The 112228-nt window shown below is 63.7% G+C and carries 110 protein-coding genes, 2 tRNA genes and 1 riboswitch (2 of these 113 only partly in view); of the genes, 55 read left to right on the forward strand and 57 right to left on the reverse strand.

Going from position 1 to position 112228, the window contains the following annotated elements; translation table 11 throughout:
* Positions 1 to 503: the 5' portion of a hypothetical protein gene (locus tag RPF88_RS27580; RefSeq protein ID WP_127369600.1), read on the reverse strand. It extends 139 nt beyond the left edge of the window; 503 of the gene's 642 nt are visible here — the first part of the coding sequence; its start codon is at positions 501 to 503; its stop codon lies beyond the left edge, outside the window.
* Positions 504 to 699: 196 nt separating this feature from the next.
* On the opposite strand from RPF88_RS27580, the gene RPF88_RS27585 reads away from it, so the two are divergent.
* The 5 genes from RPF88_RS27585 (at position 700) to ptsP (ending at position 5530) form a co-directional block, all read left to right on the forward strand.
* Positions 700 to 1137 (forward strand): transcriptional regulator GutM, encoded by a 438-nt coding sequence (locus RPF88_RS27585; protein WP_013529327.1) that lies wholly within the window; start codon positions 700 to 702, stop codon positions 1135 to 1137.
* Positions 1138 to 1225: 88 nt separating this feature from the next.
* Positions 1226 to 1987 (forward strand): PTS glucitol/sorbitol transporter subunit IIC, encoded by a 762-nt coding sequence (srlA, locus tag RPF88_RS27590; RefSeq protein WP_013529328.1) that lies wholly within the window; start codon positions 1226 to 1228, stop codon positions 1985 to 1987.
* A 16-nt stretch (positions 1988 to 2003) separates the two neighbouring features.
* Positions 2004 to 3005: a PTS glucitol/sorbitol transporter subunit IIB gene (gene srlE, locus RPF88_RS27595; RefSeq protein ID WP_024503717.1), complete on the forward strand. Its 1002-nt coding sequence runs from the start codon at positions 2004 to 2006 to the stop codon at positions 3003 to 3005.
* A gap of 108 nt (positions 3006 to 3113) precedes the next feature.
* Entirely contained in the window at positions 3114 to 3494 is a 381-nt protein-coding gene (locus RPF88_RS27600) for a PTS glucitol/sorbitol transporter subunit IIA (RefSeq protein ID WP_337123532.1), read from the forward strand.
* Positions 3495 to 3550: 56 nt separating this feature from the next.
* Positions 3551 to 5530 carry a phosphoenolpyruvate--protein phosphotransferase gene (ptsP, locus tag RPF88_RS27605; RefSeq protein ID WP_337123533.1) on the forward strand — a complete coding sequence of 660 codons (1980 nt, stop codon included), beginning with the start codon at positions 3551 to 3553 and terminating at the stop codon, positions 5528 to 5530.
* A 14-nt stretch (positions 5531 to 5544) separates the two neighbouring features.
* On the opposite strand, the gene RPF88_RS27610 is transcribed toward ptsP, so the two are convergent.
* A complete protein-coding gene (locus tag RPF88_RS27610) occupies positions 5545 to 6342 on the reverse strand; it encodes a hypothetical protein (protein WP_337123534.1) in 798 nt (265 codons plus the stop codon).
* Positions 6343 to 6497: 155 nt separating this feature from the next.
* Between RPF88_RS27610 and RPF88_RS27615 the strand changes: the two genes are divergently transcribed.
* On the forward strand, positions 6498 to 7508 hold the full coding sequence (locus RPF88_RS27615) for a sugar-binding transcriptional regulator (RefSeq protein WP_013529333.1): 1011 nt from the start codon (positions 6498 to 6500) through the stop codon (positions 7506 to 7508).
* On the opposite strand, the gene RPF88_RS27620 is transcribed toward RPF88_RS27615, so the two are convergent.
* The 3 genes from RPF88_RS27620 to RPF88_RS27630 are packed head-to-tail and all read right to left on the reverse strand — an operon-like array spanning position 7495 to position 10668.
* Entirely contained in the window at positions 7495 to 8346 is an 852-nt protein-coding gene (locus RPF88_RS27620; protein ID WP_064993092.1) for a TIGR01459 family HAD-type hydrolase, read from the reverse strand. The two genes, RPF88_RS27615 and RPF88_RS27620, sit on opposite strands and share 14 nt — an antisense overlap.
* A complete protein-coding gene (locus RPF88_RS27625) occupies positions 8343 to 9617 on the reverse strand; it encodes an FGGY-family carbohydrate kinase (RefSeq protein ID WP_027162935.1) in 1275 nt (424 codons plus the stop codon). The genes RPF88_RS27620 and RPF88_RS27625 overlap by 4 nt, the downstream gene beginning before the upstream one ends.
* Positions 9618 to 9624: 7 nt before the next feature.
* Positions 9625 to 10668 carry a class II aldolase/adducin family protein gene (locus RPF88_RS27630; protein ID WP_027162934.1) on the reverse strand — a complete coding sequence of 348 codons (1044 nt, stop codon included), beginning with the start codon at positions 10666 to 10668 and terminating at the stop codon, positions 9625 to 9627.
* 192 nt (positions 10669 to 10860) lie between these two features.
* Between RPF88_RS27630 and RPF88_RS27635 the strand changes: the two genes are divergently transcribed.
* From RPF88_RS27635 to RPF88_RS27670, 8 genes are all read left to right on the forward strand, one after another.
* A complete protein-coding gene (locus tag RPF88_RS27635) occupies positions 10861 to 11637 on the forward strand; it encodes a DeoR/GlpR family DNA-binding transcription regulator (RefSeq protein WP_013529337.1) in 777 nt (258 codons plus the stop codon).
* Positions 11634 to 13013 (forward strand): carbohydrate kinase, encoded by a 1380-nt coding sequence (locus tag RPF88_RS27640; RefSeq protein WP_337123535.1) that lies wholly within the window; start codon positions 11634 to 11636, stop codon positions 13011 to 13013. Before RPF88_RS27635 ends, RPF88_RS27640 begins: the two co-directional genes overlap by 4 nt.
* Positions 13010 to 14554 (forward strand): sugar ABC transporter ATP-binding protein, encoded by a 1545-nt coding sequence (locus RPF88_RS27645; protein WP_337123536.1) that lies wholly within the window; start codon positions 13010 to 13012, stop codon positions 14552 to 14554. Before RPF88_RS27640 ends, RPF88_RS27645 begins: the two co-directional genes overlap by 4 nt.
* Complete coding sequence (locus RPF88_RS27650; protein ID WP_027162931.1) at positions 14551 to 15549, forward strand: ABC transporter permease subunit; 999 nt, start codon at positions 14551 to 14553, stop codon at positions 15547 to 15549. Before RPF88_RS27645 ends, RPF88_RS27650 begins: the two co-directional genes overlap by 4 nt.
* 76 nt (positions 15550 to 15625) lie before the next feature.
* Positions 15626 to 16564, forward strand: coding sequence for an ABC transporter substrate-binding protein (locus RPF88_RS27655; protein WP_013529341.1), 939 nt, complete (start codon positions 15626 to 15628; stop codon positions 16562 to 16564).
* 64 nt (positions 16565 to 16628) lie between these two features.
* Positions 16629 to 17522, forward strand: coding sequence for a sugar phosphate isomerase/epimerase family protein (locus RPF88_RS27660; RefSeq protein ID WP_063169118.1), 894 nt, complete (start codon positions 16629 to 16631; stop codon positions 17520 to 17522).
* A 339-nt stretch (positions 17523 to 17861) separates the two neighbouring features.
* Complete coding sequence (locus RPF88_RS27665) at positions 17862 to 18215, forward strand: cupin domain-containing protein (RefSeq protein WP_337123537.1); 354 nt, start codon at positions 17862 to 17864, stop codon at positions 18213 to 18215.
* 938 nt (positions 18216 to 19153) lie between these two features.
* Positions 19154 to 19318 carry a hypothetical protein gene (locus tag RPF88_RS27670; protein ID WP_164745797.1) on the forward strand — a complete coding sequence of 55 codons (165 nt, stop codon included), beginning with the start codon at positions 19154 to 19156 and terminating at the stop codon, positions 19316 to 19318.
* 149 nt (positions 19319 to 19467) lie between these two features.
* Here the strand turns inward: RPF88_RS27670 and RPF88_RS27675 are convergent, their stop codons facing one another.
* The 3 genes from RPF88_RS27675 to RPF88_RS27685 form a co-directional block, all read right to left on the reverse strand.
* A complete protein-coding gene (locus RPF88_RS27675; RefSeq protein WP_337123538.1) occupies positions 19468 to 21396 on the reverse strand; it encodes a hypothetical protein in 1929 nt (642 codons plus the stop codon).
* 529 nt (positions 21397 to 21925) lie between these two features.
* Positions 21926 to 22002: transfer RNA gene (locus RPF88_RS27680), tRNA-Arg, on the reverse strand.
* A gap of 83 nt (positions 22003 to 22085) precedes the next feature.
* On the reverse strand, positions 22086 to 23249 hold the full coding sequence (locus RPF88_RS27685) for a M20 aminoacylase family protein (RefSeq protein WP_337123539.1): 1164 nt from the start codon (positions 23247 to 23249) through the stop codon (positions 22086 to 22088).
* Between the two features lie 213 nt (positions 23250 to 23462).
* Between RPF88_RS27685 and RPF88_RS27690 the strand changes: the two genes are divergently transcribed.
* Both RPF88_RS27690 and RPF88_RS27695 read left to right on the forward strand, forming a co-directional pair.
* Positions 23463 to 24626 carry a D-alanyl-D-alanine carboxypeptidase family protein gene (locus RPF88_RS27690; protein ID WP_013529350.1) on the forward strand — a complete coding sequence of 388 codons (1164 nt, stop codon included), beginning with the start codon at positions 23463 to 23465 and terminating at the stop codon, positions 24624 to 24626.
* 3 nt (positions 24627 to 24629) lie between these two features.
* Complete coding sequence (locus RPF88_RS27695; RefSeq protein ID WP_337123540.1) at positions 24630 to 25733, forward strand: CobW family GTP-binding protein; 1104 nt, start codon at positions 24630 to 24632, stop codon at positions 25731 to 25733.
* A 10-nt stretch (positions 25734 to 25743) separates the two neighbouring features.
* On the opposite strand, the gene RPF88_RS27700 is transcribed toward RPF88_RS27695, so the two are convergent.
* From RPF88_RS27700 to RPF88_RS27720, 5 genes are all read right to left on the reverse strand, one after another.
* Positions 25744 to 25980, reverse strand: a complete 237-nt coding sequence (locus RPF88_RS27700) for a sulfurtransferase TusA family protein (RefSeq protein ID WP_024503732.1) — start codon at positions 25978 to 25980, stop codon at positions 25744 to 25746.
* Between the two features lie 8 nt (positions 25981 to 25988).
* A complete protein-coding gene (locus RPF88_RS27705; RefSeq protein ID WP_337123541.1) occupies positions 25989 to 27287 on the reverse strand; it encodes a murein L,D-transpeptidase family protein in 1299 nt (432 codons plus the stop codon).
* A gap of 217 nt (positions 27288 to 27504) precedes the next feature.
* Positions 27505 to 28455, reverse strand: a complete 951-nt coding sequence (locus tag RPF88_RS27710; protein WP_063173172.1) for an acetyl-CoA carboxylase carboxyltransferase subunit alpha — start codon at positions 28453 to 28455, stop codon at positions 27505 to 27507.
* Between the two features lie 99 nt (positions 28456 to 28554).
* Complete coding sequence (locus RPF88_RS27715; protein ID WP_337123542.1) at positions 28555 to 29472, reverse strand: site-specific tyrosine recombinase XerD; 918 nt, start codon at positions 29470 to 29472, stop codon at positions 28555 to 28557.
* A gap of 17 nt (positions 29473 to 29489) precedes the next feature.
* Positions 29490 to 29642, reverse strand: a complete 153-nt coding sequence (locus tag RPF88_RS27720; RefSeq protein ID WP_013529356.1) for a hypothetical protein — start codon at positions 29640 to 29642, stop codon at positions 29490 to 29492.
* A 212-nt stretch (positions 29643 to 29854) separates the two neighbouring features.
* Here RPF88_RS27720 and RPF88_RS27725 point away from each other — a divergent pair, with 212 nt between their 5' ends.
* From RPF88_RS27725 to RPF88_RS27735, 3 genes are read left to right on the forward strand one after another with little or no spacing between them, the layout of a single operon-like run.
* The gene (locus tag RPF88_RS27725) at positions 29855 to 30466 is read left to right on the forward strand and encodes a shikimate kinase (RefSeq protein WP_224620152.1); all 612 of its coding nucleotides are present in this window, start codon (positions 29855 to 29857) and stop codon (positions 30464 to 30466) included.
* On the forward strand, positions 30463 to 31599 hold the full coding sequence (aroB, locus tag RPF88_RS27730) for a 3-dehydroquinate synthase (RefSeq protein WP_337123543.1): 1137 nt from the start codon (positions 30463 to 30465) through the stop codon (positions 31597 to 31599). The genes RPF88_RS27725 and aroB overlap by 4 nt, the downstream gene beginning before the upstream one ends.
* Positions 31596 to 32489, forward strand: coding sequence for an HlyC/CorC family transporter (locus tag RPF88_RS27735; protein ID WP_064993085.1), 894 nt, complete (start codon positions 31596 to 31598; stop codon positions 32487 to 32489). The genes aroB and RPF88_RS27735 overlap by 4 nt, the downstream gene beginning before the upstream one ends.
* A gap of 24 nt (positions 32490 to 32513) precedes the next feature.
* Here the strand turns inward: RPF88_RS27735 and RPF88_RS27740 are convergent, their stop codons facing one another.
* From RPF88_RS27740 to RPF88_RS27750, 3 genes are read right to left on the reverse strand one after another with little or no spacing between them, the layout of a single operon-like run.
* A complete protein-coding gene (locus RPF88_RS27740) occupies positions 32514 to 34055 on the reverse strand; it encodes a SpoVR family protein (protein WP_013529360.1) in 1542 nt (513 codons plus the stop codon).
* Between the two features lie 9 nt (positions 34056 to 34064).
* Complete coding sequence (locus RPF88_RS27745) at positions 34065 to 35375, reverse strand: YeaH/YhbH family protein (protein ID WP_024503738.1); 1311 nt, start codon at positions 35373 to 35375, stop codon at positions 34065 to 34067.
* A 17-nt stretch (positions 35376 to 35392) separates the two neighbouring features.
* Complete coding sequence (locus RPF88_RS27750; protein WP_063173809.1) at positions 35393 to 37342, reverse strand: PrkA family serine protein kinase; 1950 nt, start codon at positions 37340 to 37342, stop codon at positions 35393 to 35395.
* A gap of 242 nt (positions 37343 to 37584) precedes the next feature.
* On the opposite strand from RPF88_RS27750, the gene RPF88_RS27755 reads away from it, so the two are divergent.
* Both RPF88_RS27755 and RPF88_RS27760 read left to right on the forward strand, forming a co-directional pair.
* Positions 37585 to 38391, forward strand: a complete 807-nt coding sequence (locus RPF88_RS27755) for an alpha/beta hydrolase (RefSeq protein ID WP_337123544.1) — start codon at positions 37585 to 37587, stop codon at positions 38389 to 38391.
* A 98-nt stretch (positions 38392 to 38489) separates the two neighbouring features.
* Positions 38490 to 40043, forward strand: a complete 1554-nt coding sequence (locus RPF88_RS27760) for an acetolactate synthase large subunit (RefSeq protein ID WP_337123545.1) — start codon at positions 38490 to 38492, stop codon at positions 40041 to 40043.
* A gap of 15 nt (positions 40044 to 40058) precedes the next feature.
* Here RPF88_RS27760 and RPF88_RS27765 read toward each other — a convergent pair whose 3' ends face one another.
* On the reverse strand, positions 40059 to 40361 hold the full coding sequence (locus RPF88_RS27765) for a BolA family protein (RefSeq protein ID WP_013529365.1): 303 nt from the start codon (positions 40359 to 40361) through the stop codon (positions 40059 to 40061).
* 181 nt (positions 40362 to 40542) lie between these two features.
* Here RPF88_RS27765 and RPF88_RS27770 point away from each other — a divergent pair, with 181 nt between their 5' ends.
* From RPF88_RS27770 to RPF88_RS27785, 4 genes are all read left to right on the forward strand, one after another.
* Positions 40543 to 41172 carry a J domain-containing protein gene (locus RPF88_RS27770; RefSeq protein ID WP_013529366.1) on the forward strand — a complete coding sequence of 210 codons (630 nt, stop codon included), beginning with the start codon at positions 40543 to 40545 and terminating at the stop codon, positions 41170 to 41172.
* A 123-nt stretch (positions 41173 to 41295) separates the two neighbouring features.
* Entirely contained in the window at positions 41296 to 42282 is a 987-nt protein-coding gene (gene cobS, locus RPF88_RS27775) for a cobaltochelatase subunit CobS (protein ID WP_013529367.1), read from the forward strand.
* Between the two features lie 11 nt (positions 42283 to 42293).
* Complete coding sequence (cobT, locus tag RPF88_RS27780) at positions 42294 to 44195, forward strand: cobaltochelatase subunit CobT (RefSeq protein ID WP_013529369.1); 1902 nt, start codon at positions 42294 to 42296, stop codon at positions 44193 to 44195.
* Positions 44192 to 45220 carry an esterase-like activity of phytase family protein gene (locus RPF88_RS27785; RefSeq protein ID WP_337123546.1) on the forward strand — a complete coding sequence of 343 codons (1029 nt, stop codon included), beginning with the start codon at positions 44192 to 44194 and terminating at the stop codon, positions 45218 to 45220. Before cobT ends, RPF88_RS27785 begins: the two co-directional genes overlap by 4 nt.
* Before the next feature lie 11 nt (positions 45221 to 45231).
* Here RPF88_RS27785 and RPF88_RS27790 read toward each other — a convergent pair whose 3' ends face one another.
* From RPF88_RS27790 to rpmB, 3 genes are all read right to left on the reverse strand, one after another.
* The gene (locus RPF88_RS27790; RefSeq protein ID WP_024503742.1) at positions 45232 to 45903 is read right to left on the reverse strand and encodes a spermidine synthase; all 672 of its coding nucleotides are present in this window, start codon (positions 45901 to 45903) and stop codon (positions 45232 to 45234) included.
* A 59-nt stretch (positions 45904 to 45962) separates the two neighbouring features.
* Positions 45963 to 46643: a queuosine precursor transporter gene (locus tag RPF88_RS27795; protein ID WP_337123547.1), complete on the reverse strand. Its 681-nt coding sequence runs from the start codon at positions 46641 to 46643 to the stop codon at positions 45963 to 45965.
* 184 nt (positions 46644 to 46827) lie between these two features.
* Positions 46828 to 47124, reverse strand: coding sequence for a 50S ribosomal protein L28 (gene rpmB / locus RPF88_RS27800; protein ID WP_013529373.1), 297 nt, complete (start codon positions 47122 to 47124; stop codon positions 46828 to 46830).
* 257 nt (positions 47125 to 47381) lie between these two features.
* On the opposite strand from rpmB, the gene RPF88_RS27805 reads away from it, so the two are divergent.
* Genes RPF88_RS27805 through RPF88_RS27815 form a run of 3 tightly spaced genes read left to right on the forward strand, consistent with a single transcriptional unit; the run spans position 47382 to position 49787 of the window.
* Positions 47382 to 48170 carry a DUF3108 domain-containing protein gene (locus RPF88_RS27805; protein ID WP_337123548.1) on the forward strand — a complete coding sequence of 263 codons (789 nt, stop codon included), beginning with the start codon at positions 47382 to 47384 and terminating at the stop codon, positions 48168 to 48170.
* Between the two features lie 34 nt (positions 48171 to 48204).
* Positions 48205 to 49116 (forward strand): aromatic amino acid exporter YddG, encoded by a 912-nt coding sequence (yddG, locus tag RPF88_RS27810; RefSeq protein ID WP_337123549.1) that lies wholly within the window; start codon positions 48205 to 48207, stop codon positions 49114 to 49116.
* The gene (locus RPF88_RS27815) at positions 49113 to 49787 is read left to right on the forward strand and encodes a lysoplasmalogenase (protein ID WP_337123550.1); all 675 of its coding nucleotides are present in this window, start codon (positions 49113 to 49115) and stop codon (positions 49785 to 49787) included. The genes yddG and RPF88_RS27815 overlap by 4 nt, the downstream gene beginning before the upstream one ends.
* Positions 49788 to 49800: 13 nt before the next feature.
* On the opposite strand, the gene RPF88_RS27820 is transcribed toward RPF88_RS27815, so the two are convergent.
* Together RPF88_RS27820 and gloB are read right to left on the reverse strand one after the other, a co-directional pair.
* Positions 49801 to 50229 carry a cupin domain-containing protein gene (locus RPF88_RS27820; RefSeq protein WP_337123551.1) on the reverse strand — a complete coding sequence of 143 codons (429 nt, stop codon included), beginning with the start codon at positions 50227 to 50229 and terminating at the stop codon, positions 49801 to 49803.
* Positions 50230 to 50247: 18 nt separating this feature from the next.
* Entirely contained in the window at positions 50248 to 51015 is a 768-nt protein-coding gene (gene gloB, locus RPF88_RS27825) for a hydroxyacylglutathione hydrolase (RefSeq protein ID WP_337123552.1), read from the reverse strand.
* A 139-nt stretch (positions 51016 to 51154) separates the two neighbouring features.
* Here gloB and RPF88_RS27830 point away from each other — a divergent pair, with 139 nt between their 5' ends.
* The 3 genes from RPF88_RS27830 (at position 51155) to RPF88_RS27840 (ending at position 54793) form a co-directional block, all read left to right on the forward strand.
* The gene (locus tag RPF88_RS27830) at positions 51155 to 51943 is read left to right on the forward strand and encodes a class I SAM-dependent methyltransferase (protein ID WP_337123553.1); all 789 of its coding nucleotides are present in this window, start codon (positions 51155 to 51157) and stop codon (positions 51941 to 51943) included.
* Positions 51944 to 52082: 139 nt separating this feature from the next.
* A complete protein-coding gene (locus tag RPF88_RS27835) occupies positions 52083 to 53909 on the forward strand; it encodes an ABC transporter ATP-binding protein/permease (RefSeq protein WP_337123554.1) in 1827 nt (608 codons plus the stop codon).
* An 86-nt stretch (positions 53910 to 53995) separates the two neighbouring features.
* Positions 53996 to 54793, forward strand: a complete 798-nt coding sequence (locus tag RPF88_RS27840) for a DUF1194 domain-containing protein (RefSeq protein ID WP_337123555.1) — start codon at positions 53996 to 53998, stop codon at positions 54791 to 54793.
* A 13-nt stretch (positions 54794 to 54806) separates the two neighbouring features.
* Here the strand turns inward: RPF88_RS27840 and RPF88_RS27845 are convergent, their stop codons facing one another.
* Complete coding sequence (locus RPF88_RS27845; RefSeq protein ID WP_337123556.1) at positions 54807 to 55742, reverse strand: glycosyltransferase family 2 protein; 936 nt, start codon at positions 55740 to 55742, stop codon at positions 54807 to 54809.
* Between the two features lie 366 nt (positions 55743 to 56108).
* Between RPF88_RS27845 and RPF88_RS27850 the strand changes: the two genes are divergently transcribed.
* Entirely contained in the window at positions 56109 to 56429 is a 321-nt protein-coding gene (locus RPF88_RS27850; RefSeq protein WP_337123557.1) for a DUF1330 domain-containing protein, read from the forward strand.
* Positions 56430 to 56439: 10 nt separating this feature from the next.
* Here RPF88_RS27850 and metW read toward each other — a convergent pair whose 3' ends face one another.
* Together metW and metX are read right to left on the reverse strand one after the other, a co-directional pair.
* Entirely contained in the window at positions 56440 to 57054 is a 615-nt protein-coding gene (metW, locus tag RPF88_RS27855) for a methionine biosynthesis protein MetW (protein WP_337123558.1), read from the reverse strand.
* Between the two features lie 58 nt (positions 57055 to 57112).
* Complete coding sequence (gene metX, locus RPF88_RS27860) at positions 57113 to 58282, reverse strand: homoserine O-acetyltransferase MetX (protein WP_013529386.1); 1170 nt, start codon at positions 58280 to 58282, stop codon at positions 57113 to 57115.
* A gap of 114 nt (positions 58283 to 58396) precedes the next feature.
* Positions 58397 to 58474, reverse strand: a riboswitch (SAM riboswitch).
* A 137-nt stretch (positions 58475 to 58611) separates the two neighbouring features.
* On the opposite strand from metX, the gene hisC reads away from it, so the two are divergent.
* Both hisC and RPF88_RS27870 read left to right on the forward strand, forming a co-directional pair.
* On the forward strand, positions 58612 to 59721 hold the full coding sequence (gene hisC, locus RPF88_RS27865) for a histidinol-phosphate transaminase (protein ID WP_337123559.1): 1110 nt from the start codon (positions 58612 to 58614) through the stop codon (positions 59719 to 59721).
* A 5-nt stretch (positions 59722 to 59726) separates the two neighbouring features.
* Complete coding sequence (locus RPF88_RS27870) at positions 59727 to 60662, forward strand: prephenate/arogenate dehydrogenase family protein (protein WP_224674431.1); 936 nt, start codon at positions 59727 to 59729, stop codon at positions 60660 to 60662.
* A gap of 7 nt (positions 60663 to 60669) precedes the next feature.
* On the opposite strand, the gene RPF88_RS27875 is transcribed toward RPF88_RS27870, so the two are convergent.
* Entirely contained in the window at positions 60670 to 61593 is a 924-nt protein-coding gene (locus tag RPF88_RS27875; RefSeq protein ID WP_337123560.1) for a sugar kinase, read from the reverse strand.
* 7 nt (positions 61594 to 61600) lie between these two features.
* Entirely contained in the window at positions 61601 to 62599 is a 999-nt protein-coding gene (locus RPF88_RS27880) for a DUF2125 domain-containing protein (protein ID WP_013529390.1), read from the reverse strand.
* 142 nt (positions 62600 to 62741) lie between these two features.
* On the opposite strand from RPF88_RS27880, the gene RPF88_RS27885 reads away from it, so the two are divergent.
* The 3 genes from RPF88_RS27885 to RPF88_RS27895 all read left to right on the forward strand — a co-directional run bounded on the left by RPF88_RS27885 (position 62742) and on the right by RPF88_RS27895 (position 65048).
* On the forward strand, positions 62742 to 63263 hold the full coding sequence (locus RPF88_RS27885; protein WP_337123561.1) for a gamma-glutamylcyclotransferase: 522 nt from the start codon (positions 62742 to 62744) through the stop codon (positions 63261 to 63263).
* A 120-nt stretch (positions 63264 to 63383) separates the two neighbouring features.
* The gene (locus RPF88_RS27890; RefSeq protein ID WP_127385273.1) at positions 63384 to 64331 is read left to right on the forward strand and encodes an aldo/keto reductase; all 948 of its coding nucleotides are present in this window, start codon (positions 63384 to 63386) and stop codon (positions 64329 to 64331) included.
* 90 nt (positions 64332 to 64421) lie between these two features.
* Positions 64422 to 65048, forward strand: a complete 627-nt coding sequence (locus RPF88_RS27895; RefSeq protein ID WP_337123562.1) for a LysE family translocator — start codon at positions 64422 to 64424, stop codon at positions 65046 to 65048.
* Positions 65049 to 65073: 25 nt separating this feature from the next.
* On the opposite strand, the gene RPF88_RS27900 is transcribed toward RPF88_RS27895, so the two are convergent.
* The gene (locus RPF88_RS27900) at positions 65074 to 65874 is read right to left on the reverse strand and encodes a lysophospholipid acyltransferase family protein (protein WP_013529394.1); all 801 of its coding nucleotides are present in this window, start codon (positions 65872 to 65874) and stop codon (positions 65074 to 65076) included.
* A gap of 118 nt (positions 65875 to 65992) precedes the next feature.
* On the reverse strand, positions 65993 to 66895 hold the full coding sequence (locus RPF88_RS27905) for a LysR family transcriptional regulator (RefSeq protein WP_063169094.1): 903 nt from the start codon (positions 66893 to 66895) through the stop codon (positions 65993 to 65995).
* A 119-nt stretch (positions 66896 to 67014) separates the two neighbouring features.
* On the opposite strand from RPF88_RS27905, the gene RPF88_RS27910 reads away from it, so the two are divergent.
* Together RPF88_RS27910 and RPF88_RS27915 are read left to right on the forward strand one after the other, a co-directional pair.
* Complete coding sequence (locus RPF88_RS27910) at positions 67015 to 67485, forward strand: nuclear transport factor 2 family protein (RefSeq protein ID WP_224620164.1); 471 nt, start codon at positions 67015 to 67017, stop codon at positions 67483 to 67485.
* Positions 67486 to 67509: 24 nt separating this feature from the next.
* Positions 67510 to 68142, forward strand: coding sequence for a pyridoxamine 5'-phosphate oxidase family protein (locus tag RPF88_RS27915; RefSeq protein ID WP_337123563.1), 633 nt, complete (start codon positions 67510 to 67512; stop codon positions 68140 to 68142).
* On the opposite strand, the gene RPF88_RS27920 is transcribed toward RPF88_RS27915, so the two are convergent.
* The 3 genes from RPF88_RS27920 to ftsE all read right to left on the reverse strand — a co-directional run bounded on the left by RPF88_RS27920 (position 68143) and on the right by ftsE (position 70649).
* Positions 68143 to 68868: a YdcF family protein gene (locus RPF88_RS27920; RefSeq protein ID WP_024503762.1), complete on the reverse strand. Its 726-nt coding sequence runs from the start codon at positions 68866 to 68868 to the stop codon at positions 68143 to 68145.
* Positions 68869 to 69001: 133 nt separating this feature from the next.
* Positions 69002 to 69997 (reverse strand): cell division protein FtsX, encoded by a 996-nt coding sequence (locus RPF88_RS27925; RefSeq protein WP_013529399.1) that lies wholly within the window; start codon positions 69995 to 69997, stop codon positions 69002 to 69004.
* Positions 69990 to 70649, reverse strand: coding sequence for a cell division ATP-binding protein FtsE (ftsE, locus tag RPF88_RS27930; RefSeq protein WP_010911739.1), 660 nt, complete (start codon positions 70647 to 70649; stop codon positions 69990 to 69992). Before ftsE ends, RPF88_RS27925 begins: the two co-directional genes overlap by 8 nt.
* A 192-nt stretch (positions 70650 to 70841) precedes the next feature.
* On the opposite strand from ftsE, the gene RPF88_RS27935 reads away from it, so the two are divergent.
* From RPF88_RS27935 to RPF88_RS27945, 3 genes are all read left to right on the forward strand, one after another.
* Positions 70842 to 71486 carry a hypothetical protein gene (locus RPF88_RS27935; RefSeq protein ID WP_127369225.1) on the forward strand — a complete coding sequence of 215 codons (645 nt, stop codon included), beginning with the start codon at positions 70842 to 70844 and terminating at the stop codon, positions 71484 to 71486.
* A 182-nt stretch (positions 71487 to 71668) separates the two neighbouring features.
* A complete protein-coding gene (gene hpt, locus RPF88_RS27940; RefSeq protein WP_027162903.1) occupies positions 71669 to 72211 on the forward strand; it encodes a hypoxanthine phosphoribosyltransferase in 543 nt (180 codons plus the stop codon).
* A gap of 74 nt (positions 72212 to 72285) precedes the next feature.
* Positions 72286 to 72657: a response regulator gene (locus tag RPF88_RS27945; RefSeq protein ID WP_024503765.1), complete on the forward strand. Its 372-nt coding sequence runs from the start codon at positions 72286 to 72288 to the stop codon at positions 72655 to 72657.
* Here the strand turns inward: RPF88_RS27945 and RPF88_RS27950 are convergent, their stop codons facing one another.
* Entirely contained in the window at positions 72658 to 73605 is a 948-nt protein-coding gene (locus RPF88_RS27950) for a DMT family transporter (protein ID WP_337123920.1), read from the reverse strand.
* Between the two features lie 222 nt (positions 73606 to 73827).
* On the opposite strand from RPF88_RS27950, the gene RPF88_RS27955 reads away from it, so the two are divergent.
* On the forward strand, positions 73828 to 74709 hold the full coding sequence (locus RPF88_RS27955) for a LysR family transcriptional regulator (RefSeq protein ID WP_024503767.1): 882 nt from the start codon (positions 73828 to 73830) through the stop codon (positions 74707 to 74709).
* On the opposite strand, the gene RPF88_RS27960 is transcribed toward RPF88_RS27955, so the two are convergent.
* The 6 genes from RPF88_RS27960 to argH all read right to left on the reverse strand — a co-directional run bounded on the left by RPF88_RS27960 (position 74688) and on the right by argH (position 82066).
* The gene (locus tag RPF88_RS27960; RefSeq protein WP_337123564.1) at positions 74688 to 75059 is read right to left on the reverse strand and encodes a glyoxalase superfamily protein; all 372 of its coding nucleotides are present in this window, start codon (positions 75057 to 75059) and stop codon (positions 74688 to 74690) included. The two genes, RPF88_RS27955 and RPF88_RS27960, sit on opposite strands and share 22 nt — an antisense overlap.
* Positions 75060 to 75171: 112 nt before the next feature.
* Entirely contained in the window at positions 75172 to 77757 is a 2586-nt protein-coding gene (locus tag RPF88_RS27965; protein WP_027162901.1) for a TIGR02302 family protein, read from the reverse strand.
* A gap of 238 nt (positions 77758 to 77995) precedes the next feature.
* Positions 77996 to 78937, reverse strand: a complete 942-nt coding sequence (locus tag RPF88_RS27970; RefSeq protein WP_337123565.1) for a threonine/serine dehydratase — start codon at positions 78935 to 78937, stop codon at positions 77996 to 77998.
* 39 nt (positions 78938 to 78976) lie between these two features.
* On the reverse strand, positions 78977 to 80245 hold the full coding sequence (gene lysA / locus RPF88_RS27975; RefSeq protein WP_337123566.1) for a diaminopimelate decarboxylase: 1269 nt from the start codon (positions 80243 to 80245) through the stop codon (positions 78977 to 78979).
* Positions 80246 to 80307: 62 nt separating this feature from the next.
* A complete protein-coding gene (locus tag RPF88_RS27980) occupies positions 80308 to 80514 on the reverse strand; it encodes a lipoprotein (RefSeq protein WP_013529409.1) in 207 nt (68 codons plus the stop codon).
* A gap of 151 nt (positions 80515 to 80665) precedes the next feature.
* Positions 80666 to 82066: an argininosuccinate lyase gene (argH, locus tag RPF88_RS27985; RefSeq protein ID WP_337123567.1), complete on the reverse strand. Its 1401-nt coding sequence runs from the start codon at positions 82064 to 82066 to the stop codon at positions 80666 to 80668.
* 35 nt (positions 82067 to 82101) lie between these two features.
* On the opposite strand from argH, the gene tlpA reads away from it, so the two are divergent.
* Positions 82102 to 82791 carry a thiol:disulfide interchange protein TlpA gene (gene tlpA / locus RPF88_RS27990; protein WP_063169085.1) on the forward strand — a complete coding sequence of 230 codons (690 nt, stop codon included), beginning with the start codon at positions 82102 to 82104 and terminating at the stop codon, positions 82789 to 82791.
* A gap of 1 nt (position 82792) precedes the next feature.
* Here the strand turns inward: tlpA and RPF88_RS27995 are convergent, their stop codons facing one another.
* Positions 82793 to 85225: an EAL domain-containing protein gene (locus tag RPF88_RS27995; RefSeq protein WP_337123568.1), complete on the reverse strand. Its 2433-nt coding sequence runs from the start codon at positions 85223 to 85225 to the stop codon at positions 82793 to 82795.
* 361 nt (positions 85226 to 85586) lie between these two features.
* Between RPF88_RS27995 and ugpB the strand changes: the two genes are divergently transcribed.
* The 4 genes from ugpB to RPF88_RS28015 all read left to right on the forward strand — a co-directional run bounded on the left by ugpB (position 85587) and on the right by RPF88_RS28015 (position 89903).
* Positions 85587 to 86897, forward strand: coding sequence for a sn-glycerol-3-phosphate ABC transporter substrate-binding protein UgpB (ugpB, locus tag RPF88_RS28000; protein WP_013529413.1), 1311 nt, complete (start codon positions 85587 to 85589; stop codon positions 86895 to 86897).
* 158 nt (positions 86898 to 87055) lie between these two features.
* Positions 87056 to 87976, forward strand: a complete 921-nt coding sequence (gene ugpA / locus RPF88_RS28005) for a sn-glycerol-3-phosphate ABC transporter permease UgpA (RefSeq protein ID WP_050580468.1) — start codon at positions 87056 to 87058, stop codon at positions 87974 to 87976.
* 9 nt (positions 87977 to 87985) lie between these two features.
* The gene (ugpE, locus tag RPF88_RS28010) at positions 87986 to 88834 is read left to right on the forward strand and encodes a sn-glycerol-3-phosphate ABC transporter permease UgpE (RefSeq protein ID WP_013529415.1); all 849 of its coding nucleotides are present in this window, start codon (positions 87986 to 87988) and stop codon (positions 88832 to 88834) included.
* Between the two features lie 7 nt (positions 88835 to 88841).
* Positions 88842 to 89903 (forward strand): sn-glycerol-3-phosphate import ATP-binding protein UgpC, encoded by a 1062-nt coding sequence (locus tag RPF88_RS28015; protein WP_024503776.1) that lies wholly within the window; start codon positions 88842 to 88844, stop codon positions 89901 to 89903.
* 36 nt (positions 89904 to 89939) lie between these two features.
* On the opposite strand, the gene RPF88_RS28020 is transcribed toward RPF88_RS28015, so the two are convergent.
* The 3 genes from RPF88_RS28020 to RPF88_RS28030 all read right to left on the reverse strand — a co-directional run bounded on the left by RPF88_RS28020 (position 89940) and on the right by RPF88_RS28030 (position 93781).
* The gene (locus RPF88_RS28020) at positions 89940 to 91022 is read right to left on the reverse strand and encodes an ABC transporter ATP-binding protein (protein WP_337123569.1); all 1083 of its coding nucleotides are present in this window, start codon (positions 91020 to 91022) and stop codon (positions 89940 to 89942) included.
* Entirely contained in the window at positions 91019 to 92599 is a 1581-nt protein-coding gene (locus tag RPF88_RS28025; protein ID WP_024503777.1) for an ABC transporter permease, read from the reverse strand. The genes RPF88_RS28020 and RPF88_RS28025 overlap by 4 nt, the downstream gene beginning before the upstream one ends.
* Positions 92600 to 92773: 174 nt before the next feature.
* On the reverse strand, positions 92774 to 93781 hold the full coding sequence (locus RPF88_RS28030) for an iron ABC transporter substrate-binding protein (protein ID WP_013529419.1): 1008 nt from the start codon (positions 93779 to 93781) through the stop codon (positions 92774 to 92776).
* A 261-nt stretch (positions 93782 to 94042) separates the two neighbouring features.
* Here RPF88_RS28030 and RPF88_RS28035 point away from each other — a divergent pair, with 261 nt between their 5' ends.
* The 3 genes from RPF88_RS28035 (at position 94043) to RPF88_RS28045 (ending at position 97408) form a co-directional block, all read left to right on the forward strand.
* Positions 94043 to 94594: a sigma-70 family RNA polymerase sigma factor gene (locus tag RPF88_RS28035; RefSeq protein ID WP_013529420.1), complete on the forward strand. Its 552-nt coding sequence runs from the start codon at positions 94043 to 94045 to the stop codon at positions 94592 to 94594.
* A gap of 1 nt (position 94595) precedes the next feature.
* On the forward strand, positions 94596 to 95234 hold the full coding sequence (locus RPF88_RS28040) for an NrsF family protein (protein WP_337123570.1): 639 nt from the start codon (positions 94596 to 94598) through the stop codon (positions 95232 to 95234).
* Positions 95235 to 95368: 134 nt separating this feature from the next.
* Entirely contained in the window at positions 95369 to 97408 is a 2040-nt protein-coding gene (locus tag RPF88_RS28045) for a PAS domain S-box protein (RefSeq protein ID WP_337123571.1), read from the forward strand.
* Between the two features lie 56 nt (positions 97409 to 97464).
* On the opposite strand, the gene RPF88_RS28050 is transcribed toward RPF88_RS28045, so the two are convergent.
* From RPF88_RS28050 to RPF88_RS28080, 7 genes are all read right to left on the reverse strand, one after another.
* The gene (locus RPF88_RS28050) at positions 97465 to 98343 is read right to left on the reverse strand and encodes a 3-hydroxybutyryl-CoA dehydrogenase (RefSeq protein WP_013529423.1); all 879 of its coding nucleotides are present in this window, start codon (positions 98341 to 98343) and stop codon (positions 97465 to 97467) included.
* A gap of 207 nt (positions 98344 to 98550) precedes the next feature.
* Positions 98551 to 99480: an electron transfer flavoprotein subunit alpha/FixB family protein gene (locus tag RPF88_RS28055; protein WP_027162891.1), complete on the reverse strand. Its 930-nt coding sequence runs from the start codon at positions 99478 to 99480 to the stop codon at positions 98551 to 98553.
* 158 nt (positions 99481 to 99638) lie between these two features.
* The gene (locus tag RPF88_RS28060) at positions 99639 to 100388 is read right to left on the reverse strand and encodes an electron transfer flavoprotein subunit beta/FixA family protein (protein ID WP_013529425.1); all 750 of its coding nucleotides are present in this window, start codon (positions 100386 to 100388) and stop codon (positions 99639 to 99641) included.
* A gap of 198 nt (positions 100389 to 100586) precedes the next feature.
* On the reverse strand, positions 100587 to 101387 hold the full coding sequence (locus RPF88_RS28065) for a rhomboid family intramembrane serine protease (protein ID WP_337123572.1): 801 nt from the start codon (positions 101385 to 101387) through the stop codon (positions 100587 to 100589).
* Between the two features lie 28 nt (positions 101388 to 101415).
* Positions 101416 to 101997: a cob(I)yrinic acid a,c-diamide adenosyltransferase gene (locus RPF88_RS28070; RefSeq protein ID WP_013529427.1), complete on the reverse strand. Its 582-nt coding sequence runs from the start codon at positions 101995 to 101997 to the stop codon at positions 101416 to 101418.
* Between the two features lie 25 nt (positions 101998 to 102022).
* The gene (locus RPF88_RS28075) at positions 102023 to 102214 is read right to left on the reverse strand and encodes a twin transmembrane helix small protein (protein ID WP_013529428.1); all 192 of its coding nucleotides are present in this window, start codon (positions 102212 to 102214) and stop codon (positions 102023 to 102025) included.
* A 24-nt stretch (positions 102215 to 102238) separates the two neighbouring features.
* Positions 102239 to 103105 carry an SDR family oxidoreductase gene (locus RPF88_RS28080; RefSeq protein WP_082827492.1) on the reverse strand — a complete coding sequence of 289 codons (867 nt, stop codon included), beginning with the start codon at positions 103103 to 103105 and terminating at the stop codon, positions 102239 to 102241.
* A 55-nt stretch (positions 103106 to 103160) separates the two neighbouring features.
* Between RPF88_RS28080 and RPF88_RS28085 the strand changes: the two genes are divergently transcribed.
* Positions 103161 to 104012 (forward strand): YihY/virulence factor BrkB family protein, encoded by an 852-nt coding sequence (locus tag RPF88_RS28085; protein WP_013529430.1) that lies wholly within the window; start codon positions 103161 to 103163, stop codon positions 104010 to 104012.
* 118 nt (positions 104013 to 104130) lie between these two features.
* Here the strand turns inward: RPF88_RS28085 and RPF88_RS28090 are convergent, their stop codons facing one another.
* On the reverse strand, positions 104131 to 105027 hold the full coding sequence (locus tag RPF88_RS28090; protein ID WP_063169083.1) for a DMT family transporter: 897 nt from the start codon (positions 105025 to 105027) through the stop codon (positions 104131 to 104133).
* A gap of 146 nt (positions 105028 to 105173) precedes the next feature.
* Positions 105174 to 106049: a tRNA glutamyl-Q(34) synthetase GluQRS gene (gluQRS, locus tag RPF88_RS28095; RefSeq protein ID WP_337123573.1), complete on the reverse strand. Its 876-nt coding sequence runs from the start codon at positions 106047 to 106049 to the stop codon at positions 105174 to 105176.
* Between the two features lie 74 nt (positions 106050 to 106123).
* Between gluQRS and RPF88_RS28100 the strand changes: the two genes are divergently transcribed.
* Positions 106124 to 106765, forward strand: coding sequence for a DNA-3-methyladenine glycosylase family protein (locus tag RPF88_RS28100; RefSeq protein WP_013529433.1), 642 nt, complete (start codon positions 106124 to 106126; stop codon positions 106763 to 106765).
* A 128-nt stretch (positions 106766 to 106893) separates the two neighbouring features.
* Positions 106894 to 107451 (forward strand): HNH endonuclease, encoded by a 558-nt coding sequence (locus RPF88_RS28105; RefSeq protein ID WP_006328497.1) that lies wholly within the window; start codon positions 106894 to 106896, stop codon positions 107449 to 107451.
* Positions 107452 to 107617: 166 nt separating this feature from the next.
* Here RPF88_RS28105 and RPF88_RS28110 read toward each other — a convergent pair whose 3' ends face one another.
* Positions 107618 to 108136 (reverse strand): disulfide bond formation protein B, encoded by a 519-nt coding sequence (locus RPF88_RS28110; protein WP_013529434.1) that lies wholly within the window; start codon positions 108134 to 108136, stop codon positions 107618 to 107620.
* A gap of 34 nt (positions 108137 to 108170) precedes the next feature.
* Positions 108171 to 108758, reverse strand: a complete 588-nt coding sequence (locus RPF88_RS28115) for a YqaA family protein (protein ID WP_013529435.1) — start codon at positions 108756 to 108758, stop codon at positions 108171 to 108173.
* Between the two features lie 272 nt (positions 108759 to 109030).
* Between RPF88_RS28115 and RPF88_RS28120 the strand changes: the two genes are divergently transcribed.
* Positions 109031 to 109115: transfer RNA gene (locus tag RPF88_RS28120), tRNA-Leu, on the forward strand.
* A gap of 97 nt (positions 109116 to 109212) precedes the next feature.
* Here RPF88_RS28120 and RPF88_RS28125 read toward each other — a convergent pair.
* From RPF88_RS28125 to RPF88_RS28135, 3 genes are all read right to left on the reverse strand, one after another.
* Positions 109213 to 110496 carry a hypothetical protein gene (locus RPF88_RS28125; protein WP_337123574.1) on the reverse strand — a complete coding sequence of 428 codons (1284 nt, stop codon included), beginning with the start codon at positions 110494 to 110496 and terminating at the stop codon, positions 109213 to 109215.
* A 232-nt stretch (positions 110497 to 110728) separates the two neighbouring features.
* Positions 110729 to 112009: a GNAT family N-acetyltransferase gene (locus RPF88_RS28130; protein ID WP_013529437.1), complete on the reverse strand. Its 1281-nt coding sequence runs from the start codon at positions 112007 to 112009 to the stop codon at positions 110729 to 110731.
* A protein-coding gene (locus RPF88_RS28135) for a lipopolysaccharide biosynthesis protein (RefSeq protein ID WP_063169078.1) crosses the window boundary here: on the reverse strand, positions 112009 to 112228 show its 3' end. 1181 nt of this gene lie beyond the right edge of the window; 220 of the gene's 1401 nt are visible here — the last part of the coding sequence; its start codon lies beyond the right edge, outside the window; its stop codon occupies positions 112009 to 112011. Before RPF88_RS28135 ends, RPF88_RS28130 begins: the two co-directional genes overlap by 1 nt.

Genomic DNA, 112228 nt, shown 5'->3' on the forward strand with positions numbered 1-112228 from the left:
GGCATCTCGGTCACATTCTCGCGATAGGACCACCAGGTGCGCAAATCGTCGGCGCATTTGTCGATGCCGGGTGCCGTGCCGAATTCCTGCTCGTGGATCGCCGAAATCACCGAGACGCAGTAGTTGGTGTAGAGGAAACCCTCCGGCCAGAAGCGGACGATTTCCAGCGTGCCGGCGTTCGTTTCCGTCTCGATCAGCTGCGTGAGGCCGGAGATTTCCCTGGCCGGCGCCTGTTTTATCAGCTCACGCAGCACGAGGCCGGCGGCAAAGACGATGAAGTCGGCGCGGTCGATCGCGGCGAAGCGCTTCTGCGCCTCCATGATCTCGACCCAGTCGAGAAAGGCCCTGGTGAGCTTGGCCTCGTCGATCTCGAAGCGCACGCCGAACGTGTCCGCGACCACCTTGGCGCTGCCGCGAAAGGTGGCGCGGAACCAGCGCAACTGCCGCAGCCGATGGCGAAGATCGGGCATCAAGGCCAGTTCGTCCCGGAAGGGCAGGTCCATGTTTCCTCGTATCCTGTTTCCCGGTCAGCCTAGCACAAGGGCGCCGCCGCCGAAATCTGTCAGCGGCCCTGTGGATGACCGCTTCAGAGGCCAATATCATACATATTGACATTCTCGGAAACAAATGTTCTCACTTTGCTGTTGTCACGCGCCGGTCCAAGGTGCGATTCAACTGAGGCTTCGGGAGGAGAACCGAATGGCGATTTGGCAGTGGGGACTGCTTCTGCTGGTTATCGTGTGGGCGCTGCAGTCGCTCGGCGTCTGGCTGCAGATGCGGCATTATTCGGATGTCTTCAGGGGCGTCACCGACCAGTACAAGGACGGCTTCGTCGGAGCCGGCAATTTTCGCGGCCGGTTGGCCAAGGGCACCATCGCGCTCGTCGTGGTGACGCCCGATCTGGTCGTGCGCCGCCTGATGGTGATGAGCGGCCGTTCCGTCTTCACCAAGTTCAAGAGACATGAAGAATTCGAGGGTGTTCCCCTCGATCGACTCCGGTCCAACCCTGCAATCATGGGGGAGGGGGAACCCGGTGTGGCCGAGGCCGTGAAACGGGCGATCGAGCAGATCGACAAAACACGGTCGGAGCCGGGGAAGAAGCCGGGCCTGTCCGGTTTGAACGTAGCAAGGGCTTAGAGCCGGATGATTTCGGGCTCTAAATCAAAGGGATAGAGGACGCCGCGCACCGACTGGGATCAACCGGCGGGTGGCATAAGGAGGAGAAATGTCTGTATTTTCGTTGTTGGCGCAGCATGCCGACATGGCCGTGCACAATCTGCATGTCGCAGGTGCCATGGTTTCGGATGCCGCATTGCATGGCAAGCTCGCTGTCGAGCATGCCTCCGACCATCTCGTTGTCCTCGCACAAGCGGACAGCGGACCGATCACCGTCGATCAGTTCAAGGAAAAGCTGAAGGACGTCCAGCAGGAAGAGCAGCTCGGCTGGCTGACCGCCATCGGCAAGTACTTCATCGGCATCTTCCAGAAGGGCGGCGAGGTCTTCGCCGGCTTCGTCACCGGCATCATTCCGACGCTGGTCGTGCTGATGACGGCCTTCTATGCCGTCACCGAACTGGTCGGTGAAGAGCGCGTGCATGGCCTGGCGCGCGGCGCCGGCCGGATCGCGCTGACGCGCTACACGCTTTTACCGCTGCTGGCGGTGTTCTTCCTCACCAATCCGATGGCCTATACGTTCGGATCGTTCCTGGAAGAAAAGCACAAGCCAGCCTTCTATGACGCGGCCGTGTCCTATGTGCACCCGCCGCTCGGCCTGTTCCCGCACATCAATCCCGGCGAGTATTTCGTCTGGGGCGGCATTCTCGTCGCGCTGCTGGAGCTGGAAAAGAAGGGCGTCGTCGTCGCCGGCTACCACGTCAAGGTGGCGATCTGGTACGCCATTGTCGGCCTCGTCGTCATCCTGCTCAAGGGCATGCTGACCGAACGCATCACCGCGATCATGGCACGCCGCCAGGGCGTCGAGCTGTAAGGGCGGGGAGGACATCATGGCCAAGACATATAAAGCCGTAAAGATCTCCCAGGGCAAAACCGGCTGGGGTGGCCCGCTCATCATCGAGCCGACCGAACAGCGCAGCAAGGTGGTTTCCGTCACCGGTGGTGGCATTCACCCGGTGGCGCAGCTCATCGCCGACATGACCGGCGCCGAGGCCGTCGACGGCTTCAGGGCACCGCCGATCGAAAGCGAGATGGCGGTTGTCGTCGTCGATTGCGGCGGCACCGCACGATGCGGCGTCTATCCGCGCAAACGTATCCCGACCGTCAATCTGACGCCGGTCGGTCAATCCGGGCCGCTGGCCCAGTTCATCACCGAGGACATCTACGTTTCGGGCGTGAAGCCGGCCAACATCACAATGGCGGACGGATCCGAAACGATCACGACTGCAGGGGGAGCAGCAGCGATGAGTTCAAGCAACAATGCGACCGCGGCACCACAGCCGCTGCCGAGCGAAGGTGGGCTGATCGGCCTCATCAGCACGATCGGCCGCGTCATGGGACGTATCGTCGGCATCTTCTTCAATGCCGGCCGCCGCACCATCGACCAGGTCATCCGCAACGTGCTGCCGTTCATGGCCTTCGTGACCATGCTCATCGGTCTGATCCTGTATACCGGCATCGGCGATGTGCTGGCGCAGCCGATGGGTCCGCTGGCCAACAACATCGTCGGCCTGCTGATCATCTCGGCGATCTGCGGCCTGCCGTTCCTGTCGCCCATCCTCGGGCCAGGCGCTGTCATCGCGCAGGTCATCGGCGTCGCCATCATCGGCCCGCAGATCGCCAACGGCACGATTTCGCCGGCAATGGCACTGCCGGCGCTGTTTGCCTACAATACCCAGGTGGGCTGCGACTTCGTCCCCGTCGGCCTGGCGCTCGGCGAGGCCAAGCCTAAGACGATCGAAATCGGCGTTCCGGCGGTGCTCATCAGCCGCCAGATCATGGGGCCGGTCTCGGTGCTGATCGCCTGGGTCGTCAGCCTGATCGTGTTCTAAGGCAATTCCGGGAAAAGCGCACAATGCTTTCCCTTGGAAACTGCGTCAAAACAAAGCGATAGAGCGGTTCACCGCTCTAGGGAAAGTTGAGAAAATGAGGTTCGCCATATGACGGTTCTTTTGAGAACACGGGTCACTGCCATCGGCCCCGAAGTGGCGGACCTTGCCGAAGGGGGCGTGGTCATCCTGTTTGCGGATGGCTCGCCGCCGGAGCTTGCCGAGGTTTCGGTGCTCCACAAGGCGGAGCAGGGACCAAGTGACGGAGCGCCCGCCAAGGGCTCTTCGATCACCCTCGGCCCGGTTGCCGCTGTTATCACAGCGGTCGGCTCCAGCGCGTGGAGCAAGGTGCTGGAAATGGGTCATGTCGTCATTTCGTTCAACGGCGCTACCGAGGCCGAGAGACCGGGCGAGATCTGTGCGTCGCAAGTCGATCCGCAAGCGCTCGTGGCCGCCCTGAAGACCGGCGCGATCATCACCATCGCCGCCTGACAGCATTCGCGCCGCGGCCCATGTTGGGAGCGGCGCCCAAAACCAGAGTATTTGCCATGGAACGCTCGACCATCGTCAGAGTGCATGAAGGTTTGCACGCCCGTCCCGCGACGCGGTTCGTGAAGCTCGCCAAGGGCTTCGAATCCGACGTCGAACTGATCAAGGACGGCAAGGCGGTCAGCGCCAAGAGTTCGGTCAAGCTGATGCTGCTGGCGGTCAAGGAGAACCAGGAAGTCACGGTGCGGGCGAATGGCGCCGATGCCATCGAGGCGCTCGAGGCGCTGATCGGCTATCTCGAGAATCCGCGGGCCGGCCTCGATGATGAAGCGGAAGCGCAGAGCCCAGCCAACGATGCCGGGCAGGAAGCGGCACCCGCGCCGGGATCCGTGCCGGCGGCACCTGGCGGGGCAAACCGCTTGCGTGGCGTGGCCGCCAGCGAAGGTTTCGCCGTCGGCCCGGTCTTTGCGCATTTCCCACCCGATATCGCCGGACAGGGCCGCATGTTGCGGGCCGAGGAGATAAAAGGCGAGATCGACCGGTTCCGCACGGCTGTCGGCGCCGTCCAGGCCCGCATGGATCATGCGTTGGCGCAGGACAGCCTGTCGGCTGGAGACCGCGGCATCGTCGCCGCGCTGCGCGATATCGCCGCCGACGACAGCCTGACTGGTGAGGCCGAGGGCCTGATCAAGGGCGGCAACGACGCGGTTTCCGCCGTCATCACCGCCGCCTCCACCATTGCCGCCGAGTTCAGCGCCGTCGACGATCACTATCTCAACGCGCGGGCGGATGACGTTCATGCGGTCGGGCGGCAGATTTGCCTGGTGTTGCTGGGCCAAGACGATGTCAGCCTCGAAAACATCCCTGAAGGCGCTATCCTGATCGCCGACGACATCGGCGCCTGGGATCTGGCACGCGCGCCGCTGAAGCGTATCGGCGGCGTGGTGTGCGGCCATGGCGGCGCCACCTCGCACATCGCCATCATCGCGCGCTCGCACGGCATTCCGGCAGTGCTCGGCCTCGGTGACCAGGTCAATGCCTTGCGTACCGCGCGAGACGTCGCGCTCGACGGCAATGCCGGCCATGTGATCATCGACCCCGACGAGGCGACCCGTGCCGATTTCGCCGGCCGCGTCGAAGCGGCGGCAAAGGAGCGCGCCGGGCTGACCATCTTCAAGACGGTGACGCCGAAGCTCGCGGACGGCAGGATCATCGAGGTGGCGGCCAATATCGGCTCACTCGAGGAAATCGAAGCGGCGCAAGAGGCTGGTGCCATGGGCATCGGCCTGTTCCGCACCGAGCTTTTGTTCATGCGCCATATGCATCTGCCCTCGGAAGACATGCAGGCCGAGACCTATGCGGCGCTGGCCAAGGCTTTTGCGCCTTATCCGGTCATTGTGCGCACGCTCGACATCGGCGGTGACAAGCCGATTGCCGGCATCGAATTTCCCGACGAGGAAAACCCCTTCCTCGGCTGGCGCGGCATCCGCATGTGTCTCGACCGGCCCGACATCTTCAAGCGCCAGTTGCGGGCGCTGTTGCGCGCAGCCGTGCACGGCAACATCAAGGTGATGCTGCCGATGGTGTCCGACATCTCGGAGGTCAGGCAGACGCGCGTGCTGGTTGACGAATGCACGGCCGAGCTGAAAGCCGAAGGCGTGCCGCACGCATCATTCGATCTCGGCGTCATGATCGAAACCCCGGCCGCCGTGCTGATCGCCCCGGCGCTGGCCAAGGAGGTCGCTTTCTTCTCGATCGGCACCAACGATCTGACCCAGTACATCATGGCCGCCGACCGGCTCAATCCGACCGTCGCCAAGCTCAACGATGTCACCAATCCGGCCGTCATATCGGCGATCGAAATGACGGCAAAAGCCGGCGTCGCCGCCGGTATCATGGTCGGCATGTGCGGTGAGGCGGCCGGCCGTCCGGATCTGATTGCGACCTTCGTGAAGATGGGGCTGACCGAACTCTCGATGAGCCCGGCTTCCATCCAGCGCGCCAAGAAAGCGATCATGGCCATGGCCGCCGAAGGCTAGCCCAGGCCGGCTGACTACGGCAGATGGGCAAGCAAGGTGGCGAAGACCGGTGTCAGCTCAGCGATCGGGTTTGCCTTGGCGCAAGCCTGAACGATGCGATCGTGGCGAATATCCGCCGCCAGGATGGCGATCTCCAGCATATCCGGCTCCGGCGCGCCGTCCCTGCCGGTGGTCGCCAGGCCGCAGGCCAAAGCGAGCGGCGCCAGACAGCTTATGTCGAGCGCCCGGCCGCCCGTCGGCGTTCCCGGCTCGGTCTCGGCAAAGCGAACGGGACGCTGATTGAGGCACTCGACCAGCAGCGCCGAGCAGGTGGCCGCGATTGCCTGCAGTCCGGCACCCGGCGCGGCCAATGCGGCCAGGAGATCGCCATGCCGCTTGCGCATCGTGGCATGGACGGCCGCGAAATCGGCTTCGTGGATGCGGGCATTGTCGATGTTCAGGCCGGCAAGCACCGCTTTGGTCAGATAATACATATCGCGGCGGAACAGGCGCTCGGCGTCCAGTTGGCGATCCTCGTTGCCGACCGGGAAATAGGTGCCGAGGCCCTTCACCGTGGTGCCGTCCACCTTGATCGGGCGCTCATGCGGGACGAAAGCTTCGGCGATCGACAGTGCTTCGTCGACGGCACTCGCGGCATGGCTGAGCAGGCCTTCGATGCCCTTGCCTGGAAACGGTGGCAGATGGCTGGTTGCTTCGCGCAGGATACTGGCATGGCCGCTGCCGTCATGGCGGCTCTGGCGGATGATTTCGCGGACTTCCCGCAGCCGGTCCTTCAGATTGACGCGGACATCTTCGGAGATTTGTCGGAGCATCGCGGATCGCCTTGAAATTTGCTGCGGATAGCCGACCGGGCAGCCGCCACTCTCTACATTGTTCCTATCGATAGGTAGATCAATAGGCGATACTAGACCAGCATGCAGAATCGGCGGCGGCGCCCTCGTCCGTCGCCGCAGGGGGAGAGACAGACTTGGGCAGACGACGACAGGGCGAAAGCGAAGACGGTCGAGGCGAGGCAACCGAGCAGGTCGCCAGCGAAAGCCGGACGGATCGCCTCAGGATTCGCGCCGCCTGGATGTATTTCGTCGAACAGATGACGCAGAACGAGATCGCCGACGTGCTCGGCGTCGGTCGCGTCACCATCGTGCGCATGCTGGCGGATGCCCGGGCGCGCAACGAAGTGAAGATCACCATCGAGAGCGAATTGTCGGAAATCGTGCGGCTTGAGCGCGCATTGGAGAAGACGTTCGGGCTGCAGCAGGCGCTGGTGGCGCCGCTTTCGGCAGCCGATGCCGATCCCATACCAGCGATCAGCGCCAAGACCGGCAGCTTCCTGTCGGACACGATGAAGTCCGGCATGCGGGTCGGCGTCGGCTGGGGGCAGACGCTGTTCTCGAGCCTGCCTTTCATCAGCGCCAAGTCGCTCACCGACTTCAAGGTGATTTCGCTGCTTGGCGGTGTCGGCGTCGTGCGCCGGGTCAACCCAGCCGAGTTCGCCTGGCGCTTCGCTCAGATATTCCAGGGCGACGGCTATCTGATGCCGACACCAGCCGTGGTCGACAGCGTCGAGACCAAGATCGCCCTGATCGAGCGCTGCGGCCTGCAGGAGATTTTCGAAATGGCCGACGTGCTCGATGCCGTTCTGCTGAGCGTCGGCGGGATCGCCTCGGCCACCACCTTCTCTCGTGGTGGCTTCCTCAAGGAGGCGGATCGGGAGGCCCTGCTTGCGCGTGGCGCCGTGGGTGACCTCCTGTTCCATTTCTTCGACCGCAACGGCGATCTGGTCGACCATCCCGTCAACAGCCACGTGATGTCGGTGGATGTCGACCGTCTGCGCAAGGCGCCGATCCGCATCCTCACCTCCGGTGGCGAGGAGAAGACCGAAGCGCTGCTCGGCGCCATGACCCTCATCGCCCCAACCATCCTGATCACCGACGAGGAGAGCGCGCGGCGCATGCTGGAAGCGGTCAGCGGAAGCTGAAGCTGTCCATGATGTAGTCCGGCCAGGCCTGCTGTTCGTCGAAAACAGCGGCGAGATCCGGTGTGTCCGCCAGTATTCCGCTCAGCACCAGCGCGGTGGCGATGCCGGTGCTGTTTCCCCCCGATATGTCGTGTTCGACGCTGTCGCCGACGCAGACCACGGTGCCACGGTCCGGCTCGCCGGCCAGCGCCAGCGCGGCGTCGAAAATCGCGGTGTCGGGCTTGCCGATGCGGGTAACGCTGCCGCCCAGGCTTTCGTAGAGATCGGCCAACTGGCCGGCGCCGAAGCGAGGGCCAACGGCCGTCAGCATGATGATGTCGGGATTGGTGCAGAAACACGGCACCCGCCGCTCCGCCGCCGGCGCGAACAGCCTGCGATAATGGTCAAAGTCAAAGCGGTCACCCTCGCTGGCCGCGATCAGCACCAGCTCGGCCTCATCGCCGGACCCGGTCAGCGCAAATGGCAGGCCTTCGATCGCGGAGCGGTCATTGTCGCGGCTGATCAGCAGGCATTTTGTCCCCGGGCGCAGCTTTCCCGACGTCGCCATCTCCCCAAAGGATCGCCACGCCACCTCGCCGGAAGAAACGAAATGATCCCAGCTTCCCGGTTCGAAGCCGAGTTTCATGAGCCGGCTTTCATTGGGTTGAGCCCGCCTGCCGGAGTTCGAAACCAGCACCACGGTCTTGCCGGCGCGTTTCAGCGCCGATAGCGCTGCCACCGCGCCTGGATAGGGCCGCGTGCCGTCATGCAGCACGCCGAACTGGTCGAGCAGAAACACATTATAGCGCTCCGCCAGCGGCCCGAGGCCGTCGAGACGTTCGATCGTTTTCGCGCTCATAGGAGTCCTGCCCGGCTTGCACCCATCAGCGCCAGCCGCGCCGTGCCGGCGGCGGCCTCGTCGGAAAGCGCGGGCAGGAAATCGACGCCGAGCCTGCGACGCCGGATTGCCGTCCAGGCCGGGTTCGCTGCCCCGCCTCCGACGCTCCTGACCGATATCAGCGTGGGCGCGCCGAGTTCGGCAAGCCTGTCATAGCCGAGCGCTTCGATCGCGGCGATGCCTTCGAACATCGCTTTCAGATAATCGGCGTCGTCCGCCGGCCGCGGCGCAAGGCGAGGCGGCAGCGCCGGATCGGCGATCGGAAACCGTTCGCCAGTGGCGGGAAGCGGATAGTAATCGAGGCCGGTGCCCGTCTCCGGGTCGATTGTCGCGCTGAGTTCGATGATACGGGCGAGCGGAAAGTGCTGGGCCAGCACCTTGCCGCCCGAGTTCGAGGCACCGCCCGCCAGCCAGGCGTTGCCGAGCCGATGGCTGTATATGCCGAAGCGCGGCGCCGAAATCGGCCGGTCGGACAGGATCTTGATGGTCAGCGACGATCCCAGCGCAGTGACGCCGTCGCCGATCGCGGCAGCACCGGTCGCCAGGAACGAGGCGCAGCCATCCGTGGTGCCGGCGACGACGGCCACATCGCGCGGCAAGCCGAACAGTTCCCCGGCTTCCGCGGTGAGGGCGCCCGTGACCTCGCCCGGCACGACCACGCGCGGCAGCAACTCCATGCGCATTCCGGTCGCCGCGATCCATTCCGGCCAGCGGCGGGCCTCGACATCATAACCTGTCTTCAGGGCATTGTTCTCGTCGCTGACATCGAAGCGGCCGGAGAAGTTTCCGGCAATCCAGTCGGCCTGATGCAGCACCATTGCAATACCCGGCAGATGCTGGAAGCGCAGGGCCTTGGCGAGGCCGGATGTCGCTCCGTGCGCTGCACTTGCAGCCGGCGCGGTGCGGGCGATCGCGGCCAGGATGTCGTCGTCATCGACCTTGTCGTTGTACATCAGCGGTTCGGCCAGCGGCCGCCCGGCGGCGTCGACCGGCAGCAGCGTGCCGGAGGTGCCGTCGACGGCGATGGCGCGGACCGCCGTGCGGTCGATGCCGGAAAGCAGCTCCGTCAGCGCCGCCTTGACCGCTTGCCACCACGCCGTGGGGGCTCGGCCATCGCGGCCAAACCTGTCGAGTGGAACGGCCGAATGCCCGGCTATGGAAAAATCAGGGCGCATGGCGACGGCGCGCGCACCTGATGTGCCAATGTCGATGCCGATGACAAGTGGCATCATGTCCATGCTAGCCGCCAGCCGCGTTAAGTTTCTGGCGATACTGCTCGGCGTCCCAGTTGACCAGCTCGTCATTCTCGGAAGCGGTGAGATAGTTCAGCCGCGCGGCGATGTCGACACGCGCCGTCACGTCGGCGAGGCAGCGTTGCATGGCATCGGCGCCGGCACTGGCGTCGCCGCGCATCAGCACGCCTGCGCCGGGAAACAGGATCGCCGCAGGCGGCGTGCCCAGTCTCGCAACGACATCGGCCACGGCCTCGCCTGGCTTCGCCACGACGGAGCCCTGGCCGAGGAAGATGACGTGGTCCGGATAGAGGCTGCCGGCCTGCGCCATGCGGCGGCTCTCAGGGTCGAGCGCAACCGCATGCGCTTCGACATCGGCCGGCAATCTGTAGCCGCTGTCGCCGGCAAGCGCGGCCAAGGCGTCGAGGTCGGGTGCGGCGGTCGCGCGCGCCGGCCGGGCCAGCAATGACCTGATACGGCGCAGCAGAAGCTCCGCCCCGGCGACGGTTTCGGCAGCGACGACCAGCCCGTGATTGCCAAGGATCAGCACGTCGACACCAGGCCGCAGTTTTTCGGCAATGCCGCGTGCAAGCGGCAGGCCGGGCCGGAAATAGGGCACATAGGCCCATTCGATGCCATCGAGCCGCTTGGCGACCTCGGCCTCGCCATCGGCCTGCACGGCAAGCGAGATGGTGTCGACGCAATGGACATGCAGAACGACGCGCTGCGGCATCAAAGCGTGCACCGTGGTCTCGATCGATGGCCGCAGGCCGCGCGGGTTGAGCGCTGCAATGGTGAAACCCTGCGGCTGGTCGGCGGCGCGATCGCGCTGTTCGACGGCTTTCAGCAGCGGCGCCATCGCCACCGGCACCATGATGTCATCGACGAGCGCGTCTTTCAGCCAGGTGCCGGAGGCCTTGATCCACAGCGTGTCGCCGGCTTTCAGCGAGGTGTTGCCGCCTGCCGCCTGGGTGAGATGCGGGCTCCGCCCGATGCTGGCCGAAAGCGCCCGCAAGGCCGCCAGTTCCTGCGCGTCAGCTTGGGTCGCCATGGCGCTTTTCCTCCAACGGCTCGGCCGTGTCCTGCGCGAAATCCCGTTGCCGGGATCGAATTGGCGCTGATATCGCAGATACGAGTGATCTACGTCAATAGTGATCTACTGTCATCAAACACGCTTGCAATCCGACTAATGTTGAGTAAGTTACGCCAATTGCCATGGAAAATGGCATCCGGGAGGAAAGAATTGAGCGACTCCGGCCGCCAGCGTCAGATCGTCGAACTGTTGCGGGATCGTCCGTTCGCTTCGGTGCGCGAGTTGCAGGAGCGGCTTGGCGTTTCAGCCGCGACGGTCAGGCGCGATATCGACAGGATCGACGAGGCCGGCGAAGCGCGGAAGGTCTATGGCGGCATCTCGGCGCTCGACGGCGCTTCCCAGGCCGGTGTTGCCTACGCCAGGCCTTACGACGAGAACCGCGACCTTGCGGTCGAGGCCAAGCGGCAGATCGCCGCTCTCGCGGCGACCATGGTGCGCGACGGCGACGCCGTGATCGTGCATGGCGGCTCGACCTGCTTCCATCTGGGCGTCAAGCTCGCCGAGCGCAACATCCGCCTCTACACCAACTCGATGCCGCTGGCGGCCTATCTCAGCGACCACGGCCATTGCAGCCTGACGGTTGCGGGCGGTGATCTGCATCGCGAACCCGGCATCATCCATTCGCTCAGCCAGGCCGTGCCCTTCTATGCCTCCAAATTCTTTCTCGGCGCGCAAGGCCTTGGCCAGGAAGGCGTGATGGAATCGCACCCGCTGCTGGTACGCTCGATCGTCGATCTCAGCCTTTGCGCCGACCAGATCGTGGTGCTGGCCGACAGCCGCAAACTGTCGATCCACGCGCGCAACGTCGCGCTGCCGCTTTCCCGCATCGGCACGCTGGTCACCGACGACGGTCTCTCCGACGCCGATGCGCGCATGCTGGAAGACGCCGGCGTCATGGTGCGGATAGCCTCGGGAGCCATCCAGTGAAGGTGGCTGTCCTCGATTTCGGCAAGACCAATTCGAAGCTGTTCGTCTTCGGCCAGGACGGGCGGATCATCGACGAGCGCCGGACACAGCCGAAATGGGTGCGCCAAGGCGTCTTCAGCGTGCTCGACGAGGCGGCGCTCCACCATTGGGCGCTCAGCGCCGTTGCCGATGCGGTCGACCGTCATGGTGTGGAAGGGGTCATGGTGTCGGGCCATGGCTGCACCTTTGCCTTGGTCGACGAAGCGGCGCTGACGCATCCGATCCTCGATTACGAGCAAGAGCCGCCGGCCGAGATTGCCGCGCGGATCGATCGCCGCATTCCGGACTTTTCCGAGACCTTTTCGCCGCGGCTGCCGCTCGGCTTCAACTACGGCCGCCACATGCTGTGGCTGCAGGAGGTCGATCCCGACGCGTTCGCTACGTCGAAATCGATCCTCGGCTATCCGCAATACTGGAGCTGGCGCCTTGGCGGGCGGGCGGTCTCGGAAGTGTCCTATCTCGGCTGCCATTCGCATCTGTGGGCGCCGCGGAGCCAGGACTTTTCCTCGCTGGTCGACGCGCAGGGCTGGCGTGGCCGGATGCGTGGCTTCGAGCGCGCCGGCACCGTTATCGGCGAGCACCGCCTCGGCGCTGCGGCGCGACCGATCGCCATCCACAACGGCGTCCATGATTCGAATGCGGCGCTCTATGCCTATCGCCGGCAGGAGCTTGGCCCGGTCACCGTCGTTTCGACCGGCACCTGGGTCGTCGTGCTCAATCCGGATTGCCCGCTCGACGCACTCGACCGGGATCGCGACATGCTGGTCAATGTCGATGTCGGCGGCGGCCCGGTGCCGACCATTCGCTTCATGGGCGGGCGCGAATTCGCAACCATCAGCGGCGGCTGGCAAGGCGAGATCGCCCGTCCGGTGGTGCAGCGGGTGATCGATGCCGGCATCATGGCGCTGCCGAGCTTCGCGCCAGGCGGGCCGATGCCCAGTCAGTCCGGCCGGCTGGTGGGGCGCACGCCCGATGCCGAGGAACGCGCGGCGGCGGCGCTGCTCTACGTCGCGCTGATGGTCGATCTGTCGCTCGACCTCATCCATTCGAACAACACGGTGATCGTCGATGGCGGGCTGAACACAGGCGGTGTGTTGGCCGGACTGCTGGCGCAGTTGCGTCCCGGCCAGGCTTTCCTGCAGGGCGCCACGCTGGAGGGCAGCGCCACGGGTGCAGCGGCGCTCGCCTTCGAGGGCGTCGGGCGCGAATTCGCCGCCGAAGTTCCAGAGCCGGTGCACGCGTCGCGTTTCACCGGGTTGGCAGGCTATCGCAGCAACTGGCGTGACGCCACGATGGACCAAGGCGTCGCCGGTGCGGCAGTGGGAGGTGCGCGATGAGTGCGATTGCCCAGGCCGAGACGGCGCGCCAGCCGGTGCTGGAGATGCGGCACATCTCCAAGACGTTCGGCGCGATCCGTGCCTTGCACGATGTCTCGCTCAGCGTCCATGCCGGGGAGCTGCACGCCTTGATGGGCGAGAACGGCGCCGGCAAGTCGACATTGATGAAAGTGCTTTCAGGCGCCTATCGGCCGGATGCCGGCGGCGAGATCCTGATCGACGGCATGCCGGCTGCGACCGGCGATCCGATCAAGGCGCGCGCCAGCGGCGTCGCGGTGATCTATCAGGAGCTGTCGCTGGCGCCCAATCTGATGGTGGCGCAGAACATCTTCCTCGGCAACGAGCCGCGACGCTTCGGCATCGTCGATCGCGACCAGTGCACCCGGCGCGCCAGCGAGATCATCAAGCGGCTCGGCGTTTCCTTTTCGGCCCGCGACATGGTCTCCAGCCTGTCGCTCGGCGAGCGCCAGCTGGTCGAGATCGCCCGCGCGCTATCGACCAATGCGCGCATCATCGTCATGGACGAGCCGACCACGTCGCTGACCTCGCGCGAGACCGACCGGCTGTTCGAGGTCATCGCGACGCTGAAATCGCAAGGCATCGCCATCATCTACATCAGCCACCGCATGGAAGAGGTCTACCAGCTTGCCGACCGCGTCAGCGTGCTGCGCGACAGCGGTTATGTCGGCACGCTCGAGCGTGCCGACCTCAGTGCCTCGCGCCTCGTCTCGATGATGGTCGGCCGCGATTTGTCGGCTTTCTACAAGAAGGATCATCGGCCGCCGGATGAAAAGCGCGCGGTGGCGCTCTCGGTGCGCGCCATGTCCGACGGCCGTCTCCTGAAAAACTGTTCGTTCGACCTGCACAAGGGCGAGGTGCTGGCGCTGGCGGGTCTGGTCGGTTCCGGCCGCACAGAGCTTGCGCGGCTGATCTTCGGCGCCGACAGGCACATTTCAGGCACGCTGGAACTCGACGGCAAACCTGTAACCATCGGCTCGCCGCGCGAGGCGCTCGATGCCGGCATCGCCTATCTGACCGAGGACCGCAAGGAACTCGGCCTGTTCCTCGACATGTCGATCTCCGACAATATCAGCATGGGCGTGCTGGCGCGGGATTCGCGCGCCGGCGGCTTGCGCGACTTCGCGGCCGCCGAAAGGCGTGCTTCCAAGGCCGTTGCCGATCTCTCCATCCGCACCAGTTCGGTGCAGGCCAATGCCGGCTCGCTGTCGGGCGGCAACCAGCAGAAGGTGCTGCTCGCCCGCCTGCTCGAGACCGAGCCGAAGGTCGTCATCCTCGACGAGCCGACCCGCGGCGTCGATGTCGGAGCGAAATCGGAAATCTACCGGCTGATCGACAATCTCGCCAAGCAGGGCATCGCCATCCTGATGATCTCCAGCGAACTGCCCGAGGTGATCGGCGTCGCCGATCGCGTGCTGGTGATGCGCGACGGAAAGATATCGGGCGAGGTGACGGCATCGCAAGGCGAACCGCTGAGCCAGGAGGAAATCATGGAACTTGCAACGGGAGCGGCTCAGCAATGACCGACAAGGCGACCGAGATCAGCGCGGGCGGCCAGGCGACCGGCACGAGCCGACGGTTGCGCACGGCTTTCGCTGCCCTTGGCATGCTGCCGGTGCTGATCCTGCTGGCGGCCGGCTTCCAGTTCCTGAACCCGCGCTTCCTGACCGAGACCAACCTGTTGATCGTCACCCAGCAGTCGTCGATCAACATCGTGCTGGCGGCCGGCATGACCTTCGTCATCCTCACCGGCGGTATCGACCTGTCCGTCGGCGCCATCCTCGCCGCATCGGCGATGGTGGCGGTGATCGTATCGCTGGTGCCGGACTGGGGTTTGCTCGGCGTGCCGGCGGCCATTCTGGTCGGCCTCGGCTTCGGCCTCATCAACGGGCTGCTCATCGCCTACATCAAGCTGCCGCCCTTCATCGTCACGCTGGGTTCGCTGACCGCGGTGCGCGGTGTCGCCCGCCTGCTCGGCCAGGACACCACGGTGTTCAATTCGGACCTGCCGTTCGATTTCATCGGCAACGGTTCGCTGTTCGGCATCCCGTGGCTGGTCATCATCGCACTGTCGGTGGTGGTGCTGTCCTGGCTGGTGCTCAAGCGCACCGTGCTCGGCACCTGGATCTACGCCGTCGGCGGCAATGCCGAAGCGGCGCGGCTGACCGGTATCAAGGTGCCGCTGGTGCTGCTCTTCGTCTATGGCGTTTCCGGCCTGCTGGCCGGCCTCGGCGGCGCCATGTCGGCGGCCCGGCTCTACGCCGCCAACGGCTTGCAGCTGGGCCAGTCCTACGAACTCGACGCCATTGCCGCGGTCATTCTCGGCGGCACCAGCTTCGTCGGCGGCGTCGGCTCGATCTGGGGAACGCTGATCGGCGGCCTGATCATCGCGGTGCTCTCCAACGGGCTCATCTTGGCCGGTGTCTCGGACATCTGGCAGTACATCATCAAGGGATTGGTCATCATCGTGGCGGTCGCCCTCGACCGCTACAGGCTCCAGGCAGGAGCAAGAACGTGATTGACCTTAGTCGCCGGCGTCAACGACCGGTTTGTGTAACGCACCGTGAGAGGCGCGGGGCAATCGGAGGAAAGCAATGAAGACCATCGCCAAACTGCTCTGCGGCGTCGCACTCGCGTCGCTCGCCATCGCGCCTGCTTCGGCCAAGGACCTCAACAAGGTCGGTATCTCGGTCGGCCTACTCGGCAATCCCTTCTTCGTCGCCACCATCAAGGGCATCGAGGACGCGGCCAAGAAGATCAACCCGAAAGTCGAGGTGACCTCGGTATCGGCCGACTATGACCTCAACAAGCAGGTCTCGCAGGTCGATTCGTTCATCGCCGCCGGTGTCGACGTGATCATGCTCAATGCCGTCGACGCCAAGGCGATCGCGCCGGCGGTGAAGAAGGCACAGGCCGCGGGTATCGTCGTTGCCGCCTTCGACGTTTCGGCGCCGGGCGCCGACGTCACCGTGATGACCAACAACGTCAAGGCCGGCGAAGAGGCCTGCCAGTACCTGGTCGACCACACCGGCGGCAAGGGCGACTACGTCATCCTCAACGGACCGGCATCGTCGTCGATCCTGGAGCGGGTGAAGGGCTGCAAGAACGTGCTTTCGCAGCATCCCGACATCAAGATCCTCTCCGACGACCAGAATGCCGAAGGCTCGCGCGACGGCGGCCTGAAGGTGTTCCAGTCGCTGCTCACCCGCTTCGACAAGATCGATGCGGTGTTTGCCATCAATGACCCGACGGCGATCGGCGCCCAGCTCGCGGCCAAGCAGCTCAACCGTTCGGAGTTCATCTTCACCGCCGTCGACGGCGCGCCCGATATCGAGAAGGAACTCTCTTCCGGCACCTCGATGATCAAGGCCTCGGCCTCGCAGGATCCCTATGTGATGGCCGGCCAGTCACTGACGATGGCGGCCGAACTGCTGGCCGGCAAGAAGCCGGCGGAGCCGACCGTTCTGCTCGACCCGAAGCTGATCACGGCCGAGAACCTGAAGGACTACAAGGGCTGGACCGCAGCCCGCTAAATTCTTCCCAAGGCCGGTGCGGCCGGGATGACCCGGCCGCACCTTGTCAGCACCGGAGACGATGATGTCGCGTATTGGAATCCATTCTTTCGTCTGGTCGGCGAGCTCGGCTCAGGCCGATCTGGAGCGCACGCTGGCCAACACCAGGGAGGCCGGCTTCGATCTCATCGAATTCTCCTATCTCGACCCCGCCGATGTCGACATCGGCGGGCTCGCCAGGCGCATCGCCGATCTTGGCCTCGGCGTCGCGATCAGCATCGGATTGCCTGTTGATGGCGATATTTCGAGCGCCGACAGGGCGATTGCCGCGCGCGGCGTCGAAATCCTCAACGATACCATCGCGCTGACGCGTGACCTCGGAGGTCGGAAGGTCGCCGGCATTCTCTCGACCAGCCACGGATTGCAGGTCGAGGCGCCGACGCGCGATCAATGGCAGCGCAGTGCCGGCACGCTGGCCAAGGTTGCCGAAACAGCCAAGGCGGCCGGCGTCACGCTCAACCTCGAGATCGTCAACCGCTTCGAAAGCAATCTGCTCAACACCGCCGCGCAAGGACTGGCTTTCATCGAGGACACTGGCTCGGACAACATCTTCCTGCATCTCGACACGTTCCACATGAACATCGAGGAGGCCGATGTCGGGCTGGCCATCCATCAAGCCGCGGACAAGATCGGCTATGTCCATATCGGCGAAAGCCATCGCGGCTTCCTCGGCACCGGCAATATCGATTTCGCCGCGATCTTCGATGCGCTGACGGCGATCGGCTACAGCGACGATCTCAGCTTCGAATCCTTCTCTTCGGAAATCGTCGATGAGCACCTGTCGAAGAAGACCGCCATCTGGCGCAATCTGTGGACGGACAACATGGCGCTGGCCAAGCACGCGCGCGCCTTCATCGGGCTCGGGCTGGAGACGGCAAGGCGCAAGGCGGAACTCGTTTCGGCGCGCCACAAACCCTGACCCGCCCTTCGAGAGCCGAAGGGCGCGGCGTGCGCCGCATGGCAGGGCTCTGACTTCAAATCAACAAACGGCCTCGTGGCAGCCAGTGCTGGCAGCTTTTGCGCCGCCAGCTTTTTTCGCGATAGGAATTTTTTCTTGACTCGGTGACCTCAGCTACGGTACATTTTTGCCTATGGTGCTGATTTGCGCCAGTGACCCGCCGCACAGGCGGGTTTTTGTTTGATGCACCGTCAGCCAAGGTGCCGGCCGTATGGCGGCGGCATTGCTCGCGGCAGGTGCATCGGTTATCTGACCGGCCAGGCAAACAGCGCCACGCAATCCCCAAACGGAGTTCAGCACATGACACGCGAGACAATCCTCAAATTCGGCACCGTCGAACACGCGGACGCAGGCGATCTGGCTGGCTGGATCGTCGTCGAGGGCAGGCCGACCATGCAAACCGCCGTCCAGCACACGACCGAGGACGGCAAGGTGCTGTCGGGCACCTGGCGGGCGACGCCCGGCACCTATCACGCCACCTTTACCGACTACGAGTTCGTGCACATGATCGCCGGCCGCATCATCATCACGCCGGACGGCGGCACGCCGGTCGAGGTCGGCCCCGGCGATGCCTTCGTCGTGGAAGCGGATTTCAAGGGAACCTGGAAGATCATCGAGCCGGTGACGAAGCATTTTGTCGTGCGGGTCGGCTGAAGCGGGGTGATCCGTCTGGCCGCGCCATCGCGGCGAGTGCTCAAGCGAAGCTTTTTCGTGCCTCCGGGGGCCTTTTGGAGGCCGTCCCACCCGACATCGCCTGGGTGTCGCCGATGGCTCGGAGGAGGTGCGCTGACCTGGGCGCGGTAAGCGTATTCGCTGATCTCTGCATTCGCCGGGGCCTCGGCCAGGCCACTCCTCGGACTCCGGTCATTGGGTCATGAAGGCGTCTGTGGCGTCATCCAGACGGTCGGCCTCGGCATGAATGATACGGCACTCGCCAGCCAAGCGATCTCTCATCGGTGCTTACCGGCCAAGTATCCTTGATACACCGGATTGATCCCCTAGTTCTTTCGGGGGCGCGGCAATCGCGAGGTTGCCTCGGGGGCAGCGGCGGTTCGCGCCGTTCTGACTGCACGCCGCGGAAAGACGGTTGGACCGACGCATCCATGGAGGTCGTCGTGCGTCAATCGCGTGGATTCACCTGTGCGTATTTCGTCTTAGCTTGCTCGATCGCGGCAGTTTGCGCAGGAGCTGCAACCGGTGGTCAGCAAGGCGGAGGGCATGGCAACGGCGGCCATGGTTCTGGTGGCCATGGTGGCGGCGGAGGTCATGACGCCGGCGGCAACCAGGGCGGCTCGCAAAAAGGGACTGGCGATGACCCCGGCGGCTCCAGTTCGTCGGCGGACGACGGGGAGACCAGCACAAGCGGCACTACGACAGCCCCGGGGACTGTAGGTTCGGCCACCGCTACTGCTGTTGCGTCCGCAAGGGGCGGACAGTCGCTCGACCTCCCGGCCGCTCTCCAGCCTCCCGGCGACAGCAAGACTCAATCAACAGTCAGCCGAACCGAGGCGCTGCCGGGCGTCCCGGATAAAGTCGTTCGGGCCTGCCATGATGCCATCGAGTCGGCCGCCGCTCCGTTGGGGGCGACCAGCGTGCGCGTCACCAGCGCGGGCTTCGTACATCAGTTGAGTCGGGCGACGATCTCGGCCCCCATCGAGGTCAGCATCGACTATGCGCGGCAAGGCAGCGTGGAAACGCGGCAGGCGGCGATCCAATGCGAATTGGACGCGACAGGCAGCGTGATCGGCCTGACATAGCGCACCGCGCAGAACACCTCGCTGATGAAGCAGGGTGAATTCGAGAGGGCATTCATCTTTGGCCGAAATGGCAGCAGGCCTCGGGTGCGTTACGAAGGGGTGCGGGGCATCAAAAATGGCCTTCCACGGAAGGGACCGGCAGTCGGAAATCACTGCGGTGTCACGTGTCTTGGCAAGAGCGAATAAGGAAGTGTGATCGAACGCACCCGGGTCATCCGCGAAGGGTTGCGAACCTTGCCAATCTTCTTGCTGACGGCCTTCACCTGGCTGGCTGCCGCGCGGCCAGAACGCGGCTTCAGGGGCGGTTCGATCTGCGCGCTGCGGCGCTCGGTCCTGAGCCTGTCGTTGTCCCCGCGCGCCGCAGCCAAGTCGCGGGCAAGAGAAACAGTGGCCTCGCGTTGCTCGTCCAGAGCCTCCTGAAGCTTAGCGACACGCACCAAAATAGCTTGGGCGGCGGCTTCGCGCTCGATGCGTGCTCTGTCGAGATCCTCACGATTCATGACGGCTGTAGTACGTTCCCGTGCCAGGGCCTGTGCCGTCTCGGTTGCGGCCTGCTCGGCACGCTCTTTCGCTGAGACTGCCTTGGCTCGCTCCAGTTCAGCCGCCTGGCGCTCGATGCGAGCTTCTTTCAGCTCCTCAACGGCCGCTGCTGCTGCAGCGCGTTCTCGTGCGAGCGTTCGCTCCGTGTCAGCTGCGGTCCGCTCCACTTGTCGCCTCGCTGTGACCGCGTCGGTCTGTTCCTGCTCAGCCGCAGCCGTACGCTTCATGAGTGCGGCATTGGCCAGTTTCGCTTCGGCGAGATCGCCACGAAGCAGATCCGCTTTCCGGCGCTCGTCGTCGAGTATGCCGCTCGCCTGCGCCAGTGAAGCCTTGGCCGTGGCGCGATCCTTGGCGGCCTCGGTCTCAAGCTGTTCAATTTGGACGCGCGCTTGCGATAAATCGCGCGCCTGCCTTTGGGCTTGCTCCTGCTCGAGATGAGCAGCGGGCATCTCCTTAAGGACATAGCTGGCGCCCTCGCTCAGCATCGTGCCGGCCTCTCCCGCAATGCGCCGCAACGCGTCAAGGGTGCGGGCTGCCGCGAGTTCATTGCGCAACCGCTCCTCGCGCGCGTCATCGGCAGCTGCCATGCTTGCCCTCAGCGTGTGGATCTGCTTGCTCGCCTCGAAGAGCGCTCCCTGCAGAGCGGCGCTCCTGGCACGCTCGCCTTCCGCCGCCCGGTGCTCCTGGTCGGCCAATTGTCTTGCAGCGGCAGCCTGAGCACGATCCGTCCCGGCTTGCGCCTGGTTAGCCGTGAGATCCGGGCCAAGCAATTCGGCACTCGCCTGAAGTCCCAGCGGGCGCGAAAGGTCTCGATGGGCCTGATCTTGGGTTTGCGAGATGGCGGAAGCGCTTTCGACCCAGATTTGTCTCGTCATCGCATAGCCAATCGGCGCGGCCAGACAAATGGCGGCGAGACCCAAGCGCGATACAAGAACGATCGGCCTGCGAACGACAGGGTTTGAGGCAGGCGCCATGGCCGGGTCGGGATCTCTCAACTGAGCTGTGAAATTCAAACCGCGATCCGCAGCATAGGCCAACGGAGCAATTTTTGGCGGTGAAGCCTTATGGCGCAACTGGTTCCATGCCGACCCGCAAATCCGCTTCCCACGTTCCGCGATCGCGCTGATGGATGCTGCAAGCCGGCCAGACTGCACTCTGTTCGGTGCAGGAGCACCGGTCTCGACCACTGACGAGCACCCGCTGGGTTCGGATGTCGCGGCGAAATGTTCGATTCGCACTCCGAACCGAGAGTAGTTGGTATTTTGAGCCCGAACATCCAGGCCGACCGCATGCAAAGGGTTGGCAGCCTTGGAAGAAGCAGGCCCGGCGACAAGTCCGGCCGGGCTTTCCCATTCCCAAGAAGCCTCGTCGGCGAAACCGGATCTGCCTTCGTCAAACGCTGCAAGGCGGCGCCGTCGCACCGCGGCAAGGATACGCCGGAGCACAAGATAGACGCCCACCGATGCAAGCGTCACCACTGCGCTCAGAATGGCCAGATTTACGTCGTTTGCATACATTTCGGCAAGATAATTTGGCATTGCCGTGCCCGTGCGTTCTGGGTGTATTGCCAAGTTCATAAAGCGATGTCTGGTCATTCGCCTTGGTATTCGCCAAGCCTTACCGCTCTCGGAGCGTCGCTTTCTTCGGGATCCTTCTGGTCCTTGCGAATTGTTGCGGATGGCGGGGCGCCGGTCGCGTGCCGATAGATCGCCGCAGTTGATATTCCGTAGCGGGCAATGGCCGACCAAGGACGCATGCAGGGCTCTGAAACGCCGGTTTGCGCCTCTGCATAGCAACCTCGCGAGAGTTCGCCGGTGCGGACAATTCGCCATTTCCGGGCTTAGGACTGTCCATCATGAACTTTAAGCTAGGTCACAGCGCACCACGGTCAACCATCAGCTCCTAATGATCCTGCAGGCAGCCTTCGGCCAGACGAAAGGGCCATTGTAGTGCCCGCTCTTCGTAGCGAAGCTGATCGTTCCTTGTTCGGTGATGCATTCCCGCCGAGATTAGAATTCGTCGTACTGTTTCAAGTACGACGTCAATTTGCTAAGCTGATGAAAAGCATGGTGATCCCGACAGGAATCGAACCTGTGACCTACAGATTAGGAATCTGCCGCTCTATCCTACTGAGCTACGGGACCACGCGGCCAGACACATAGCCGCTTCGGATCGTTTCGCCAAGAGGCCGGCCGAAGGCAATTCGGCCGGCTTTGCGCTGCCGCTGTCAGGCGGCCAGCGCGGTTTCAGCCAGTTTCACCCAGTAGCTCATGCCGTGCGGGATGACCTCGTCATTGAAATCGTAGGCCGGGTGGTGCAGACCGGCGGTGTCGCCATTGCCGATGAAGATGAAGGCGCCGGGGCGGGCTTCGAGCATGTAGGAGAAATCCTCGCCGCCCATCACCGGCTGGATGCCGCGGTGGACATGGGCGTCGCCGGCGACACTCATCGCGACGTCACCGGCAAACACCGTCTCTTCCGCGTGGTTGAAGGTCACGGGGTAATTCGCCTGGTAGTCGACCTCGATCCTGGCCCCGAACGCGGTCGCCAGCCCGTCGCAAATGCTGCGGATGCGCTCTTCGGACTTCTTGGCGATTTCTTTTCGCAAGGTGCGCACGGTGCCGGCGATTTCGGCGGTTTCGGGAATGATGTTGTAGGCATCGCCGGCGTGGAACTTGGTCACCGACACCACCACGGCCTCGACCGGATCGGTGCTGCGCGAGGCGATCGTCTGCAAGGCGCCGACCAGTTGGCTGGTGATGACGATCGGGTCGATCGTGCCGTGCGGCATCGCCGCGTGGCCGCCCTTGCCGTGCACGGTGATGGTGAATTCGGCGGTCGCCGCCATGATCGGGCCCGGGCGAATGGCGAACTGTCCGACAGGCAGGCCCGGCATGTTGTGCATGCCGAACACCCTGGAGATGTCGAAACGCTCCATCATGCCGTCCTTGACCATCTCGTTGCCGCCGCCGCCGCCCTCTTCGGCCGGCTGGAAGATCACCGCCACCGAACCGGTGAAGTTGCGCGTCTCGGCGAGGTATTTGGCCGCACCCAGCAGCATCGCCGTGTGGCCGTCATGGCCGCAGGCATGCATCTTGCCGGGGATGGTCGAGGCGTAGGGCTTTCCTGATATCTCGTTGAGCGGCAGCGCGTCCATGTCGGCGCGCAGGCCGATGGTGGGACCTTCGCCCTGGCGGCCGCGGATGATGCCGACCACGCCGGTCTTGCCGAGCCCGGTGACCACATCGTCGCAGCCGAAGGCCTTCAGCTTTTCGGTGACGAAGGCGGCGGTCTTGAAGACGTCGAAGTTCAGTTCTGGCGTCTGGTGCAGATTCTGGCGCCAGCCGGCAACTTCGTCCTGCATTTCGGCGGCACGGTTCAGGATTGGCATGATGGTTCCATCTCGCTGTTGGGACGGCGGGTGTTGGCCGCTGCCTTGCAATTGTGATCGCCAGGCACTTTGCCATCTTGGCGTCACATAGAGTAAATAGCACCGCAACAATGGGGTCCGGTTTTTGAGGGTCGGACCATATGCTGGCGATCGCGTAATGAAATCTTACGGAGCCAGGGGCGACTACGGCAAGAGGCGATTTCGGATTTGATCATGCGGTACAGGCATTTCCTCAAACTATTCTCGGCTGGCACAATCGCGCTGTCGGTTGTGGCCGGGCCGGCGCTGGCCAATCCAGTGGTCGTGTTCGACCTCGGTAGCGGCAAGATCCTGCAGCATCAGGATGCGTTCAAGCGCTGGTATCCGGCGTCGCTGAGCAAGCTGATGACCGCTTACGTCACCTTTCGGGCGATCGCGGCCGGCGAGGTGCAGCTCGATTCGCCGATCAAGGTGACCAAACACTCCGCCGCCGAGCCGCCAAGCAAGATGGGCTTCAAGCCGGGCTCGGTGATGCGGCTCGACAATGCGCTGAAGATGATGCTGGTCAAATCGGCCAACGACATTGCCATGGCTGTCGGCGAAAATGTCGGCGGTTCGCAGGCGGCCTTTGCCGACCGGATGAACGCCGAGGCGACCCGGCTCGGCATGAACGGCACGCATTTCGTCAATCCGAACGGGCTCTATTCGCCGGATCAGTACACGACGGCGCGCGACCTCGCCGTGCTGGTGATGGCGATCCGCCGCGAATTTCCGCAATATGTGCCGTGGTTCTCGATCGAGGGCCTTGCCGTCGGCAAGAAGGCGATCCCCAACTACAATCTCTTGATCGGCCGCTATCCCGGCGCCGATGGCATGAAGACCGGCTTTGTCTGCCCCTCCGGCTTCAACATGATCGGTTCGGCGACGCGCAACGGGCGCACGCTGGTCGCGGTTGTGCTTGGCGAGAAGTCGGCGGTCACCCGCGCCGAGACGGCGGCAAAACTGCTCGATCAGGGGTTCGACACGCCTGTCGCCGGCTCGGCCACCGTCACCACGCTGGCGCCCTATGGCGACACGGTCTCACCCAACGACATGCAGGACGAGGTCTGCAAGAAGAAGACGCCGCAGGAGCAGTCCGAGGCGCCGCCGGCCGCCGCCAAGAACGTGCCGAAATCACCCTATCAGGAAAAGCTCGACCATGTGCCGACGCTGGTTGCCGTCGGCCTTGGCGGCGCCACCGGTCCGGCGCCGAAGGCCATCCTCGACCAGGGCGCGCAGGAATTTGCCGATGTGCCGATCCCGAGCTGGCGGCCCGACAGGCCGGCACCGGCCGGCACCGGCCCGAAGATTGCCGGCTCCGCCGCGCAGGGCGACCAGCCGGTCAAGGTTGCGAACTAGCCAATGGGCAGCGGCTTCCCGATCCCAGTCTCGGTGCTGACCGGCTTCCTCGGCGCCGGCAAGACGACGCTGCTCAACCGGCTGCTCAAGGATCCGGCGCTGGCCGACACGGCGGTGATCATCAACGAGTTCGGCGAGGTGGCGATCGACCATTTGCTGGTCGAGCAGTCTTCCGACGGCATCATCCAGCTGTCGGACGGCTGCCTGTGCTGCACGGTGCGCGGCGAACTGGTCGATACGCTGGCCGACCTGGTCGACCGGCTGCAGACCGGCCGCATTGCCCGGCTCGCCCGCGTCATCGTCGAAACCACCGGCCTTGCCGACCCGGCGCCGGTGCTGCAGTCGATCATGGCGCATCCGGCGCTGATCCAGGCCTTCCGGCTCGACGGCGTCATCACTTTGGTCGATGCCGTCAATGGCAACGCCACGCTCGATGCCCATGTCGAGGCGGTCAAGCAGGTTGCCGTCGCCGACCGCATCGTGCTCAGCAAAGCCGATCTGGCCACCGACCCCAATGAGCTGGAAATGCTGCGGGCGCGCCTGCGGCAGATCAATCCGGGCGCCGAACTGCTCGATGCCGACGACACGGAGACAGGCGTGGCGGCGCTGTTTGATTGCGGCCTCTACAACCCGGCAACCAAATCCGCCGACGTGCGGCGCTGGCTTGGCGAGGAAGCGGCGCACGATCATCACCATCATGCTGGTCATGATCACGAGCATGACCACGGCCATCGTCACGATCAGCGCGTGCGCTCCTATTCGCTGGTGCATGACGGCCCGGTGCCGTTTTCGGCGATCGAGATGTTCCTCGACCTGCTGCGTTCGACCCATGGCGAGCGCCTGCTGCGCATGAAGGGCGTCATCGAGCTCAGGGAAGACCCGTCGCGGCCGCTGGTGATCCATGGCGTGCAGAAGATCCTGCATCCGCCGGTGCAATTGCCGTCCTGGCCGGATGGCCAGCGTGGCACGCGGCTGGTGCTGATCACGCTCGACATGCCGGAAGATTATATCCGCAGGCTGTTCGCCGCCTTCACCGACCGGCCGTCGGTTGACACGCCCGACCGCGCGGCGCTGGAAAACAATCCGCTGGCGATCGCCGGGCGGTAGCCCCCAACGATTACGGCGCGCCGCGCTCGACCAGGAAGCGATGGCCGCCGGAGACCGCGGCCGTTTCAATCAACTGGTGGCCGCTCTCGGAGCAGAATGCCGGAATGTCGATGACGGCGAGCGGGTCGGTGGTCTCCAACCAGAGCCGACTGCCCGGTTGCATCCCCGCCAGGCGCTTCTTGGCCTTGAGCACGGGCAAGGGGCAGTTCAGCCCCTTGAGGTCATAAATAGCGGCGCGATCAGCCACGGGCGATATCAACCGCCGAACATGCCGAGCAGCTTGTTCTTCAGCTTCGTCACGCGACTCTCGTCGGCACTCGCCGCTTGCGTTTCAGCCATTGGCGCCGTTTCCGAAGGAGCCGCGATGGTCGCGGTGGCGACTGGGGCCTCCTTGGCGGCCTTCTCGGCCTCCTCTTCGGCCAGAGCCTGGGCCTTGGCGGCTTCCTTGGCTTGCTTGGCCGCCTCAATGGCAGCCAGCCTCTGCTCCTCGGCCTTCTGCTTGGCAGCTTTTTCGGCATCAAGAGCCGCCATCTTGCGGCCGGCGGGCGAATCGATGCGGCCCATGCGTGCCGTCTCGGTGACCGAGCCGTCATTGTTGAGCGACGGCGGATCGATCGGTACGCGTTCGCCGCGTGCGCGGCGCTTGGACCAGTCGGAGACGATGCTGGCTTCCTTGATACCGGCGATGGTCGGCTTGGGCGCCGGCACGCTGGCCTTGACCGCGCCGCTGAACGCCGCGTCATAGGTGCTCATGTAGGAATTGTAGGCGCTCTTCAGCGAATCAGGCTGCGTCGTCGCCGGGCAGGCGCCAGTCGGATCGAATGTCTGACCGTCGGCGGCTACCTGATTGAAGACATAACGCTTCTCGCAGACATCGACCTTCGGCGGCACCTTGGTGATCTCGAAATTGTCGTAGCCGACCTTGAGCATCTTCCAGAAGTCGTAATTCGGGTCGTTGCGGTAGCGCGCCATGTTGGCGGCGGTCATGCGGAACGGAAACGCCTGGATCTGGAACTCGGTCTGGCCGCCCTGGAAGGCGTCGCGGCCGAAGGCATAGATCTGCTCGATCTGCGCATCGGTCATCGAATAGCAGCCCGACGACGAACAGGCGCCGTGCACCATCAAATTGGAGCCGGTGCGGCCGTTGGCGCGGTCATAGGCGTTGGGATAGCCGATGTTGAAGGACAGATGGTAGTTCGAGCGCGGATTCATCTGCGCCGGGCGCACCGTGTAGAAGCCTTCCGGCGCCTGGCGGTCGCCTTCGGTGTATTTCGGCCCGAGCTTGCCCGACCATTTGCAGATGTCGTAGCTGGCAACCATGTCATAGCGGCCGTTGGTCTTGGCCTTCCAGATCTCGAGCTTGCCTTCTTCCTTGAAGATGCGGGCCATCACCGACGAGGTGCGGACCATGCCCTTGGCCCTCATGTCGGCGAGGATCTTGTCGGGCAGCGGCTTGTTGGCCTCCGGGGCAAAATCCTTCATCGACGAATTGTTGCAGCCGGCAACGCCGAGGGCAGCGATCAGGATTCCGGTGCGGGCAAGCTTGACAAACATGGCTACGGATATCGTCTTTTCTCTGGCGCCAGGACGTTTCCTGCCCCGGCTGCTACACTGCGCATCGACGGACCCTAAGCCCGTTAACCCTAATAAATTCCTTACCGCAAGTGCCGACGCATCCCCCTGCGGCAGTCTCATTGAGCCGAATGCAGCGGCATTTTTGTGGCAAAAATGCTCCGCTTCGCCACATTGTTGCGGCCAAGGGTGCCTGTGGTCAGAGACTGCGGCCCATGGCCAGGTATTTTTCGCGGCGCTGTTCGCGGAAATCGGTGTTGGCGCCGGCGAAGTCCTTCATCGTCCTGGCGATGAGGTCTCCGGTCGCGGCGATCACGGTTTCGGCGCCGCGATGCGCACCGCCGAGCGGCTCGGGGATGATGGCGTCGATGATCTTCAGTTCCAGAAGATCCTGCGCGGTGATCTTCATGTTGGTCGCCGCGTCCTTCGATCGTGTCGTGTCGCGCCACAGGATCGAGGCGGCACCTTCCGGCGAAATCACCGAATAGATGGCGTGTTCGAGCATGTAGACGCGGTTGGCGGTGGCGATGGCAATGGCGCCGCCCGAACCGCCTTCGCCGATGACCACCGAGATCGACGGTACTTTCAGGCCAAGACAGGTCGAGGTTGAACGGGCGATAGCCTCCGCCTGGCCGCGCTCCTCGGCGTTGACTCCGGGATAGGCGCCGGCCGTGTCGACCAGCGTCAGGAGCGGGATCTTGAAGCGGTCGGCCAGTTCCATCAGCCGTACCGCCTTGCGGTAGCCCTCCGGCCGAACCGAGCCGAAATTGTGCTTCAGGCGGCTGGCTGTGTCGGAACCTTTTTCCTGGCCGATGATGGCAATGGGTTCGCCGCGGAAACGGGCGAAACCGCCGACGATCGCCTGGTCCTCACCGAAATTGCGGTCGCCGGCCAGCGGCGTGAAATCGGTGAACAGGCCCTTGATGTAGTCGACGCAATGCGGCCTGTCGGGATGGCGCGCCACCTGCACCTTCTGCCAAGGCGTCAGCGCCTTGTAGGCATCGCGCAATGCGTCGCGGGAGCGCTTCTCGAGACGGCTGATCTCGTCGCCGACATCGACCGCCTCGCCATTCTCGGCAAGCTTCTTCAGCTCGAGGATCTTGCCCTCGAGGTCCTGCACCGGCTTTTCGAAATCGAGGTAATTATACATGCGTGAGCGGACCGATACGTCGGAAGGCAGTGGCTGACGGAACCCTTGAATCCAAGGCTCCGGGCGGTGAAATGTCGTCCTCACATAGCGATATGAGGCCTAGTCGGCAAGCGGATGATGATCGTTGACCAGCCGCACCAGCCGCTCTTCCAGCACATGGGTGTAAATCTGTGTCGTCGATATGTCGGCATGGCCAAGCAATTGCTGCACGGCCCGCAGATCGGCGCCGTTCTGCAGGAGATGGCTGGCGAAAGCATGGCGCAGCACGTGCGGCGAGATCTTCGCCGAGGCAATGCCGGCCCTTGCCGCCAGCCCTTTCAGGTCACGCGCGAAGACCTGGCGCGAGAGATAGCCGCTGTCGGAGGCGGCCGGAAACAGGAACGGACTGTCGGCCAAGGCTGGCACCTTGGCGCGGGCGGCAAGCCAGGTCTTCATCGCCGCGCGTGCCTTGGCGGAGAGCGGCACCATGCGCTCCTTGTCGCCCTTGCCGCGCACCATGAAGAAGCGGTCGTCGCGTTGCGCCACCGTCACCGGCAAGCCGACCAGCTCGGAAACGCGCAGGCCGGTGGCGTAAAGCACCTCGACCAGCGCATGCAGGCGCAGTGATGCCAGGCTGTCCCCATCGCCCGACGAGACATCGCCGGCCTCAAGCGCTGCACGGTCGATCAGCCGGCCGGTGTCGGCCTCGCTCATCGTCTTGGGCAGCGGGCGGCCCTTTTTCGGACTGTCCAGCGTGCCGGTCGGGTCATCGCCGCGCAGGCCTTCGGCGTAGAGGAATTTGAAGAACTGGCGGATCGCCGACAGTTTGCGCGCCTGCGACGTGGCGGCAAAGCCGCGGGCGGCAATGTCGTCGAGATAGGCGCGGATATCGGCGGCGGCGGCACCGGCCAGCCCGCCATCGATCGCGCCGGAAGCGTCCTCGAGGTCGCGGCGGTAGGAGGAAAGCGTGTTTTCGGCCGCGCCCCGCTCGGCGCTCATCATTTCCAGAAAGGCTTCGATGCGGGCGGCGCTGTTCATTCAGCCTGTCTTGTCATTCAGCTTTTCTTGGGATTGAGCTTTTCCGGAGGGATGCGCACGCTCATTTCCCCCTTCTTCGGCTCGACGAACATCACCAGTGCAAACATCGTACCATAGGCAATGCCAGCCAGAATCGCCGTTACCACGACAAAGCGAAACAGTGTCGGCATCAATTTTCGCCTGTCTTCTTGTTCTGCGCGTTTCCAAACCCTGTCCCCTTATGGGACGCCAATCCGGCCAATTCAAGGAAGAAGCTGGGGCCTGTTAGCAACTTCTGATGCAGACCCTGCCGGTCCATATCGGGTTCAAGGCACTTGCCACGCTTGACGCAAACGGGCTTTTCATGTCGATACGCCGGCAAAGAGGGCCTTCGAAACATCCGATGAACGCGCTGCCAGCAAATCCTCCAGACGAGAACCACGCCGCGTTGCTCGGCAGGCTGGGCAGCCGTTCCGTCGTCTTCGTCGGACTGATGGGCGCCGGCAAGACGGCGATCGGCCGCAAGGTGGCGACGATGCTGGCGCTGCCCTTCATAGACAGCGACCAGGAGATCGAAAGCGTCTCGCGCATGACCGTTCCGGAACTGTTCGAGCGCTACGGCGAGACCGAATTCAGGGCGCTGGAGCAGCGCGTCATCCTGCGCGTGCTGGAAAACGGGCCGCAGGTGCTGTCGACCGGCGGCGGCGCCTTCATGAATGCGCAGACGCGCGAGGCGATTGCAGCGCAGGGCGTCTCGGTGTGGCTGAAGGCCGAACTCGACCTTCTGATGGATCGCGTCGCCAAGAAACAGAACCGGCCGCTCCTGAAAAGCGCCGACCCGCGCGCCGTGCTGGAGCGGCTGATGGGCGAGCGCTATCCGGTCTACGCGACATCGGACGTCACAGTGCCGACCCGCGACGACCGCAAGGAAGTCATCGCGACCGAGGTGGTGGACGCGCTGTGCCGGCATTTCGGCATCGATGAGGCGGCTGCGACGGGCGAGGTGGAACAGTGAGCATCGAAGCCCCCGTTGTCGTCGAAGTCGGCCTTGGCGACCGGACCTACGACATTCTGATCGGCTCGGGATTGTTGTCCCGCGCGGGTGCGGAGATTGCGCGCCGCCTGCCGGGCACACGCGCCGCGGTCGTCACCGACGCCAATGTCGCGGCAGCGCATCTCGATGCGCTGAAGGCCAGCCTCGAAACGGGTGGCATCCAGACCGCGGTGATCACCCTGCCGCCTGGCGAGAAGACCAAGAGTTTTGCCCATCTCGAAGAGGTGGCCGACGGTGTGCTGGCTGCGAAACTGGAGCGCGGCGACATCGTCATCGCCTTCGGCGGCGGCGTTATTGGCGACCTTGCCGGCTTTGCCGCCGGCATCGTGCGGCGCGGCATGAATTTCGTGCAGATTCCGACCTCGCTGCTGGCGCAGGTCGATTCCTCGGTCGGCGGCAAGACCGGCATCAACAGCCCACGCGGCAAGAACCTTGTCGGCGTCTTCCATCAGCCGAAACTGGTGTTGGCCGACACAGGGGTGCTCGACACGCTGCCGATCCGGGAATTCCGCGCCGGCTATGCCGAGCTCGCCAAATACGGGCTCATCGACCGGCCGGAATTTTTCGCCTGGCTGGAAAAGAATTGGGTCCAGGTTTTTGCCGGCGGGCCGGAGAGGGCGCAGGCGATTGCCGAAGCCTGCCGCGCCAAGGCCGACGTGGTTGCGCGTGACGAGTTCGAGACCGGCGACCGCGCGCTGCTCAATCTCGGCCACACATTCGGCCACGCGCTGGAAGCCGCCACCCAATATGACGGAAGCCGCCTCGTCCATGGCGAAGGGGTCGCCATCGGCATGGCGCTGGCCTACCGGTTCTCGTCGCGGCTCAATCTGGCCAGCCCCGACGATGCCGCGCGCGTCGAGGCGCATCTGCGCGCCGTCGGCCTGCCCTGGCGGATAGCCGACATCCCGGGCGAATTGCCTGATGCCGAGGCGCTGCTTGCCTTCATCACCCAGGACAAGAAGGTGTCGCGCGGCGCGCTGACCTTCATCCTGACGCGCGGCATCGGCCAGGCTTTCATTGCCAAGGATGTTCCGGCATCGGAAGTGCTGTCGTTTCTGAGGGAGAACCACCCAAAGGAAAGCGACCGGAGATGAACGAGCCCGGCTGGATCGTCGTCGCCGTCCTTGCCATCCTCATCGTGCTGCTCGTTACCGTGCGCACGCGCTTGCTTGCCATGTTCGGGTACGAGCTTTCACGCATCGAGCCGCAGCGCTCCAGCCAGGACGAATTGCGCGGCGCGGTCGACGATTTCCGCCGCGACGGCCAGGTGGTGCGCGAGGATCGCGACCGCGTCGGCGGCCTGTTCGATCTCGCCGAGCTCGAAGTCTCCGACATCATGGTCCACCGCACCAACATGCGCTCGGTCAATGCCGACAATGCGCCGGAAGCGGTGGTGCGCGAGATTTTGCAAAGCCCGCACACCCGCATGCCGCTGTGGAAAGGTTCGCTCGACAACATCGTCGGCGTGCTGCATGCAAAGGATCTGCTGCGCGCCTTGAACGAAGTCGGCAACGATTTCTCCAGGATCGACGTGATGAAGATCGCTTCGAAACCCTGGTTCGTGCCCGACACCACGACCTTGCAGGAACAGCTCAACGCCTTCCTTCGCCGCAAGGCGCATTTCGCCGTCGTCGTCGACGAATATGGCGAGGTCGAAGGGCTGGTGACGCTGGAGGACATTATCGAGGAGATCGTCGGCGAGATCGCCGACGAGCACGATGTCGACATACAGGGCGTCAAGCAGGAGGCCGACGGCTCCGTGGTCGTCGACGGTACGGTGCCGATCCGTGACCTCAACCGGGCTCTCGACTGGAACCTGCCGGATGAGGAGGCAACCACCATTGCCGGCCTCGTCATCCACGAGACGCAATCGATCCCCGAGGAGAAGCAGGCTTTTACGTTCCACGGCAAGCGCTTCATCGTCATGAAACGCGACAAGAACCGGATCGCAAGGCTGAGGATCAGGCCAGCCGGCGACGCCTGATGTGCGCCGGGAGACCGGGTGCCGTCATCCCGCGATCTGGCTCGTCGAGCGTTCGTGGATCGTCGCGCCGGTCTCGGCATCCATGGCCGCCAGGCTGACTTCATAACCCCAAAGCCTGCGGATGTGACGAAGCGTGGCGTCGCGGCTGGCATCCTCGAGAAGGATGCCGTCATTGACCTTGTGCTGCAGCCGCAAATGGCGGTCGCCGAGCAGATCGACATCCACCACCTGAATGTCCGGCCGGTTCGCGCCGAGATCATAACTGTTGGCGAGCGCGGCGCGTATCTTGGCGTAGCCGCGCTCATCGTGGATGGACGCGACCAGGCAATGCGGCTGGTCGGCAGCGTCGCCGAGCACAAAAAACCGCCATTTCCGGATCAAGGCCGGGCTGAGGTACTGGCGGATGAAGGATTCGTCGCGATGCTCGGCCCAGGCGTCCAGCAGGACCTCGCGCCAGTTGCCCTGGCCGGCCATGTCGGGGAACCAATCGCGGTCCTCGGCCGTGGGTTTGGTCGAGATGCGCTGAATGTCCTGCATCATGTCGAGGCCGAGAGCATAGGGGTTGATGCCTGAAAAACGCGGATCGTCGAAGGCCGGCTGGAAGACCACGTTGGAATGATTGCGCAGGATTTCGAGCATGGCGCCTTCGCTGATCTGGCCGCGGTCGAACAGCATGTTCATCAGCGTATAGTGCACGAAAGTGGCACAACCTTCGTTCATCACCTGTGTCTGCCGTTGCGGGTAAAAATATTGCGCGATGACACGAACGATCCTGATGATCTCGCGCTGCCAGGGCTCCAGGACTGGGCTGTTCTTTTCCAGGAAATAGAGCAGGTTTTCCTCGGGCAGATTGAGCGATTTCTTCCACTCTGGGTCCTGGCCCTTGTCGTTGGCCGCTTGCTGCGAGGCCGGCAGCGTACGCCACAAGTCGTTGTAGGAGCGCTCCTCGTATTCGAGACGCTCGCGAATTCCTTCGCGTTGCCGTTCCGACGACAACCTCGGCGGCCGGTGATAGCGAAACACGCCCTGATCCATCAGCGCGTGGGCGGAATCGAGAACAGCCTCGACGGCGGCGAGGCCGTGCCGCTCCTCGCAGCGGACTATGTAGCCCTTGGCGAAGTCCAGGTAGCTGAGGATCGCACCCGCATCCGTCCACTGTTTGAACAGCTGATTGTTCTTGAAGAAATGATTGTGCCCGAGCGCTGCGTGGGCCGTCACCAGGGCCTGCAGGGCCATGGTGTTTTCCTCCATCAGATAGACGATGCAGGGATTGGAATTGATGACCAGTTCATAGGCAAGCCCCCGCCCGCCCTTGCGATAGAGCAGATCCTGGTGGAGGAAATGTTTGCCGAAAGACCAGTGACGGTACATCAATGGCATGCCGATGGACGAATAGGCGTCGAGCATCTGCTGCGACGAGATGATCTCCATCTGAACGGGATAGGTGTCCAGATGAAGCTCTTCGACCGCAAGTGCCTCGATAGCGTCATAGGCCCGCGACAATGTTTTGAAATCCCAGTCGGACCCTGAAAAAAGCAGGCTGGATTTGCTCGCTTGTCTGGCCATCGGGAACCCTCATGCCCTCTTGAGGGCGGCCGGTTGCCTGCCGAAGAGCTGGCGAAAAACCGGATAGATATCGGCGGGTGTGGCGATGCGGCTCATCTGGAAGTTCGGCCATTTCTGGTCGATGGAGTTGTAGGCACGCCACAGCGATGTCCCGTTTTCTGTCGAGCCGAAAATATGAGCTTCACGCTCGTCGATGATCTCGACATACGCAAAATACTGGCACAGCCGCATGAGCTCGCCATTGAGCAGCGAAATGCATCGCTCCGAATCGCCGGCGAAATTGTCGCCGTCCGAGGCCTGGGCGGCATAGATGTTCCAGTCATGGGCCGGGTAGCGGCTGGTGATAATACGGTGCATTTCCTCCAGCGCGGTGGAAACGACGGTGCCGCCGCTTTGGGTGTTGTAGAAAAATGTTTCCTCGTCGACCTCCTGAGCCAGGTGCGTGTGGCGGATGAAGACAATCTCGATGCGGTCGTAGCGCCGTTTCAAGAACAGGTGCAGCAAGACGAAGAAGCGCTTGGCCAGATCCTTCTCGCGCTCGCCCATGGACCCGGACACGTCCATAAGACAGAACATGACGGCATTGGCGTTCGGCACCGGCCGGGAATCGAAGCGGTTGAAGCGGATGTCGACCGGATCGACATAGGCAATCCGGCGGCGGCGGCGTTCCAGCCGGTCGAGTTCTTCGCGCAATGCCGCAATACGCTGGCGCGCGTCGGCGCTGGATGGCGTCGACTCGAGCGAGGCGATTTCCTCGAGGATCGCATCCAGTTCGACCTGCTTGGGGCGCCTCAGCGCAATGCGGCGGCCGTGGCTGTTGCGCATTGTGCGGCCAACATTGATGTTGGTCGGCGAACCTGTGGCGGCGAAGCCGGCTCTGCGCGGCTTGAAGGCAAGGATCTCCTTGAGGTTGAGCTTGACCATGTCCGGGAGCTCGAGATCCTCGAAGAAAAGATCGAGCACTTCCTCGCGCGACAGCACGAAACGAAAGTCGTCTTCAGATGCCTTGTTTCCCGGCGACGATGCTCCCCCGCCGCCCCCGCCGGGTTTGGGGATCAGGTCTCCAGCGGAGAAATGCCTGTTGCCCGGCAAGATGTGCTGGCGCCTGCCGCTGTCGCGGGCGTTGTTGAAGCTCGGCTCGCTTGTGCCTCTTTCGGGCATGCGCACGGCATGCTCGGAATCCGCGTCGGCGATCCTGCCGGTGCGGATCTGATCGCGTATGCTGCGTTTCAATTCCTCGCGCGCGCGTCGCAGGAAGCGCTGGCGATTGCCGAGGCTTTTGTCTTTCGGGTTCAGGCGGCGGTCGATGAAGATCGGCATGGAACCATCCGGGTTCTCTAACCCGCCCTGTTCACCCGCATGTACCAGTCCACAAGGCGACGCACCTGCCGCTCGGTGTAGCCGCGCTCGACCATCCGCTGCACGAATTCATTGTGCCGCTTTTCCGTGACACTGTCCTGCTTGGAGCCGAAACTGATCACCGGCAGGAGGTCCTCGACCTGGCCGAACATGCGTTTTTCGATGACTTCCCGCAGCTTTTCGTAACTTGTCCACGCCGGGTTGCGGCCATGGTTTCTTGCACGGGCGCGCAGGGTGAATTTCACCACCTCATTGCGGAAGTCCTTGGGATTGGCGATGCCGGCCGGTTTTTCGACCTGTGAAAGCTCGTTGTCCAAAACCTCGCGGTTGAGGATCTGGCCTGTGTCGGGATCCTTGTAGTCCTGGTCTTCGATCCAGGCGTCGGCATAGGCGATGTAGCGGTCGAAAAGGTTCTGGCCGTACTCGCTGTAGGATTCCAGATAGGCTTTCTGGATCTCATGGCCGATGAATTCGGCATACCGCGCGGCCAGCTCGGACTTGATGAACTCCAGATAGGCGGCTTCCGTCTCCTTCGGAAACTGTTCGCGCTTGATTGCCTCCTCCAGGATGTACATGAGATGCACGGGGTCGGCGGCCACCTCTTCGGTGTCGTAGTTGAAGGTCTGCGACAGGATCTTGAAGGCAAAGCGCGTGCTGACGCCTGCCATGCCCTCATCTACGCCGGCGGCGTCCCGATATTCCTGAACCGACTTTGCCTTGGGGTCGACTTCCTTGAGGTTCTCGCCATCATAGGCGCGCATCTTGGTGTAGAGCGGCGAATTGTCGTGCTCGGCCAAGCGGGTCGAGACGGTAAACCGGCTGAGGATGTCCAGCACCTCTGGAGCGCAGGGACTGGCGGCCAATTCGCTCTCCCGCAAGAGTTTCTCGTAGATCTGCCGCTCTTCGGTTATCCGCAGGCAATACGGCACCTTGACGACGAGGATGCGATCGAGAAAAGCCTCATTGTTCTTGTTGTTCTTGAACTGCAGCCATTCCGACTCGTTGGAATGGGCCACGATGATCCCCTGGTAGGGAAAGGCGCCGAAATTTTCGGTGCCGTTGTAGCTGCCTTCCTGGGTGGCCGTCAGCAGCGGATGCAGGACCTTGATAGGCGCCTTGAACATTTCGACGAATTCAAGCAGGCCCTGGGTGGTCCGGTTCAGTCCACCGCTATAGGAATAGGCGTCCGGATCGGACTGGCTGAAGTTTTCCAATTGCCGGATGTCCACCTTGCCGACCAGGGCCGAGACGTCCTGATTGTTCTCGTCGCCGGGCTCGGTCTTGGCGATGGCGATCTGGCGCAGTCGCGACGGCATCAGCTTGACGACGCTGAACTTGGAAATGTCGCCGGAAAGTTCGTCGAGGCGCTTGGCCGCCCATGGCGAAATGAGCCCGTTCAAGCGGCGTCGTGCAATGCCGTATTTATCCTCCAGCAGGTCGCCCATGCGATCGGGATGGAAAAGGCCAAGCGGCGATTCGAAAACCGGGCTGACCTGGTTGCCGACCTTCAGCGTGTAGATCGGACGCTGTTCCATCAACTTCTTCAGCCGCTCGGCAAGGGAGGATTTGCCGCCGCCCACCGGGCCGAGCAAATAGAGGATTTGCTTGCGCTCCTCGAGCCCCTGGGACGCATAGCGAAAATAGCCGGCGATGCGCTCGATTGTATCCTCCATGCCGTAGAAATCGGCGAAGGAGGGGTACACTTTCAGGGTCCGGTTGGAGAAAATGCGGCCGAGCCGCTCATCCTTGCTGGTGTCGACCAGGTTCGGCTCGCCGATCGCCTCGACCATCCGTTCAGGCGCCGAGGCATACATCGACTTGTCCTCGCGGCAGGCAAGGAGATATTGCTGGATGCTGATCTCTTCCTGCGCCGCGTTGGTGTAAATTTCCGAAAACAGATCGAAGACGTCAGACTGGTTCTCTCGCATGATGCTTTTGCCCTCGGAGCCGCTGTGGCTTCCATTCGGCTCACCACGCATTCAACTGCCGGGGGGTACCGTTTGTTCCCTTCATGTGAAGAGGTGGCCGCGATCTTAAGGATTGAGGCTACTCCGCGAGACCAAAGCGCTCGTTGCGGAGCCGTATTCAGCGCGGGTAGCGGGTGTGTTGCGAACCCCTGACTGGACGGCTGGGGCGGCCGCGTGCAGTCTTGCCTTGCCAGGAGACAATGATGATCGATCGACGAAGCCTGATCATGGCCTCCATGGCGGCGATGCTGCCGTTGGAAGCGTCGGCCGCGTGGAAAACACGCCGGCCTACGCCAGAAACCTTCGACTACGGGCCGGCCAAGCTCGACATCTACGCGCCCGATGGTGCAATCGGCCTGCCGGTCGTGTTTTTCGTTCATGGCGGCACCTGGCAGTTTGGCAAACGCAGTCAGGTGGACGCCAAACCGGCCTTCCTGCTCGCCAACGGCTTCTGCTTCGTCTCCATCGATTACCGCATGCTGCCGCAGGCCAATGTCGCCACCCAGGCTGGTGACGTCGAAAAGGCCTATGCCTACATCAGGGCCAACATCGCCCGGCATGGCGGCGATCCCAACCGCATCGTCGGCATGGGCCATTCGGCCGGCTGCCATCTGGTTGCGCTGACCGGCATGCGCGGCGGATTGCCGGGCATAGCCGCGCTCATCCTCGACGACACCAGGGTCTATGATCTTGCAGCACTTGCCAAGAATGGCGGTATGGTCCGGGCCTATGCCCGCGTCTTTTCCGATCCCGCGCAATGGGCGGCACTTTCGCCGGCCAGCTATGTCGACGGCCGCAAGCACCCGCCGACTTTCATCGCCTATTCGCGGGCATCGGGCCGGAGCGAGGACTCCAAGGCCTTTGCCGAGCGCCTGCGCTCGACGGGCACCAAGGTTACGCTGTTCGACGGCAGCGCCTATACGCATATGTCGATCAATCGCGATTTCGGCGAGGACGGCGACGCGTTGACCGCGGCCGCGCTGGCATTCCTGAAATCGACGGTTGGCTGATCTTTACGGCACCGGATTAGATCAAAAGTAGCGGCAGGACATTGCTGCAGGTGCTCGCGGGTGCAACTGCTCTGCGATCTTGAGCGGGAGGGAATTGCATGAACGGCGCCGATGTCCTGTGTGACGTGCTTCTGGCCAATGATGTGACGGTCTGCTTCGCCAATCCCGGCACCTCCGAAATGCACTTCGTTGCAGCGCTTGACCGCAAGCCGAACATGCGTTGCGTGCTCGGGCTGTTCGAAGGCGTGGTGACGGGTGCCGCCGATGGCTATGCGCGGATGACCGATCGGCCGGCCGCGACGCTGCTGCATACCGGTCCCGGCCTGGCCAATGGGCTGGCCAACATGCACAATGCCCGGCGTGCCTTCAGCCCGATGATCAACATGGTCGGCGACCACGCCTCTTACCATCTGCCGCTCGATGCCCCACTCACCAGCGATATCGAGAGCCTTGCGGCGCCGATGTCCAACTGGGTCGGCCGCGTCAAGGGTCCGGCCGATGTCGTGCCGGCAGCTGAAGCGGCCTTTCGCGCCTCGCTGACACCACCCGGCGTCGCGACCCTGATCCTGCCGGCGGATGCCGCCTGGGGCGAAGTCGAGGCGGTTTTGCCCGGCAAGGTGAGGCTGGTGCCAGCGCCGGCCGTCGATATGGACGCGGTACGCAAGGTCGCCGCGGCGATCCGTGCCGCTCCGGGCCGGGCCGGCATGATCGTTCGCGGAAAGGCCGCTCGCGCCGATGCGCTCGCCATCGCCGGGCAGATCTCGACGGGCAGCGACGTCCGGCTGTTCGGCGAGGTTCTGATCGCACGGATGCAACGCGGGCGCGGGCGTGTCGCGCCGATCCGCATCCCCTATCCGGTCGATGCGGCGATGGCTGTGCTGAGCGACGTCGATGTTCTGATCCTGGTCGGCGCAAAGGAGCCGGTTGCCTTCTTCGCCTATCCGGGAAAACCGGGACGGCTTGTCCGGGAAGGCTGCGAGGTGCTGACATTGGCCGCCCATGGCGACGATCTGCATGCGGCGCTGGAGGCGCTTCGCGACGAACTTGGCATCAAGCCGTCGCAACACAAGGTGCTGGCGGCCGCTTTTCCCGACGAGGCAACGCCGAACGGCAAGCTGACGGAAGATGCCGTCGCACTTTCGGTGGCGCGCAAACTGCCGGCCGATGCGATCGTCTGCGATGAAGCGGTCACCTCGGCCAGGCGTTTCTTCGCGCTGTCGGCCTTTGCCGCGCCGCACGACTACATGATGGGCACGGGCGGATCGATCGGTGGCGGCATCCCGATGGCGACCGGGGCGGCAATCGCCTGTCCTGACCGCAAGGTGGTCAATCTCGAAGCCGACGGCAGCGGCATGTACACGGTGCAGGGACTGTGGACGCAGGCGCGGGAAAAGCTCGACGTGGTGACGATCGTGTTTTCCAACCGAACCTATGCGATCCTGCATGGCGAGATGAAGAATGTCGGCGTCGGCGCCATCGGCGAGAACGCCAGGCGCATGCTCGACCTCGACCATCCCTCGCTCGACTGGGTATCGCTGGCCAAAGGCATGGGCGTGGAGGCGGCTCGCGCCGATACGTGCGAGCGCTTCGACGCGTTGCTGGACAGTGCGCTGTCACGGCGCGGGCCGTTCCTCATCGAAGCGGTGCTCTGAGCGCGGGGAAGCGACCTACCAGCGGGTCTTTTCGCCGGGAGCCGCGGGTTCGATTGCCAGCGCGTGCACGCCGGCCTTCAGTTCGTCGGCAAGCAGTTCGTTGACGGCGCGGTGACGGTCGATGCGGCTCATGCCGGCAAAGGCGGAAGCGACGACGCGGACGCGAAAATGCGTCTCGCCGGTGCCGTCGTAAGTGCCGTGATGGTCGGAGCCGTGATGGTGGTGGCCGGCATGGAGATGGCTCTCGTTGATGATAACCAGCCTGTCCGGCGAAAATGCCTTGTTGAGCTTGTCTTCCATGGTCGCCTGTATGGACATCGCCATCTCCCTTCACCACATATCGTTGGCGTCTCGGCCTGGAAACCGAAAATCGGTTTCGCGAGGGGCCGCCGCCGCGCAACAAAATCCGCCATTCGCCTGCTTTATGCCGCGATTCAGCGGTTAGGGCGATGATCGCGAAAATGTCAATTCTTGTTTCGCATCTGCGAACGCCCCATAAATGGGTAAGATGAAGCCGTACCCCAAATATTTCGAGAAGATTCGCGTCCGCCCCGACAAGGACGCGGAGCTGAAGTCGCACTCGCCGATCTGCCAGTGGGACGGCTGCAAGGAAGCGGGCACCCATCGTGCGCCGGTCGGGCGCATGAAGGAGGGTGAGTATTTCCACTTCTGCTTCGATCATGTGCGCGAGTACAACAAGGGCTTCAACTACTTTTCCGGCGTACCGGACACCGAGGTCGCGCGCTTCCAGAAGGAAGCCATGACCGGGCACCGGCCGACCTGGAAGATGGGCGCCAACGGGGCCTCGACCCGGTCGTCGCCCGATATGGCCCAGATGCGTTCCGGCCGCGCCGGCTACTATAACCGCATGCGCGACCCGTTCGACCTGTTCAAGGGACCCAAGGATCCGCGCGAGGCGCGCGAGCGCAAGGCCAAGCCGCTTGAGGCCAAGGCGCTGGAAACGCTTGGTCTTGATACAAAGGCGACTGGCAAGGAGATCAAGGCGCGCTATAAGGAACTGGTGAAACTACACCATCCGGATGCGAATGGTGGCGACAGAGGTTCGGAAGACCGGTTCCGCGATGTGCTGCAAGCCTATCGCGTGCTCAAACAGGCGGGCCTGTGCTGAGCGACCATACGGTTCGTGTCGTTTTCCAACTTTCATAAGGTTGGAAAAGGCTTTAAGACCGCCCCCGGACAAAATCGATTGCCGGCGAAATCAGACGTTTCGCCCGTGGAGACGTTGAGAGATATGAACAAGGTCGATCGCGACATCGCCAACCTGCCCGACACGACGGTGTCGGTGAAGGAGAAATTCGGCTTCGAATCCAAGATGGTGGTGCCGGCCTATTCGGTGACATCGGAGCATGTGCCCGACATCGACCCGGACTATCTGTTCGACAAGAACACGACGATGGCGATCCTTGCGGGCTTTGCCTACAACCGCCGCGTCATGGTGTCGGGCTATCACGGCACCGGCAAGTCGACCCATATCGAACAGGTAGCCGCCCGCCTCAACTGGCCCTGCGTGCGCGTCAACCTCGACAGCCATGTCAGCCGTATCGATCTCGTCGGCAAGGACGCGATCGTGGTCAAGGACGGGTTGCAGATCACCGAATTCCGCGACGGCATCCTGCCCTGGGCCTACCAGCACAATGTCGCGCTGTGCTTCGACGAGTATGATGCCGGCCGTCCGGATGTGATGTTCGTCATCCAGCGCGTGCTGGAATCGTCAGGCCGGCTGACGCTGCTCGACCAGAGCCGGGTTATCCGCCCGCATCCGGCCTTCCGGTTGTTCTCGACCGCCAACACGGTCGGCCTGGGCGACACCACCGGCCTCTATCACGGCACCCAGCAGATCAACCAGGCCCAGATGGACCGCTGGTCGATCGTCACCACGCTGAATTATTTGCCGCACGACAATGAAGTCGCCATCGTGCTGGCCAAGGCCAAGCACTATCGCGACGGCAAGGGCAAGGACATCGTCAACAAGATGGTGCGCGTCGCCGACATGACGCGCTCGGCCTTCATCAACGGCGATCTGTCGACCGTGATGAGCCCGCGCACGGTGATCACCTGGGCAGAGAATGCCGAAATATTCGGCAATATCGGCATGGCGTTCCGGCTGACCTTCCTCAACAAGTGCGACGAACTGGAGCGCTCGGTGGTGGCCGAGTTCTACCAGCGCGCCTTCGGCGAGGATCTGCCCGAGAGCGCCGCCAACGTGGTGCTGGGGTAAGCACAGTCTCAATGGCGGGGCCGGGCGACAACACGCGCAACAAGTCGAAGACGGGGTCTGAAGCCGACAGCTTCAAGCGTGCCGTCACCGTCTGCATGCGCGCCATTGCCGGCGACAAGGAACTGGAAGTCGGTTTCGCCAAGGACCGGCCGGCGCTCGCCGGCAGCCGTGCGCGTCTGCCCGAATTGCCGAAGAAGGCGTCGAAGACCGATATTGCGATCACCCGCGGCCTCGGCGATTCCATGGCGCTGAAGCGCGCCTGCCACGATGTGCGCATCCACACCAAGCTGGCGCCGGAAGGCAAGGCGGCCCGCGCCATCTATGACGCGGTCGAACAGGCCCGCGTCGAGGCGATCGGCTCACGTGCCATGCAGGGCGTCGCCGACAATATCGGCTCGATGCTGGAGGACAAATACGCCAAGGCCAACCTCGTCGACATCAAGGACAAGGCCGACGCGCCGATCGAGGAAGCTCTTGCCCTGATGGTGCGCGAGAAGCTGACCGGCCGTCCGGTCCCGAAAAGCGGCGAGCGGCTGGTCGAGCTCTGGCGCCCCTGGGTCGAGGAGAAGGCCAAGGCCGACCTCGACGGATTGTCGGCCAAGCTCGGCGACCAGCAGGCGTTCGCCCGGGTCGTGCGAGAGATGCTCGCCTCCATGGAGATGGCCGAGGAACTCGGCGACGACCAGGAGACGGAAGATTCCGAGGACAATGACGACAACCAGCCGCAAGGCGAGGAGCAGAGCGAGGAGGGCGGCGAAGAGGATTCCGGCTCCGAGCAGTCGCAGTCCGAGGATGCCGAAGCTTCGGCCGATGACGAGCAGTCGGCCGAGACGGAAGCCTCCGACGCCACCGCCGACGATTTGTCCGACGATGACGACGCCGATGCCGAAACACCCGGCGAAGCGCGCCGCAACGACAATCCCTTCACCAATCTGCCGAAAGAGATCGACTACAAGGTCTTCACCACCGCTTTCGACGAGACGGTCGGCGCCGAGGAGCTGTGCGAAGAAGAAGAGCTCGACCGGCTGCGCGCCTTCCTCGACAAGCAGCTCGCCAACCTGTCCGGCGTCGTCGGGCGGCTGGCCAACCGCCTGCAGCGCCGGCTGATGGCGCAGCAGAACCGCTCCTGGGACTTCGACCTGGAAGAGGGCTATCTCGACCCGGCACGGCTGGTGCGGGTCGTCATCGATCCGATGCAGCCGCTGTCGTTCAAGCAGGAGCGCGACACCAAGTTCCGCGACACGGTGGTGACGCTGGTGCTCGACAATTCCGGCTCGATGCGCGGCCGGCCGATCACGGTCGCCGCCACCTGCGCCGACATATTGGCGCGCACGCTGGAGCGCTGCGGCGTCTCGGTCGAGATCCTCGGCTTCACCACGCGGGCGTGGAAGGGCGGGCAGGCGCGCGAGAAATGGCTGAAGGACGGCAAGCCGCCGAACCCAGGCCGGCTCAACGATCTGCGCCACATCATCTACAAATCGGCCGACCATCCGTGGCGGCGGGCACGGCGCAATCTCGGCCTGATGATGCGCGAAGGCCTGCTCAAGGAAAATATCGACGGCGAGGCGCTGCTGTGGGCGCATAACCGGCTGATCGCCCGGCCCGAGCAGCGCAAGATCCTGATGATGATCTCGGACGGCGCGCCGGTCGACGATTCGACGCTGTCGGTCAATCCGGGCAATTATCTCGAACGCCATCTGCGCGCCGTCATCGAGCTGATCGAGACGCGTTCGCCGGTGGAACTCTTGGCCATCGGCATCGGCCACGACGTCACGCGCTACTACCGCCGCGCCGTCACCATCGTCGATGCCGAGGAGCTGGCTGGCGCCATGACCGAGCAGCTGGCTTCGCTGTTTGCCGAGGAAAGCGCGAAGGATACGCGACGCGGCGGTGGTATGCGGCGCGCCGGATGATCTCCAGGCGCGGCGGCTTTCAGCAGACGCTTTTCGCCGCCATCGCCCTGCTTTCCGGCTTGGCTTCGGCGGCAGCCGGTTCGCCCGACTCTGGTTCTGTCGAACCGGTCGAAATCTCGGCCCGCCCGATCACCGAATTTCACATTGGCCGTGCCGACAAGCAGTTCGGCCCTTTCGAATTCGTCGGCGGGCTGGAGATGACCTCGCCGACACGCGATTTCGGCGCGCTGTCGGCCTTCCGCTTCCTGAAAGCCGGCGGTGACTTCATCGGCGTTGCCGACACCGGCTTCTGGTTCTTCGGCACGGTGGTCCGCGACGCGGAAAAACGGCCCTCCGGCATCCAGAATTTCCGCATGCAGCAGATGGTCGACGAGACCGGCCGGCCGATCGACAGGAAATGGGAGGTCGATGCGGAAGGCCTCGCGGTCAAGGACGGCATTGCCACCGTCGGCTTCGAGCGCAGCCACCGCGTCGCCCAGTTCAAGATCGACGCCAACGACATGAAGGCGCCGTTCAAGCCGCTGGATTTCGTCGTTCCGGCCCAGGAGCTGCGCCAGAATCGCGGCTTCGAGACCGTCACCCACGCCAATGCCAACGGTCAGCATGAGGGCGGCCTGGTCGTGGTCTCCGAAAAGAGCCTCGACAAGGCCGGCAACATCTATGCCGCCCTCATCGAGGGGCCGCACAAGGGCGTCTTTACTGTCAAGCGCAACGGCGATTTCGACATCACCGACGGCGCCTTCCTGCCGGATGGCGATCTGCTGCTTCTGGAGCGCAGTTTCTCGATGGCGAGGGGCGTCAAGATGCGGCTGCGGCGCATCTATGGCGAAAGCGTCGAGAAGGGCGCGGTCGCCGACGGGCCGGTGCTGCTGGAGGCCGACATGGGCTACCAGATCGACAATATGGAAGGGCTCGACGTCTGGACCCGCGACGACGGCGCGCTGATGGTGTCGCTGATCTCCGACGACAACCACTCGATCCTGCAGCGCAACCTCTATCTGGAATTCATCCTGCACCAGGATTGAGCCCGCCGGCTTTACGTCTTGGTGGCGATCCAGATGATATGGCGCGCGCCGCGCTTGCCGTTGGCGCGCGTACTGACCTCTTCGACCCCGAAGCCTGCCTGCTTCAGCCGCCGCGTGAAGCCGTTGTCGGGGCCTTGCGACCACACCGCCAGCACGCCGCCCGGCTTGAGGGCGCTGCGTGCGGCTGCGAGGCCCTGCAGGCTGTAGAGCGCGTCGTTGGATTTGTGGACGATGCCTTCCGGGCCGTTGTCGACATCGAGCAGGATGGCGTCCCAGGCCGCGGGCTGCGAGCGTATCAGCTGCCCGACATCGGTCTCCTGGATGGTGACGCGCGGATCGTCGAGACAGCCGCCAAAGATTTCGGCCATCGGACCGCGCGCCCAGGCGACAACGGCCGGCACCAGTTCAGCGATGACGATTCCGGCATCATTGGCCAATTCTGCAAGCGCGGCGCGCAAGGTAAAACCCATGCCAAGCCCACCGATCAGGATTGTTGGCTGGCTATGGCCGGCAATCCGCCCGCAGGACAGTTTTGCCAGCGCTTCCTCGGAACCGCTGAGGCGGCTGTTCATGAGCTCGTTGGTGCCCAGCATGATCGAGAATTCGGTGCCGCGCCGCTTGAGGCGAAGTTCTTGTCCGCCGTCTGGGGTCTTCGCTGAATCGAGCTGGATCCACGGGATCATGATCTTTGTCCGACCATGATCTTTTCCGAAAACTGGGTCCCACTTTTCGGGATCATAGTTTAAGCCGCAACCGCGGGCTGGCTCCAGCGGGCGGCGAGCAGCCGGTAGGGGATGAGTGCGACGACGGCGATGATCAGCTTCACCGAGAGATCACCAAGCGCCCAGGAGATCCAGCGCATCGCCTCGACATGGAAGACGCCCATCAAGGGTGCGTTTTCCAACGCAAAGCCGTCGTTTGGTCCGGCGAAGGCAAAGGCAGCCGAGAAAGCGACGGTGAAGAACACGGCGGTGTCGAACACCGACCCGACCAGCGTGCCGATGATCGGCGCCCGCCACCAGCTCTGCCGGCGCAGCCGGTTGAACACGGTGACGTCGAGCAGTTGCGCGGAAAGGAACGCCGCTCCGGACGCGGCCGCGATACGCACCAGCCGGTCGGCGGCGGTCTCGAATTCGATCAGGCCGTGACGGAACAGGAAGGGCGGGACAAGGATCGAGCAGATCACCGCCGTCATGAAGCCGACAAGGACGATCCGGCGCGCCACAGTGGGTCCGTAGCGGCGGTTGGCGAGGTCGGTGACCAGGAACGAGAAGGGATAGGTGAAGGCCCCCCAAGTCAGAAGGTCGGCCAGCGAGAGGCCCCCGATCTGGCCCTGCATCGGGAATTGCACGAGAACGTTCGATGCCACGACGACAAGCGCCATGGCGGCCACGAAGGGCAAATACCGCGAGAAGGAAGTCATTTTTTTATCCTGGGTAATGGAACCAGCCAAGCATCATGCCCCTGCGGGCGATGCTCGCCTTCGTATGTGGGCACCGGATTGCCAAAACCTTGCGGCTTCGATCCGATGCTCCAAGGCCAACAAGATGTTGGCCAGAGGCCAACAAGATGTTGGCCAGGGCGGTCGTCCCCCGCCTTTGAACTGTTTAAGCGGCAGCCTGCTCGGCGGTCTTCTTGGCGATCTGCTTCTTCAGCAGACGGGCGCGCTGCGACAATTCCTTGACGTCGGCCTTGGCCAGGAAGGCGTCGAGACCGCCGCGATGTTCGACCGAACGCAGTGCGTTGGCCGAGATGCGCAGGCGCACATTCTGGTTCAGCGCTTCCGAAATCAGCGTCACATTGACGAGGTTCGGCAGGAAGCGACGCTTGGTCTTGTTGTTGGCGTGGCTCACATTGTTGCCGGACATGACTGCCTTGGCAGTGAGTTCGCAGGTGCGGGACATTGTTCTAACCTTCAGTTCTCGGGGTCTGCCAAACACTCAAGCCACGCCGGGTGGCGCGCGGTTCTGGTCAGGCGGCCTTATGGAAAAAGTTGGCGTTCCATAGTTGCATTTCGCCGAGGCGTCAAGCTCCTGCATTGCCCACGGCGCGCCCGGCATTTTCATATTAAGGCCGGAATTCATCCTATAAGCGGTCTCTTAGGGACATGCCAGACCGGAGTTGCCCGCCTCCGGCCGAAAATCAAGGACCCGATCCCGCCATGCTTCGTTCGTCACATGCCTTTGCCGCCATGCTTGCCGCAGCCTTGCCGTCCGCCGCGTCTGCTGCCTCGCCGCAGTCGTTCAAGGGCGAGTATACGGTGTCGTTTCTTGGACTTTCGATAGCGAAATCAACGTTTTCCAGCCGTTCTGAGAATGGCGCCTACGCGATCGAAGGCAGCGTCAGCGCGGCAGGGTTGGCAAAACTGTTCGACGACACGCGTGGCACGATCTCGTCCAAAGGCACGATTGCGGGCAAGAGGATGGTGCCGCAGGCATTCCGCGCCGATTACACCTCCGGCAAGAAGGCATCGGTGGTCGACATCCGCTTTGCCAATGGCAGGGTCACCTCGACGCAGGTCGTCCCGGCGCCGGGCAAGCGCGACCCCAAGAGTTGGGTGCCGCTCGGTGCCGGCGACCTGGCATCGGTGCTCGATCCGATGGCTGCCACCGTCATCCATGCCGACAGCCTCGACCAGGTCTGCGGCCGCACAGTAAAGTTCTACGACGGCGAGATGCGCGCCGATCTGACGCTGACCTACGCTTCGAAGGGCACGATCTCGGTGCCGGGCTACAAGGGCGACACGGTTACCTGCCGGATGGGCTTCGAGCCGGTGGCTGGCTATCGCAAGGGCCGCAAGGCGCTCAACTATCTCAAGAACAAAAGCCGCATGATGGTGACGTTTGCACCGCTCGGCCAAACCGGCGTATATGCGCCGATCCATGCCACGGTGGGCACGCAGATCGGCACCTTGACCATCAGCGCCGGACGTTTCGAAGCGGTACAATAGCCAGGCGCAGAATTGGCGCGCCACTGGAGACAGAATGGGGCGCGCAACACTGATCGGCTTTTCGGCGGTCGCCATGTGGGCGCTGCTCGCACTGCTCACCGATGCGTCGGGCCAGGTGCCGCCGTTCCTCTTGTCGGCGATCACCTTCTCGATCGGCACCGGTGTCGGGCTGGTCGCGCGGCTGTTCATGCCGGCACCCGACAAGAGCCAGAAGATACCGCCGCAGGTGTGGCTGATCGGCATTGCCGGGCTGTTCGGCTACCACTTTTTCTATTTCACAGCGCTGCGCAATGCGCCGGCGGTGGAGGCGAGCCTGATCGCCTATCTATGGCCTTTGCTGATCGTGCTCGGCTCGGCGCTGATGCCGGGCGAAAAACTGGCCTGGAACCATGTCGTCGGCGCGCTGCTCGGCCTTGCCGGCACCGTGCTGATCGTGACCAAGGGCGGGGGGCTGGCCTTCGACGCCCGCTATGCCTTCGGCTATGCGATGGCTGCCGTCTGCGCCGTGCTGTGGTCGTCCTATTCACTGTTGTCGCGGCGCTTCCCGTCGGTGCCGACCAGCATCGTCACCTGGTTCTGCGCAGCGACCGCCGTGCTGTCGCTCGCCTGCCACCTGGCGCTGGAACAGACGATTCTGCCTGACGGTCCCGGCCAGTGGCTGGCCGTGCTCGGCCTTGGCCTGATGCCGGTGGGTGCTGCCTTCTATGCCTGGGACATCGGCGTCAAGCGCGGCAACATCCAGGTGCTGGGTGCTGCAAGCTACGCCGCACCGCTGTTGTCGACGCTGGTGCTGATCGCGGCCGGCGTCGCCGAGCCGTCGCTGCGCATCCTCGCCGCCTGCGTGCTCATCACCGGCGGGGCCGCACTTGCAGCGAAGTCGCTGTTCCTGCGCAAACCGGCGGCTGAGAGCGGAGCCAGGGCATCCCAAAGCGGAGCCGGGGCATGACGATGCCGTTTGCCGGCGGCATCGACGCAAATGCCAATGCGACACTGATCTTTTCGCTGGCGGCGGCGGTGATCTACGCCTTTACGCTTGGCATGCCACCAACGCTCGCCCGCTCGGCGGCAAAGACGCTCGCCGTGGCGATGCTTGCCGTGCTGGCCGGGCTGCAGGGCGGCCCGCTGCTGCTGGTCGCGGCCCTTGTGCTCAGCGCTGTTGGCGATGCCTTCCTGTCGCGCGATGGCGAAAAGGCGTTTCTCGGCGGTCTGGCCAGCTTTCTCGTCGCCCACATCGTCTATGTCGCGCTGTTCCTGCGCAGCGGTGGCGGGTTGGGGGTGCTTGGCGCCGAATCGTGGCGTGGGGCGATCGCGCTCGCGATGGCGGTGTTTGCGATCGTCATACTGGCGGCGCTCTGGCGTCGCGTCGGTCCCGGCCTGCGTATCCCGATCACCGTCTATGTCGCTGCGATCCTGGCCATGGGCATCTCGGCGCTGACGACAAGCAATACCTGGGTGATCGGCGGCGCTGTGCTATTCATGGCATCGGACGGGCTGCTCGCCACGGAGAAATTCCTGGTGGCCGCCATCTCGCCGCATCGTGCCTGGATGCGTTTCGCCGTCTGGGCGCTGTACTACGCCGCCCAACTCGCGATCACGCTTGGCTTCCTGCTAAATTAGGGTTCTTGCCAAGTTAGGACTGTCCAGGCTGCCAACCGGGTGCTGCCAGTTCGAAGGCGGAAAACTCGAAGCCCGGTGCGACGGTGCAGCCGACCAGCGTCCACTCGCCCAGGCTGCGCGCCGATTGCCACCAGCCTGCCGGCACGACGATCTGCGGCCGCTCACCGGCTGCGAGATCGATGCCGAGCACCTGCTCCATAACGGTGCTGCCTTGTTCCCACATCGCCAGCGCCAGCGGCGCGCCGGCATGGAAATGCCAGATCTCGGTGGCATCCTTGACCCGGTGCCAGGCCGAAACCTGATGCTGTTCCAGCAGGAAATAGATCGCGGTCGAATGACCGCGCGGTCCGCCAGCGCCATCGCGAAAGGTCTCGGCGTACCAGCCGCCTTCCGGATGCGGTTTCAGGCCGAGCGTCGCGATGATTTCGGCAGAACTGGTCATTGGTTCCAAGCAGTCCCTTCAGAAATTGTCTTTGCGCTTGCGGATCTCGGCAAAAACCTCGGCGTCGGAAGCCTTCTCCAGCCCAAGATGCTTGCGGATCGCCGGATCGTGCCAGCGCAGGAAGGGATTGGTCGACAGCTCCTCGCCGATCGTCGTCGGCAGCGTCGCCTTGCCGTCGGCGCGCAGCTTTTCGATCCTGGCGGCGCGTTCCTTCAATGCCGAATTGGACGGGTCGACTGTCAGCGCAAAACGGGCGTTGGCGAGCGTGTATTCGTGACCGCAATAGATGATCGTTTCGGCCGGAAGTGCAGCCAGCTTCTTCAGCGATTCATACATGACCGGCGGCTTGCATTCGAACAGCCGCCCGCAACCCAGCGCAAACAGCGTGTCGGCGGTGAACGCCACACGCGACGCCGCCAAATAATAGGAAACGTGGCCGGCGGTGTGGCCGGGCGTGGCGATGACCTCGATCCTCTCATCGCCAAGATGGAGAACCGAGCCATCTTCGACGGTCTCGTCGATGCCGGGGATCTTGGCCTTTTCGGCCTCCGGGCCGACGATGCGCAGCTTGAAGCGCTCCTTCAGCGCCAGATTGGCCTCAACGTGATCCATGTGATGATGCGTGGTCAGGATCATCGTCGGCGTCCAGCCGGTGCGCTTGAGCGCAGCCAGGATCGGTGCCTCCTCGGGCGCGTCGATGATCGCGGTCTGGCCGCTTTTGGGATCATGCACCAGTACACCGAAATTGTCGCTACGGCACATGAACTGTTCGATTTCGACCGGCATCGCATCTCTCCATTGTGGCCGCAGACATAGGGCGCTGGCGGGTCGATGTCATCCCGGAATGTCGAATGACATTTCCGGAATGTCGGGCTCATCGAGGCCTTTTGTTGAAACCCGCCGATATCGCGGCTACATCCCTGCAATGCATTCCGACATCGTCGATCTTCGCTCGTTCTATTCGACAACGCTCGGCCGGTTCGCCGAGCGTTCGATCACCATGGCGTTGTCGTCGATATGGGCAGCCGTGCCCAACGAGCGGCTGGTTGGGCTGGGTTACACCTTGCCCTGGCTGGAGCGGTTCGGCACCGACGCCGAGCGGGTCTTCGCCTTCATGCCGGCAACGCAAGGCGCCGTGGTCTGGCCGGCGACGGGGCCGACGGCGACGGCACTGGTCTTCGACGAGGAACTGCCGCTGGTCGATTCCTGCATCGACCGCATGCTGCTCGTCCATTCGCTCGAACATGTCGAGAACCCGCGGGAGACGCTGAACGAGATCTGGCGTGTGCTGTCGCCGGCCGGCCGGGTGGTCATCGTCGTGCCCAACCGGCGCGGTGTCTGGGCGCGCTTCGAGCACACGCCGTTCGGCAATGGCCGGCCTTTTTCGCGCGGCCAGCTTACGGAACTGCTGCGCGAGGCGAATTTCACGCCCGCCGCCTGGTCCGATGCGCTGTTCTTTCCGCCATCGCGGCGCCGTTTCATGATGCGCTTCCACAATGTGCTGGAACGTGCCGGCCGGCGGCTGTGGCCGATCTTTTCCGGGGTCATTGTGGTCGAGGCACAGAAGCGGCTCTATCAAGGCGTGCCGGTCGCTCAGCGCGCCTCGCGCCGTGTCTTCGTGCCGGTGCTGTCGCCGCATGGCGCCACCCGGCTTGGCCGTCACAATGAGGCCGGGGACACCAAGCCATCGGTTGCGCGGGTGACGGCTTCGTGATCGCGGCAAGAGTGCCTGAGGCCATTTCCCTGCCTATCTGTCGCAAGCGGACTGACAGCCCATTTGTCAGCCCATTTGAACGACGGATGTCTACAAGTCTCGCCAACCGGTTTCAGCACTGAACGCAAGGATCTCGGCTATGGCTGATCAACCGGGCAATGCCGCCGCCGCTCAGCCGGCTGCCGTGGCGGTCGAAGCCAGCAGCCTGCGCGATCAGGTGGCGACGATCCGGCGGGCGCTGGCGGGATCGCCCGTTCGCAAGTGGTTGCTCTGGACATCGGTCGGCATCATGGCCGTGATCATCGCAACGTCGACCGGCCAGGTCCTGCTCAACCGCTGGAATCAGCCTTTCTACGATGCGCTTGCGCGCCGCGACATGGCGGCCTTCCTGCACCAGCTTCTCGTCTTTGCGGCCATAGCCGGTGGGCTTCTGGTGCTCAACATCGGCCAGACCTGGCTCAACCAGATGATCCGGCTCAAGCTGCGCGAGGCGCTGACGCTGGACCTGATCGACCAGTGGATGCGGCCGGCACGCGCCTTCCGGCTGGCCAATGCCGGTGCCATCGGCGTCAATCCCGATCAGCGCATGCAGCAGGACGCCGCGCATCTGTCCGACCTGTCGACCGATCTCGGCGTCGGCCTGCTGCAGTCATGCATCCTGCTCGTGTCCTTCGTCGGCGTGCTGTGGGAGCTTTCCTCGGGCTTTGTGTTCCACATTGGCGGGACCTCGCTGGCCATACCGGGCTACATGGTCTGGGCCGCCATCCTCTATGCCGGCATCGCCTCTTGGCTGAGCTGGCTGGTCGGGCGCCCACTCATCAGCCTGAACAGCAATCGCTACACACGCGAAGCCGAGCTGCGCTCCTCGATGGTGCGCGTCAACGAGAATGTCGATGCCATTGCGCTGTACCATGGCGAGGCCGACGCCAGGCGACGGCTCGAACTCGACCTCGGCACCGTGCTGGGTGCCATGCGGCGCATCTACAGCGCCCAGATCAACCTGTCCTGGGTGACCGATACCTATGGCTGGATCACCGTCGTGGCACCCATCCTGGTTGCTTCGCCGGTCTATTTCTCAGGCGATATCAGCTTTGGCGGGCTGATGATGGCGGTCGGCGCCTTCAATCAGGTCCACTCGTCCCTGCGCTGGTTCATCAACAACATAGGCAGCATTGCCGATTGGCGCGCCACGCTGATGCGCGTTGCCGATTTCCGCATCGCGCTCGATGAAACCGATGTGCTGCACGACACGGAAAAGCGCATCGCCTTTGATCAAAACGCCAATGGCAGCCTGACTTTCGAGAAGCTCGAAGTGGCTTCGCCGGAGGGCTGCACCAGGCTCGCCGACGAGCATGTCGAAATCCGTGCCGGCGAGCGCGTCATGATCACCGGCGACCGGGGCGCCGGCAAGACGCTGTTCTTCCGCGCCATTGCCGGCCTGTGGCCATGGGGAAGGGGGCGGATCGGCCTGCCGGCGGGAGAACCCCCCATATTCGTGCCGCGCGTCCCTTATTTCCCGACCGGTACGTTGCGCGAGGTCCTTGATCACCCGAACGGAGCTACGCCGGCGAGCGATGCCGACATTTTGGCGGTGCTTGCCGAGGTTGGTCTGGAACGGCTGTCGTCGTCGCTCGACCGCGCCGGGCGCTGGGACCACGAGCTGGGCGATGACGAACAGCGCTCGCTGGCCTTCGCCATGCTCGCCTTGCGGCAACCGAAATGGGTGATCATCGACGAAGCGCTGGATGCGTTCGACGGGCCCTCCCTGCGGCGCGTGCTGTCGATGCTGGAGAAGCGTTTGCCGGGGACCGCAATTCTCAACATCGGTCGCGGCTTGCACAACAATCACTTCTTTCCGCGCGCATTGACGATCGTCAAGGATTCCGGCGCGCCGGCTCTGAAGCCCGCCCGCGTCAGGGCCGGCGCGATCGAACCGCCGCCAGTCACCGCCCGCCGCAGGAAATAGGCAGACATCGCGACTGCGGGCGCAAAGCTTTATTTTGCCGTGATCGCGAGGGAAGCTGTTCGGGAGAAACAATCCCGGCGACGGCCATGCTTGATGCTCTGCGCCTGCTTGCCTGTCTTGCCTGCGTCCAGGCCGCGCCCGCCGCCTCGCCGACGGATGCGCTGCCTGTGGACGTCGAGCTGGTGCTGGCGGTCGACATCTCGCTGTCGATGGACGAGAAGGAGTTCGCCCTGCAGCGCGCCGGCTATGTCGAGGCGCTGCGGCATCCCGACTTCATCCGGGCTGTTCGCGCCGGCGCCACGGGCCGCATAGCGCTGACCTATTTCGAATGGGCCGGCACGGTGCGCGATGACGCGGTCATCGGCTGGCAGATCATCGACAGCGCCGAGAGCGCCAACAGCTTTGCCGACAAGGTCGCGGCCCGCCCGTTCCGGAGCTTCCGCGGCACCTCGATTTCCGGTGCATTGGCCTTCGGCACCGAGCTTTTCGATCGCACCTCTTTCGAGGGCGAGCGCAGCGTCATCGATATCTCCGGTGATGGTCCCAACAATATCGGGCCGCCGGTCACCGCGACGCGTGATGAGGCAATCGCCAAAAGCATCGTCATCAACGGGCTGCCAATCCTGATCAGCCCGTCGCCAACCTTCAGCCATCTCGACCAGTATTATGCGCAATGCGTGACCGGAGGGCCCGGTTCCTTCGTGTTGCCGATCTACGCGGCCACCGAATTTTCGACAGCCATCCGGCGCAAGCTGATCCTCGAAGTGAGCGGCATCCGGGACAGGATCATTCCCGTCGACGCGGCCGTGCCGATCGATTGTCTGCAAGGCGAGCGGGACAGGCGGTTCTTGTCCGATCCGTATTTTCCCGAACTCGACCGGTGACCAAGAGCGGAATTTAGGCCGGTCGGGCGCCAAACTTGTCGCGGAACTCATTGTAGAGATCGCGCCGCCAGCGCCGGCCATGGAGATAGCCGTGCATCAGCTCCGGCAGCGAGTAGCCGAGCGCTTTCGACTCGCGATTGGCCATGTAGCCCTTGAATGCCTCTGGTATCCGGCCTCTGAGGATATCGGCGATGATCTGCCGCGAGATCATGTAGGGCGGGATATGCGGGTAGGCGTGGGCAATATGCGGATGTTTGCCGATCAGGTTCGCATAGGCTTCGACATAACCGTCACGGCGGCCCGAAATCGAGTTTTCCGAATTGTATTTCGTCCAGTCGATGTCCTCGGACAAACGCGCGCCATGGCGGCGCGCTAGCCGCAGCAGCAACTCCCGATCCTGCATCCGGGTGATGTCGCTGTCGTAGCCACCAATGCCCAGCAAGGCCTCGCGGCGCGCGGTTATCGCGGAGCCGGCAATGAAGATCGTCTGCGCGACCAGCGTCCGCTCCAGCATCGTCGGGCTCACAAATGCATCGCGGTTGATGCAGTTGGTGGCGCGGTTGCCCTTCAAGGAGACATAAGAGCTGATCAGCACCTGAAGTGCGGGATTGTCATCAAACCAGGCCAAGGTCCGTTCAAGCCGGTGCGGCAGGTAAACGTCGTCGGAATCAAGGAAGGTCACCACCGGCGCGCGCGCGCGCTCGATGCCGGCATTCCTGGCGGCGTTGGCGCCTCGCCATTTTGCGCCGACATAGGTCAGCCGCGGATCCTGGATGCGGGCGAGTGCTGCCTCGGTTCCATCGGTCGAGCCATCGTCGACGACAATATGCTCGAGCCTGGGCATGCCCTGGGACAGCACGCTTTCCACGGCGCGCAACACCGTTTCGCGACGGTTGTGGGTCGGCGTTATGACCGTGATAAGAGGTGTGTCTTCGATGATCCCGGCCATGTCGTGTCAGCTGTTTCCTGCGCAGGGCTGCGCGTCTATCCAGGACTTTTCGATTTTCAGAACAGTCGAATGGATTGGACTTTTCCTTTCCGGTCATCATCGTCGATGCGACGCTACAAAAAACAGCTGCCCATGTCACCCACCGCGCCGGTACTCAACCCGCGCGAGACAACGAATTCCCGTTGTTAGCGTTCCAATTGCAACAGCACTGCCGCGCAAAGCACTTGCGAATCATCATGGAAGGACCCGCCGTGACAGGATAGCATGCATTCCATTACCTCTGACATAATCGCTTAGCGCCCGGCGTTTGGTCAGATTGCCCTTGCGAGGCCGGCAACTCGGCTTCGATGACAAGGGAGTACAGTCATGACCGCCTACGCCGTTGCCCATATGCGACATGCCACGATGGGTCCGCAGATCGTCGAATATCTGCACAGGATCGATGCCACGCTGGAACCTTTCGGCGGCCGTTTTCTGATTCATGGCGGCGATGTGGAAGTGGTCGAGAACGACTGGCTGGGCCATCTGATCATCATCCAATTTCCCGACAGGCGGCACGTGCATGGCTGGTACAATTCGCCCGCCTACCAGGCGATACTGTCACTGCGTACGGACAATTCGGAAGCCGATGTGGTGTTCGCCGACGGCGTCGGACATCCGCACAAGGCGACGGATGTTCTGGAATAGCGGGCGGCTGCTACCGCTTCAGCAAGAAGACTGCCTGCTGGCCGAAGAAATTCCAGAACCACCACGGCATCGACAGGCCGATCTTCTGGCCATTGGCGTCGAGCGCCGTCGCCTTCTCCACGGTCGCGCCGAGCTCGTCGCACAGATTGACGAAATCGCGGATGGTGCAGAAGTGGATGTTGGGCGTGTCGTACCAGGAATAGGGCAGGTCCTTGGTCACCGGCATGCGGCCGTTGAGGAACAGCGACAGGCGTACCCGCCAATGGCCGAAATTGGGGAAGGACACGATGGCGCGGTTGCCGATCCTGAGCAGTTCGTCGAGCACCAGCTTCGGGTTGCGGGTGGCCTGCAGCGTCTGCGACAGGACAACGAAGTCAAAGCCCTTGTCGGGATAGAATTCGAGGTCCTTATCGGCATCGCCCTGGATGACCGAGAGGCCGCGCGCCACGCATTCGTTGACGCCGCGCTGCGACAGTTCCAGTCCACGGCCGTCGACCTGCTTGGTGTCCTGCAGCAGTTCGAGCAGCGAGCCGTCGCCAGAGCCGACATCGAGCACGCGTGACCGTGGCGGGATGAGGTTGGCGACGACTTCGAGGTCGACGCGCTGGTCACGGTTGACACTCATTATGTCGCCCCCAGTGTGGCGCATGATCCCGGACGGATAAGTCTGCAACTTTCCGGGGTCATGCGCTTAGCCCTCTCGCCCGGGCCGCCGAGCCGATGAAGCCATTGATGGCGGCAAACAGTTCCGGCTCGTCGAGCAGGAAGGCGTCGTGGCCGCGGTCGGTCTCGATCTCGACGAAGGATACCGACGCGCCGGCCGCGTTGAGCGCATGCACGATCGAGCGGCTCTCCTCGGTCGGGAACAGCCAATCGCTTGTGAAGGACACCAGGCAGAAGCGGGTTTTCGTGCCGGCAAAGGCATCGGCCAACCGGCCGCCATGGTCGGCGGCGAGGTCGAAATAGTCCATCGACCGCGTCATGTAGAGGTAGGAATTGGCGTCGAAGCGATCGACGAAGGTCATGCCCTGGTGCCGAAGATAGCTTTCGATCTGGAAGTCGGCGTCGAAGCCGAAGGTCAGCGCTTCGCGATCCTGCAGATTGCGGCCGAACTTGCGGTGCAGGGCGGCTTCCGACAGGTAAGTGATGTGGGCGGCCATGCGCGCTACCGCCAGGCCCTTTTCCGGGCGTTTGCCGTGCTCGAAATATTTGCCGCCATGCCAGTCCGGATCGGCCATGACAGCCTGCCGGCCAACCTCATGAAAGGCGATGTTCTGCGAGGAATGGCGCGCGCCGGTGGCGATCGGCAGCGCCGAGAAGACGCGCTCCGGATAGCTCGACGCCCATTCCAGCACCTGCATGCCGCCCATCGAGCCGCCGAGCACGCAAAACAGTTTCTCGATGCCGAAATGGTCGATCAGCATTTGCTGCGCCCGCACCATGTCGCGGATGGTGATGATCGGCAGGTCAAGCCCATAGGGCTTGCCGGTGGCGGGATTGGTCGAGGCCGGGCCGGTGGAGCCAAGGCAACCGCCGATGACGTTGGAGCAGATGACGAAGAAACGATTGGTGTCGATGATCTTGCCGGGCCCGATCAACACTTCCCACCAGCCTGGCTTGCCGGTCACCGGATTGGTGCTGGCGACGTGCTGGTCTCCGGTCAGCGCATGGCAGACGAGGATGGCGTTGGAGCGGGCATCGTTCAGCGTGCCGTAGGTCTGGTAGGCGATCTGGAACGGTGACAGCAGCGTGCCGGCGTCCAGCTTGAGCGGCTTGTCGGATCCAAAACGCAAAACCGGGCTCGACGGTTGGTCGACCTCGTTGTTGGTTTTGCGGGCACGCAGAACGGCCATGACATCCATCTCACACTTTGAGCCCACGCATCGCGCTCGTCGAAAGTCGATGCCGATACGGGTGTCCGGCCGGCGCGGACAACAAAAAACCGGCATTGCGGTCGCAAAGCCGGTTACAGGATGCAAACGGCCCTTTAGCAAGTTGTTTAACGTGGCTGCAAGCCGACCGGCCAAATCACCACGGAAGTTCACTCCCCTTCTAGGGCTGTGGCGCGCCGGCGTCAACGGCCTGCCTTGGGCGGGAGGCTGTCGCCTCTCGACATTGCAGGCCACGGCTTGTATTTCCGCTGCGGCTTCCCTCAGGAAGCGTTCTCGACGGATTTTGCGACATGAGCCAGACACCGGACCAGGCACGTCCAACCCCGCGCGCGGGCATCATGGACATAGACGCCTATGTGCCGGGCAAGAGCACGGCGCCTGCCGGCGTCGCCAAGGTCCACAAGCTGTCCTCCAACGAGAACCCGCTCGGGCCCTCGCCGAAGGCGATCGAAGCCGCGCGCGAGATTGCCGGAAAGCTTGACGTCTATCCCGACGGCACCGCCAGGCGGCTGCGCGAAGCGATCGCCGAGGTGCATGGCCTCAACCCGCAGAACATCATCTGCTCCAACGGCTCCGACGAGATCCTCGGCCTGCTGGCGCAGACCTATCTGGCGCCCGGCGACGAGGCCGTCATCACCGAACACGCCTTCATGGTCTACAAGATCTACATCCAGTCGGCGGGCGCCGTTCCGGTGACGATCAAGGAAACAGACGAGCGCGCCGATATCGACGCCATCCTGGCCGCCGTCACGCCACGCACCAAGATCGTGTTCCTCGCCAATCCCAACAACCCGACCGGCACCTATGTGCCGTTCCAGGAGGTGCGCCGGCTGCATGCCGGTCTGCCCAGGCACGTGCTTCTGGTGCTCGACGCGGCCTATGCCGAATATGTCCGCCGCAACGACTATGAGGCCGGCATCGAACTGGTCGGCAGCGCAGAGAACGTGGTGATGACCCGGACCTTCTCCAAGATCGGCCTCGGCGGCGCGCGGATCGGTTGGATGTATGCGCCGATGCACATCGTCGACGCCATCAACCGCGTGCGCGGCCCCTTCAACGTCAATGCAACGGCGATCGAGGCCGGCATCGCCGCCATTCGCGATCGCGCCCATGTCGAGCGCAGCGTGGCGCACAACGAGACCTGGCTGGCCTGGCTGAGTGCGGAATTCATAAAGCTTGGGTTGCGGGTGACGCCCAGCGTCGGCAATTTCATCCTCATTCATTTTCCCGAGGACCAGAAACATTCGGCAGCGGCGGCGGACGACTATCTGACGGCGCGCGGCTATATATTGCGGCGCGTTTCGGGCTATGGCTTTCCCAACGCGCTGCGCATGACCGTCGGTACCGAAGAGGCCAATCGCGGCGTTGTCGCCGCTCTCACGACATTCCTGAAAAGCTAGAAACCATGACATCACCGATGTTTGAAAAGATCGCTCTGGTCGGCATCGGCCTGATCGGCTCGTCGCTGGCCCGCGTCATCCGCCGCGAGGGCCTCGCCCGCCACGTATCCATCTCGACCCGCAGTGCGGCGACGCTGGCACGGGCCGAGGAGCTTGGGCTGGGCGATAGCTATAGCACCGATGCGAGAGAAGCTGTCCGCGATGCCGACCTGGTCATCATTTCGGTGCCGGTTGGATCGTCCGGCGCGGTTGCCGAGGAAATCGCGCCGGCGCTGAAGCCGGGCGCGATCCTCACCGATGTCGGCTCGACCAAGGCGTCTGTCATTGCGCAAATGCAGCCTTATGTGCCTGAAGGTGTCCATTTCATTCCCGGCCACCCGCTGGCGGGCACAGAAAAATCCGGCCCCGACGCCGGTTTCGCCGACCTGTTCGACAATCGCTGGTGCATCTTCACGCCGCTGCCCGACACCGACCCGGACGCGTTGGAGAGGCTGTCGGAGTTCTGGCGGCGCTGCGGCGCCAACATCGACACGATGGATCCCCAGCATCACGATATGACGCTGGCCATCGTCTCGCATCTGCCGCACATCATCGCCTACAACATCGTCGGCACCGCCGATGATCTGCAGTCGGTGACCAAATCCGAAGTGATCAAATATTCGGCTTCCGGCTTCCGCGACTTCACCCGCCTTGCCGCCTCCGATCCGACCATGTGGCGGGATGTCTGCCTGCACAACAAGGACGCCATCCTCGAAATGCTGGCGCGGTTCTCGGAAGATCTGGCGTCGCTGCAGCGCGCGATCCGCTGGGGCGACGGCGAAAAGCTCTTCGACCTGTTCACCCGCACCCGCGCCGTGCGCCGCTCGATCATCGAAGCCGGCCAGGACATCGACGTTCCCGATTTCGGCCGTCAGGCGGTCGAGCACCCCGCGAAAGGCTAGATCTGTCTCAGGCAGGCCAGGTCTGCGCAACCATGGCCAGCGTCTCGGCTCGGTTCGGCGCGCCAAGCCTGCCGCCGAAGCGCAGGCATTTGAGCGCCGCGGCCGCACTGGCAAACCGCAAAGCCTGCTCGACCGGCATGGCTTCCGCCAGTCCGACGGCGAAGGCGCCGTGAAAGACATCGCCGGCGGCGAGCGTATCGACCGTCTTGATTTTCGGCGCCGCGACATGGCGCACGCAGCCAGCGCGACGGTCGTGCCACCAACTGCCCGCCGCGCCGCCTGTCACTGCGACAAAAGCGTCGCTGCGGCTGGCGAGATCGGCGCAAGCCGTTTTCGGATCGAGCGCCTGGCCGCAGACGATGCGCGCTGCCGGCTCCGAAGCGATGATGTGCGTAGCGAGCGGCAACAACTGCTCAAGGACCTCCAGCGGCGCGGTGTCGGCATCGAGGATCGCCGGACGGCCGATGGCGCGCGCCGCCTTCAGGGCGAGTGCCGCCGCACCCGGCCAGCGGACATCGACCAGAACGGCATCGAATGCCATGAGGTCGGCGACCGGCAGGACGTCGGGATCGGCCTGGGCAAGCCTGTCATAGAACGGCACGATGATGCGCTCGCCATGCGCGTCGACCAGGATCGAGGCCAGCGCCGAGCGGGCACCTCTGACGCGCCGCACGAAGGTGCAATCGACGCCTTCGGCCTCTATGCCGGCGATGAGCTGGTCGGCGACGGCATCGTCGCCGGCACTCGCCCACAGCGATACTTCGGCGCCCAGGCGATGGGCGGCGCAGGCGGCGCTGGTGGCCATGCCCGAGGCGATCTGGACGCCGTCGGAGGCCATGAACTTGCCCTGATGCATGGGCAGCGTCTCGACGTGCAGGATGGTGTCCAGCGTCAAAGCGCCAACGCTCAGCAGCTTCACGGGTTTTGCCATGGCTGAGCTATTCGACCGGCTTGATCTTGCCCAGCGGAATGAAGCCGAGCGAGGCCTTGCCCCTGACCACCTTCAGCGGCATGGACGGTTCGTTGCCGAGCACCGCCAGGGCAGAAAAACCCTGCTCGATCTGGCTTTTCTGCTCGGGTATGGCGGTGCCGAGGATGGCCGCCACCGCCTTCGGGTCCTTCAACCTGATCATCAGGTCGGCGTTGACCAGGCCCTCGGCATCGACCGAGAGCGGTCCCGAAACGGTGATGCGCGCCGTCCCCGACGACAGGTCAAGGTTGCGGATTTCGATCGCCTGGCCACGAAGGCTCTTCACCCGCGTGCCGATCAGTGCGACGCCGTTCTTCAATGTCACGTCGCCGCTGGCATCGAACGCCGGAAGCACGCGCCCGCCAATTGCGTCGGGGTCGACCTCGAGATCGCCGAAACTGCCGAGATAATCGATATCCTCGCCGTTGGGCTGCAACTGACCTGATGCCTTGCCGGCACTGAACAGTTGCACCGGATCGGTATCGTCGGCCGGATCGGTCTGGCCGGAAAGGCCCTCTGCCTCCAGCGAAATCCGCCGCGGCAGCGGCCACCACAATTTGAAATTGGCCTGCAGATTGTCCCAGTCGATCCACAGCGGCACCATGTCCGGAACGGAGGTCCTGAGCGGGCCGCGCAGATTGGCAACCGGCGACAGAGGCTGGATGATTTGGGCGGCTGCGTTGAAACTGCCGGCCGAGGCCGCAATGTTCTTGGCATCGTCCTCATAGGCGAGGTTGTCGCAGGAGACGGTAAAGCTCAAGGGATAGCCGCTGACCTGGAGATTGGCGCAGCCGGCCTCGACGCCATTCTTGTTGAGCGTGGCAACCGCCTTGTCGGCCTCGCTCCTGACGCGGTCAGCCAGATAGAACCAGCCGCCGCTGTAGAGGGCGAACAGCACGACGATGAATGCTGCAAGCCAGATCAGGCGGCGACGTTTGTTCGGCTGGCGTTCGTCACTTGACGTCATGCTTTGGCTCTCGTTAACGCATGGGTATTGCGGACGGGTAGTCGATTCCGCCAGGTGGACAGACGTATAGTTAGACGGGACGGGCGGAAAAAACACCGGTCCGGGTGCGGTGTTGGCATCTTTTGCAATCAGGCGCGGCGATATGGGCGATTTTTGGGTGTTTGGCTATGGCTCGCTGATCTGGCGGCCGGGATTCGCGCATGTCGAAACACAGCGTGCCCGCCTGCATGGCTACCGGCGCTCGCTGTGCGTCTATTCCTTCGTGCATCGCGGCACGCGCGAGCGGCCGGGGCTGGTGCTCGGCCTCGATCGTGGCGGGTCCTGCGTCGGCCTCGCATTCCGCGTTCCCGGCGACTTGCGCGACGAGGTTATGGCCTATCTGCGCGAGCGCGAGCTGGTCACCAATGTCTATCTGGAGCGTCTGCTCAAGGTTCGCCTCGACGGCGGCGGTACGGTCGACGCGGTGGTTTACATTGTCGACCGCCAGCACGAGCAATATGCCGGAGCGCTCGACGCTGCAGATGCGGCGGTCGTGGTGCGCGGTGCGGTCGGCCAGTCCGGCAACAACGAGGACTATGTGCTGAGCACGCTGGAGCATCTCGAGGCGCTGGGCATTCGCGACCATTGGCTGGAAGAGGTGGCGCGGCAGGTCGCGCCTTTGTGAAGCTGGCTCTGCGGAAAAAGGCCGTCAGGCCTTTGACCTCGTTCAGGCAAGACCTAGGTTAGGCTCCAACCCTCAGACCGCGGGCGCCATTTGCCCGCCCAATCATCCCGGAGATCCGCCTTGCAGAAACGTCGTCTCGGTCGCACCGACTTGTCCATCGCGCCGCTGGTTCTGGGCGGCAACGTCTTCGGCTGGACTGCCGACGAGAAAACCTCGTTCGACCTGCTCGACCGCTTCGTCGGCGCCGGCCTCAACGCCATCGATACGGCGGACGCCTATTCGCGCTGGGTTCCAGGCCACAAGGGCGGCGAATCGGAAACCATCATCGGTAAATGGATGAAAGACCGTGGCAATCGCGACAAGGTCGTGGTGATCACCAAGGTCGGTTCGGATATGGGACAGGGGCACAAGGACCTGTCCGCCGCCTACATCGAAAAAGCCGTCGACGCATCGTTGAAGCGGCTGCAGACCGAATTCATCGATCTCTATCTGTCGCATTGGCCGGATCCTGCGACGCCCTATGAGGAAACGCTTGGCGCCTACGAGAAGCTGCTCGCCAAGGGCAAGATTCGCTATGCCGGGTGCTCTAACCTTGACGCCGGCCAGTTGCGTGCGGCACTCGATGTGGCGAGCCTGCGCAGTCTGCCACGCTACGAGGTGCTGCAGCCGGAATACAATCTCTACGATCGCTCATCCTTTGACGGGCCGTTGCGCGATCTGTGCGTGGCCGAGGACATCGGCGTCATCACCTATTTCAGCCTGGCCAAAGGTTTCCTCAGCGGCAAATACCGCAGCGAGGCCGATCTCGGCCAAAGCCCGCGTGGCGGCGGCGTGAAGGACTATCTCAATGGGCGCGGCATGCGCATCCTTGCGGCACTCGACGCGGTGTCATCAAGGCATTCGGCCAAGCAGGCGGAAGTCGCGCTTGCCTGGGTGATCGCTCGGCCGGGCGTCACCGCGCCGATCGCCAGCGCCACCAAGCCCGAGCAGATGGACAGCCTGATCAAGGCGGCGTCGCTGAAGCTGAGCGCCGCCGACATGGCCGAACTCGACAAAGCGAGCGACTGAAGTTTCGGCGGCCGCTCCTCGCACGAACGTCCAAGACGACCCTCTTGTCTTGCCATAGCCTCCTTCGCACGGGGCAAGACAGAGGGTGAGATGACTGAGCCGCTTCTTTTGCAGCCGGATCTTTGGCGCCAGTTGTGCGCGCTCGTGCTTGCCTCCGCCGTCGTCATGGGCAGCCCGGGGCCGGCAACGATAAGCGTCACCGCCGTTGGTGCCGCCTTCGGTTTGCGCCATTCCCTGGGCTATGCCTGGGGAATCATCCTGGGCACGATCGCCGTGCTTTTGGTTGTCGCGACCGGGGTCATGGCAGTGCTCACCTCGATGCCGAAGCTGGCGCCGTTGCTGGCTTTGGCCTCCGCGGCCTACATCCTCTATCTCGCCTTCAAGATAGCCACGGCATCGCCGCTGGCGGCGCACGCCGCCGAGGCTTCGCGTCCCACATGGCTGGCTGGATTTCTTCTCGCGGTCGCCAATCCAAAGGCCTATGTGGCGATCGCCGCCGTGTTCGCCGGTGCTTCGTCCAAACAGGGCGCCACTGAGCCTGGTCTATGGCTGAAGCTGGCGGTTCTCGCCCTGATGATCGTTGCCATCCACGCTCTGTGGCTTGTCGCGGGGGCTGGGTTCGCGCGCTTCCTGCGCCGGCCGGCGGCCTCGCGGATCATCAATCTGATCTTTGCCGCGACGCTGGTGTTGACCACCGCGCTGGCGGTGTTCGGCTGAGAACTGCCGGCCGGAGACTTCCGGTTCAGACTTTGGTTCTTGCGGCGTTGTCCAGCTCTTGCAGCCTTTTCACCGCTGTCGGCGGCAAGGCAGGCGGGTTCGGGCCGCGCGCCGCATCCATCAGGAACTGGTCGCAGGCAGCTTCGGTCTCGCCGATCAGCCGGGCCATGAATTCGTCCTTGCTCAGTCCCGGTGGAATCGGCGGCAGGAAACGCGCCTTGATGGTGCCGGGATAGCGCAGGAATTTGCGGCGCGGCCAATAGAGGCCGGCGACATGGGCAACCGGCACCACCGGAACACCAAGCTGCGTGTAGATTTCGACGATGCCGTATTTGTAGGCCGGTTCGTCGCCCGGCGCGCGTCTTGTCCCTTCGGGGTAGATGATGAGCTGGCGAGGGTTGCGCGCCATCTCTTCCTTGGTCGCGGCGACCACTGCCTTCAGTGCCTTCGAACGGCTGCCGCGATGAACCGGGATCATGCGCATCTTCATGATGTACCAGCCGAAGAACGGGATCCAGGTCAGCTCGCGCTTGAGGATGTAGAGCGGGTCCTGAAGGAAGGGGAAGAAGGCGATCGCGTCCCAGAACGACTGATGCTTTGGTGCCAGGATGAAGGAGCCTTCGGGCAGGTTTTCCCGGCCGGTGATCTCGTTCTTCGTTCCGGCGATCTTCTCGTAAAGCCACATCGAGGTGCGCGACCAGAATTTCGGCACGAACCAGGCGCGGTGCCGGGGCGACAGGAAATAGTAGGGGGTCCAGAGGATCATCTGGACGATCAGGTTGACGTAAAAGACGAAATTGAACGTCAGCGATCTGATGTAGAGCATTGGGGGAGCCCGGTGAGGAGGTGAGCGTTGGTTACACCAAGCGCGGGAAAAAAGGAAATGGCCGCAGGCGCTTTGGTTGGCGACGAAGAACGGCCACCGATGGGTTGGCCTGGTTCCGCTACATCAGCCGCGCCAGCCGCGCCTTCAGGCGTGGAGCGGCAAAATCGAGGAAGGCGCGCAGCTTGACCGGCAGCAGGCCATGGCCCGCATGCACCAGGCTTACCGGCCATGGCGCCGGCTCGAATTCCTGCAGCAGGACGCGCAGCGCGCCGGACCGCAGCGCGGCTTCGATCTGATAGGAAAGCACACGCGTCAGCCCGACGCCGGCAATCGCGGCATCGATGGCCGCTTCGGCGGTGTTGACCTGAAGCCGCGAGCGGACCCGAACCGGGATTTCGGCCTTGCCCTTGATGAAGCTCCAACTGGCGGCGGAGGCGAGCCCCTCGAAGGTGATGCAATCGTGTGTTTCCAGATCCTCCGGGGTTGTTGGCGTGCCGTGTTCGGCCAGATAGGCCGGGCTGGCGCAGACGACGCGGCGGATCGCGCCGACGCCGATGGCGACCAGGCTCGAATCGGGCAATCGGCCGATGCGGATGGCGAGATCGAAATGGTCCTCGACCAGCTGGGTTATGCGATCGGCCAATGTCAGGCGGATGTCCACGTCGGGATAGGCGGCGAGAAAGCCGGTGACGACCGGCAGCACGTGCAGGCGGCCAAAGACGACCGGCGCGGTGATGGCCAGTTCGCCGGTCGGAACACTGTATTCGCCGGCGGCCGTGCGTTCGGCCTCGCCGACGTCGTCCAGGATGCGGCGGCAGGCGGCAAGATAGGCCTGGCCGGCATCGGTTGGTGTCAGCCGTCGCGTCGAACGATTCAGGAGGCGTGTGTTCAGATGGCGCTCGAGATCGGAAATCTTGCGGCTGACCGTCGCCAGCGGAATGCCGAAACGGCGGCTGGCCGCGGAAAGGCTGCCGGCGTCCACCGCGGCGACAAAGAGCGACATGGCCTCGAGACGATCCATAGCTTCTTCCGAAAAATGGAAGGACAAGTTACGAATATGCCACCTGCCTTTGAATGATGGAAGGCTTATATTCCAGTCTGTCGGCCCTGCCTGCAGCATGGCCTCGCACAGGAGTTGCCATGTCCGAAGCCCGCCCGCCGCTGCCGCCGTTTACCGCCGAGACCGCAGCGCAGAAGGCGCGCATGGCCGAGGATGCCTGGAATTCACGCGATCCAGCGCGGGTCGCGCTCGCCTATACAAAGGACAGCCGCTGGCGCAACCGCGCCGAATTCCTGCAAGGCCGCGACGCCATCCAGGCCTTCCTGACGCGCAAATGGAGCCGCGAGCTCGACTACCGGCTGATCAAGGAGGTCTGGGCCTTCCACGGCAACCGCATCGCCGTGCGTTTCGCCTACGAATGGCGCGACGACAGCGGTTCATGGTTCCGCAGCTACGGCAACGAGAACTGGGAATTCGACGAACAGGGGCTGATGCGTCTGCGCATCGCCAGCATCAACGACCTGCCGATCGGCGAGGCCGATCGTAAGTATCACTGGCCGCTCGGCCGGCGGCCGGACGACCACCCGACATTGTCGGAGCTCGGGCTTTAGCATCTTGCCGCAAGGAAGCTTTCCATGAACGCGCATGCTGTCACCAGCGACGTCGCCTTCACGCCGACCGTCAAGGCGATCCAGGCCCGCAAGGGCTCACGTCAGTCCTATGCCCGCGTCGAGGAGCGTGGCGGCTGGCAGGCCGGCATCACCCCGGACCTTGCCGCCTTCATCGAAATGCAGACCAGCGTCTTCCTGTCGACCGCCAACCGCGAGGGGCAGCCCTATGTCCAGCATCGCGGCGGGCCGGCCGGCTTCCTCAAGGTGCTGGATGAACATACGATCGGCTTCGCGGATTTTTCCGGCAACCGGCAGTTCATCACGCAGGGCAATCTGGCCGACAATCCAAGGGCGTTCCTGTTCCTGATCGACTATATGCACCGCCAGCGCATCAAGCTCTGGGGCACCGCGCGCGTCGTCGAGAACGATGCCGAACTGATGGCGAAGCTGATGCCGCAAGGCTACGGAGCGCGCCCCGAGCAGGTCGTCCTGTTCACGGTCTCGGCCTGGGATGCCAACTGCCCGCAGCATATTCCACAACGGTTCGAGGCAGCCGACGTCGCGGCGGCACTCGGCGAGCGGGACAAGCGTATCGAACGCCTTGAGCAGGAGATCGCACGGCTCAGGGGAAATTCGGGCGCGGCCGCAGGGGAATAATCAGCCGCCGGCCGCGGTTTCGGCCAGCGCGATGCCGTTGGGCGTCGGCTTGACAGGCACGATGCCGCGCGCCAGCGCAAGCAGATATTTGTTGTATTCGGTGAACAGCACGCGCAATGCCCGCGGCTTGGTCAGCCAGCCGCCATTGTCGAGGTTGGAATTGACCACCGGATAGGGCTCGAGCTTGGCGCCATGCAGCAGCCTGCCCATTTCCAGCAGGCTGCGCGGCATATGATAATTGTTGGTGACGAGGATCACCGTGCCATAGGCGTGGCTCTCGACCCATTTGGCGCTTTCCTCGGCATTGCCGATCGTGTCGAGCGCGGCGCGGTCGATGTCGACGCAACAGGAGAACAGATTCTTGTCGCCGCCGGTTGCCGCCTGCAGCTGGCGACGGCTGGCCGAAGGATGCACGCCGCTGATCAGCAGCCGTTCGCCCTTGCCGGACGCCAGCAGATCCATCGCGGCATCGAGGCGGGACTGGCCGCCGGTCAAGACAATGATCGCGTCTGCCCTGGCCGGATTGGCGGGCGTCGTCAGGTGACTGACCTTGTTGGCGAACCAACCGAAACCGCCGGCAAACAAAGTTGCAAGGATGAGGACGGAGAGGGCGGACAGGCGCAACGTGGCTCTTAGACGGCTCACAGCGCGGCGGTCATGCGAACGTGCAACCACCACTGGCATCTGCCCAGCCGTACCGGTCGAATCCCGCGCGTCCATCGCCATATGGTTAATCCTGAAATGCGGCCTTGGGTAGGTAAAAGACGCACTTTGCGTTACGCGAATTCTCTATTCGTGATCACCGTGTTTTATCCATGTCGTTATCCCAAAACCCGTTCCCACTTTTGGGGGACATGAATTAGCCTGCATCCGGTTGGCGGACATCGATGTCGCTGAGATAGGCAACGACGGTGGCGTGCGAGGTTGCCGCCGTCAGTCCGCCGATCACCAGCACCATCAAGACGACACCGAGATAGCCTGCCGAACCGATGGCGAAATTGCCGAACAGGGCGGTCGCCTGGTCGGCCTGCGGCGTCGCCATATTGCGCGACGACCACCAGGAAAAGACGATGAACACGAGCACTGCCGCAGCACCGCCGGCCGCCGCTCCCTTCATGCCGGTGACCAGGAAATGCCGGCGGAATTCGCGCGCGATAAAGCGTGCCTCGGCGCCGACGAAATGCAGCACCTCGATGATGTGACCGTTGCCGGCCATGGCGCCGCGCGTCGCGAACACGACCGTCAGCACCGTCGCCGACAGCATCAGCGCCAGCACGGCGATGCCGATGGTCACCGTGGTGCGGGCCATCGCCACCAGCCGGTCGACCCAGGTGCGGTGATCGTCGAGCGATGCGCTCGGCAGTTTCGGGGTGATCGCGGCGCGTATGGCGGCGAAATCGGGCGGGCTGTTCTCGTCGATGGTGACGATGATCAGTCGCGGCACCGGCAATTCGTCGATGTTGAGGCCCGAGCCCAGCCAGGGCTCAAGGAGCCGCGCGGTCGCCTCGCGGTCGATGATCCGGGTCGCCTTGACGCCGGGGAATTCGCCGGCGATCTGCGAGGCCTGGGTAAGGGCTGCTTCCATGTCGAGGCCGTCGACCGGCTTGATCTGGATCGTTGCCTCACGTGAAATCTGGTTCTCCCAGACGGACGCTGTGTCGCGCACCAGCGTCACCGCGCCGAAAGTCAGGCAGGACAGGAAGGTCATGATGGCGATGACCAGCACCAGCGCCCGGCCGGCGATGTTCTGCGCCGGCACGATCGGCGCCATCCTGCGCTGGGCGCGCGGCTTTGCTTCGGTCGCCTCGGCGTCCTGCTCCCTTTCCACAAAATGTTCGGCGGACAGTTCAGTCATAGATGTCCAGCCTTCCCCCGGCCAGGATCATGCGGCGCGCGTCGACCTGCTCCATCAAGCCGAGGTCGTGGGTGGCGATCACCACGGCGGTGCCGAGACGGTTGAGTTCGATGAACAGCCGCAGCAGGCGTCGCGCCAGCGGCGGATCGACATTGCCGGTCGGTTCGTCGGCGAGCAGGATTTCCGGCTGCTCGATCAGCGCCCGCGCGATCGCGGCGCGCTGCTTCTCGCCACCGGACAGAACCGGCGGCAGCACATGCATGCGTTCGCCCAGCCCGACCCACTTCAACAGCTCGGTGACATCGGTGCGGTAGCTCGCCTCCTCGCGCCCGCGCACGCGCAGCGGCAGCGCGACGTTCTCATAGGTGGTCATGTGGTCGAGCAGCCGAAAATCCTGGAACACCACGCCGATCCGGCGTCTGAGATGCGGCAGCTCGGTGCGGGAAATGCGGGAGCGATCCTTGCCGAAGATGGTGATCAGCCCGCGCGTCGGCTTCAGCGACATGAACAGCAGGCGCAGCAAGGTCGTCTTGCCGGCGCCCGAAGGCCCGCTGAGGAACTGGAAGGAGCGCTCCGGAATGTGCAGGGAGATGTCGCGGAGGATTTCCGGACCCATGCCATAGCGGAGGCCGACATTTTCGAAGCGAATCAATTTCGACGACCTGAAATTCGGCACGGCAGTGAGCCGGCCTGTTCTGGGTAAAGACCATCGGCCGGCATGGTTAACCGGCGGTTAATTCCTAGGCTCTTTCGACTCGTCACGAGGGCTCCGGTGGGGAAGCGTTAACCATTTGTGTTTACGCAAAAGAAACGAAAAGCGAACACGTGCTGCAATGCTGGGGCCATGATGGCTGACGATCGAACCGCGCGCCCGGTTTCCGGCGAAATCATGACCGATCCGGCGGCAATTGCCGCGACGGACCGGTTCATGCGCGGTTCGGCCGCCGACATCGTCGATGCCGATTACGTGGTGATGCCGCGCCTTGCACCTGCCGTGGAAAGCGTTTCGCCGCTGCCGCGTGCGATCGTCATGCCACCCATCGAAGGCATGGACATGCTGCGCAAGCCCGAAGCCCCGCCGGAGCGGCTACCAGCCTCGCGCGGCGGGCCGATCTTCTGGATCGCCGGCATCGGCGCTGCCTTGGCCGCCTTCTGGGTTTCCGGCGGGCACGCGCTGGTGCGCCAGGTGCCGTTCCTGTCCAGCGCGCAAGCGTCGGCGCTCAGCATTTCGGGCGTCACGTCACGCGTCGATGCTTCCGGACCGAACCCTGCGCTGTTCGTCGATGGCGAGGCCGCCAATGACGGCGCCAAACCGGCGCAGCTGCCGCCGCTTGAAATCCGGGTGACCGGCAATGACGGGCACATCACCCGCTATACGTTGGGGACATCCGGCCGTTCGCTGGCCTCTGGCGAAAGATTCGGCTTTGCCAGCCGGCTCGACGTGCCTAGAAACGGTGTAAGAACTGTATCGGTCACCTTCGCCGAATAGCGTGTGCTGATATTCAGGTGAGACTGGCCGCAAACGGCGGTTTCGTGCGCTTCCGGTGCTCACGTACTTCAGTACGCTCCGCTCCGGTTCTCGGAAACCACCGTTTTCGACTCAGCCTGACCTGAATCTCAACACATGCTGGGCGTGAACGCGTTTAGGCAAGAAAATCAGCGGGGCGAAAAATGCCAATTGTACGCGGCAAGAACATCGAAGTCCTGTTTTCTGCATCGGCGATCGCGCGGCGCAATCTCGAACTCGCCAAGGAGATTGCCGGACACGACTACCATGACCTCCTGGTGATCTCGGTGCTGAAGGGGTCGTTCATCTTCGCCGCAGATCTCATCCGCGCCATGCACGATGTCGGCCTGTCGCCGGAGGTCGAATTCATCTTCATCTCCAGCTATGGCGCCGGCACCAGCAGCGGCGAGGTGAGGGTGCTGCGCGACATCGACAATGAGGTCGCTGGCCGCGACGTGCTGCTGATCGACGACATTCTCGAATCGGGCAAGACGCTGAGCTTCACCCGGGAGCTGATGCTGTCGCGGGGCGCCAAGAGCTGTTCGATCGCCGTGCTGCTCGACAAGCGCATGCGCCGCCAGACCGAACTCAATGCCGATTATGTCGGCTTCGACTGCCCCGACTATTTCGTCGTCGGCTACGGCATGGATGTAGCCCATGCCTTTCGCGAGTTGCCCTTTGTCGGTGTCGTCAAAGGGGATGCCTGAGCGGCAGCAAAAAGGTTTGCTGATCCTCAGCGCTTTCAGGAAAAGTCAACTTTTGGCGGCCAAATATGCCGGCCATGGCAAAGCTTCTGATCGTCGAGGACGATGAGTCCGTCCGCACCCTGGCCGCCCGCGCGCTTGAACGCGCCGGGCACACAATCGATATCGCTGCGGATGGCGCGCAGGGGCTTGCGCTGATCCAGGCCGCGCGTGGCGGCTATGATCTCGTCGTCTCCGATATCCGCATGCCGGAGATGGACGGCATCGAGATGGCGATAGCGGCGGCAGCATTGTTTCCCGCGATCAAGATCGTGCTGATGACCGGCTATGCCGACCAGCGCGAGCGCGCCGAGGAATTGAACGGCATCATCCTCGATGTCGTGCAGAAGCCCTTCACGCTGGCTGAAATCCGCTCGCGTGTCGAACGGGCGCTGATCTGCTTCGCCTGATCAGGCTGGGTCGGCGGCAGCGAGCACGGGTGGAACATTCTTGCGCCGTTCGGTGTTGAGCGCCAGCAGGCCGGCGCCGATGATCAAGGCGGCACCGATCACGGTCGTCGACCGCGGCACCTCGGCGAAGAACAGGAAACCCCACAGCGGCGACCACAGGATGCCGGTATATTCGAAAGTGGCAACGCGGTTGGCCGGCGCCATCCGGTAAGCCTGCGACAGCAGGATCATGCCGGCGGAGGCGACGAAACCGCAGGCGGCCATCTTGAGCAAATCCGGCAGCGTCGGCCAAAGCCATGGCCTTACCAGGAATTCGAGGCTGGGGTGGACGGCGTGGGTTATGCCGGCAAGGTGAAACGCGCCGGCAACCACGGCGGCGCCAACCAGATAGGCGCCGTTCTGATAGAAGGCCATCACGGTGGACGATTCGGTGTCGCCGATCTTGCGGGCCATCAGCTGCGAAAAACCATAGAGCGTCGCCGAGCCCAGCGACAGCAGCGCTGCCCAGTCGAACAGCCCTGCGCCGGGGCGCAGCATCACGAGGACGCCGAACAAGCCGATCAGCACGGTTGCCAGTGTCTGCCAGGAGACGCGCTCGCCAAGGTAGGGCCCGGCCAGCACCATGATGAACAGCGGCGCCATGAAATAAAGCGCCACCGCATCGGCAAGCGGCAAGGCGGCGATGGCCAGATAGTACATCGTATAGGAGGTGAACTGGATGAAGGCGCGCACCGTCAGCATGCCGGATCGCTTCGACAGGATCGCCCGCAAGCCAACATCAGCATGGACCAGAACGATGAGGATCGGCAGAGCGACGATCGAGCGGATCGCCATCACCTCGGTCACTGGATAATCGCTCGACACGGCTTTGACGAGCGGATCCTGCAGCGAAAAGACCAGCACGCCGAGGCACAGGCTCAGGATGCCGCCCACCATCCGATTTTCCATCTGCATCCAGGCTCCTGCGCGTACGATCCGAAGCTGCCGCCTGCGGGGTAAAAAGAACCCGCCACCGTTTCGGGCAGCGGGCACGAGTGAGGACTCTTGATTGGTCCGCGGCTGATTTCGCAGCCGCATATCCAATGGGTGAGGCGACTATCATCCGCCGTTTGACATGTTGCAAACGAATTGGAATGATGCCAGCAATCAAATTCTCTTATGGCGGATTTCATGCGGCCGACCCTCGACAGCGACCTCCTGCGCACCTTCGTGGCGATTGCCGAGACCGGCAATTTCACCAAGGCGGCGGAGCAGGCCGGCCGCACCCAATCCGCGGTGTCGATGCAGATGAAGAAGCTCGAAGATCTGATCGGCGCCAGCCTGTTCGAGCGCGGTTCGCGCGGCGTCGCGTTGACGCGGCGCGGCGGCGAACTCATCGTCAACGCCCGCCGCATCGTCTCGCTGCTCGACGAGACGTCGGCATCGATGGCGGCAGCGCCGCTTGGCGGGCCGGTGCGCATCGGCATTCCGGAGGAATATGGCCACGCCATCCTGTCGCGCGCGCTCGGCGCTTTCTCGAAGCGTCATACGCAGGTCGAGGTCACCGTGCGCTATGCCCATTCCGGGGCGCAGATGGCGGCGCTCGCTGCCGGCGAGCTCGATCTGTGCGTGGTGTTCGAATGGCAGGATCCCGCCGGCGGCGAAGTGCTGATGCACGACCCGACCGTGTGGGTGACATCGTCCCTGCATCACATGCATGAGGAACAGCCGGTGCCGATCGCGCTCTACAACCGGGCCGGCTGGTGCAAGGACTTCGCCATCAAATCGTTGGAGCAGCGCGATCTTGCCTATCGCGTCGCCTATACCAGCGACACCACCGGCGGCCTCAAGCTCGCCGTCACCTCCGGACTGGCGATCGCGCCGATCTCGCGCAGCAACATTCCGGACGGCTGTCGTGAACTGACCACGGCGGACGGATTCGGCGCCATCGATTCCTCGAACGTGGTGATGCACCGCAACCCGAACGCGTCAGGCGAGGCGATCGACGGCATGCAGGATGCGATCCGCGAAGCCTTCGTCAACAGGCTCAGTCAGCCGGCGGCATCCTCGTAGAAATGCAGCCTGTTGCCGAACGGATCGGCGACCGATACTTCGCGGGTCTTCCAAGGCGTCTCTTCCACGCCTGGCCTGGCGAAGCGGTGGTTCTTGCCGATCAGCTCGCCATGAAGAGCCGTGATGTCCTCGACCTCGATGCGCACGGCGATGCCGGGTGCACCGTCGCCATGATGTTCGCTGAGATGCAGGACGCAGCCGTCGCGGCCGATCGCCATGTAGAGCGGCGCGTCGTCGGCGAAGCGATGTTCCCACTGCACCTTGAAGTCGAGGAAGCCGAGATAGAATTCACGCGCCTTGGCAATGTCGAAGATGCGCAGGATGGGTGTGACGGCGCCAAGTCTGGGCATGGTGGTGCAACCGTGCGAGAGGGTTTTCAGGTGGGATGGACGGGGGCGGCAATCCCCTTGTTTTTTCGCAATTCCGGACGGAAAACCGCTTCACATATTTCCTGGAATTGCTCTATTTCAGCTCGAGCAGCCGCTCCAGATAGCTGCGTTCGATGTCAGGGCTGAGCGCATTGCCGAGCCGCTTGCGGATCGCTTCCAGAATCTGGCGGGCGCGCTGGACGTCGATCTCGTCGGGCACCTTCACCGAATCGCCGAAATCGGGACCCTGGCTGGCGCGGGGCCGGCCGAGCGGATCGCGATCGGCGTTCTGCTGGCGGCCGCCTTCCTCGCCGCCACCCTGGTCGCCCTGCATGGCCTGCATCTGCTTCATCATGTCCTTGGCGCCCTTGCGCAGCGCTTCCAGCGCCCGGCCCTGATGGCCGACGGCCGCATCGCCTTCGCCCTCGCCGAGTGCCTGTTCGGCATTGCCCATGGACTTGCCGGCCTCGCCAAATCCTTCATTGGGCTCCATACCCATGCCTTCGAGGCCCTTCTTCAGCTGTTCGAGGTCGCTCTGCAACTGGCCCTGGCCCTGCTGCAGCTGTTTCAGCGCATCGGCGAATTCCTGGGGCGTCATCGGCTTTTGCCGGGCGAGCGGATCGCGGTCTTCGCCGACGCCGGGTCTGTCCTCATCCTGGCCGCCTTCGCCGAGCTGCTCGTCACGGTTCTGCCCGCGCTGGCGCTCGCCGCGCTGCATCTGATCCATGCGGAAGGTGTCGTTCATCATCTCCTGCTGACGGCGCAGGATCTCGCCCAGCTTGTCCATCTGCTGGCGCATCTCGCTGTCCTGCTGGCCGCCTTGCTGCTGACGGCCGGCCTGCAGATTGTTCATCATGTCCTGCAGTTGCGACAGCAATTGCTGGGCCTTGTCGCGATCACCGGACTTCGCCAGGTTCTCGATCTGGTCCATCATGCGATCGATGTCGCTCTGGCGCAGTTCCTGGCCATTCTGCTGCATCTGCGGGGCGTTGGGATTTTGCTTGGCGCGCTCCGCGAATTCCTGCAGGAACTGGTTCATCGCCTCGCGCAGTTCCTTCATCGCCTTTTCGATTTCAGCGTCGCTGGCGCCATTCTTGATGGCGTCCTGCAGCGCCTGTTGCGCCTGGCGCAGCCGCTTTTCGGCGGCCGAAAGATTGCCTTCCTCGATGCCGAGCGCGATTTCCCAGAGATAGGAGACCTCGCTGCGCAATTGATCGTCGCTGTCGGCCATCTTCAGCCGGGTGCGGGCGCTCATGATGGCGAGGTAGTGGGACATGTTGTCGAAGGTGTCTTCCGGCCGCAGCGTGATGGCGTCCATCAGGTCGAGCACGCGCGGCTTGGCGTTGGCGTCGAGCGCCAGCAGGCGGCGCTGTTCGATCACGGCGCGTGCCAGCGGATTGGCGAAAGGCCGCTCCGGCATCAACAGCGTCTTGGTTTCGCTCGATGCGGTGTGCCCGGCATCGTCGGTGGCGACCAGCGTCAGCTTGATGCTGCTGCCGGCCCAGACATGCTCGGTCAGGTCCTTCGAGGTCCTGGCGGCGTTCGACTTGCCGCCGCGGCGCGGCAGCGTCAGCGGCATTTCAGGTGCACCGTACAGTGGACGCGCATTCGGCGCCTGCGGATCGGCAAGCGCGAACACCGCCTTGGCGGTGGCGGCGCCATAGTCGTCGTCGATCTGGTAGTTGAGCTCGAAGGCGCCGTTGGCGGCGCGCTTGGGCTCGCCGACGAAGCGGATCTGCGGCGGCTTGTCCGGTACGACCGCGAAGGCCCAGCGGCCGAGCTGGTCCTCGCCCGACGTCAGCGTCAGCGTGCCGTCGCCGGTCAGCTTGCTGGTGAACTGGCGCACCTTGGACGGCGTCGCCGGGCTTGCCGGCTTGGCGGCGGCCTGCGGCGCAGCCGGGTCGATGGCGCGGGAATTGCCATTCTTGTCGGCGTAGCCGAGCGTTTCCTCGCCTGAGCCGCCCGTCACGCGCAGCGAAACGTCACTGCCTTCGGGAACCGTAAAGGTCGGGATGGCCTGGTTGGCGTCGGCGGTCAGGAAGATCGGCGGCTTGCCGGTGTAGGACGGCGGCGTCACCCAGGCGTCGATGCGCGGCGGCACGATATCGCGCGCGCCATGGGCATTGAACCCGTCGCTGATCCTGCCGCCCGTCGGTCCGAAGGAGAAGGCGAAGGCGGTAACGAGCAAAAGTGCCGCCACCGCGCGCAGGGCCCAAGGGTCGCGCTCCGGCACGCGCGTGCGCGGCAGGTCGGCGCCGAGGTTGTCGAGCTTTCCGGCCATGCGCTTCTGGTGTTCGCGCCATAGCGCCTGCGAGAAGCTGCTTTCCCGGCCGCTTGGCCGGTCGGTCTGCACCAGCACCGGGCTGTGCAACAGTTGATTGGCTGCCTCGATGCGGCGGTCGATTTCGCCGGCGCCCGGCAGGCGGAAGAAACGCAGGGGATAAAGCGCGGCCAGTGCTGCTATGGCAAAGGCAGCGACCAGGCCGATGCGCGCCATATCCGGCAGCCGGGAGAATAGCCCGAGCCAGGAGATGCTGAGGAACAGGCTGGCAACGATGACGAGGGGAAGCAGCAACGGCCAGCCGCGCTCGACCACCATCGAGACCCGCGTGGCCAGCCTGCTCAAAGCCAGCCGCCCGGCGAGGCCGCGATCGCTGCTGAAGGTGGGTCGTTGCGTCATCGGCCCTTCCTTGAGCCTATGGCATCCCGAAACCGGGATGCGGCCCTATCCCTTTGAGCATGATCTGTTCCGAAAGGGATTCCATGTTTCGGGATCATGCTGTGGAGCGGGCAGATAGCCCGACGCCTCACGACTCAAAGAATACCAGCAAACACGGCAAAGGCGAGGCAGTTCGAAAAAACGTGAAATGGACCGTTATAGTTCCATCCTGCATACCCTTTAGAAGGCAGCAGGCCCTTTAGAAGGTAGCGGGGTCCGCATTCGCCCCGCAGACCAGCACGGCGAGCCGTTCGCCCTGCGCCGGCGCATAGCGGCCCGACAGGATCGCGGCAAAGGCGGCCGCACCTCCCGGCTCGGAGATGATGCGGGTTCGGTTCCACAGCGCCTTCTGCGCGGCGACGATGTCGTCGTCGCCGACCAGGATCGAGCGTTCGACATAGGCCTCGGCGATCGGGAACATCATTTCGCCGACGCGCTTTGGCGCCAGTGAATCGGCGGCGATGCCCTCGGCCGGCGCGTCGACGGGGTGTCCGGCCTCGAAGGCGCGATGCAGCGTCGGCGCTCCTTCCGGCTCGACGGCGATGATACGGATGCGGCCGGCGAACCAGGCAGCGATGCCGCCGATCAGGCCGCCGCCGCCGACAGCGACCAGCAGCGTGTCGATCCGAGGCAAATCGGCCTCGATTTCGAGCCCAAGCGTGCCCTGGCCGACCAACGTTTCCTTCTGGTTGAAGGCGTGAATCTGCAAAGCGCCGGTCTCCTCGGCGAACCGTTCGCTGGCGGCCAGCGCTTCGGCATAGCGGGCGCCGCCGACGATCAGCTCGGCGCCATAGGAGCGGATCCGTTCCAGCTTGGCCGCCGGGCTCACTTCGGGAACGAAGATGGTCGCCTTGTGGCCAAGCCGCATGGCGGCATAGGCGACGGCCGCGCCATGGTTGCCGCCCGATGCTGCGACGACACCGGCCTTTGGGACCGCACGCTCCAGCAGGTTGGTGAAGGCGCCGCGCGCCTTGAACGAGCCGGAATGCTGCAGGCATTCGAGCTTCAGGTCGACGGCCAGCGGCTGCCGATCGAAGTCGGCCATGTCGACGCGCAGCACCGGCGTGTGCCTGATATAGGGGCGGATGCGCGGTTCCATCGCGGCAATGCGCTCGCGTGTGACGGTGATGCCGTTCGTCATGATTGCTCCCTGTGACGGGTCGGTGTGTTTCCGGCGCTTCTATGCAAGCCAGTCGGGCACGGAATCCAGCCCGATCAGGTCGTCATAGGTCAGGCGTGGGCGCACGACGTGGAACCGGTCGCCGTCGACCAGCACCTCCGGAACCAGCAGACGGGTGTTGTAGGTGCCGGCCTGCACCGCGCCATAGGCGCCCGCGGTGGAGACGGCAATCATGTCGCCGGCCTTCAGCCTGGGCAGATCGCGGTCCAGGCCGATATAATCGCCGGTCTCGCAGACCGGGCCGACGACGTCGACCATCATGCGCGGCGTGTCCGCCGGCGGCTGCACGACCGGACGGATATCGTGGAAGGCATCGTAGAGCGTCGGCCGGATGAGATCGTTCATGGCGGCGTCGACGACGAGGAAGTTCTTGGCGTCGCCTTCCTTTACGAAGATCACTTCCGAGACGAGGATACCGGCATTGCCTACGATCAGCCGGCCCGGCTCGAACATCACCTTCAGCCCGAGCTTGGTGACATGCTTCCTGACGATCTGGGCATAGGCATCGGGCAGCGGCGGCGGGTTGTTGTCGACGCGATAGGGGATGCCGAGGCCGCCGCCGAGGTCGATATGCTCGATGGCATGGCCGTCCGCCCGCAGCGCGCCGACCAGATCGACAAGCAGGGCGAAGGCGTCGTCGAAGGGCTGCAGCTCGGTGATCTGGCTGCCGATATGGGTGTCGATGCCGGTGATCCTGATGCCGGGAAGCGTTGCCGCGCGGGCATAGACCTGCCGCGCCCGCTGCCACGGGATGCCGAATTTGTTCTCGGCCTTGCCGGTGGAGATCTTCTTGTGGGTCCTGGCGTCGACATCGGGATTGATGCGCAGCGAGATCGGCGCCACCTTGGCAAGGGCAACGGCTCGCGCCGACAACAGCTCAAGTTCAGGCTCGGACTCGACGTTGAAGCAGAGAATGCCGGCGGCAAGGGCAAAGTCCATTTCGCGCGCGGTCTTGCCGACGCCCGAAAACAGGATCTTGCCGGCCGGAATGCCGGCGGCCAGCGCCCGGCGCAATTCACCTTCCGAAACCACGTCGGCGCCGGCGCCGAGCTTCGCCAGCGTCCGCAGGACGGCCTGGTTGGAATTGGCCTTCATGGCGTAGCAGACCAGCGTGTCGAGCCCGGCAAAGGACTGGGCAAACACCCGGTAGTGCCTGGTCAGGGTGGCCGTCGAGTAGCAGTAGAATGGCGTGCCGACCTGTGCGGCGATATCTGGTATCGCCACGTCCTCGGCATGGAGCACGCCGTCGCGGTAGTCGAAATGGTTCACGGGAGTGGTTCCGGAAGTTGCGGCAAGATGAGATCGGGTTGGAAGGCCCCGCTCTCGTCGGCCTAGATCAGCGGGTCGAGGATGAACTTCTTGTCCTTGACCGGTTTTTCCGGCTCCGGCGGCACGGGCTGATGGGCCTTCGAGGCATCCTTGCGCGCCTGCACGGCCGCCTCATAGGGCGTGTCGAGACCGCCCCTCCTGCCGCAGGCCGAGACGGCCGCGATCGCCACCAGCAGCGTCAGCGTCACCAAAATCCTGCTTCCGGTCATCGATCCATCCGTCCGAAACGTTTGTCAGCCGCCGCTTTTAGCCGAGTTCTAGGCGCATTGCACCCCGAGATATTGCTCGTCGCAATATCTGGCGCAACGTCCGGATATTGCTGGTCGCATGTCCGGGATATTGCTGGCGCAACATCCGGCATTACGCTTTCGCCAGTCGCTTTTTCCAGCCGCGGATCTGCTTCCTCACTTCCGACGGCGCGGTGCCGCCGAAACTGGTGCGGCTCTTGACCGAGTTCTGCACCGCCAGCACTGAGAATATGTCGGCCGTGATGCCGGGATCGATCGACTGCAGATCCTCCAGCGAAAGCTTCTCCAGCCCCACCTTCTTGTCTTCGGCCAGCGCCACCGCCCGGCCGGTGACATGATGCGCCTCTCGGAACGGCAGGCCGAGCGTGCGCACCAGCCAGTCGGCAAGGTCGGTTGCTGTCGCGTGGCCGGAGCCGGCGGCCTTCTTCATCGCGGCTGCGTTGACCGTCATGTCCGAGACCATGCCGGTCATCGCCGCCAGCATCAGGTCGAGCGTCTCGGCGGCGTCGAATACCGATTCCTTGTCTTCCTGCATGTCCTTGCCATAGGTCAAAGGCATGCCCTTCATCACCGTCAGCAGGCCGACCAGATGGCCGGTGACGCGGCCGGTCTTGCCGCGCACCAGTTCGGCGGCATCGGGATTCTTCTTCTGCGGCATGATCGACGAGCCGGTGGAAAACGAGTCCGACAGCCTGACGAAGCCGAATTGCGGCGTCGACCAGATGATGATCTCTTCGGCCAGCCGCGACAGATGCGTGGCGCAGATCGCGGCCATGGCAAGGAACTCGAGCGCGAAATCGCGATCCGAGACGCTGTCGAGCGAATTGCGCATCGGCTCGCGGAAGCCGAGCCCCTTGGCGGTCCGGTGGCGGTCGATCGGGAAGCTGGTGCCGGCAAGTGCGGCGGCACCGAGCGGGCTTTCGTCCATGCGTTCGATCGCATCGCGGACACGCGACAGGTCGCGCGAAAACATCTCGACATAGGCCATGCAGTGATGGCCGAAGGTCACCGGCTGGGCCGCCTGCATATGCGTGAAGCCCGGCATCACGGTCGCCGCATGCTCCTCGGCCCGCTCCAGCAGCGCCTCAATCAACCCCTTCAACGCCTCGGCGACGCGAAAGCACTCCTCCTTGACCCAGAGCCGCAAATCGACCGCGACCTGGTCGTTGCGCGAGCGGGCGGTGTGCAGGCGGCCGGCCGCCGGGCCGATCAGATCGGCAAGGCGCGCCTCGATGTTCATGTGGATGTCTTCGAGCCGCGTCGAGAACTCGAAGCTGCCGGCCTCGATCTCTCTCAGGATCGTGTTCAGCCCGTCAGCGATTTTTTCTTGATCGGCCGTCGAAATAATGCCCGTTTGCGCCAGCATCTCGCTATGGGCGATCGAGCCTTTGATGTCCTGCGCATAGAGTTTGCGGTCGAAGGAGATAGACGCGTTGATCGCTTCCATGATGGCGGCCGGACCCGAGGCAAAACGTCCGCCCCACATCTGGTTGCTGGTTTTCTTATCGCTCATGGCTATAACCCGTGCTTCGGAGCAGTTTTGAGAAAATGGCAGACGGTAGTAGATTCTTCCCGGCCCCGCGCCTGATCCTCGCCGCCTTGGTGGCGGGCGCGCTGGCGGGCGCGGTCGCGGTATATGTCAGCGAGAGCCGGTCTGGCAACAATGCACCGGCACAAGCTGCCGTGGGTGAGAGCAAGGACGACGTGGCCTGCGCGGCCAAGAGCGACCGCGCCAAGAAGGTCGCGGCTTCGGCCACCGGTGAGGTCGCGGCACTTTTGCCGGCCGATCCGCCACAATCCCTGAAGAGCCTTGCCTTCAACGGTCCGGACGGCAAGCCGATGACGATTGCCGATCATGCCGGCAAGACGGTGCTGCTCAATCTGTGGGCGACATGGTGCGCGCCGTGCCGTGCCGAAATGCCGGCGCTCGATGCGCTGCAGAAGGAAAAGGGCAGCGACGCCTTTCAAGTGATCGCCGTCAATGTCGATGCCGGCGACGATGTGAAGCCGAAGAAGTTCCTCAGCGATACCGGCGTCGCGACGCTTGGCTATTACCGGGATTCGACGATGGCGCTGTTCAACGACCTCAAGAAGCGCGGCTTGGCGCTAGGCCTTCCTGTCACCATGCTGGTCGACGGCGAGGGCTGCCTGATCGCCCATATGAACGGCCCGGCCGAATGGTCGGGGCCGGACGCCAGGCGGCTGGTCGAGACGGCACTCAAGCCCGAGAGCCTCTAGTCTAGCGTGTGGCTAGCGCAGGTGCCGGTGCGAAGGCCAGAACGCTTCTGTCGCGCAAGGTAGCGGGTTTGCTGCCGACAGCGGGTGTGACGACACCGGTCAGATCGCCGAATTCTTCGATGAGAGCTGGCCTGCCGATATAATAGCCCTGGCCGATCTCGCAGGCTTCGGCGTCCAGGAATTTCAGTTCGCCGAGCGTCTCGACCCCCTCCGCCAGAACCGGCAGGCCGAGACCACGTCCAAGTCCCAGGACGGCGCGCACGATCGCCGCGACCTGGCCGTTCTTGTCGACCGACTTGATGAAGGAGCCATCGATCTTGATCTTGTCGAAGGGGAAGGCGCGGAGGTTGGAGAGCGAGGAATAGCCGGTTCCAAAATCGTCCATGGCCACGCGCACGCCCAGCGCCTTGACCTGCCGCAAGGTGGCCAGCGCCCGCGGCATGTCCTTGACAAGCGCCGTCTCAGTGATCTCAAGCTCGAGCCTGCCGGGCGCCAGGCCGGAATTCAGCAATGTTTCGTGGACCTTGCGGCTGAAATTCGTGTTGTGGAGCTGCACCGCCGAAACGTTGACGGCCACTGTCAGCGGATTTTCCCAGCGGGCGGCTTCCTCGCAGGCAGCCGTCAGCACCCATTCGCCAATCTGGCCAATGGCGCCGCTGTCTTCGGCCACCGGGATGAATATGGCCGGCGACACGTCGCCGCGCGTCGGATGCCGCCAGCGGACCAACGCTTCGAAGCCGACCATCTTTCCGCTGCTGATCTCTTTCTGCGGCTGGTAGACGAGATAGAACTCCTGGCGTGCGACCGCCTGGCGCAGTTCGTGCTCCATGACGCGCTTGTCGCGGGCCTCGGCCCCCATCGATGCTTCGAAATAACGGTAAGTGTCCTTGCCTTCGGTCTTGGCCCGGTAGAGTGCCGTATCGGCGTGGCTTATCAGGCTGGCCTGGTTTTCGGCATCCGACGGATACAGCGCAATGCCGATGCTTGCCGACACAAGGCCGCCGCCGACCGAGAGCCGGTTTTCCTCGCGCATGGCGGTCAGCACGGCGTTGGCGATACGGCCCGCCTCCAACGGGTCGGCCAGGTTCGGCGCGATGATGGCGAACTCATCGCCGCCCAGCCGCGCCACCATCTGCCCTGGACGAAGGATACCGGTCGCGCACTGCGCAACCTTCTGCAGCATGGCGTCGCCTGCGCCGTGCCCATACAGGTCGTTGACCTCCTTGAACCGGTCGAGATCAAGCAGCAGAAGCGCAAGCTGGCCGCCTTTCCTGGTCCGGACCATCGCAGCGATTTCCGTCTCCAGCCGGCCGGAAAAGCTGCGGCGATTGGCCAGTCCGGTCAATGGATCGAAATGGGCAAGCCGCAGGATCTCCTGTTCCGCCTTCTTGCGCTCGCGAATGTCGCGGACCGCGACCACGTTGTGCGGTTTGCCACAGTAGTCGATGCTCCTGGCGATCAGCTCGACAGGAATGCTCGTGCCATCGCGACCGCTCAATTCGGCCTCCTGCGGCTGTTCGCCGAAGCCCGACATATCGGATCCGAAGAGATCGCCAAGCTGCATTCCGTTCAGGGTCGCTGTTGCTTTGCCCGTCAGTGCCGCAATGCTGTCATTGGCACTGATGATGCGGTTGCCGTCGCAGACGATCAGCCCCTCCACGGCGGCATTGGCCAGGCCGTGCATGCGGTCGACCTCGAGCTTCTGGCGACGGAAGCGCAAATCGATCCACAGCGCCGATGCCGACAGAACTAGGATCACCAGTGTGGCGGCGGCGGCCGCGAAAGCCTGCGAGGTCGGCTCGATCGTGTATTCGGATATGACGATCGAGGGATCGGGGAAGATCGAGACGGCACCCATCCCGATGAAATGCAGGGTGCAGATCGCCAGCGTCAGCAGCACCGCGCCGCCGGATGTCGCCTTCAAGGAGGGGCGGCGCTGCACGACACGCAGCGCCAGCGCCGCGAGCGTTACGCCGGCCAGCAGGGAAACGGCGACAAGCAACAGGTTCCACTCGATACGGCCCTGAACCTCGAACGCCGCCATGCCGATGTAGTGCATGGCTGCGATACCGCCGCCCAGCACGGCGCCGCCGACGAGATGATAGTCGAACTCATCCCGCAAGGTGGCGATCCACATGCCGGCTGCCGTCAAAGTGACCGAAGCAGCGAGCGAAAGCACGGAGAGTGCCGGATCATAAGCACTGGGTATGCCCGGTGTGAATGCGAGCATGGCGATGAAGTGCGTTGCCCAGATGCCAAAGCCGGTCGAAGTGGCCGCGATCATCAGCCAGGCAAGCCGGTTCCGATCTGTGGAACGGCTTATGTGCTGAAGCAGGTTGACAGCAGAGAAGCAGGAAATTCCGCAGATCAACGCGGCGAGTGCGACCAGTCTCAGATCATGTTCGTTGACGATACAATTGTAGACCGTCAGCATTTATTTCACCTGAGCTTTGGAAATAAACAGGGCAGCAGGATTGAGTAGCGCGTTGCCGTTGAGGGATCGATAAAGTCGGCTGCAACCTTGGCGTGTCTCTTCGGGTTGCTGCGGCTGCAATCAGGGCTGACACGCCGAAAGCCAGCTTGACGGTCCCGACGGTGCTTCCTGGCGCGCTTGTCGTCGCGCTAAGCCGGCTAACCGCATCGCTTCCCATGCCTCCAAGCGGAGGCGAGCGTTGCGTCAGGTAAAGGGTGAAGTTCGTCGATCTGCAACAAAACCGTTGTCTGATTGTCATGAGCGACACATATTGCCTTCGCGGGAGTGCCCCCTTTCGCCAATGACAAACGGGAGATGAAACATGAAGTCCTTCGGCTTCGCGGCCGGTGTTGCCGCTACCTTTATGACGCTTTCCTCAACCTCCGCTTTTGCCGTCACGCAGATCAGTTGGTGGCACGCCATGACTGGCGCCAATGCCGAAGTCGTCGACAAGATCTCCAAAGATTTCAATGCCAGCCAGAGCGACTATGAGCTCGTTCCGGTGTTCAAAGGCACGTATCCCGAGACGCTGAATGCCGGCATTGCCGCCTACCGCGCGGGCCAGGCGCCAGACATCATCCAGGTGTTCGACGTCGGCACCGGCGTGATGATGGCGGCCGAAGGTGCCATCAAGCCCGCAGCCGATGTGTTGACCAGCGCTGGAATGACCTTCGACAAGAGCCAGTATCTGCCAGGCATAGTCGGCTATTATTCGAAGCCGGACGGCACCATGCTCTCCTTCCCCTACAACTCCTCCTCGCCGATCCTTTATTACAACAAGGATATCTTCAAGAAGGCTGGTCTCGACGTCGATAGCCCACCCAAGACCTGGAATGAAGTGTGGGAAGACGCCAAGAAGATCAAGGCGAGCGGCGCGGCCGCCTGCGGCTACACCTCGACCTGGCTGACCTGGATACATCTGGAGAATTTCGCGGCCTGGAATGACGTGTCATGGGCCACCCAGCAGAACGGTCTGGCCGGCGGCGATGTCGAGCTCAAGATCAACGCGCCGATTTTCGTCAACCATTTCCAGGCGCTGGCGGACCTCGCCAAGGACGGCACCTTCAAATATGGCGGCCGCACCTCCGAAGCCAAGCAGATCTTCCTTGCGGGCGAATGCGGGATCATGACCGAATCGTCCGGCGGACTTGGCGATATCGTCAAGTCCGGCATGAATTACGGCATTGGCCAATTGCCGTATGACAGCGACGCCAAGGGTGCGCCGCAGAACACGACGCCGGGTGGCGCCAGCCTGTGGGTTTTCGCGGACAAATCCGATGAGGAATACAAGGGCGTCGCGGCCTTCTTCGCCTACCTGTCGAAGACCGAGGTGCAAGAATACCTGCACCAGAAGTCGGGTTATCTGCCGGTAACGCTGGCGGCTTATGAAGCGACCAAGAAGTCCGGTTTCTATGACAAGAATGTCGGCCGCGAGACCCCGATCCTGCAGATGACGGGTAAGACGCCGACCGACAATTCCAAGGGCGTACGTCTGCCGAATCTGCCGCAGGTGCGCGATATCCAGAACGAGGAGTTCGAGAAGATGCTCGCCGGCCAGCAGACCGCGCAGCAGGCGCTCGACAATGCGGTTACGCGTGGCAATGCCGCGATCAAGGAAGCGCTGGGGAATTAGAGCGAGCGCAGGTCCTTGCTCTACGGCGCACCTACCTGTCCCGCCGGGCATCTCCCCTCGGTGAGGGGAGTTTTGCCGTGCCTTGCGATTTCGCCAATGGTCGATGATGCCCAGTCCGAGACGCTCATCAAAGCCATCTTGGCGGAGAGGGGTGCCGCATGGTGCCGCCCGCCTCATCACCTCGGAGTGGCTCCGTGACCCCTCGCGTCGTGTTCCCCAACAAGGTCCTTCCCTACCTGCTTGTGGCGCCGCAACTGGCCATCACGCTCGTTTTTTTCTACTGGCCGGCCGGTCAGGCGTTCTACCAATCCATGCTCAGGCAGGATCCGTTCGGGCTGAGGACCAAGTTCGTCTGGTTCGCCAATTTCAGGAAAGTGCTTGCCGATCCGGCCTACCTGAACTCGATCAAGGTCACGGTGGTGTTTTCCCTTGCGACCGCTATCGTCGCCATGTGCGTGGCGCTCCTGCTGGCGGTCATGGCAGAGAAGGTGGTGCGCGGCAAAGGTCTCTACCGCACGCTCTTGATCTGGCCCTACGCGGTGGCGCCGGCGATTGCCGGTATGCTGTGGCTATTCCTCTTCAACCCTTCGATCGGGTCGCTGGCCTACATGCTGAGGAGTTTCGGCATCGCCTGGGATCCACTGCTCAATGGCACCCACGCCATGATCCTGCTGGTGTCCGCCGCTGCCTGGAAGCAGATCAGCTACAATTTCCTGTTCTTCGTCGCCGGCCTGCAGGCGGTGCCGAAAGCCTTGATCGAGGCGGCGGCCATGGACGGCGCCGGCGAGACCAAGCGATTCTGGACCATCGTCTTCCCGCTGCTTGCGCCGACGACCTTCTTCCTGCTGGTCGTCAACACCGTCTATGCCCTGTTCGACACGTTCGGCATCGTCCATGCCGTCACCGGGGGCGGTCCGGGCAAGACGACTGAGACGCTGGTCTACAAGGTCTACAATGACGGCTTCGTCAATCTGATCCTCGGTGACTCGGCGGCGCAGTCGGTCATCCTGATGATCATCGTCATCTCGCTCACCGCCATCCAGTTCCGCTATGTGGAACGCAAAGTCCATTACGGCTGAGGGCGAGCGATGATCGGCCAGTCACCGCTCCGCACCGTCATCGCCCACGCCATGCTGATCCTCGGCATATTGATCGTCGCCTTCCCGATCTACTACACGTTCGTTGCCTCGACGCAGACGCTGCAAACGATCCTCAGGCCGCCATTGCCGCTCCTGCCCGGCGATCAGTTCTGGAACAATTACAGCGAGGCATTGTTCGGCGGTGTCGGCCGCATCGGCGGCGTCAGCGTCGGCAGGCTGCTGCTCAACACGACGATCATGGCGCTCGGCATCGCGGTGGGAAAGATATTCATCTCGATCCTGTCTGCCTATGCGATCGTGTTCTTCCGCTTTCCGCTGCGCATGACCTTCTTCTGGCTGATCTTCATCACCCTGATGCTCCCCGTCGAGGTGCGCATCCTGCCAACCTACAAGGTGATGGTCGATCTCGGCATGATCGACACTTATGCGGGCCTGATCATCCCGCTGATCGCCTCGGCCACCGCCACGCTGCTGTTCCGCCAGTTCTTCATGACGATTCCTGGCGAATTGGTTGAGGCGGCGCGGGTCGACGGTGCGGGGCCGTGGCGCTTCTTCTTCGATATCCTGTTGCCGCTGTCGCGGACAAATATCGCGGCGCTGTTCGTCATCCTCTTCATTTATGGCTGGACACAGTATCTGTGGCCGTTGCTCGTCACCAACAGCAGCAACATGAACACGATCGTCATCGCGCTCAGAAAGATGGTCTCCTTCGCCGATGCCGATACGCAATGGCACCTGGTCATGGTTACAGCGATGCTGGCCATCGTGCCGCCGATCCTGGTCGTGGTGCTGATGCAACGCTGGTTCGTTCGCGGCCTGGTCGATTCCGAAAAGTGAGAAGCTGATGGCGACCGTCGATCTGAAGGATGTGAAGAAGGTCTACCCCAGCGGTTTCGAGGCCGTGAAGGGCGTTTCAATCGCGGTTCCCGACAAGGAGCTTTGCGTGCTGGTCGGCCCGTCGGGTTGCGGCAAGTCCACGCTGCTCAGAATGATCGCCGGGCTTGAAACCATCTCCTCGGGAACAGTTGCGATCGACGGCAAGATCGTAAACTCAACCGGTCCGACCGAGCGTGACATCGCCATGGTGTTCCAGAACTACGCGCTCTATCCGCATATGAAAGTCTACGACAACATGGCCTATGGGCTGCGCAACCGCGGCACGCCGAAAGATGAGATCGACAGCCGGGTCCGCGCGACGGCGAAAATACTGGAACTTTCGGCGCTGCTCGACCGCCGCCCGCGCGAGCTTTCCGGCGGCCAGCGCCAGCGTGTCGCCATGGGTCGTGCCATTGTGCGCAATCCGAGAGTTTTCCTGTTCGACGAGCCGCTTTCCAATCTCGATGCCAAATTGCGTGGCCAGATGCGCGTCGAGATAAAGAACCTGCAGCGCTCGCTTGGCGTCACGTCGGTCTATGTCACACATGACCAGCTCGAGGCGATGACGTTGGCCGACATCCTCGTCGTCATGAATGCCGGACTGGTCGAGCAAATGGGGGCGCCGCTCGACGTCTACGAAAGGCCGGCCTCGACCTTCGTCGCTTCCTTCATTGGCGCGCCGCCGATGAATCTCCTGCCCCTTTCGCAAGGCCCGGCTGGTCCGGCGCTGGCTGATGGCAAGACGATTGAATTTGCGCCTGCGAACGCCGTCACGCTCGGCTTCCGCCCCGAGGATGCCGACGTCACCTTCGGGTCCGAGGCACCGTCCGGCGCGCTCATCCTGCCGGCGCTGGTCGAGGCAGTCGAACCGGTAGGCGCCGAAAGTTTCCTTCACTGTGCTGCAGGTGGCAGCAGGATCGTCGTGCGGGTCGCGGGTCGCGCCACCGCCACGGTTGGCAACCAATTGCGCGTGGTTGCCAAGGCAGAAAAGCTGCACTGGTTCGATCAGGCCGGAAAGCGCGTCGGCTAATCAGAAAGATATGCCTACGCTCCACCCACGCGGCGTTCAGGCGAAGACATGCGCCTTTCCCGATACAGTCAGCCGGACGATCTCGCCGACCGCCGGCGCGTCCATGCCCGGTTTGCGCAGGACCAGCGGCGTGTTGCCGATCGCTGCCGCATCGGGCGGATCGGCATTGTTCAAGAGCCGCACCGCGACCGTGCACATCGAGCCGGCGAATTCGGATTCCGTCACCTCGCCGAACAGCATGTCCGAGGTGCCGGACATACCCTCGCGCGACGTTCTCTTCAGCGCGATCTGCTCCGGGCGAAGCATGATGCGGGCGATATCGCGGCTGTCATGGGTGTCGACCGCGATGCGGCCGAGCGGCGAGTTGGCGAAGCCATTTGATATCTTGGCCGGCAGGATGATGGCGTCGCCGAGGAATTCGGCGATCATCCTGTCCTTCGGCTTGAAATAGAGCTCGCGCGGCGTGCCGATTTGCGAGAACTTGCCGTCGCGCATCACCGCGACCTGGCTGGCGAAGGACAGCGCTTCGGCCTGGTCGTGCGTCACCAGGATGGTGGTGATGCCGGCGGCCTCCAGAAGCTCGGCCACCGCCTTGCGCATCGAGGCGCGCAGGCCGGTATCGAGCGCCGAGAACGGCTCGTCGAGAAGCATCAGCCTGGGCTTCATCGCCATGGCCCGGGCCAGCGCCACACGCTGCTGCTGGCCGCCGGAAAGCTCGTGCGGGCGGCGTTTGAGGATCGCCTTGTCGAGCCCGACGATATAGGCGAGCTCGACGATGCGCTCAGCGCGCTTGTCCTCGCCGCGGCCCATGCCGAAACCGATATTGTCGCCAATGGTCAGATGCGGAAACAGGGCACCATCCTGCGCCACCACACCGATGCCTCGGCGATATGCCGGCACCGCAGCGCCGCCGTTGGCCAATATGGCACCGTCGAGCGTGATGTGGCCCTGGTCCGGAGCCTCGAAGCCGGCAATCAGCCGCAGCAGGGTCGTCTTGCCGCAACCGGAAGGACCGACGATCGCCGTGCGGCTGCCGCTGGCGACGCTCAGGTCGACGCCGGCAAGGGCCGCCACGGGGCCGTATTGCTTGTGCAGGCCGCTGATTTCGAGAAAGCTCATCGTCCGGCCATCCGTTTCGACTGGACATAGAGCAGCCAGGTCAAGGGCAGCGACATCGCCACCATGATGAAGGCGTAGGGTGCCGCCGAGGCATAATCAATCTCGCCACTGTAGGACCAGAAAGCCATCGCCAGCGTGCGGGTGCCGTTGGGCGCCAGCATCTGGGTGGCGGTCAGTTCGTTCATGATGCCGAGCGCCACCAGGGCCATGCCGGCCGCGGCACCCGGCGCCGACAGGCGGATCGTCGTCGACCACAGCGCCTGCAGCGGCGGCCGGCCGAGGCTGGAAGCGGCGCGTTCGAGCTCGACCGGCGCCTGCGCGATCGATGCCCGCAGGCTGACCAGCGCGCGCGGCAGGAACATCAGCGCATAGGCAACCAGGATGGTGAACAAGGTCTGGTAGAGCGGCAGCGCGATGCGTACGGTGATGGTGACCAGCGCCAGTGCGATGACGACCCCGGGCAGCGAGCCGACGATGTAGTTGCAGCCCTCCAGAAGACGCTGCAATGGCCCCGGCGCGCGGATCGAGATCCAGGCCATCGGCATGGCGGCGACGGTGGCGAGCAACGCGCCGGCGAGCGCCAGGAACAGCGTCTGGCCAAGCGCCAGGCCGATCTCGTCCAAGCGCCAGACAGCGGAGCCGCCGGCGGCAAGCCAGCCGCCAATGGTGACGAACGGCACGCCGAGCGCCAAAAGCGTGATGACGACTAGCAAGAGCAGGCTAGGCAGGGTGGCGCGTCCGAGGCTTGTGCGTTGCTGATGGCGCGCCGCGCCGGAGCCGACACGGGCATAGCGCTCCTCGCCGCGCACCAGCACTTCGAGGCCGAGCAGCACGAAGCAGCAGCTGACCAGCACGCCGGCCAGCATGTTGGCGGCCGGTCCATTGAAGGTCGACTGGAACTGGTCGACGATCGCCGTGGTGAAGGTGTCGAAGCGGATGAAGACATAGAGGCCGTACTCGGCCAGCAGATGCAGGCCGACCAGCAGCGAGCCGCCGCAGATGGCGAGCCGCAATTGCGGCAGCACGACCCGCCAGAACACGCGCCGGGGCCCAAGGCCGAGTGCGGCGGCGGCGTCTTCCAGGGCGGGATCGAGACGGCGCAACGCCGCCGACACCGGCAGATACAGGAACGGGAAATAGGCGATCACGGAAACCAGCACGCCGGCCCACAGGCCGTGCAGTCCCGGCACCATGGTGACCCAGGCATAGCTGTGCACAAAAGCCGGGATGGCGAGCGGCGCCACGCACAGCCAGGCCCAGAGCCGGGCGCCCGGCAGGTCGCTGCGCTCGGTCAACCAGGCCAGCGAAACCGACAGCACGATGGTGATCGGCACCGAGAGCGCGACCAGCAGGACAGTGTTGACCAGAAGCTCGCCGACACGCGGCCGGAAGACCAGTGCCGAGACTGTTTCCCAGCCGGTCTGCACCGCGATCCAGATGATGAAGGCAAGCGGCACCAGCGCCAGCAGCGCAACGAAGATGGCGGCGAGGACCAGCCAAAGCGGTGCGCGTCGCCGAGCCCTTCGGCCTGTGCCCGAAGGCAGGCCCGAATGCGCGAGATCGACCGCGGACTGCATCAGGTCAGACGCCGTGCCGTTGCCGTCCAGCGGCAGCAATTGAAAGACCGCAATCGCGGTCGGGAACACAGCGTGTCGTCATCGACGAATGCCATCTCGAAAAACAAAATCACTCCCGCGGAAGGCGAATTCCCGCGGGAGCGTGGTCGGGTGTCCTTTTAGGACGAATGGCAACTAAAGCAAGCCGGCTGCCGTCATCAGATCGGTGACCTTCTTGGAGTTCAGCGTCGTGGCATCGACCTTCGGCGCCTGCAGATCGGCGAGCGGCACCAGCTTCGGGTTGGAGTCCGCACCCTTGCCGACCGCGTACTCGAAGGAATCGCCGGTTTTCAACACGTCCTGACCGCCTTTGCCTGTCAGCCATTTCAGGAACGCCTGGGCTTCCTTCGGATGCTTGCTCGAAGCCAGCACACCGCCGCCGGAGATCGAGACGAAGGCGCCCGGATCCTGGTTCTTGAAATAGTGCAGCGCGACATTCTTGCTGTTTTCGCCGGTCTTGGCCTGATCGCCGAAATAGTAATAGTGATAGATCACGCCGCCTTCGATCTCGCCGGCATTGACCGCCTTCATCACCGTGCTGTTGCCCTTGTAGGCGGTGAAATTGGTTTTCATCGCCTTCAGCCAGTCGGCGGTAGCGGCTTCACCTTTGAGCTGGAGCAGGGCGCTGACGATGGCCTGGAAATCGGCGCCCGAGGGGGAGGCGGCCCAACGGCCTTTCCAGCTCGGATCGGCGAGGTCCAGCATCGACTTGGGCAACTGGTCGGCAGTCAGCTTGGTCTTGTTATAGGCAAAGACCGTGCTGCGCGCGGCAACGCCGACCCATTTGCCGCTGGCCGGCTGATAGTCCTGGGGAACCTGCGCCAGCGTGTCCGCGTCGACCGGCGCGAACAGGCCGGCGCTTTCGACCAGCGCCATGGCCGGTGAGTTTTCGGTCAGGAAGACGTCTGCGGGCGAAGCAGCGCCCTCGGCGACGATCTGGTTGGAGAAATCGCTGTCGCCGCCATTGCGCACGGTGACCTTGATGCCTGTTTCCTTGGTGAAGCCTTCGGCCCACGCCTTGGTCAGGCTTTCGTGCTGGGCGTTGTAGACAATGATGCCATCCTCTTCCGCCTTTGCCGGACCGGCGATGAGGCTGATTGCCAGCGCGGCGGCGCCGGCGAGGGTGGAAAGAGCGTATTTCATGGCATTGTCCTCGATTTCGGGGGTCCTAGGTCTGTCACGGCTGCACCTATCGATACATGACAGCTATAGTCAACATTGTTGGTGTGCTTCAATCGGTCGCTGACGTGCAAAGGTCGGTGCCGAACGGACAATTCCGCGTGATGCTCACGGTTCGGCGATGCCGCAAACTTTCGTGATTTGCCGACAGTTTGGCTTGGACATTATTTCGCCGGCCACGTAACAAATCAGCGCCGAGACGCGAAAATCGGGGAGTGAACTCTTGTGAGCGGCAAGGACGAGGCCGAACTTTCCCGGCTGATGCGGGCCGCGATCGCGGGAGATGAAAGGGCTTACGCCGACTTTCTGCACCGGATTGCCGCGCTGGTTCGCGGTTTTGCCAGGCGCAAGATCGTGCAGGGCGGGGTCGATCCCGAGGATGTCGTGCAGGAAACCTTGCTGGCCATTCATGTGAAACGGCATACCTGGCGTCAGGATGCGCCGGTGTTGCCGTGGGTCTATGCGATTGCCCGCTTCAAGCTGATCGATGCGTTCAGGCGGCGCGGACGGCGCATCGAGATCGACGTCGACGATATCGCCGAGACGTTCGCCGAGCCGGAAACCGAGACCGTCAGCGAGCGCGACATCAACCGTGCATTGGACGGTCTGTCGCCGGCTCAGCGCTCCGTGGTCTCGGCCGTGTCGGTGGAAGGGCGGTCCATCGGCGAGACGGCGGCAAAGTTCGGCATCAGCGAGACGGCGGTGCGGGTGTCGCTGCATCGCGGACTTGCCGCGATAGCCAAGCGATTCGGGCAGGGGCGGTTCGGGCGGGAATGACATGAGAACGGACGATCTCATCAAGGCGCTGGACGCCGATGCAACCAGCAAGGCGATGCCGCTGCAATCGGCCTGGTGGCTGGCCGCCGGTGCGGCAGCGGTGATCGCGGCCGTCGTTTTCCTGCTGACCATCGGCCCACGCCCGGATTTCATGGCGGCCGCGCACACGATGCGCTTCCTTTCCAAATTCGTCTTCACCATCGTGCTTGCCGTCAGCGCCTTCGCCCTGATCCGCGCCTTGTCGACACCGGGTGCGTCGACGGGCCGGGCGATGGTTGGGATGGCTGCGGCGCCAGTGCTGGTAGCCGTGGCGGTGGTTCTGGAGCTTTTCATGGTGCCGGAGGCGCTGTGGGGAACCAAAATGGTCGGCTCCAACATGATGATCTGCATGGCTTTCATCCCGCTAATCGGCCTCGGTCCGCTTGCCATCTTCCTGTGGATGCTGCGCTACGGGGCGCCGACACGGCCGGTGTTTGCCGGTGCGGTGGCAGGCCTGCTCGCCGGCGGGCTGGCGGCAACCTTCTATGCCGCCCACTGCTTCGACGATTCGCCGCTTTTCGTCGCCACCTGGTACACGATAGCCATTGCAGCGCTCGCATTGCTTGGCGCGCTCGGCGGACGGTTTTTCGTGCGCTGGTAGCGTTGCGCCACGCTAGCCCGCTCGCGCATACCGATCCTTAATCATGCCGGCAATTGTTTGCCGGTTAGCGATGGCACCGGAATGCCTGACGCAACCTTTCCTTAAAATCGATCCGCCAAGGTTGAGGCGAGAACATGCGTTTGCGCACGGGGGTGGCACGTATCGTGATGTGGCGAGGATTGACCAGCCGAGAATCTCTTGGGCGTGCAGGGCTGGCGTTGCTCGTCGCCGGCGTGGGCGTACTGGCGGCCTCGATCCTGCTGTCGCGCCTGGACCTGGGCACCGAAGCCTTGAAACTCTGCCTGCAGATCGCGATGGCAGTGGCGGCGGGCGCGCTGTTCCTCGCCGCCCTGTCCATCCGCAGGATCAGCAGGGATCGCCAACAGATCGCCGAGAGCGAGCTGCGCTTCCGCCGCGCCATGGAGGATTCAGCGATCGGTATCGTCGTTGTCGGTCTCGATGGGCGCATCCGCCAGACCAATCCGGCCTTCGCGGCCATGCTTGGCTACACAAGCGAAGAGATCGAGGCGCTGACTTTCTTCCAGATCACGCATCCCGACGACCAGCAGATCGGGCGGGAGACGATGGACGATCTGAAGGCGGGCACGGTCAATTCCTTCCATTTCGAGAAGCGCTATCTCCGCAAGGACGGAACGCCTGTCTGGGCCCATCTTGCCGGTTCGGTCATTCGCGATGAGACCAGCGGCCGCCCGCTCTATCTCGTCTCGCAAATCGAAAACATCGACGCTCGCAAGCAGGCCGAGGCGCGCATTGCCGAAGCGGAAACGCGTTGGAATTTCGCGCTCGCCGGCGCCGGCCAGGGCGTCTGGGACCTCGACATGCGCAAGGGCGGCACGACCTATTCCTCGACCTGGGTCAAGATGCTGGGCTATGCGGATGGCGAGCTCGATGGCGACACCGACCGCTGGCTGACGATGATCCATCCTGATGATCGCGAGACTGTCGCCGAAGCGGATCGCGCTCATCTCGAGGGCAAGACACCGTTCTTTGAGGCCGAGTTCAGGATGCGCCACAAGGATGGCCACTGGGTGTGGATCCTCGACCGCGGCAAGGCCATCGAACGTGATGAGGATGGACGGCTGATCAGGGCCATCGGCAGCTTGACCGACATCACCCGCCGCAAGGAGGCCGAAGAGCGCCTCACTGTGTCGGCGGCAATGCTTGCCGATGAAAAGGAGCGGCTGAGGGTGACGCTGCAATCGATCGGCGATGCCGTCATCTGCACCGATGCCGCAAACCGGATCACCTTCATGAACCCGGTCGCCGAAAAGCTGACCGGGATTGCCGGCGGCGAGGCTCTCGGCAAGATGCTTGGCCATGTCTACTGGGCGGTCGACGAGGAGACGGGGCACAGGATCGGCGTGACCCGGCCCGCGGTTGGCGTTCATGCGCCCGCCGACCAGAACAGCCGCGCCGTCCTCATCCGGCGCGACGACACGCGCTGCAGCATCCGCCAGGTGGTGTCGCCGATCGTCAACGACCGCAACGAATTCTGCGGGCTGGTCATCGTCTTCCAGGACTTTACCGATGCGCGCGCGCTGCAGCGCCAGCTCGCCCACGCCGCGGCACACGATGCGCTGACCGGCCTTGCCAACCGCTCCAGCTTCATCCGCGCCATGGAGGACCTCGTCGGCCAGGCGCGCAAGGACGGCACCGCCGACACGACAAGGTCGGTCGGCGACACGACAAGGTCGGTCGGAGGCGCCGGACATCAGTTCATGTTCATCGACCTCGACCACTTCAAACTGGTCAACGACACGGGTGGCCACGCGGCGGGAGACGCGCTGCTGAAGCGGGTTGCCGTGGCTATTCGCGGCGTGCTTGGTCCAGACGACATCGTCGCTCGCCTCGGCGGCGACGAATTCGCGGTCATTTTGAAATCGGGTTCGGCAGCCGGCGCCAAGATCGCGGCGCGCTCCATCATCGATGCGATCGGCGGGCTAGACTTCACCTGGGACGGCCGTCCTCACGTGATCGGCGCCAGCATCGGCTTGGCTGCGATCAATGCCAATTGTGGCGAGGTCGACGAGATCATCGCCAGGGCCGATGCGGCTTGCTATGCCGCCAAGGCGGCGGGCCGTGGCTGTGTCTCCGTGGCGCCCGACGCACAGATCGTGGATGGCCGGACAGAGCCACTGGCGGTGGCCTCCTGATAGATCCGTCGCCGCTGAACCGAAAGGCTTGTCCCTGATTTGCGCCGACGATCCGCTCAGCGCGTCGGGACGGGATGCTCGCCGCGATAGTCGTAGAAGCCGCGCCCGGTCTTGCGGCCGAGCCAGCCGGCCTCGACATATTTCACCAGTAGCGGGCAAGGGCGGTACTTGGAGTCCGACAGGCCGTCATGCAGCACCTGCATGATCGACAGGCAGGTATCGAGCCCGATGAAGTCAGCCAGCTGCAGCGGCCCCATCGGATGGTTGGCGCCGAGCCGCATGGCGGTGTCGATGGCGTCGACCGAGCCGACACCCTCATAGAGCGTGTAGATCGCCTCGTTGATCATCGGCAGCAGGATGCGGTTGACGATGAAGGCAGGAAAATCCTCCGAGACCGTGATCGTCTTGTCGAGCTGCTTCACATAGGTTTTGGCTGCCTCGAAGGTCTGGTCCTCGGTGGCGATGCCGCGCACCAGTTCGACCAGCTTCATCAGCGGTACCGGGTTCATGAAATGTATGCCGATGAACCGCTCGGGCCGGTCGGTCTGCGCGGCAAGCCGCGTGATCGAGATCGACGAGGTGTTGGTCGCCAGGATGGCTTCGGGATTGAGCTGCGGACAAAGCTGGGCGTAGATCTTGCGCTTGACCGTCTCGTCCTCGGTCGCCGCCTCGATCACCAGGTCAGCACCCGCAAGATCGGCCATCGCGGGCGCGGCCGAAATGCGGCCCATCGCATCGTTGCGCACCTTCTCGTCGAGCTTGCCGGACCCCACCTGGCGGGCCATGTTGCCGCTGATCGTGGCGATGCCCTTCTCGATGCGGTCGGGCGAGATATCGTAGATCAATACCTTGTAGCCTGAAAGCGCGGAGACATGGGCGATGCCGCCACCCATCTGGCCCGCGCCGATGATGCCGATCGTCTCGATCTTGCTCATTACACCGATCCCGTCCTGAACCCTTCCGCTTGAACTGCGAAAGCGCTCCACCTTTTATTTTACCGCAATCCCGGACGCAAAACCGCTGCGCACTTTGCTGGATTGCTTTCAGCCTTTGCGGCCTGCTTTTTGTGCGGTGCAAACTAAAAGGGCGGGGCGACTTCGTCTACCCCACCCTCACCATTTAATACGCTTTGGCAGAAAGCGTCAAAGCGCCTTTTGCAGTTCCGGCAGGATGACGAACAGGTCCCCGACGAGGCCGTAGTCGGCAACCTGGAAAATCGGCGCCTCCTCGTCCTTGTTGATGGCGACGATGACCTTGGAATCCTTCATGCCGGCAAGGTGCTGGATGGCGCCGGAGATGCCGACCGCGATGTAGAGATCGGGGGCAACCACCTTGCCGGTCTGGCCGACCTGCCAGTCGTTCGGCGCATAGCCGGCATCGACGGCGGCGCGGGAAGCGCCGACCGCGGCGCCGAGCTTGTCGGCAACCGGCAGGATGACCTCCTGGAATTTCTCCGAGGAGCCCAGCGCGCGGCCGCCCGAGATGATGATCTTGGCCGAGGTCAGCTCCGGACGGTCGGTCTCGGAAAGCTTGTTCTCGATGAAGGTGGAGAGGCCCGGATTGGCCGCGGCCTTGACGGTCTCGACGGCTGCCGAGCCGCCCTCGGGGGCTGCCTGGAAGGAGGCGGTGCGCACGGTGATCACCTTCTTGGCGTCGCTCGACTGCACCGTCTGGATGGCGTTGCCGGCATAGATCGGCCGCTTGAAGGTGTCGGGCGATACGATTTCGATGATCTCGGACACCTGCGCGACATCGAGGAGCGCAGCCACGCGCGGCGCGACATTCTTGCCCGACGAGGTCGCCGGCGCGATGATGGTGTCGTAGGCGCCCGCCAGCGACACAATGAGCGCTGCCGTCGGTTCGGCCAGGCGCTCGGCAAGCTCGTCGGCCTCGGCCAACAGCACCTTGCTCACGCCCTTCAGCTTGGCGGCAGCGTCGGCTGCCGGCTTGGCGCCCTTGCCGGCAACCAGCACATGCACGTCCGAGCCGATCTGCAGCGCGGCCGACAGCGCCTTGGCGGTCTGGTCGGAAAGGGTTGCGTTGTCGTGTTCTGCAATCAGAAGAATAGCCATTGATGATATTCCTGACTTTCGTCTTCGCGGCTCCCTGAAATCCGGTCAGGCCGAGTCGAAAACGGTTGGTTTCGAGAACCGGAGCGGAGCGTACTTCTGTACGTGAGCACCGGAAGCGGAGAAGCCAGCCGTTTGCAGGCCGGCCTCATCGGATTTCCTTACAGCACGCCGGCTTCGTTCTTCAGCTTGTCGACCAGCTCAGCGACGCTCTTGACCTTGACGCCTGCCTTGCGGCCGCTCGGCTCTTCGGTCTTGATGACCTTCAGCCGCGGCTTGACATCGGCGCCGTAGTCGGCCGGGCTCTTCTCGTCGAGCTGCTTCTTCTTGGCCTTCATGATGTTGGGCAGCGAGGCATAGCGCGGCTGGTTGAGGCGAAGGTCGGCGGTGACGATCACCGGCATCTTCAGTTCCACCGTCTGCAGGCCGCCATCGACTTCGCGCGTCACCTTGGCCTTGTCGCCGTCGAGCACGATCTTGGAGGCGAAGGTGCCCTGCGCCCAGCCCAACAGTGCCGCCAGCATCTGGCCGGTCTGGTTGGAATCGTCGTCGATCGCCTGCTTGCCGAGGATGACGAGGCCGGGCTGCTCGGCGTCGACGACGCCCTTCAGCACCTTGGCGACGCCGAGCGGCTCGGTCTGTTCGTCGGTCTTGACCAGGATGGCGCGGTCGGCGCCCATGGCGAGCGCCGTGCGCAGGGTTTCCTGCGCCTGCTGCGGGCCGATCGAGACGACGATGATTTCTTCCGCCTTGCCAGCTTCCTTCAGCCGGATCGCCTCTTCAACCGCGATCTCGTCGAACGGGTTCATCGCCATCTTGACGTTGGCGAGCTCCACCGCCGAACCATCAGCCTTCACGCGAACCTTGACGTTCGCATCCACAACCCGCTTCACGGGCACAAGGATCTTCATTTGCCTGTCACCTCTTCACGCTAATTGGGCGCGCTATAACAGCCTGCGCCCGTTCTGAGTTGTCGAAAGCCGACATTCCAGGTGGAAATTCTGGCCGGATGGAAATTCTGGTCTTTGCCCGCCTTAGGTTGCGGCGGAGACGTTTCCGTAGTTGCGGCAACCCTGCACGTCAATACGCTGCAAGTGGCTCAAATCGGTTCAGTCCGAACTGGAAGCGTTTCCGCGTCCCCAGCGCGGTGTCGCGGCGGGTTGATCGGGGATCAGCGGTTCCGTGGCAACCGGCGGCTGGTCGGGCGCGGCGGGCGCGACGTCTTCGTCGGCGCCGGCAAACAGCGGCACGCCGCGGCTACGCAAGACAAGCACCAGAACGGCGCCGGCGATGATGCCGCCGATATGGCAGGCCCAGGAGATCTGATCCTCGCCGCCGGCGGCAAACATCACCACCTGGAAAAGGACCCACAGGATGAGCGGGATGAAGGCCGGAATGCGCAGCGGGATGCGGGCGAAGGCCAACACCCAGACCTTCACCCTGGGATAAAGGATCAGATAGGCGACGACCACGCCGGCGATGGCGCCCGAGGCACCGATCAGCGGCACCTGCGAGTCCCAGGCGACGAGGCCCTGGAAGGCGGCGCCGGCGATCGCGCACAACAGGTAGAAGATGAGGTAGCGGATGTGACCGAGCGCGTCCTCGACATTGTCGCCGAACACCCACAGGAACAGCATGTTGCCGCCGAGGTGGAAGATGTCGGCATGCAGGAAGGAATAGGTGAGGTAGCTCAGGCTTTCGGGGATGACGATAAAACGGGGATCGAGCTCGGCGGTGTCATGGACGACCGACGGGATGAAGCCGAGACCAAGCACGGCGGCATTGGAGAAACTCTCGCCGCCGAGCGCGGTGACGAGGTAGACCAGGGCGTTGACCACGATCAGCCCGATGGTCACATATTGCAGGCGGATGTGGCGCAGCCTGTTGGTGTCGTAAAGCGGGATGAACATGCCCCAGGCCCTCTTCCGCTTTCGACAATCAGCGGTTCTTGCCGGGAACCCATAGCACGTCGGCGTTTCCGTTGTCATTGACCGCCCGGGCGGCGACAAACAGGAAATCCGAGACGCGGTTGATGTATTTCAGACCGTCGCGGTTGACGTGCTCGTTCGGGTCCTGGGCCAGTGCGACCATCAGCCTTTCGGCTCGCCTTGCCACGGTGCGGGCAAGGTGAAGTGCCGCCGCCGCCGCTGTGCCGCCATTGAGCACGAAGGATTTGAGCGGCTGAAGCTCCTTGTTGAGAAGGTCGATGTCCTTTTCGACCCGGTCGGTCTGCACGGCGACGATGCGAAGCGGCTCATAGCCGAGCGGCTTGCCGTCGTCGGGTACGGCGAGATCGGCGCCGAGATCGAACAGATCGTTCTGGATGCGGGACAGCATGGCGTCGATCGCGGGATGGGCCGCGGCCGTGTGGACCCTGGCGATGCCGATGCAGGCATTGGCCTCGTCGACCGTGCCGTAGGCCTCTACCCGCAGATCGGATTTCAGCCGCCTCTCGCCGGTGCCGAGGCCCGTGGTGCCATCATCGCCGGTGCGGGTGTAGATCTTGTTGAGCTTGACCATTTCGCCTCCCCGGCCGCCGGCATCCTCACTTGCGGGTGAAATACACCGCCAGCAGGATCAGCACCAGCGCCACGGCCTGCAGCATGACTCGCGCCTGCATCAGCTTGTTCGAGGTGACGCCGGAGCCGCCGCGCATCATGTTGATGAGGCCGCGAACAAGCACGACCGCAACGGCGACCATGACCAGAATGGCGAGAATGTTGAAGACGGTTGCCATTGCTTCGTTCCAGTTGGTTGGCGTTCAGGCGCGTTTGGCCATCAGGCGGTAAAGCATCGATGCCGGCAGGATGCGTCTGAGCACCGCGCCGATCCTGGCGGGCACTGTTACCACATAGTGCGGGCGTGGGCGCCGCGACAGAAGTGCATGGCGCAGCGCCGCATGAACCACTTCCGGCCCTGGCTTCAAGGCCGATTGGCTGCCGCCGGCCCGCAGTCGCTCGAGTTGCGCCGCATAGTCCACGCGGTGCACGGAATTCTCGTGGTCGATGTTGCTGAGAAACCAAATGAGGCCATTGCTGGCGATCTTCGACTTCACCGGCCCCGGCTCGATCAGCGAAACGTGGACGCCGCTGCCGGCCAGTTCCTGGCGCTGGCAGAGCATCAAGGCCTCCAGTGCGTGCTTCGACGCCGAATAGGCGCCGCGAAAGCGCACCGGCACGAGGCCAAGGATCGAGGAGCAGTGGACGATGCGGCCCTGACCCTGGCGGCGCATCACCGGCACCAGCCGGCGGGTCAAATCATGCCAGCCGAAGAAATTCGCCTCGAACTGCTGCTTGAGCGCGGCAACGGGCAGATCCTCGACGGCGCCCGGCTGCGCATACGCGCCGTTGTTGAACAGGGCGTCGAGCCGGCCGCCGGTGCGGTCGAGCACCGCCGTCACCAGCGCGGCGATGGAGTCCGGCTCGCAATAATCGAGATAGAAGGCCTCGATGCCATCGGCTTCGAGCGCGGCGATGTCCTGTGGCTTGCGCGCCGTTGCGAACACCCGCCAGCCTTCCGCCTTCAACGCGCGGGCGCAGTACGCGCCTATTCCCGAAGACGCACCGGTGATGATAATCGAGCGCAACTTCCGCGCCGGACCGTTCGTGGTTTCGCCAAGGGTTGCCATTTGCCGCAATCCCTTCCCATATTCCCGGCGTGGAGACAATTGGAGGGCGCGGTTCTTGTTGCGGAAGATCGTAGCCCTCAAGCGGGTCCTCTACGACGCACTTGGCCATTTCAACACCGATGACGGCTGGGCGATGGCCAGCCATCTGGCGATCACCTCGCTGATGGCGCTGTTCCCGTTCCTGATCTTCGCGACGACGCTGGCGAGCTTCCTCGGCGCGCAGGCGTTCTCCGACACGGCCGTGCATCTGGTCTTCGACACCTGGCCCGAACAGATCGCCAAGCCGATCGCGCGCGAAGTGCTCAATGTGCTGACCGTCAGGCGCACCGACCTTTTGACCTATGGTGTGGTGCTTGCGGCCTATTTTGCCTCGAACGGCATCGAGGCGCTGCGCACGTCGCTCAACCGCGCCTACCGCGTCTCGGAAACGCGCGGCATCATCTACCGCCGGGTGCAGAGCATCATCTTCGTTCTCATCGCCACGGCCGGTTTCCTGGCGATCAGCGTGCTCCTGGTGTTCGCGCCGCTGCTGGCGCGGCTCGCGGAAGCCCATATCGACTGGATCAAGCCCTATATGGGCACCATTACGCTATGGCGTTACGTCATCGCTTCGGCGGTCATTGTCGGCGGATTGTTTGCCGTCCATTTCTGGCTGCCGGCGGGCAAGCGCCGCTTCGTCTCGCTGGTGCCGGGCATCGTCTTCACGCTGGCGGCATGGCTTATCGGTTCGACCATCTTCGCCACCTATCTCGACCACTTCTCGTCCTATGTGACGACCTATGCCGGCCTGGCCTCGATCATGATCGCCGTGGTCTTCCTCTACATGGTGTCGGCGATCTTCATCCTCGGCGGCGAGCTCAATGCCGCGATCAGCCGCTACCTGGAGGCGCGTGCGCGGGTGGGATGACAGGGCGAATTGAGGAATTGAAGAACTGAAAAATTGGAGAAAAAGCGGGCCATATCCGGCGCTGTCTGTGCTTCTTCCTCAATTCCTCAATTCCTCAATTCCTCAATTCCTCAATTCCTCAATTCCTCAATTCCACAGTTCTTCCCTTGGCCTGCCGCGCCGTTGCCAGGCCGACGCCGAATGTCGTGATCGCCATGCCGGCAATCTGAAGTGCGTTGAGCTGCTCGTCGAACAGGGCCCAGGCGATGATCGCCGTCACCGCCGGCACCAGGTAGAACAGCGAGGCCACCTTCGACATCTCGCCGTCGCGGATCATCACCATCAGCAGGAAGATGGCGCCGAGCGACAGCACCAGCACCAGCCAGGCCATGGCGAAGATGAGTTCGCCATTGATGACGACCGTGTGGGTTTCGAAGGCGAGGGAGGCGACGAGCATCAGCGAGCCACCGCCGACATATTGCCACATGGTCGCCGCGACGAGGTCGCCGCCGGAGGCAAAGCGCTTCTGCCAGATGGTGCCGGCGCTCATGCCGAGCACCGAAACCAGCGAGGCTGTCAATGTCGCCGCGGTCACGCCGCCGCCGAGCGCGCCGAGCTTCGGCCACAGCACGATGACGATACCGATGAGGCCGATGCCAAGGCCAAGCCAGTGACGCGGCAGGATCGCCTCGCCGAGGAATTTGCCGGCCAGCACCGCCGTGATCAGCGGCTGCAGGCCGACGATGAGGGCCGAAAAGCCGGCCGGCATGCCCCTGTGGATGGCCCAGAACACAGCGCCGAGATAGACGCCATGCATCAGGATGCCCGCGCCGGTGGCATGCAGCGCCTCCTCGCGGGTGGCTTTTTTCGAACCCAATACAAGCATCAGGACGGCCAGCAGGATGGCGGCGATGACGAACCGCGCGGCGAGGAAGGTGAACGGCTCCGCCCATGGCATGGCGTAGCGCGCGCCAATGAAGCCGGTCGCCCACAGAACGACGAAGGTGGCGGGAATGAACCGCTTGATGCTGTGCATGTTCCGGAGTCCGCCGCACTGGAGAGAATTGCCGTGGCGATGCTCTAATCCCGTTCACCCCGGCGCGCAAAGCGAAACGGTTGATCCATAGATCACCGGAATTCAACGCCGGCCCATCTGGGGGTGGCTTCTTGGTTTCACCGGGCTCAAAGCCCGACCATTCGCCTGATGTCGTCAGGCGATGCGCCGGCATGGCGCAAGGCGGCAAGGCCGGTATCGCCCAGGCTCTTCGACAGTTTTCGTCCGTCGGGCCCGAGGATGAGACGATGATGGAAATAGGCGGGTTGCGGCAGTCCCAGGAGTTCCTGCAGCAGGCGCTGCACGCCGGTGGCGGAAAACAGATCCTGGCCACGCACGATGTGGCTGACGCCTTGCAGGGCATCGTCCATGACGACGGCGAGGTGGTAGCTGGTCGGGATATCGCGGCGCGCCACGATCACGTCGCCCCAGTCCTGCGGACGGGCTTCGATCGAGCGTGTCGCGGAAAGCGTCTCGTCGGCGAATTCGGTCCAAGACAGGTCCTTGCCGACACGCGCCAAGGCGGCATCGACATCCAGCCGCCAGGCGAAGGGCGCATTCCCGGCGATCCGCCGCTGGCGTTCCTTGACTGGCAGCGCCTTGTCCGCGGCGGGGTAGAGCGGCACGCCATCGGGATCGCGCGGCCAATCGCGCCCACGCTTTTCGCTGTCGGCGATGAAGGCGCGGATCTCGCCACGGCTCATGAAGGCGGGATAGACGAGTTCCTCCCGGACCAGCCGCTCGAGCACCGCCTGGTATTCGGCGAAATGCTCGGACTGGCGGCGCACCGGCTCTTCCCAGCCAAGCCCCAGCCATTTCAGGTCGGCAAGCACGTCGGCCTCGAATTGCGGCGTGCAGCGCGTCGTGTCGATATCCTCGATGCGCAGCAGCAGGCGGCCGTCCGCCCGTGCCGCCAGCTTCCGGTTGAGCAGCGCCGAATAGGCGTGGCCGAGATGCAGGTCGCCATTGGGGCTGGGCGCGAAGCGGAATGTCAGGAGTGTCATCTCTGCGGCGGCAATCGGGTTGTGCGGCGGTTTTGCCAATTGCTACCGTGCTGCCGGTTCAGGAACAAGAAAGCATGCAGCGTATCGCGACATCGGACGACATTGCCCGGGGGCTCGATGCGCTTTGCGTGATCGACCCGCGCCTGGAAAAGGTGCGCGGCATGGCCGGCGAGGTGCCGCTGCGGCTGTCCGAACCGGGGTTTCGAAGCCTGGCGTCGATCGTCGTCTCGCAGCAAGTGTCCCGCGCCAGCGCCGATGCGATCTTCGGCCGGCTGACCAAGCTCGTCGATCCGCTGACGCCGCAGGCGATCCTGGCCGCCGGCGAGGACATGTTTCGCGAGGCCGGCCTGTCGCGGCCGAAGCAGCGCGGCCTGATCGCAATTGCGCAGGCCGTGGTCGACGGCCTCGACCTGCATCACCTCTGTTCGCTCGATGCCGAGGAGGCGATCACGACGATGACGGCGGTGTCCGGCATCGGTCCGTGGACGGCGGAAGTGTACCTGTTGTTTGCCGCCGGGCACCCCGACATTTTCCCCGCGCGTGATGTCGCGCTGCAGAGCGCGGTCGGCCACGCGCTCGGCATCGAGCCGCGTCCGCCGGAGAAAACGCTGATCGCATTGGCCGAATCATGGAGCCCGTGGCGAGGTGTCGCATCGCGGCTTTTCTGGTCCTATTATCGTGAAACCAGAGGGCGGGACGCCGCGCCGCCGGCCTGAATCCGCGAAAAATCATAAAAATCATGCATTTTTGGCGCTTCAGCGACGCGACAATCCGCTTCACATCCCTGTCATGTCGGGCTTACAGTATCCGTGCCGTTCGGGTCTAGAACCAAGGAGGTGAACACGTGACGGTTGCCGTATCTCCGGATGGGCTTCCAGCACTGGTGCTGAATGCGGATTACCGTCCGCTCAGCTATTACCCCTTGTCGCTCTGGTCGTGGCAGGACGCCATTAAGGCGGTGTTCCTCGACCGGGTGAACATCGTCGCCGAATACGAGCACGCCGTCTCCTCGCCGACCTTCTCGATGAAGCTGCCGAGCGTTGTCAGTCTTAAGGCCTATGTGAAGCCCTCCAGGCACCCGGCCTTCACCCGCTTCAACGTCTTCCTGCGCGATCGCTTCCAGTGCCAATATTGCGGCACGCCGGAGGACCTGACCTTCGATCACGTCATCCCACGCCATCGCGGCGGCGCGACGACGTGGGAGAATGTCGTTGCCGCCTGCTCGCCGTGCAATTTGAGGAAGGGCGGCATGATGCCGGCGCACGCCAAGATGTGGCCGCTGCAGAAGCCTTTCCAGCCGACGGTTCACGATCTGCACAACAATGGCCGCCTGTTCCCGCCCAACCATCTGCATGAAAGCTGGATGGATTATCTCTACTGGGATGTCGAACTCGAACCATAGAGTTCGGCACAAATCCGCCATGCTGGCCGCCTGACGCAGCTTTCTGCGCTTCCGGTGCTCACGTACTTCAGTACGCTCCGCTCCGGTTCTCGAAAGCCGCGCCTATCCGACTCAGCCCGGCGAATTTTTGCGCGAACTCTGCGTCACGCCGTTCAATCGAATTGGCTTAGTCGCGGGTGAGGGCGCCGCGGAAAGCGACGGCGGCGAGGATCAGGCTGGCGATGGCGTTCCAGCCGGCCAGCGACAGGCCGAGGATGCGCAAAGCGGCCTTGTCGCAGGATGGCGGCACGAATTTGTCGAGCGCGTCGAGCACGCCCTTGCCGCCGGTGTCGACCGGTCCGGCGCCTGCGGTACAATCGGTCGGGCCGGCCCACCACTGCCATTCGACGCCGGAGTGGTAGACGCCGAGATAGAGGCCGTAGAGCATCAGGATGCCGCCGACGGCCAGCAGGCCGCGCGTCAGCCAGCTGGGTGCGTGCAGCATCGACGCAATCACCGCCAGCACCATCAGCGGGACGCCGATATAGTAGGGCGTGCGCTGTTCGAGGCAGAGGTGGCAGGGGATGTAGCCGCCGAGATACTGGAAGCCGAGCGCCGAGCCAACGGTGGCGGCCATGGCGACGGCGAGGAACAAGGCGGTCAGCGTGCGCTGGCGTCCGGTGTCGGCATTCATGGTCGCTGTCATTTCAATCGGTCCGTCCGGCTCGCAATGGTTCTGTTCAGAACGCGTATTTGACCAGGATATAGAGCAAAATCAGGGCAACCGCGCCGGCGCCGGCGATCAGGCCGAGGCGCTTTTCGATGAATTCGCGGATCGGTTCGCCATAGCGGCGCAGCAGCCAGGCGAGCAGCAGGAAGCGGGCGCCGCGGGCCACGATCGCCAGTACGATGAACAGCAGCAAATTGACGCCGATGACACCGGACAGGATCGTCACCACCTTGATCGGCGGCAGGTGGGCGGCACCCGATGTGATCAGCATCAGGACGATGAAGCCGACGCCGGCGCCCGCGCGCAGTTGCTCGAACTCGTCGTACTTGCCGTAGAATTCGAGGATCGGCCTGGCGACCGCGTCATAGGCATAGTGGCCGATGAACCAGCCGGCGATGCCGCCCAGCACCGAGGCGACGGTGGCGATCAGCGCATAGCGGTAGGCGCGATCCGGCCGCGACAGCGCCATCGGCAGATAGAGCACGTCGGCCGGCACCAGGAACACCGAGCTTTCGACGAAGGCGATGAAGGCCAGCCACCATTCGGCGGATTTGCGGGCCGCCAGCGACAGGGTCCAGTCGTAAAGTCCGCGAAGCATCGGCACTCCTAATGCGTGTCGTTCAATTGCAGGCAGGTTGGGGTGTAACGGCATGCACAGAACAAAGACCCAGCGCACGCCATCCGTCCCCGCAGACGTGCCGCGCTTTGATGCGCCGCCTGTCTAGAAAGATTTTCCGCGCTGCACAATGGCAGCCCCGTCACGAAATCGAAAGGCGCAGTTTGGTCGCATCCGGGGCGACGAGGAATTGGCCAGTTGACGAACAGCCCTCCAACCGTATAGTCCCGCGCCATCCAGGCCGCCCGGCCTGAGCCCCTATGGCGGAATTGGTAGACGCGCTCGACTCAAAATCGAGTTCCGCAAGGAGTGCTGGTTCGATCCCGGCTAGGGGCACCACCCTTCGCTCTCCGAGCTTCGGGTGGCGGGCCACTCGAAGTTCAATAGACGAAGGACGTCACGGTCGCTTTGGCTCCCGATACGTCTCAGCAGGCGATCAACACGCTTTGCGCGCCACGCTGGGGTCGCCGTCATTGGCCGGGCCGATCTCGCCAGCTGCCAGCAATTCGTCGAATGTCCGTTCTAGATCGGCGCTGTCATCGGCTGCCGGTCCGCTGGGCGGATCCTGGCGTGTCAGCGTTTCCAGCCTTTGGTGAAGCTGGCGGTTCTCGTTGCGGCAACGGGCATGCGCGAGTTCGTCGGTCATGCCGCGCAAGCGGAGATCGGCGAGTTGAACCTTCACCGCGCCACAGTCTCGGCGCGCCGCGTCGCGCTCCTGGCGTAATTTCGCAATCTCGGTTTCCGAGGTTTGGCGCCGATGCTCGGCCACGTCCTCGGCGCGCTGCCCGGCGCTCGGCGTTGCGCGGACCACGCTTTGATCGGGGGCGCTGCGCTGGAGCGAGCGCAACCTCTTTTCAAGTTCCACGGCCCGTTCCTGCGCGGCGGCGGCGCAATCGCCGAGAACGCCGCGCTGATGCTCGACCGTGGACAGCCGCGCCTGCAGGTCCTGCTGTACAAGCATCTGCGCAGATAGTTTGCCGGTCAGTCGTTCGTTGTGGAGCTGGTAGTCCGCGACCTTGGAACGAAGCAGCATGGCGGCCTGTTGCAAGCTGGCGAGCCGCGATGCAACGTCCTCACGCGCCTGCTCGGCGGCTTGCCTGGTCATGGTCTCGTCGCGGAGTTGCCCCGACACGCGCGCCAGGTTCCGTCCCAGGCGCTCGACCTCGACATTCGCTTCGAGGAACCGTGTTGCGCGCTGGCCGGCATGCCTATCCGCCTGCGCAATGGTCTGCCGTGCCCTGTTGAGTTGGACCTCCAGGTCGGCGATGGTCTTGCTTGCGATCGATAGCTCGCGCGATTTTCGCCCAAGCTCTTTCGAGGTGCGATCCTGCAAGCGTTGCAGCTTCGCCACCTCTTCCTGCAAGTCCCATTTGTCCGTATCGGGAGCGTCGGCATCGTGCGTTTGCGCATCGAGCCTGGCCACATGGTCCTCAACCAACGACCACGCCAAGTCGTCATCGTTGGACAAGAGCGAGGAGCCGCGCATGGCGTGGACCTGACTCGAGCCCGTCCGGGCCGAAGTCGAGCCGAGGGAGGCGGCCAGCGTGTCTGACTGGGCCAATCCGGTCACGGGCTCCTCTTCGAAGAGAGGCAAAGCTTGATGCGTGGCGGCTCGGATGCTTCGAATCAGTTCTTCGAAGTCTTCGTCGGCCCTTCGGACAACGGCGCTGTCGTTCGCACTGATGTGCCGGGCGCCGTTGGCCTCATGATTCAGCGACATTTTTCTCTCATCGCGGACCGAATCACTAGACTATCGTGCATCAAGGACAAGAATGCGAGTAGATCTTGCCGGGTTTCACCGGAAAATTGCTGCAAAAAATCTCGTTTTTTTGAAGCGGAAGTCGATCTTAGCGCTTGCCTCTTGGGCAATCGAAGTAAAGTCCCGGCCACCTCTGTGTCAAATATTGCAGCGAAAATGTGCCATCCTTCCAGAACCGCACCCTTGCCTTTTCTCAGCGCCGCCCCAACAAGCTCTTCATGCGGTTGCGCAGCAGGCGGGCCATGTTGCGGGTTTCGCGGTAGAGGTGCAGTTGCGAGGCGGCCTGGCGGGTGAGGCGGTCGGCGTCCGGCGTCAGGCCGATCACCAGCGTGCCCATCGGCTTGCGCTCGGCCCATAGCCGGCTCATCACCGGATGGTCGGGCACGGCGCAGGAATCGGTCATCATGATGTTGGGATCGTCGAGATGCTGCCTGGTCACCTCGATCATCAGCAAGGTGCCCGGCGAATAGCTGGCCAGCGTCTCGTCATAGGCGGTCTTCCAGGTGTAGGCGATGCCGGCTTCGACGAAGACGATCAGGCAGGCAATGGTGCGGCCGTCGAGCGTCAGCGAATGGATGCGGCACATGTCCTGCTCGGCCAGCCGGTGCACGGCTTCGCGGGCGAAGGCGGCGCGGAAACGGTCGATCGCCATGGCGGTGCGTTCGCGGCCCTTCCAGCCGGCCGCCTCCAGCGTCAGGAAGTTCTCGATGGCGTGGCGGATGTCTTCGGGGCCGCGCGCCACGACATGCTCCAGCCTGCCGAGGTCGCCGAGGCGCCGCTTCAGCCGCCGGAATTCGCGATAATGGTGCGAACGCAGCGAGGCCTTCAGATAATCATCGCCGTCGCGCTCGCTCTCCAGCGCCGGGCGCAGGGTCTGGCCGGTGGTGACCAGCATCAGGCCGCGCGTCTCGGCCACGGTGGCAAACAGGCTCGCCACCGGGCCATCGAGCCGGACATCGGGCAGGACGAACACTTTCGGCAGCTTGAGATGCGGGCGCGACAGCATCGAGAAGAAATCCTCGACGACGCCCACCGGGTCGTCGCGGTCGACCAGCGGCGTGCCGAGCGGACCGAACGGGCTCGACCATGTGCGCATCACCGGCACGCCGAGCGGCACCACCGGCCGTTCCACCGAGAACGGCACCAGGAGGCGCAGCCGGTTGCGGTATTCGTCGCCGTCGCGGATGACCGCCAGCCGCACCTCGCGATCCTCCAGCCGCGGCATGGCGGGCGCAAGGAAACGCGGGTTGAAGAACACGTTGGGCTCGACCGTGCGGGCGCAGAGATAATCCAGTTCCTCGACCAGGTCGAAACCGGCGGATGCCGGGTAGATGGCGAGCTTGCGCTCGGGCCGGTTGTTGGCGAGAATCTCGATATGGGCGGGGTCGGCGTCACGGGTCAGCCCGGCAAGGCCCGACACCATGGCGCCGGCGGTGCCGCCGCTGGTTTCCTCAAGCAACGGGATGGCAGCCATCACGCGGCTCCTTTCGCAGGCACGAAGATAAGCATGACGATGCCGAGCTTGCGCCACACCGTGAAGGACAGCGCGCCGGCTTCGAAGATCATGGCAAAGGCGGTGGCCATGGCCGCGCCCCACAGGCCGAACATCGGGATCAGCATCACGTTGAGGGCGATGTTGAAGGCCAGCGTCATGGCATAGACGGCGGCGCAGATGTTCTGGTTGCCGCTCATC

The sequence above is a fragment of the Mesorhizobium sp. ISC11 genome, assembly GCF_037162595.1.
Taxonomy (GTDB): domain Bacteria; phylum Pseudomonadota; class Alphaproteobacteria; order Rhizobiales; family Rhizobiaceae; genus Mesorhizobium; species Mesorhizobium ciceri.

Coding starts and splice junctions, on each gene's coding strand:
- RPF88_RS27585 (WP_013529327.1), top strand. CDS start 700: ATGGCGATTTGGCAGTGGGGACTGCTTCTGCTGGTTATCGTGTGGGCG.
- srlA (WP_013529328.1), top strand. CDS start 1,226: ATGTCTGTATTTTCGTTGTTGGCGCAGCATGCCGACATGGCCGTGCAC.
- srlE (WP_024503717.1), top strand. CDS start 2,004: ATGGCCAAGACATATAAAGCCGTAAAGATCTCCCAGGGCAAAACCGGC.
- RPF88_RS27600 (WP_337123532.1), top strand. CDS start 3,114: ATGACGGTTCTTTTGAGAACACGGGTCACTGCCATCGGCCCCGAAGTG.
- ptsP (WP_337123533.1), top strand. CDS start 3,551: ATGGAACGCTCGACCATCGTCAGAGTGCATGAAGGTTTGCACGCCCGT.
- RPF88_RS27610 (WP_337123534.1), bottom strand. CDS start 6,342: ATGCTCCGACAAATCTCCGAAGATGTCCGCGTCAATCTGAAGGACCGG.
- RPF88_RS27620 (WP_064993092.1), bottom strand. CDS start 8,346: ATGAGCGCGAAAACGATCGAACGTCTCGACGGCCTCGGGCCGCTGGCG.
- RPF88_RS27625 (WP_027162935.1), bottom strand. CDS start 9,617: ATGATGCCACTTGTCATCGGCATCGACATTGGCACATCAGGTGCGCGC.
- RPF88_RS27630 (WP_027162934.1), bottom strand. CDS start 10,668: ATGGCGACCCAAGCTGACGCGCAGGAACTGGCGGCCTTGCGGGCGCTT.
- RPF88_RS27645 (WP_337123536.1), top strand. CDS start 13,010: ATGAGTGCGATTGCCCAGGCCGAGACGGCGCGCCAGCCGGTGCTGGAG.
- RPF88_RS27650 (WP_027162931.1), top strand. CDS start 14,551: ATGACCGACAAGGCGACCGAGATCAGCGCGGGCGGCCAGGCGACCGGC.
- RPF88_RS27655 (WP_013529341.1), top strand. CDS start 15,626: ATGAAGACCATCGCCAAACTGCTCTGCGGCGTCGCACTCGCGTCGCTC.
- RPF88_RS27660 (WP_063169118.1), top strand. CDS start 16,629: ATGTCGCGTATTGGAATCCATTCTTTCGTCTGGTCGGCGAGCTCGGCT.
- RPF88_RS27665 (WP_337123537.1), top strand. CDS start 17,862: ATGACACGCGAGACAATCCTCAAATTCGGCACCGTCGAACACGCGGAC.
- RPF88_RS27675 (WP_337123538.1), bottom strand. CDS start 21,396: ATGCCAAATTATCTTGCCGAAATGTATGCAAACGACGTAAATCTGGCC.
- RPF88_RS27685 (WP_337123539.1), bottom strand. CDS start 23,249: ATGCCAATCCTGAACCGTGCCGCCGAAATGCAGGACGAAGTTGCCGGC.
- RPF88_RS27690 (WP_013529350.1), top strand. CDS start 23,463: ATGCGGTACAGGCATTTCCTCAAACTATTCTCGGCTGGCACAATCGCG.
- RPF88_RS27695 (WP_337123540.1), top strand. CDS start 24,630: ATGGGCAGCGGCTTCCCGATCCCAGTCTCGGTGCTGACCGGCTTCCTC.
- RPF88_RS27705 (WP_337123541.1), bottom strand. CDS start 27,287: ATGTTTGTCAAGCTTGCCCGCACCGGAATCCTGATCGCTGCCCTCGGC.
- RPF88_RS27710 (WP_063173172.1), bottom strand. CDS start 28,455: ATGTATAATTACCTCGATTTCGAAAAGCCGGTGCAGGACCTCGAGGGC.
- RPF88_RS27715 (WP_337123542.1), bottom strand. CDS start 29,472: ATGAACAGCGCCGCCCGCATCGAAGCCTTTCTGGAAATGATGAGCGCC.
- RPF88_RS27720 (WP_013529356.1), bottom strand. CDS start 29,642: ATGCCGACACTGTTTCGCTTTGTCGTGGTAACGGCGATTCTGGCTGGC.
- RPF88_RS27725 (WP_224620152.1), top strand. CDS start 29,855: ATGAACGCGCTGCCAGCAAATCCTCCAGACGAGAACCACGCCGCGTTG.
- RPF88_RS27735 (WP_064993085.1), top strand. CDS start 31,596: ATGAACGAGCCCGGCTGGATCGTCGTCGCCGTCCTTGCCATCCTCATC.
- RPF88_RS27740 (WP_013529360.1), bottom strand. CDS start 34,055: ATGGCCAGACAAGCGAGCAAATCCAGCCTGCTTTTTTCAGGGTCCGAC.
- RPF88_RS27745 (WP_024503738.1), bottom strand. CDS start 35,375: ATGCCGATCTTCATCGACCGCCGCCTGAACCCGAAAGACAAAAGCCTC.
- RPF88_RS27750 (WP_063173809.1), bottom strand. CDS start 37,342: ATGCGAGAGAACCAGTCTGACGTCTTCGATCTGTTTTCGGAAATTTAC.
- RPF88_RS27755 (WP_337123544.1), top strand. CDS start 37,585: ATGATCGATCGACGAAGCCTGATCATGGCCTCCATGGCGGCGATGCTG.
- RPF88_RS27760 (WP_337123545.1), top strand. CDS start 38,490: ATGAACGGCGCCGATGTCCTGTGTGACGTGCTTCTGGCCAATGATGTG.
- RPF88_RS27765 (WP_013529365.1), bottom strand. CDS start 40,361: ATGTCCATACAGGCGACCATGGAAGACAAGCTCAACAAGGCATTTTCG.
- RPF88_RS27770 (WP_013529366.1), top strand. CDS start 40,543: ATGGGTAAGATGAAGCCGTACCCCAAATATTTCGAGAAGATTCGCGTC.
- cobS (WP_013529367.1), top strand. CDS start 41,296: ATGAACAAGGTCGATCGCGACATCGCCAACCTGCCCGACACGACGGTG.
- cobT (WP_013529369.1), top strand. CDS start 42,294: ATGGCGGGGCCGGGCGACAACACGCGCAACAAGTCGAAGACGGGGTCT.
- RPF88_RS27785 (WP_337123546.1), top strand. CDS start 44,192: ATGATCTCCAGGCGCGGCGGCTTTCAGCAGACGCTTTTCGCCGCCATC.
- RPF88_RS27790 (WP_024503742.1), bottom strand. CDS start 45,903: ATGATCCCGTGGATCCAGCTCGATTCAGCGAAGACCCCAGACGGCGGA.
- RPF88_RS27795 (WP_337123547.1), bottom strand. CDS start 46,643: ATGACTTCCTTCTCGCGGTATTTGCCCTTCGTGGCCGCCATGGCGCTT.
- rpmB (WP_013529373.1), bottom strand. CDS start 47,124: ATGTCCCGCACCTGCGAACTCACTGCCAAGGCAGTCATGTCCGGCAAC.
- RPF88_RS27805 (WP_337123548.1), top strand. CDS start 47,382: ATGCTTCGTTCGTCACATGCCTTTGCCGCCATGCTTGCCGCAGCCTTG.
- yddG (WP_337123549.1), top strand. CDS start 48,205: ATGGGGCGCGCAACACTGATCGGCTTTTCGGCGGTCGCCATGTGGGCG.
- RPF88_RS27815 (WP_337123550.1), top strand. CDS start 49,113: ATGACGATGCCGTTTGCCGGCGGCATCGACGCAAATGCCAATGCGACA.
- RPF88_RS27820 (WP_337123551.1), bottom strand. CDS start 50,229: ATGACCAGTTCTGCCGAAATCATCGCGACGCTCGGCCTGAAACCGCAT.
- gloB (WP_337123552.1), bottom strand. CDS start 51,015: ATGCCGGTCGAAATCGAACAGTTCATGTGCCGTAGCGACAATTTCGGT.
- RPF88_RS27830 (WP_337123553.1), top strand. CDS start 51,155: ATGCATTCCGACATCGTCGATCTTCGCTCGTTCTATTCGACAACGCTC.
- RPF88_RS27835 (WP_337123554.1), top strand. CDS start 52,083: ATGGCTGATCAACCGGGCAATGCCGCCGCCGCTCAGCCGGCTGCCGTG.
- RPF88_RS27840 (WP_337123555.1), top strand. CDS start 53,996: ATGCTTGATGCTCTGCGCCTGCTTGCCTGTCTTGCCTGCGTCCAGGCC.
- RPF88_RS27845 (WP_337123556.1), bottom strand. CDS start 55,742: ATGGCCGGGATCATCGAAGACACACCTCTTATCACGGTCATAACGCCG.
- RPF88_RS27850 (WP_337123557.1), top strand. CDS start 56,109: ATGACCGCCTACGCCGTTGCCCATATGCGACATGCCACGATGGGTCCG.
- metW (WP_337123558.1), bottom strand. CDS start 57,054: ATGAGTGTCAACCGTGACCAGCGCGTCGACCTCGAAGTCGTCGCCAAC.
- metX (WP_013529386.1), bottom strand. CDS start 58,282: ATGGCCGTTCTGCGTGCCCGCAAAACCAACAACGAGGTCGACCAACCG.
- hisC (WP_337123559.1), top strand. CDS start 58,612: ATGAGCCAGACACCGGACCAGGCACGTCCAACCCCGCGCGCGGGCATC.
- RPF88_RS27870 (WP_224674431.1), top strand. CDS start 59,727: ATGACATCACCGATGTTTGAAAAGATCGCTCTGGTCGGCATCGGCCTG.
- RPF88_RS27875 (WP_337123560.1), bottom strand. CDS start 61,593: ATGGCAAAACCCGTGAAGCTGCTGAGCGTTGGCGCTTTGACGCTGGAC.
- RPF88_RS27880 (WP_013529390.1), bottom strand. CDS start 62,599: ATGACGTCAAGTGACGAACGCCAGCCGAACAAACGTCGCCGCCTGATC.
- RPF88_RS27885 (WP_337123561.1), top strand. CDS start 62,742: ATGGGCGATTTTTGGGTGTTTGGCTATGGCTCGCTGATCTGGCGGCCG.
- RPF88_RS27895 (WP_337123562.1), top strand. CDS start 64,422: ATGACTGAGCCGCTTCTTTTGCAGCCGGATCTTTGGCGCCAGTTGTGC.
- RPF88_RS27900 (WP_013529394.1), bottom strand. CDS start 65,874: ATGCTCTACATCAGATCGCTGACGTTCAATTTCGTCTTTTACGTCAAC.
- RPF88_RS27905 (WP_063169094.1), bottom strand. CDS start 66,895: ATGGATCGTCTCGAGGCCATGTCGCTCTTTGTCGCCGCGGTGGACGCC.
- RPF88_RS27910 (WP_224620164.1), top strand. CDS start 67,015: ATGTCCGAAGCCCGCCCGCCGCTGCCGCCGTTTACCGCCGAGACCGCA.
- RPF88_RS27915 (WP_337123563.1), top strand. CDS start 67,510: ATGAACGCGCATGCTGTCACCAGCGACGTCGCCTTCACGCCGACCGTC.
- RPF88_RS27920 (WP_024503762.1), bottom strand. CDS start 68,868: ATGGCGATGGACGCGCGGGATTCGACCGGTACGGCTGGGCAGATGCCA.
- RPF88_RS27925 (WP_013529399.1), bottom strand. CDS start 69,997: ATGACTGAACTGTCCGCCGAACATTTTGTGGAAAGGGAGCAGGACGCC.
- RPF88_RS27935 (WP_127369225.1), top strand. CDS start 70,842: ATGATGGCTGACGATCGAACCGCGCGCCCGGTTTCCGGCGAAATCATG.
- hpt (WP_027162903.1), top strand. CDS start 71,669: ATGCCAATTGTACGCGGCAAGAACATCGAAGTCCTGTTTTCTGCATCG.
- RPF88_RS27945 (WP_024503765.1), top strand. CDS start 72,286: ATGGCAAAGCTTCTGATCGTCGAGGACGATGAGTCCGTCCGCACCCTG.
- RPF88_RS27950 (WP_337123920.1), bottom strand. CDS start 73,605: ATGGAAAATCGGATGGTGGGCGGCATCCTGAGCCTGTGCCTCGGCGTG.
- RPF88_RS27955 (WP_024503767.1), top strand. CDS start 73,828: ATGCGGCCGACCCTCGACAGCGACCTCCTGCGCACCTTCGTGGCGATT.
- RPF88_RS27960 (WP_337123564.1), bottom strand. CDS start 75,059: ATGCCCAGACTTGGCGCCGTCACACCCATCCTGCGCATCTTCGACATT.
- RPF88_RS27965 (WP_027162901.1), bottom strand. CDS start 77,757: ATGACGCAACGACCCACCTTCAGCAGCGATCGCGGCCTCGCCGGGCGG.
- RPF88_RS27970 (WP_337123565.1), bottom strand. CDS start 78,937: ATGACGAACGGCATCACCGTCACACGCGAGCGCATTGCCGCGATGGAA.
- RPF88_RS27980 (WP_013529409.1), bottom strand. CDS start 80,514: ATGACCGGAAGCAGGATTTTGGTGACGCTGACGCTGCTGGTGGCGATC.
- argH (WP_337123567.1), bottom strand. CDS start 82,066: ATGAGCGATAAGAAAACCAGCAACCAGATGTGGGGCGGACGTTTTGCC.
- tlpA (WP_063169085.1), top strand. CDS start 82,102: ATGGCAGACGGTAGTAGATTCTTCCCGGCCCCGCGCCTGATCCTCGCC.
- RPF88_RS27995 (WP_337123568.1), bottom strand. CDS start 85,225: ATGCTGACGGTCTACAATTGTATCGTCAACGAACATGATCTGAGACTG.
- ugpB (WP_013529413.1), top strand. CDS start 85,587: ATGAAGTCCTTCGGCTTCGCGGCCGGTGTTGCCGCTACCTTTATGACG.
- ugpA (WP_050580468.1), top strand. CDS start 87,056: ATGGTGCCGCCCGCCTCATCACCTCGGAGTGGCTCCGTGACCCCTCGC.
- ugpE (WP_013529415.1), top strand. CDS start 87,986: ATGATCGGCCAGTCACCGCTCCGCACCGTCATCGCCCACGCCATGCTG.
- RPF88_RS28015 (WP_024503776.1), top strand. CDS start 88,842: ATGGCGACCGTCGATCTGAAGGATGTGAAGAAGGTCTACCCCAGCGGT.
- RPF88_RS28020 (WP_337123569.1), bottom strand. CDS start 91,022: ATGAGCTTTCTCGAAATCAGCGGCCTGCACAAGCAATACGGCCCCGTG.
- RPF88_RS28025 (WP_024503777.1), bottom strand. CDS start 92,599: ATGCAGTCCGCGGTCGATCTCGCGCATTCGGGCCTGCCTTCGGGCACA.
- RPF88_RS28030 (WP_013529419.1), bottom strand. CDS start 93,781: ATGAAATACGCTCTTTCCACCCTCGCCGGCGCCGCCGCGCTGGCAATC.
- RPF88_RS28040 (WP_337123570.1), top strand. CDS start 94,596: ATGAGAACGGACGATCTCATCAAGGCGCTGGACGCCGATGCAACCAGC.
- RPF88_RS28045 (WP_337123571.1), top strand. CDS start 95,369: ATGCGTTTGCGCACGGGGGTGGCACGTATCGTGATGTGGCGAGGATTG.
- RPF88_RS28050 (WP_013529423.1), bottom strand. CDS start 98,343: ATGAGCAAGATCGAGACGATCGGCATCATCGGCGCGGGCCAGATGGGT.
- RPF88_RS28055 (WP_027162891.1), bottom strand. CDS start 99,480: ATGGCTATTCTTCTGATTGCAGAACACGACAACGCAACCCTTTCCGAC.
- RPF88_RS28060 (WP_013529425.1), bottom strand. CDS start 100,388: ATGAAGATCCTTGTGCCCGTGAAGCGGGTTGTGGATGCGAACGTCAAG.
- RPF88_RS28065 (WP_337123572.1), bottom strand. CDS start 101,387: ATGTTCATCCCGCTTTACGACACCAACAGGCTGCGCCACATCCGCCTG.
- RPF88_RS28070 (WP_013529427.1), bottom strand. CDS start 101,997: ATGGTCAAGCTCAACAAGATCTACACCCGCACCGGCGATGATGGCACC.
- RPF88_RS28075 (WP_013529428.1), bottom strand. CDS start 102,214: ATGGCAACCGTCTTCAACATTCTCGCCATTCTGGTCATGGTCGCCGTT.
- RPF88_RS28080 (WP_082827492.1), bottom strand. CDS start 103,105: ATGGCAACCCTTGGCGAAACCACGAACGGTCCGGCGCGGAAGTTGCGC.
- RPF88_RS28090 (WP_063169083.1), bottom strand. CDS start 105,027: ATGCACAGCATCAAGCGGTTCATTCCCGCCACCTTCGTCGTTCTGTGG.
- gluQRS (WP_337123573.1), bottom strand. CDS start 106,049: ATGACACTCCTGACATTCCGCTTCGCGCCCAGCCCCAATGGCGACCTG.
- RPF88_RS28100 (WP_013529433.1), top strand. CDS start 106,124: ATGCAGCGTATCGCGACATCGGACGACATTGCCCGGGGGCTCGATGCG.
- RPF88_RS28110 (WP_013529434.1), bottom strand. CDS start 108,136: ATGACAGCGACCATGAATGCCGACACCGGACGCCAGCGCACGCTGACC.
- RPF88_RS28115 (WP_013529435.1), bottom strand. CDS start 108,758: ATGCTTCGCGGACTTTACGACTGGACCCTGTCGCTGGCGGCCCGCAAA.
- RPF88_RS28125 (WP_337123574.1), bottom strand. CDS start 110,496: ATGTCGCTGAATCATGAGGCCAACGGCGCCCGGCACATCAGTGCGAAC.
- RPF88_RS28130 (WP_013529437.1), bottom strand. CDS start 112,009: ATGGCTGCCATCCCGTTGCTTGAGGAAACCAGCGGCGGCACCGCCGGC.